This window comes from Rhodococcus sp. IEGM 1406, from assembly GCF_030056745.1.
Lineage (GTDB): Bacteria > Actinomycetota > Actinomycetes > Mycobacteriales > Mycobacteriaceae > Rhodococcus_F > Rhodococcus_F erythropolis.
In genome coordinates this window covers 403700-519042 of sequence record NZ_JASHKO010000004.1, presented here as the reverse complement: position 1 = coordinate 519042, position 115343 = coordinate 403700, and the positions used below count along the sequence as shown (strand labels likewise).

At 62.7% G+C, this 115343-nt stretch carries 109 protein-coding genes, 3 tRNA genes, 1 other RNA gene, 1 pseudogene and 1 riboswitch (2 of these 115 running past the window's edge); of the genes and pseudogenes, 68 read left to right on the top strand and 46 right to left on the bottom strand.

The window, feature by feature from the left end; translation table 11 throughout:
• Positions 1 to 708 carry the 3' portion of a sulfate ABC transporter permease subunit CysW gene (gene cysW, locus QM596_RS21235; protein ID WP_003944503.1) on the top strand. Its footprint begins 99 nt before the window's first position, so the window shows 708 of its 807 coding nt (coding positions 100–807); its start codon lies beyond the left edge, outside the window; it ends in the stop codon at positions 706 to 708.
• A complete protein-coding gene (locus QM596_RS21230) occupies positions 705 to 1754 on the top strand; it encodes a sulfate/molybdate ABC transporter ATP-binding protein (protein ID WP_020908203.1) in 1050 nt (349 codons plus the stop codon). Before cysW ends, QM596_RS21230 begins: the two co-directional genes overlap by 4 nt.
• 125 nt (positions 1755 to 1879) lie before the next feature.
• Here QM596_RS21230 and QM596_RS21225 read toward each other — a convergent pair whose 3' ends face one another.
• The 7 genes from QM596_RS21225 to QM596_RS21195 form a co-directional block, all read right to left on the bottom strand.
• Complete coding sequence (locus tag QM596_RS21225) at positions 1880 to 2776, bottom strand: universal stress protein (RefSeq protein ID WP_019749037.1); 897 nt, start codon at positions 2774 to 2776, stop codon at positions 1880 to 1882.
• A gap of 55 nt (positions 2777 to 2831) precedes the next feature.
• Positions 2832 to 3608, bottom strand: a complete 777-nt coding sequence (locus QM596_RS21220) for a DUF998 domain-containing protein (RefSeq protein WP_020908202.1) — start codon at positions 3606 to 3608, stop codon at positions 2832 to 2834.
• Between the two features lie 94 nt (positions 3609 to 3702).
• On the bottom strand, positions 3703 to 4458 hold the full coding sequence (locus QM596_RS21215) for a sirohydrochlorin chelatase (protein ID WP_283309886.1): 756 nt from the start codon (positions 4456 to 4458) through the stop codon (positions 3703 to 3705).
• A gap of 4 nt (positions 4459 to 4462) precedes the next feature.
• Positions 4463 to 5749, bottom strand: a complete 1287-nt coding sequence (locus QM596_RS21210; RefSeq protein WP_020969973.1) for a sulfate adenylyltransferase subunit 1 — start codon at positions 5747 to 5749, stop codon at positions 4463 to 4465.
• Positions 5749 to 6684, bottom strand: coding sequence for a sulfate adenylyltransferase subunit CysD (gene cysD, locus QM596_RS21205; protein WP_283309885.1), 936 nt, complete (start codon positions 6682 to 6684; stop codon positions 5749 to 5751). The genes QM596_RS21210 and cysD overlap by 1 nt, the downstream gene beginning before the upstream one ends.
• Complete coding sequence (locus QM596_RS21200; RefSeq protein WP_021333398.1) at positions 6681 to 7424, bottom strand: phosphoadenylyl-sulfate reductase; 744 nt, start codon at positions 7422 to 7424, stop codon at positions 6681 to 6683. The genes cysD and QM596_RS21200 overlap by 4 nt, the downstream gene beginning before the upstream one ends.
• Positions 7421 to 9151, bottom strand: a complete 1731-nt coding sequence (locus tag QM596_RS21195; RefSeq protein ID WP_283309884.1) for a nitrite/sulfite reductase — start codon at positions 9149 to 9151, stop codon at positions 7421 to 7423. Before QM596_RS21195 ends, QM596_RS21200 begins: the two co-directional genes overlap by 4 nt.
• Positions 9152 to 9654: 503 nt before the next feature.
• On the opposite strand from QM596_RS21195, the gene hemW reads away from it, so the two are divergent.
• Positions 9655 to 10881 (top strand): radical SAM family heme chaperone HemW, encoded by a 1227-nt coding sequence (gene hemW, locus QM596_RS21190; protein ID WP_283309883.1) that lies wholly within the window; start codon positions 9655 to 9657, stop codon positions 10879 to 10881.
• 35 nt (positions 10882 to 10916) lie between these two features.
• Positions 10917 to 11537: a CG0192-related protein gene (locus QM596_RS21185; RefSeq protein WP_060939204.1), complete on the top strand. Its 621-nt coding sequence runs from the start codon at positions 10917 to 10919 to the stop codon at positions 11535 to 11537.
• A gap of 26 nt (positions 11538 to 11563) precedes the next feature.
• On the opposite strand, the gene QM596_RS21180 is transcribed toward QM596_RS21185, so the two are convergent.
• Entirely contained in the window at positions 11564 to 11887 is a 324-nt protein-coding gene (locus QM596_RS21180; protein WP_003944521.1) for a type II toxin-antitoxin system VapB family antitoxin, read from the bottom strand.
• 157 nt (positions 11888 to 12044) lie between these two features.
• On the opposite strand from QM596_RS21180, the gene hrcA reads away from it, so the two are divergent.
• From hrcA to QM596_RS21155, 5 genes are all read left to right on the top strand, one after another.
• A complete protein-coding gene (gene hrcA / locus QM596_RS21175) occupies positions 12045 to 13088 on the top strand; it encodes a heat-inducible transcriptional repressor HrcA (protein WP_019749027.1) in 1044 nt (347 codons plus the stop codon).
• Positions 13089 to 13169: 81 nt separating this feature from the next.
• Positions 13170 to 14321: a molecular chaperone DnaJ gene (gene dnaJ / locus QM596_RS21170; protein ID WP_283309882.1), complete on the top strand. Its 1152-nt coding sequence runs from the start codon at positions 13170 to 13172 to the stop codon at positions 14319 to 14321.
• A gap of 2 nt (positions 14322 to 14323) precedes the next feature.
• Positions 14324 to 15085: a 16S rRNA (uracil(1498)-N(3))-methyltransferase gene (locus QM596_RS21165; protein ID WP_021333396.1), complete on the top strand. Its 762-nt coding sequence runs from the start codon at positions 14324 to 14326 to the stop codon at positions 15083 to 15085.
• Positions 15086 to 15228: 143 nt separating this feature from the next.
• Positions 15229 to 16467, top strand: coding sequence for a L,D-transpeptidase (locus QM596_RS21160; RefSeq protein ID WP_020908192.1), 1239 nt, complete (start codon positions 15229 to 15231; stop codon positions 16465 to 16467).
• Between the two features lie 14 nt (positions 16468 to 16481).
• The gene (locus QM596_RS21155) at positions 16482 to 17258 is read left to right on the top strand and encodes an alpha/beta hydrolase family protein (RefSeq protein ID WP_021333395.1); all 777 of its coding nucleotides are present in this window, start codon (positions 16482 to 16484) and stop codon (positions 17256 to 17258) included.
• Here the strand turns inward: QM596_RS21155 and QM596_RS21150 are convergent.
• On the bottom strand, positions 17250 to 18854 hold the full coding sequence (locus QM596_RS21150) for an MFS transporter (protein ID WP_279163969.1): 1605 nt from the start codon (positions 18852 to 18854) through the stop codon (positions 17250 to 17252). The genes QM596_RS21155 and QM596_RS21150 overlap by 9 nt on opposite strands.
• Before the next feature lie 128 nt (positions 18855 to 18982).
• On the opposite strand from QM596_RS21150, the gene QM596_RS21145 reads away from it, so the two are divergent.
• The 5 genes from QM596_RS21145 to era all read left to right on the top strand — a co-directional run bounded on the left by QM596_RS21145 (position 18983) and on the right by era (position 23738).
• Entirely contained in the window at positions 18983 to 19678 is a 696-nt protein-coding gene (locus tag QM596_RS21145) for a TetR/AcrR family transcriptional regulator (protein WP_279163968.1), read from the top strand.
• Between the two features lie 112 nt (positions 19679 to 19790).
• Entirely contained in the window at positions 19791 to 20879 is a 1089-nt protein-coding gene (locus tag QM596_RS21140) for a PhoH family protein (protein WP_378373791.1), read from the top strand.
• A 48-nt stretch (positions 20880 to 20927) separates the two neighbouring features.
• Entirely contained in the window at positions 20928 to 21470 is a 543-nt protein-coding gene (gene ybeY / locus QM596_RS21135) for an rRNA maturation RNase YbeY (RefSeq protein ID WP_003944525.1), read from the top strand.
• A 21-nt stretch (positions 21471 to 21491) separates the two neighbouring features.
• A complete protein-coding gene (locus tag QM596_RS21130) occupies positions 21492 to 22796 on the top strand; it encodes a hemolysin family protein (protein ID WP_019749019.1) in 1305 nt (434 codons plus the stop codon).
• A 24-nt stretch (positions 22797 to 22820) separates the two neighbouring features.
• Positions 22821 to 23738: a GTPase Era gene (gene era / locus QM596_RS21125; RefSeq protein ID WP_019749018.1), complete on the top strand. Its 918-nt coding sequence runs from the start codon at positions 22821 to 22823 to the stop codon at positions 23736 to 23738.
• A 49-nt stretch (positions 23739 to 23787) separates the two neighbouring features.
• On the opposite strand, the gene QM596_RS21120 is transcribed toward era, so the two are convergent.
• A complete protein-coding gene (locus QM596_RS21120; protein WP_283309881.1) occupies positions 23788 to 24342 on the bottom strand; it encodes a TetR/AcrR family transcriptional regulator in 555 nt (184 codons plus the stop codon).
• 4 nt (positions 24343 to 24346) lie between these two features.
• Entirely contained in the window at positions 24347 to 25765 is a 1419-nt protein-coding gene (locus QM596_RS21115) for an amidase (RefSeq protein ID WP_020908187.1), read from the bottom strand.
• 329 nt (positions 25766 to 26094) lie between these two features.
• On the opposite strand from QM596_RS21115, the gene kdpF reads away from it, so the two are divergent.
• The 6 genes from kdpF to QM596_RS21085 are packed head-to-tail and all read left to right on the top strand — an operon-like array spanning position 26095 to position 33862.
• Entirely contained in the window at positions 26095 to 26193 is a 99-nt protein-coding gene (kdpF, locus tag QM596_RS21110; RefSeq protein WP_007731078.1) for a K(+)-transporting ATPase subunit F, read from the top strand.
• The gene (gene kdpA / locus QM596_RS21105) at positions 26193 to 27878 is read left to right on the top strand and encodes a potassium-transporting ATPase subunit KdpA (protein WP_020969964.1); all 1686 of its coding nucleotides are present in this window, start codon (positions 26193 to 26195) and stop codon (positions 27876 to 27878) included. Before kdpF ends, kdpA begins: the two co-directional genes overlap by 1 nt.
• Entirely contained in the window at positions 27875 to 29980 is a 2106-nt protein-coding gene (kdpB, locus tag QM596_RS21100; protein ID WP_020969963.1) for a potassium-transporting ATPase subunit KdpB, read from the top strand. Before kdpA ends, kdpB begins: the two co-directional genes overlap by 4 nt.
• A gap of 6 nt (positions 29981 to 29986) precedes the next feature.
• A complete protein-coding gene (locus QM596_RS21095) occupies positions 29987 to 30637 on the top strand; it encodes a potassium-transporting ATPase subunit C (RefSeq protein ID WP_283309880.1) in 651 nt (216 codons plus the stop codon).
• 7 nt (positions 30638 to 30644) lie between these two features.
• On the top strand, positions 30645 to 33185 hold the full coding sequence (locus QM596_RS21090) for a sensor histidine kinase (RefSeq protein WP_020969962.1): 2541 nt from the start codon (positions 30645 to 30647) through the stop codon (positions 33183 to 33185).
• Positions 33182 to 33862, top strand: a complete 681-nt coding sequence (locus QM596_RS21085) for a response regulator (protein WP_019749011.1) — start codon at positions 33182 to 33184, stop codon at positions 33860 to 33862. The genes QM596_RS21090 and QM596_RS21085 overlap by 4 nt, the downstream gene beginning before the upstream one ends.
• Before the next feature lie 23 nt (positions 33863 to 33885).
• Here QM596_RS21085 and QM596_RS21080 read toward each other — a convergent pair whose 3' ends face one another.
• Together QM596_RS21080 and QM596_RS21075 are read right to left on the bottom strand one after the other, a co-directional pair.
• Complete coding sequence (locus QM596_RS21080; protein WP_283309879.1) at positions 33886 to 34866, bottom strand: zinc-binding alcohol dehydrogenase family protein; 981 nt, start codon at positions 34864 to 34866, stop codon at positions 33886 to 33888.
• On the bottom strand, positions 34863 to 35324 hold the full coding sequence (locus tag QM596_RS21075) for a MarR family winged helix-turn-helix transcriptional regulator (protein WP_046378750.1): 462 nt from the start codon (positions 35322 to 35324) through the stop codon (positions 34863 to 34865). The genes QM596_RS21080 and QM596_RS21075 overlap by 4 nt, the downstream gene beginning before the upstream one ends.
• Positions 35325 to 35445: 121 nt before the next feature.
• Here QM596_RS21075 and dinB point away from each other — a divergent pair, with 121 nt between their 5' ends.
• A complete protein-coding gene (gene dinB, locus QM596_RS21070; RefSeq protein ID WP_283309877.1) occupies positions 35446 to 36744 on the top strand; it encodes a DNA polymerase IV in 1299 nt (432 codons plus the stop codon).
• Here the strand turns inward: dinB and QM596_RS21065 are convergent.
• Together QM596_RS21065 and QM596_RS21060 are read right to left on the bottom strand one after the other, a co-directional pair.
• Positions 36741 to 38021 carry an LLM class flavin-dependent oxidoreductase gene (locus QM596_RS21065; protein WP_019749007.1) on the bottom strand — a complete coding sequence of 427 codons (1281 nt, stop codon included), beginning with the start codon at positions 38019 to 38021 and terminating at the stop codon, positions 36741 to 36743. The genes dinB and QM596_RS21065 overlap by 4 nt on opposite strands.
• Positions 38021 to 38785 (bottom strand): 3-oxoacyl-ACP reductase, encoded by a 765-nt coding sequence (locus QM596_RS21060; protein WP_502943424.1) that lies wholly within the window; start codon positions 38783 to 38785, stop codon positions 38021 to 38023. Before QM596_RS21060 ends, QM596_RS21065 begins: the two co-directional genes overlap by 1 nt.
• A gap of 17 nt (positions 38786 to 38802) precedes the next feature.
• A riboswitch (TPP riboswitch) is annotated at positions 38803 to 38896 on the bottom strand.
• A 138-nt stretch (positions 38897 to 39034) separates the two neighbouring features.
• Here QM596_RS21060 and QM596_RS21055 point away from each other — a divergent pair.
• Together QM596_RS21055 and QM596_RS21050 are read left to right on the top strand one after the other, a co-directional pair.
• Positions 39035 to 39475: a DoxX family protein gene (locus tag QM596_RS21055; RefSeq protein ID WP_020908179.1), complete on the top strand. Its 441-nt coding sequence runs from the start codon at positions 39035 to 39037 to the stop codon at positions 39473 to 39475.
• Between the two features lie 104 nt (positions 39476 to 39579).
• Positions 39580 to 40569: an AurF N-oxygenase family protein gene (locus tag QM596_RS21050; RefSeq protein ID WP_019749004.1), complete on the top strand. Its 990-nt coding sequence runs from the start codon at positions 39580 to 39582 to the stop codon at positions 40567 to 40569.
• Here the strand turns inward: QM596_RS21050 and QM596_RS21045 are convergent.
• Positions 40566 to 41315 (bottom strand): TetR/AcrR family transcriptional regulator, encoded by a 750-nt coding sequence (locus QM596_RS21045; protein ID WP_007731095.1) that lies wholly within the window; start codon positions 41313 to 41315, stop codon positions 40566 to 40568. The two genes, QM596_RS21050 and QM596_RS21045, sit on opposite strands and share 4 nt — an antisense overlap.
• Positions 41316 to 41411: 96 nt before the next feature.
• On the opposite strand from QM596_RS21045, the gene recO reads away from it, so the two are divergent.
• Genes recO through QM596_RS21030 form a run of 3 tightly spaced genes read left to right on the top strand, consistent with a single transcriptional unit; the run spans position 41412 to position 43421 of the window.
• Positions 41412 to 42227, top strand: coding sequence for a DNA repair protein RecO (gene recO, locus QM596_RS21040; RefSeq protein ID WP_019749002.1), 816 nt, complete (start codon positions 41412 to 41414; stop codon positions 42225 to 42227).
• Positions 42184 to 43002, top strand: coding sequence for an isoprenyl transferase (locus QM596_RS21035; RefSeq protein ID WP_378669511.1), 819 nt, complete (start codon positions 42184 to 42186; stop codon positions 43000 to 43002). Before recO ends, QM596_RS21035 begins: the two co-directional genes overlap by 44 nt.
• Positions 42999 to 43421 (top strand): YbjN domain-containing protein, encoded by a 423-nt coding sequence (locus tag QM596_RS21030; RefSeq protein WP_019749000.1) that lies wholly within the window; start codon positions 42999 to 43001, stop codon positions 43419 to 43421. Before QM596_RS21035 ends, QM596_RS21030 begins: the two co-directional genes overlap by 4 nt.
• Before the next feature lie 5 nt (positions 43422 to 43426).
• Here the strand turns inward: QM596_RS21030 and QM596_RS21025 are convergent, their stop codons facing one another.
• Positions 43427 to 43858 carry a Fur family transcriptional regulator gene (locus QM596_RS21025; protein ID WP_020908177.1) on the bottom strand — a complete coding sequence of 144 codons (432 nt, stop codon included), beginning with the start codon at positions 43856 to 43858 and terminating at the stop codon, positions 43427 to 43429.
• An 11-nt stretch (positions 43859 to 43869) separates the two neighbouring features.
• Positions 43870 to 44253, bottom strand: coding sequence for an ArsR/SmtB family transcription factor (locus tag QM596_RS21020; RefSeq protein WP_003944457.1), 384 nt, complete (start codon positions 44251 to 44253; stop codon positions 43870 to 43872).
• A 198-nt stretch (positions 44254 to 44451) separates the two neighbouring features.
• Between QM596_RS21020 and QM596_RS21015 the strand changes: the two genes are divergently transcribed.
• Together QM596_RS21015 and QM596_RS21010 are read left to right on the top strand one after the other, a co-directional pair.
• Complete coding sequence (locus QM596_RS21015) at positions 44452 to 45843, top strand: glycine--tRNA ligase (RefSeq protein ID WP_003944491.1); 1392 nt, start codon at positions 44452 to 44454, stop codon at positions 45841 to 45843.
• Positions 45844 to 45935: 92 nt separating this feature from the next.
• Positions 45936 to 46517, top strand: a complete 582-nt coding sequence (locus QM596_RS21010) for a dihydrofolate reductase family protein (RefSeq protein ID WP_019748997.1) — start codon at positions 45936 to 45938, stop codon at positions 46515 to 46517.
• On the opposite strand, the gene QM596_RS21005 is transcribed toward QM596_RS21010, so the two are convergent.
• Positions 46492 to 46953, bottom strand: coding sequence for a MepB family protein (locus QM596_RS21005; RefSeq protein ID WP_020969952.1), 462 nt, complete (start codon positions 46951 to 46953; stop codon positions 46492 to 46494). The two genes, QM596_RS21010 and QM596_RS21005, sit on opposite strands and share 26 nt — an antisense overlap.
• A 48-nt stretch (positions 46954 to 47001) precedes the next feature.
• Positions 47002 to 47367, bottom strand: coding sequence for a nuclear transport factor 2 family protein (locus QM596_RS21000; RefSeq protein WP_283309873.1), 366 nt, complete (start codon positions 47365 to 47367; stop codon positions 47002 to 47004).
• 137 nt (positions 47368 to 47504) lie between these two features.
• Between QM596_RS21000 and QM596_RS20995 the strand changes: the two genes are divergently transcribed.
• Entirely contained in the window at positions 47505 to 48311 is an 807-nt protein-coding gene (locus QM596_RS20995) for a helix-turn-helix domain-containing protein (RefSeq protein ID WP_283309872.1), read from the top strand.
• Here QM596_RS20995 and QM596_RS20990 read toward each other — a convergent pair.
• Both QM596_RS20990 and QM596_RS20985 read right to left on the bottom strand, forming a co-directional pair.
• A complete protein-coding gene (locus QM596_RS20990) occupies positions 48286 to 49023 on the bottom strand; it encodes a polyprenol monophosphomannose synthase (RefSeq protein ID WP_003944487.1) in 738 nt (245 codons plus the stop codon). The genes QM596_RS20995 and QM596_RS20990 overlap by 26 nt on opposite strands.
• A gap of 99 nt (positions 49024 to 49122) precedes the next feature.
• A complete protein-coding gene (locus tag QM596_RS20985) occupies positions 49123 to 51189 on the bottom strand; it encodes a TPM domain-containing protein (RefSeq protein WP_046378746.1) in 2067 nt (688 codons plus the stop codon).
• A 69-nt stretch (positions 51190 to 51258) separates the two neighbouring features.
• Between QM596_RS20985 and QM596_RS20980 the strand changes: the two genes are divergently transcribed.
• Positions 51259 to 51948, top strand: a complete 690-nt coding sequence (locus tag QM596_RS20980) for a YdcF family protein (RefSeq protein ID WP_007731109.1) — start codon at positions 51259 to 51261, stop codon at positions 51946 to 51948.
• Between the two features lie 5 nt (positions 51949 to 51953).
• Positions 51954 to 53252, top strand: a complete 1299-nt coding sequence (locus QM596_RS20975) for a deoxyguanosinetriphosphate triphosphohydrolase (RefSeq protein ID WP_021344665.1) — start codon at positions 51954 to 51956, stop codon at positions 53250 to 53252.
• A gap of 13 nt (positions 53253 to 53265) precedes the next feature.
• On the opposite strand, the gene QM596_RS20970 is transcribed toward QM596_RS20975, so the two are convergent.
• Positions 53266 to 54804: a serine/threonine-protein kinase gene (locus QM596_RS20970; RefSeq protein ID WP_502943417.1), complete on the bottom strand. Its 1539-nt coding sequence runs from the start codon at positions 54802 to 54804 to the stop codon at positions 53266 to 53268.
• An 84-nt stretch (positions 54805 to 54888) separates the two neighbouring features.
• Between QM596_RS20970 and dnaG the strand changes: the two genes are divergently transcribed.
• Positions 54889 to 56808: a DNA primase gene (gene dnaG, locus QM596_RS20965; protein ID WP_003941578.1), complete on the top strand. Its 1920-nt coding sequence runs from the start codon at positions 54889 to 54891 to the stop codon at positions 56806 to 56808.
• Position 56809: 1 nt separating this feature from the next.
• Here the strand turns inward: dnaG and QM596_RS20960 are convergent, their stop codons facing one another.
• Positions 56810 to 57061, bottom strand: a complete 252-nt coding sequence (locus tag QM596_RS20960; RefSeq protein ID WP_003941570.1) for a hypothetical protein — start codon at positions 57059 to 57061, stop codon at positions 56810 to 56812.
• Positions 57062 to 57197: 136 nt separating this feature from the next.
• Here QM596_RS20960 and QM596_RS20955 point away from each other — a divergent pair.
• A tRNA-Asn gene (locus tag QM596_RS20955) sits at positions 57198 to 57270 on the top strand.
• A 56-nt stretch (positions 57271 to 57326) separates the two neighbouring features.
• On the opposite strand, the gene QM596_RS29720 is transcribed toward QM596_RS20955, so the two are convergent.
• The gene (locus QM596_RS29720) at positions 57327 to 57563 is read right to left on the bottom strand and encodes an HAD-IA family hydrolase (RefSeq protein ID WP_341464807.1); all 237 of its coding nucleotides are present in this window, start codon (positions 57561 to 57563) and stop codon (positions 57327 to 57329) included.
• A gap of 181 nt (positions 57564 to 57744) precedes the next feature.
• A complete protein-coding gene (locus tag QM596_RS20945) occupies positions 57745 to 57942 on the bottom strand; it encodes a hypothetical protein (RefSeq protein WP_003941659.1) in 198 nt (65 codons plus the stop codon).
• 177 nt (positions 57943 to 58119) lie between these two features.
• Between QM596_RS20945 and QM596_RS20940 the strand changes: the two genes are divergently transcribed.
• A tRNA-Ile gene (locus tag QM596_RS20940) sits at positions 58120 to 58193 on the top strand.
• Between the two features lie 827 nt (positions 58194 to 59020).
• On the opposite strand, the gene QM596_RS20935 is transcribed toward QM596_RS20940, so the two are convergent.
• Entirely contained in the window at positions 59021 to 59983 is a 963-nt protein-coding gene (locus QM596_RS20935; protein WP_283309870.1) for an HTTM domain-containing protein, read from the bottom strand.
• Positions 59980 to 60471: a hypothetical protein gene (locus tag QM596_RS20930; RefSeq protein WP_020969946.1), complete on the bottom strand. Its 492-nt coding sequence runs from the start codon at positions 60469 to 60471 to the stop codon at positions 59980 to 59982. The genes QM596_RS20935 and QM596_RS20930 overlap by 4 nt, the downstream gene beginning before the upstream one ends.
• 366 nt (positions 60472 to 60837) lie before the next feature.
• Here QM596_RS20930 and QM596_RS20925 point away from each other — a divergent pair, with 366 nt between their 5' ends.
• Positions 60838 to 61554 carry an SGNH/GDSL hydrolase family protein gene (locus QM596_RS20925; RefSeq protein ID WP_259119342.1) on the top strand — a complete coding sequence of 239 codons (717 nt, stop codon included), beginning with the start codon at positions 60838 to 60840 and terminating at the stop codon, positions 61552 to 61554.
• Positions 61555 to 62180: 626 nt separating this feature from the next.
• Positions 62181 to 62528, top strand: a complete 348-nt coding sequence (locus QM596_RS20920; RefSeq protein ID WP_283309869.1) for a hypothetical protein — start codon at positions 62181 to 62183, stop codon at positions 62526 to 62528.
• A 194-nt stretch (positions 62529 to 62722) separates the two neighbouring features.
• On the opposite strand, the gene QM596_RS20915 is transcribed toward QM596_RS20920, so the two are convergent.
• Positions 62723 to 63064: a hypothetical protein gene (locus QM596_RS20915; RefSeq protein ID WP_283309867.1), complete on the bottom strand. Its 342-nt coding sequence runs from the start codon at positions 63062 to 63064 to the stop codon at positions 62723 to 62725.
• Positions 63065 to 63307: 243 nt separating this feature from the next.
• Here QM596_RS20915 and QM596_RS20910 point away from each other — a divergent pair, with 243 nt between their 5' ends.
• Positions 63308 to 63826: a DinB family protein gene (locus QM596_RS20910; RefSeq protein WP_283309866.1), complete on the top strand. Its 519-nt coding sequence runs from the start codon at positions 63308 to 63310 to the stop codon at positions 63824 to 63826.
• Here the strand turns inward: QM596_RS20910 and QM596_RS20905 are convergent, their stop codons facing one another.
• Both QM596_RS20905 and QM596_RS20900 read right to left on the bottom strand, forming a co-directional pair.
• A complete protein-coding gene (locus QM596_RS20905; protein ID WP_172932137.1) occupies positions 63827 to 65299 on the bottom strand; it encodes a mannitol dehydrogenase family protein in 1473 nt (490 codons plus the stop codon).
• A gap of 7 nt (positions 65300 to 65306) precedes the next feature.
• The gene (locus QM596_RS20900; RefSeq protein WP_029538310.1) at positions 65307 to 66317 is read right to left on the bottom strand and encodes an NAD(P)-dependent alcohol dehydrogenase; all 1011 of its coding nucleotides are present in this window, start codon (positions 66315 to 66317) and stop codon (positions 65307 to 65309) included.
• Between the two features lie 139 nt (positions 66318 to 66456).
• Here QM596_RS20900 and QM596_RS20895 point away from each other — a divergent pair, with 139 nt between their 5' ends.
• The 13 genes and pseudogenes from QM596_RS20895 to QM596_RS20835 all read left to right on the top strand — a co-directional run bounded on the left by QM596_RS20895 (position 66457) and on the right by QM596_RS20835 (position 81338).
• Positions 66457 to 67455: a sugar-binding transcriptional regulator gene (locus QM596_RS20895; RefSeq protein WP_021334180.1), complete on the top strand. Its 999-nt coding sequence runs from the start codon at positions 66457 to 66459 to the stop codon at positions 67453 to 67455.
• A 63-nt stretch (positions 67456 to 67518) separates the two neighbouring features.
• Positions 67519 to 68871: pseudogene (locus tag QM596_RS20890) on the top strand (ABC transporter substrate-binding protein).
• Positions 68868 to 69818, top strand: a complete 951-nt coding sequence (locus tag QM596_RS20885) for a carbohydrate ABC transporter permease (protein ID WP_019748978.1) — start codon at positions 68868 to 68870, stop codon at positions 69816 to 69818. Before QM596_RS20890 ends, QM596_RS20885 begins: the two are co-directional and overlap by 4 nt.
• Positions 69818 to 70684 carry a carbohydrate ABC transporter permease gene (locus QM596_RS20880; RefSeq protein ID WP_020969937.1) on the top strand — a complete coding sequence of 289 codons (867 nt, stop codon included), beginning with the start codon at positions 69818 to 69820 and terminating at the stop codon, positions 70682 to 70684. The genes QM596_RS20885 and QM596_RS20880 overlap by 1 nt, the downstream gene beginning before the upstream one ends.
• Before the next feature lie 27 nt (positions 70685 to 70711).
• Complete coding sequence (locus tag QM596_RS20875) at positions 70712 to 71806, top strand: ABC transporter ATP-binding protein (protein WP_019748976.1); 1095 nt, start codon at positions 70712 to 70714, stop codon at positions 71804 to 71806.
• 95 nt (positions 71807 to 71901) lie between these two features.
• Positions 71902 to 72819 (top strand): carbohydrate kinase family protein, encoded by a 918-nt coding sequence (locus QM596_RS20870; protein ID WP_019748975.1) that lies wholly within the window; start codon positions 71902 to 71904, stop codon positions 72817 to 72819.
• Positions 72820 to 72914: 95 nt separating this feature from the next.
• On the top strand, positions 72915 to 75131 hold the full coding sequence (locus QM596_RS20865) for an MMPL family transporter (RefSeq protein ID WP_024487648.1): 2217 nt from the start codon (positions 72915 to 72917) through the stop codon (positions 75129 to 75131).
• An 18-nt stretch (positions 75132 to 75149) separates the two neighbouring features.
• Positions 75150 to 76352 carry a sensor histidine kinase gene (locus tag QM596_RS20860; protein ID WP_019748973.1) on the top strand — a complete coding sequence of 401 codons (1203 nt, stop codon included), beginning with the start codon at positions 75150 to 75152 and terminating at the stop codon, positions 76350 to 76352.
• Positions 76349 to 77023, top strand: a complete 675-nt coding sequence (locus QM596_RS20855) for a response regulator (RefSeq protein ID WP_019748972.1) — start codon at positions 76349 to 76351, stop codon at positions 77021 to 77023. Before QM596_RS20860 ends, QM596_RS20855 begins: the two co-directional genes overlap by 4 nt.
• Before the next feature lie 64 nt (positions 77024 to 77087).
• Positions 77088 to 78386 carry an HNH endonuclease signature motif containing protein gene (locus QM596_RS20850; RefSeq protein WP_283309864.1) on the top strand — a complete coding sequence of 433 codons (1299 nt, stop codon included), beginning with the start codon at positions 77088 to 77090 and terminating at the stop codon, positions 78384 to 78386.
• Positions 78387 to 78696: 310 nt separating this feature from the next.
• Positions 78697 to 79824, top strand: a complete 1128-nt coding sequence (locus tag QM596_RS20845) for an NDMA-dependent alcohol dehydrogenase (protein ID WP_019748970.1) — start codon at positions 78697 to 78699, stop codon at positions 79822 to 79824.
• A gap of 36 nt (positions 79825 to 79860) precedes the next feature.
• Complete coding sequence (locus QM596_RS20840) at positions 79861 to 80700, top strand: serine hydrolase domain-containing protein (protein ID WP_283309863.1); 840 nt, start codon at positions 79861 to 79863, stop codon at positions 80698 to 80700.
• A gap of 128 nt (positions 80701 to 80828) precedes the next feature.
• Positions 80829 to 81338: a DUF3145 domain-containing protein gene (locus tag QM596_RS20835; RefSeq protein ID WP_003941617.1), complete on the top strand. Its 510-nt coding sequence runs from the start codon at positions 80829 to 80831 to the stop codon at positions 81336 to 81338.
• Between the two features lie 110 nt (positions 81339 to 81448).
• On the opposite strand, the gene QM596_RS20830 is transcribed toward QM596_RS20835, so the two are convergent.
• The 6 genes from QM596_RS20830 to aceE form a co-directional block, all read right to left on the bottom strand.
• On the bottom strand, positions 81449 to 82882 hold the full coding sequence (locus QM596_RS20830; protein WP_003941597.1) for an acyl-CoA carboxylase subunit beta: 1434 nt from the start codon (positions 82880 to 82882) through the stop codon (positions 81449 to 81451).
• Between the two features lie 108 nt (positions 82883 to 82990).
• Entirely contained in the window at positions 82991 to 84241 is a 1251-nt protein-coding gene (locus QM596_RS20825; RefSeq protein ID WP_003941591.1) for a KasA/KasB family beta-ketoacyl-ACP synthase, read from the bottom strand.
• A 7-nt stretch (positions 84242 to 84248) separates the two neighbouring features.
• Positions 84249 to 84524 carry a meromycolate extension acyl carrier protein AcpM gene (acpM, locus tag QM596_RS20820; protein WP_003941649.1) on the bottom strand — a complete coding sequence of 92 codons (276 nt, stop codon included), beginning with the start codon at positions 84522 to 84524 and terminating at the stop codon, positions 84249 to 84251.
• Between the two features lie 84 nt (positions 84525 to 84608).
• A complete protein-coding gene (locus QM596_RS20815) occupies positions 84609 to 85517 on the bottom strand; it encodes an ACP S-malonyltransferase (protein WP_020908154.1) in 909 nt (302 codons plus the stop codon).
• A gap of 127 nt (positions 85518 to 85644) precedes the next feature.
• The gene (locus QM596_RS20810; protein ID WP_019748966.1) at positions 85645 to 86973 is read right to left on the bottom strand and encodes a PucR family transcriptional regulator; all 1329 of its coding nucleotides are present in this window, start codon (positions 86971 to 86973) and stop codon (positions 85645 to 85647) included.
• A gap of 99 nt (positions 86974 to 87072) precedes the next feature.
• Positions 87073 to 89928, bottom strand: coding sequence for a pyruvate dehydrogenase (acetyl-transferring), homodimeric type (aceE, locus tag QM596_RS20805; RefSeq protein ID WP_007735476.1), 2856 nt, complete (start codon positions 89926 to 89928; stop codon positions 87073 to 87075).
• A 233-nt stretch (positions 89929 to 90161) separates the two neighbouring features.
• Between aceE and QM596_RS20800 the strand changes: the two genes are divergently transcribed.
• From QM596_RS20800 to QM596_RS20775, 6 genes are all read left to right on the top strand, one after another.
• Positions 90162 to 90722 carry an Rv2240c family protein gene (locus tag QM596_RS20800; RefSeq protein ID WP_020969928.1) on the top strand — a complete coding sequence of 187 codons (561 nt, stop codon included), beginning with the start codon at positions 90162 to 90164 and terminating at the stop codon, positions 90720 to 90722.
• 177 nt (positions 90723 to 90899) lie between these two features.
• Positions 90900 to 91325, top strand: coding sequence for a DUF3052 domain-containing protein (locus tag QM596_RS20795; protein ID WP_003941575.1), 426 nt, complete (start codon positions 90900 to 90902; stop codon positions 91323 to 91325).
• A 35-nt stretch (positions 91326 to 91360) separates the two neighbouring features.
• Complete coding sequence (locus QM596_RS20790; RefSeq protein WP_003941619.1) at positions 91361 to 91825, top strand: peroxiredoxin; 465 nt, start codon at positions 91361 to 91363, stop codon at positions 91823 to 91825.
• 32 nt (positions 91826 to 91857) lie between these two features.
• Positions 91858 to 91929, top strand: a tRNA-Val gene (locus QM596_RS20785).
• A 93-nt stretch (positions 91930 to 92022) separates the two neighbouring features.
• Positions 92023 to 92271 (top strand): hypothetical protein, encoded by a 249-nt coding sequence (locus QM596_RS20780; RefSeq protein ID WP_283309861.1) that lies wholly within the window; start codon positions 92023 to 92025, stop codon positions 92269 to 92271.
• Positions 92272 to 92312: 41 nt separating this feature from the next.
• A complete protein-coding gene (locus QM596_RS20775; protein ID WP_283309860.1) occupies positions 92313 to 93332 on the top strand; it encodes a cobalamin biosynthesis protein in 1020 nt (339 codons plus the stop codon).
• Here the strand turns inward: QM596_RS20775 and QM596_RS20770 are convergent.
• Genes QM596_RS20770 through QM596_RS20760 form a run of 3 tightly spaced genes read right to left on the bottom strand, consistent with a single transcriptional unit; the run spans position 93273 to position 95433 of the window.
• Positions 93273 to 94211 (bottom strand): SURF1 family cytochrome oxidase biogenesis protein, encoded by a 939-nt coding sequence (locus QM596_RS20770; protein WP_283309859.1) that lies wholly within the window; start codon positions 94209 to 94211, stop codon positions 93273 to 93275. The genes QM596_RS20775 and QM596_RS20770 overlap by 60 nt on opposite strands.
• Positions 94212 to 94259: 48 nt before the next feature.
• Positions 94260 to 94751, bottom strand: a complete 492-nt coding sequence (locus QM596_RS20765; protein WP_021334191.1) for a low molecular weight protein-tyrosine-phosphatase — start codon at positions 94749 to 94751, stop codon at positions 94260 to 94262.
• Entirely contained in the window at positions 94738 to 95433 is a 696-nt protein-coding gene (locus QM596_RS20760) for an HAD hydrolase-like protein (protein WP_019748958.1), read from the bottom strand. Before QM596_RS20760 ends, QM596_RS20765 begins: the two co-directional genes overlap by 14 nt.
• 56 nt (positions 95434 to 95489) lie before the next feature.
• Between QM596_RS20760 and cobC the strand changes: the two genes are divergently transcribed.
• From cobC to QM596_RS20740, 4 genes are all read left to right on the top strand, one after another.
• Positions 95490 to 96524 carry an Rv2231c family histidinol phosphate aminotransferase CobC gene (gene cobC / locus QM596_RS20755; RefSeq protein ID WP_283309858.1) on the top strand — a complete coding sequence of 345 codons (1035 nt, stop codon included), beginning with the start codon at positions 95490 to 95492 and terminating at the stop codon, positions 96522 to 96524.
• Positions 96521 to 97654, top strand: a complete 1134-nt coding sequence (locus tag QM596_RS20750) for a Nif3-like dinuclear metal center hexameric protein (protein ID WP_069146828.1) — start codon at positions 96521 to 96523, stop codon at positions 97652 to 97654. Before cobC ends, QM596_RS20750 begins: the two co-directional genes overlap by 4 nt.
• A 108-nt stretch (positions 97655 to 97762) precedes the next feature.
• A complete protein-coding gene (locus QM596_RS20745; protein ID WP_019748955.1) occupies positions 97763 to 98500 on the top strand; it encodes a zinc ribbon domain-containing protein in 738 nt (245 codons plus the stop codon).
• Positions 98497 to 99621, top strand: a complete 1125-nt coding sequence (locus tag QM596_RS20740) for a bifunctional RNase H/acid phosphatase (protein ID WP_019748954.1) — start codon at positions 98497 to 98499, stop codon at positions 99619 to 99621. The genes QM596_RS20745 and QM596_RS20740 overlap by 4 nt, the downstream gene beginning before the upstream one ends.
• A 29-nt stretch (positions 99622 to 99650) precedes the next feature.
• Here the strand turns inward: QM596_RS20740 and QM596_RS20735 are convergent, their stop codons facing one another.
• Entirely contained in the window at positions 99651 to 100886 is a 1236-nt protein-coding gene (locus tag QM596_RS20735) for an SLC13 family permease (protein ID WP_283309857.1), read from the bottom strand.
• A gap of 28 nt (positions 100887 to 100914) precedes the next feature.
• Positions 100915 to 101442, bottom strand: a complete 528-nt coding sequence (locus QM596_RS20730) for a DUF1697 domain-containing protein (RefSeq protein ID WP_283309856.1) — start codon at positions 101440 to 101442, stop codon at positions 100915 to 100917.
• A 54-nt stretch (positions 101443 to 101496) separates the two neighbouring features.
• On the opposite strand from QM596_RS20730, the gene rnpB reads away from it, so the two are divergent.
• The 3 genes from rnpB (at position 101497) to QM596_RS20715 (ending at position 103904) form a co-directional block, all read left to right on the top strand.
• Positions 101497 to 101911, top strand: an RNA gene (gene rnpB / locus QM596_RS20725) — RNase P RNA component class A.
• Positions 101912 to 102231: 320 nt separating this feature from the next.
• Positions 102232 to 102417 (top strand): hypothetical protein, encoded by a 186-nt coding sequence (locus QM596_RS20720; RefSeq protein WP_007735457.1) that lies wholly within the window; start codon positions 102232 to 102234, stop codon positions 102415 to 102417.
• Between the two features lie 77 nt (positions 102418 to 102494).
• Complete coding sequence (locus QM596_RS20715; protein ID WP_019748950.1) at positions 102495 to 103904, top strand: RNB domain-containing ribonuclease; 1410 nt, start codon at positions 102495 to 102497, stop codon at positions 103902 to 103904.
• A gap of 4 nt (positions 103905 to 103908) precedes the next feature.
• On the opposite strand, the gene pip is transcribed toward QM596_RS20715, so the two are convergent.
• From pip to panB, 3 genes are read right to left on the bottom strand one after another with little or no spacing between them, the layout of a single operon-like run.
• A complete protein-coding gene (gene pip, locus QM596_RS20710) occupies positions 103909 to 104892 on the bottom strand; it encodes a prolyl aminopeptidase (protein WP_019748949.1) in 984 nt (327 codons plus the stop codon).
• The gene (locus QM596_RS20705; protein ID WP_020969914.1) at positions 104892 to 105332 is read right to left on the bottom strand and encodes a hypothetical protein; all 441 of its coding nucleotides are present in this window, start codon (positions 105330 to 105332) and stop codon (positions 104892 to 104894) included. Before QM596_RS20705 ends, pip begins: the two co-directional genes overlap by 1 nt.
• 51 nt (positions 105333 to 105383) lie before the next feature.
• Positions 105384 to 106235 (bottom strand): 3-methyl-2-oxobutanoate hydroxymethyltransferase, encoded by an 852-nt coding sequence (gene panB, locus QM596_RS20700; RefSeq protein WP_003941624.1) that lies wholly within the window; start codon positions 106233 to 106235, stop codon positions 105384 to 105386.
• Positions 106236 to 106442: 207 nt separating this feature from the next.
• Here panB and QM596_RS20695 point away from each other — a divergent pair, with 207 nt between their 5' ends.
• The 3 genes from QM596_RS20695 to QM596_RS20685 all read left to right on the top strand — a co-directional run bounded on the left by QM596_RS20695 (position 106443) and on the right by QM596_RS20685 (position 112473).
• Complete coding sequence (locus QM596_RS20695; protein ID WP_283309855.1) at positions 106443 to 108014, top strand: alpha/beta hydrolase; 1572 nt, start codon at positions 106443 to 106445, stop codon at positions 108012 to 108014.
• Positions 108015 to 108121: 107 nt separating this feature from the next.
• Positions 108122 to 109462 carry a glutamine synthetase family protein gene (locus tag QM596_RS20690; protein WP_003941637.1) on the top strand — a complete coding sequence of 447 codons (1341 nt, stop codon included), beginning with the start codon at positions 108122 to 108124 and terminating at the stop codon, positions 109460 to 109462.
• The gene (locus tag QM596_RS20685) at positions 109459 to 112473 is read left to right on the top strand and encodes a bifunctional [glutamine synthetase] adenylyltransferase/[glutamine synthetase]-adenylyl-L-tyrosine phosphorylase (protein ID WP_283309854.1); all 3015 of its coding nucleotides are present in this window, start codon (positions 109459 to 109461) and stop codon (positions 112471 to 112473) included. The genes QM596_RS20690 and QM596_RS20685 overlap by 4 nt, the downstream gene beginning before the upstream one ends.
• 9 nt (positions 112474 to 112482) lie before the next feature.
• Here the strand turns inward: QM596_RS20685 and QM596_RS20680 are convergent, their stop codons facing one another.
• A complete protein-coding gene (locus tag QM596_RS20680; RefSeq protein WP_029255610.1) occupies positions 112483 to 113343 on the bottom strand; it encodes a spermidine synthase in 861 nt (286 codons plus the stop codon).
• A gap of 166 nt (positions 113344 to 113509) precedes the next feature.
• Here QM596_RS20680 and QM596_RS20675 point away from each other — a divergent pair, with 166 nt between their 5' ends.
• Together QM596_RS20675 and QM596_RS20670 are read left to right on the top strand one after the other, a co-directional pair.
• A complete protein-coding gene (locus QM596_RS20675; RefSeq protein WP_020908136.1) occupies positions 113510 to 114637 on the top strand; it encodes an NDMA-dependent alcohol dehydrogenase in 1128 nt (375 codons plus the stop codon).
• Between the two features lie 189 nt (positions 114638 to 114826).
• Positions 114827 to 115343 carry the 5' portion of an alpha/beta fold hydrolase gene (locus QM596_RS20670; RefSeq protein ID WP_283309852.1) on the top strand. 305 nt of this gene lie beyond the right edge of the window, so the window shows 517 of its 822 coding nt (coding positions 1–517); the start codon lies at positions 114827 to 114829; its stop codon lies off the right edge, out of view.

The following is a 115343-nucleotide window of genomic DNA, read 5'->3' as shown; positions in this document are numbered from 1 at the left end:
ACGTTCGAGAACGGAATCGGCCCGTTCCTCGAATCGATCACGACACCGGCAGCGATCTCCGCGCTGAATCTTTCGCTGATCATCGTGGCGATCGTGGTCCCGATCAACGTGGTGTTCGGTGTTGTCACGGCTCTGGCACTCGTGCGTGGGCGTTTCCCGGGGCGGGGCGTACTGCAGTCGGTGGTCGACCTGCCCTTCGCAGTCTCGCCCGTCGTCGTCGGTGTGTCGTTGATTCTTCTGTGGGGTGCCAACGGTTGGTTCGGCGGCATCGAATCGTTGGGGTTCAAGGTCATCTTCGGCTTGCCAGGCATGGTGATCGCGACGATTTTCGTGACGCTGCCCTTCGTCGTCCGGGAAGTCGAACCCGTACTTCACGAGATCGGCGACGAGCAGGAACAAGCAGCCGCGACGCTCGGTGCCTCGGGCTGGCAGACGTTCTGGCGGATCACCTTGCCCGCGATCCGTTGGGGCTTGACGTACGGAATCGTGTTGACGGTGGCGCGTTCGCTCGGTGAATTCGGCGCAGTCATCATGGTCTCTTCCGGCTTCCCGGGGGTATCCCAGACACTGACATTGCTGGTGCATTCGCGATACATCGACGACCACAACACTTTTGGTGCGTATTCGGCGGCAACGCTGCTGATGGGCATCGCCATCATTGTCCTGTTGCTGATGACGCTGCTGGACCGTAAGAGGAGCACCACATGATCACAGTGACCGGGGCCCGCAAGAACTACGGTGACTTCGCGGCGCTCGACGACGTGACGGTCAACATTCCCTCGGGTTCGTTGACGGCATTGCTCGGGCCAAGCGGCTCGGGAAAGTCGACGTTGCTGCGTTCGATCGCAGGGCTCGAAGAGCTCGATTCGGGAACCATCACCATCGCAGGCAAGGACGTCACCGGCGTCTCGCCGCAGAAGCGTGACATCGGTTTCGTGTTCCAGCACTACGCAGCGTTCAAGCACATGACGGTGCGAGACAACGTGGCGTTCGGGCTCAAGATCCGCAAGCGCCCGAAGCCGGAGATCGAGAAGAAGGTCAACGAACTTCTCGAGATCGTCGGCCTCGACGGCTTTCAGCATCGGTACCCCGCGCAGCTGTCCGGTGGTCAACGCCAGCGCATGGCGTTGGCGCGCGCTCTGGCGGTGGATCCGCAGGTGCTCCTGCTCGACGAGCCCTTCGGCGCCCTCGACGCGAAGGTCCGTGCCGACCTGCGCACGTGGTTGCGTCGCCTGCATGACGAGGTGCACGTCACCACCGTCCTGGTCACACACGACCAGGAAGAGGCTCTCGACGTCGCCGACCGCATCGCGGTGCTGAACAAGGGGCGGATCGAGCAGATCGGTGAACCTGCCGACCTGTACGACCGCCCGTCCAACGACTTCGTGATGTCCTTCCTCGGATCCGTCGCGAAGCTCAACGGGCAGTTGGTCCGTCCGCACGACATCCGTCTCGGCCGCGATCCGAGCATGGCTCTCGCTCAGGAGTCCGGAACGGCCGAGTCCCTCGGCGTCACACGCGCAACCGTCGAGCGCGTCGTGTATCTCGGCTTCGAGGTTCGAGTCGACCTGCGCAACGAGGCAACCGGTGAGTTGTTCTCGGCTCAGGTCACCCGCGGTGACAGTGCAGCTCTGCACCTCGAGGCGGGGGAGACGGTCTACGCCCGGGCTACTCGGGTGCCGGATCTGCCGGAGACTCCGGTGGTGACGCCGGAGCAGGAGCCGGTGACGGTGAGCGTCGTCGGCCAGGTATGACCTGCTTGCCCTGTTTGACCTGTTTCACCCCCACTCCTGTTTGAGCGAACGGCACTTTCGGTCTCCTGATGGCGCCGAAAGTGCCGTTCGCTCAGAGTTGGGGGTCGGGCAACACCGAGACGAGTTCAGCCCTCTCGGCAGACGAGGACCGGGCATTGGGCGTGGTGGATGAGGCTCTGACTGGTCGATCCGACTATCGACGCCATGAACGGGCTGCGGCCGTGGCTACCGACGACTACGAGTTGCGCTTCCGCCGAGTGCTCGAGCAGTGCCTTCATCGGTCCGCTGCGCTGGACACTCCGGGTGACTTCGACATCGGGGTACTTCTCCGTCCAGCCGGCGAGGCACTCGGACAGCAGAGCGTGCTCATGCTGTTCGTACGGTCCCCAGTCGACGAAGCGCCTGGCTTCGGAGTACCCGCCGAGCGAGGCGTGCTCGTTCCAGGTGTGAACCGCAACCAAGGGCGCGCCGAGGAACGCGGCAAACTCGAAAGCATGCGCGACGGCGAGTTCGCTGAGCTTGCTCCCGTCGACGCCGACGACGATGGGCCTGGTGTCGGCGACCGCGTGCTCGCCGGTACCGCGGAACACCGCCACGGGGCAGTGCGCCCGGTTGACCACTCGAATGGTGTCGGAACCGAGAAACACCGATTGCATTTCGCTAGTACCGGCCTGGCCGAGTGCAACGATGCGAGCGGATTTCGAAAGTTCGACGAGTGTGGTTGCGGGAGTGCCGGTCACGAGGCCGCGTTCGACGGTGACGTCGGTGTGATCGTCGCGAATGGCGTCCTCGGCCTCGTCGAGTAACTTTGCACCCTCGACGCGAAGGTGGTGGTCGAACATCTCTTCGTCGGTGACGTTGGTACCGCCACCTGACTCGGGTTGTCCCGGCAGAACGTGGGTCAGTCGCAATGGTTCGTCGAATCTCTTTGCAGCCGATGCTGCCCACCTCGCGGCGTTGACCGCGCTTGCCGAGCCGTCGATGCCGGCCACGATTCCGTGTCGAACAGATGCACTGGTCATGGAAGTCTCCTCGCGTCGCCTCCCTACCAGTGTGTCCCTGGTCACCCCGGGTTCGCTACAAACTCGTCAGCTCCCGCGGTGCGAGAACGTCGGTAGGCACTGCTGCGCGAGTTCGACGCGGGCGCAACGACAACAGAGCGGTGATGAATCCGTTACCGGGCAGTGTCAATTCCACGTTCTTCAACACGGTTCGGCGCATCAACGCGAGCAGGGCTGCGACGCCGGTGACTGCCATCCACATCGGCAGCGGGTACAGCGTCAAGCGTTCACCCAAGCCGAAAGTGAGTGTTCGTCCGAGAAGCAGTACGGCGCCGACGATTCCGGTGGCCGCGCACAGTCCCGACCATACTGCGATCCATTTGCTGTGCTTCCAGAATTGAATTGCCATGAGTACGAGAACGGCATGACGGGCGACGAAGCCGGGAAGTACTGCGGTCCAGTGAACGAAGGTCCCGTCGTTGGCCGGGAAGAGGCCGGTAGCCGCGGTGCTCAGTGCAACGACGACGGCAAGGCCGAGAATCCACTTTTTCGCACGACCGTCCGGAATGTACTTGTGCAGCAAGGCCGCACCGAGGATGGTGAGCGCACCGAGGATCATGAAGGCCGCGTTCATCACGTCGTGCATCGGCGAACACGAATCCACGCTGCATGTCGTCACGCCCAGCGAACTGATGGAGTCACGCGCGAAGCTGTACGGCGTCTTCCAGGCTCCGGCCGTGAAGATCTCGACAAGCAGGTAGAGCACCGACAGGACCCAGGCGGTGCCGGCTGTGCCGAGGCGAAGATTGTGAGTGATGGTGTTCCCTCTCGCGGCGCTCTGAGGGGATTGCACCCAAAGATCTGTTTCGCAGGCGAAGGATGAACCTTCGCGGGCTGGACAGATCCAACACTACGGTAACAATCTGATAACGGCCTGTGAAACCGGATCAGGCGGAGCGGACCAGACGGTCGGGTAGTGCATCAGCGACTTGTCGGTAACGGTCGATCATCGTTTCGATCAGTAGAGAGTGCCCACCGATCGTTTCGGCGAAACGCGCGCGCGGACATACCGTTGCTGCTGCAGCGCTGAGTCGGTCGGTCAGTAGGCCGGCAGCCAAGAACCAGGGTGCGACGACAACGCGTTCGGCGCCGTTCTGCTCGAGAGCGGAGATCGCCTGGGCAACTGTTGGTTCCGCGGATGTCGCGAAACAGATTCGAACGCCCGACCAGTTGGTTCCGCTCAGGAGAGTGGACGCCAGTTCTGCGGTCGCGGCGTTGGCACGCGCGTCGGACGAGCCGACTGCCGCAAGAGCGACACCGACCGACGGATCGTCCGGCCGGGCGCCCGCTTCGAGGATTCGCTCGCGCACTGCCTCGATAAGCCGAGCATCGCGACCTAGTACGTCTGCTTGGAACACGGTCAGCTGGGGGTGGCGTGTCGCGGCAGCGGCCAAGAGCCCGGGCAGATCTACCCGAGCGTGGAAGGCGTTGCCCAGCAGCATCGGAACAACAACGGCGTGAGTGTGGCCGTCGTGTGCAACTCCGTCCAGGACCTGATCGATGGACGGTGCATTGAGATCGAGAAACGCCAGCCGGACATCGAGGTCTGGCCGGGCTTCACGAAGAGCCGCCACGGCAGCCGCGATCACCCGAGCAGAACGGGGATCACGGCTGCCGTGCGCAACAGCAATGAGCGGAACCATCGACTTAGACGCGCTCGCCCAATTCCACAGCGGAAATGACGTCGCCGACCAAGCCGGCTGCGAGAGTGTTTCCACCAGCGGGATCGATCAACAGGAAGCTGCCGGTGTGGCGGTTCACTGCGTAGTCGTCGGCCACGATCGGCTCGGCCACGCGGATCGAAATCTTGCCGATCTCGTTGAGCTCGAGAGTGTCCGGGCCCTGATCCGTGGTGAGATCCTGCTCGTTGAAGCGCTCCACCAAGCTGCCGACGATGGCCTGCGTCGTGCGCGTGCCGTGCTTGAGCAGCAGACGTGCGCCGGGGCGCAGCGACTTCTCGGCCAACCAGCAGACAGTGGCGTCGAATTCGCCGATCGGCTCGGGTGCGTCAGACGGCGAGGCGATGGTGTCGCCGCGAGAGACGTCGACGTCGTCGGCCAGGATCAGCGTGACGCTGCGTCCCGCGTGGGCGACGTCGAGTTCACCGTCGGCCGTGTCGATACGAGTGACGGTGGTGCGCGTACCCGAGGGCAGGATCACCACTTCGTCGCCGGGTACGACGGAACCGGCGGCAACCTGGCCGGCGTATCCGCGGTAGTCGAGGAACTCGGCGGTACGCGGACGGATCACGTACTGCACCGGGAAACGCAGGCCGACGCGATGCGGCTCGGCGTCGACCGGAATCGACTCGAGGTGCTCGATCAGCGTGGGGCCGGTGTAGTACGGGGTCTTGTCGGAGCGGATGGCGACGTTGTCACCGTGCAGTGCCGATACCGGGATCTCGACGACGTCTTCGCTTGCCCAGCCCAGTGAGCTGGTGAGTTCGTTGAACTCGGCGGAGATCGAGGTGAAGACCTCTTCGGGGTTCTCGACGAGGTCGATCTTGTTCACGGCGAGAACGAGCTTCGGGACACCGAGCAACGCGAGAACCGCTGCGTGCCTACGAGTCTGCGCGATGACGCCCTTGCGGGCATCGACCAGGAGGATCACGAGCTGAGCCGTCGAGGCGCCGGAGACCGTGTTGCGGGTGTACTGCACGTGGCCCGGTGTATCGGCAAGCACGAAGGTGCGCTTGGGGGTCGCGAAGTAGCGGTACGCCACGTCGATGGTGATGCCCTGCTCACGCTCGGCGCGCAGTCCGTCCACCAGGAGCGACAGGTCAGGGGTGTCGAGACCGCGGTCCACCGATGCACGGGTCACGGCGTCGATCTGGTCGGCGAGAACGGATTTCGTGTCGTACAACAGGCGGCCCACGAGTGTGGACTTTCCGTCGTCGACGCTGCCGGCAGTTGCCAGTCTGAGCAGATCGCTCATCAGAAGTAGCCCTCTCGCTTGCGGTCTTCCATGGCCGCTTCGGAAACTCGGTCGTCGCCACGGGTCGCGCCGCGCTCGGTCAAACGTGATGCCGCAACTTCGGCGAGAATCGCTTCGTTGTCAGCCGCATCGGAGAGAACAGCACCGGTGGTCGAACCGTCGCCGACGGTGCGGTAACGCACCGAAAGGGTCTGCAGCTCTTCGCCGTCAGCTGGACCACCCCAGACTCCGGGGGTCATCCACATGCCGTCGCGCTGGTACACCGGACGCTGGTGGGAGTAGTAGATGCTGGCGAGTTCGACGTTGTCGCGGGCGATGTAACGCCAGATGTCCAGCTCGGTGAAGTTGCTGAGCGGGAAGACGCGCACCTGCTCGCCGGGGGAGTGGCGACCGTTGTAGAGGTTCCACAGTTCCGGGCGCTGCTTCTTGGGATCCCACTGGCCGAAAGCGTTGCGCAGCGAGAAGATCCGCTCCTTGGCGCGGGCGCGCTCCTCGTCGCGGCGAGCGCCACCGAAGACGGCGTCGAAGCGGTTCTCGGAGATCGCGTCCAGCAACGGAACGGTCTGCAGCGGGTTGCGGATACCGTCGGGGCGCTCGGTGAGGCGACCGTCCGCGATGTACTCCTCGACGCTGGCCACGTGCAGGCGCAGGTTGTACTTGGCCACGACGTGATCGCGGAAGTCGAGAACTTCCTGCAGGTTGTGGCCGGTATCGACGTGCAGCAGGGTGAACGGCAGCGGCGCAGGCCAGAAGGCCTTGATCGCCAGATGCAGCAGCACGGTGGAGTCCTTACCTCCCGAGAAGAGAATGACCGGGCGTTCGAACTCGCCGGCTACCTCTCGGAAGATGTGGATCGCTTCGGACTCGAGGGCGTCGAGAGTATCGAACTGTGTGCCGTCGAGCTGAGGACGTGAAAGTGTCAAGTCAACTGTCATGATGCGTGCAACCCGCATTCTGTCTTGGAGGCACCGGCCCAACGACCGCTACGCGGATCGCTGCCGGGGGCTGGCTTGCTGGTGCAGGGTGCGCAGCCGATGGACGGATAGCCCTCGTCGACAAGAGGATTGACGAGGATGGAATTGGTGTCGATGTAGTTCTGCATCTCCTCGTCCGACCACGGAGCGATCGGGTTGATCTTCACGAGGCCGAAGGCGTCGTCGAAGGAGATCAAGGGAGCGTTGGCGCGGGTGGGCGCTTCGACGCGGCGGATGCCGGTCACCCACGCGCTGTAGCCGGACAGTGTCTGCTTGAGGGGTGCGACCTTGCGCAATGCGCAGCAGCGGTTGGGATCACGGGCGAACAGATCCTTGCCCTCGGCGACATCCTGCTCGGCGACGCTTGCCAGCGCGCGTGCATTGATGACGTTGACGCCGTAGACCTGCTCGACCGCGTCACGTGTGCCGATGGTCTCGGGGAAGTGGTAGCCGGTGTCGAGGAAGAGTACGTCGACGCCCGGATGAACTTGTGCGGCAAGGTGAACCAGCACTCCATCCTGCATGTTCGACGCAACAATGTAACCGTTACGATCCCCCGTCGCTGCGCTCGCCCCGTCACCGAACGTGTCCTCGGTCCACTGCAACAGTTCCTGTGCGCTGGCTCCGTCGAGTTCTACGGCACCGCGCTCGGCGATGGACCGAAGCTCGTCGGCGGTTGCTCGCGAAATGTCCACTGTCATCGCAAATCTCCTTCGTCTGCGCGCACTGCCCATTCGGCGAACCGTTCACCTTCGTTGCGGTTCTTGACGAACTGACGTACGACGCGGTCGATGTAGTCACCCATCTCGACGCTGGTGACCTTGTGCTGGCGCAGCTTGCGTCCGAAGGCGCTGTCGAATCCGAGGCTGCCTCCCAGGTGAACCTGGAAACCCTCGACTTGATTCCCCTCACCGTCGTCGACGAGCTGGCCCTTGAAGCCGATGTCGGCGATCTGCGAGCGAGCGCAGGAGTTGGGGCAACCGTTGATGTTGATGGTGATCGGCACGTCGAGCTGGCTGTTGACGTCGGCGAGACGCTGTTCGAGTTCGGGCACGAGCACCTGCGAACGCTTGCGTGTCTCGGCGAACGAGAGCTTGCAGAACTCGATGCCGGAGCAGGCCATCAGGTTCTTGCGCCAGTGCGACGGTCGGGCGGGAAGGCCCAGCGCGTCGAGATCGGCGATGAGCGGCTCGAGGGTCTCGTCGGCGACGTCGAGGATGATCAGCTTCTGGTACGGCGTGAAGCGGATCCGGTCGCTGCCGGCTTTCTCCGCGGCGTCGGCGACCTGAGCCAGGATGTCTCCCGAGACGCGGCCGGCGATCGGAGCGAAGCCGACTGCGTTGTGGCCGTTGCGGGTCTTCTGGATGCCGACGTGGTCGATCGGGCGCTTGGGCTTCTCCGGCGCGGGGCCGTCTATGAGCGGGCGCTCGAGGTACTCCGTCTCGAGAACCTCGCGGAACTTTTCGATGCCCCAGTCCTTGATGAGGAACTTGAGCCTTGCCTTCGCGCGCAGACGGCGGTAGCCGTAGTCACGGAAGATCGAGACGACACCCTCCCAGACATCGGGGACCTCGTCGAGCGGAATCCAGGCGCCGACGCGCTGCGCCAGCATCGGGTTGGTGGACAGTCCGCCGCCGACCCAGAGGTCGAGGCCCGGGCCGTGCTCGGGGTGGTTCACGCCGATGAAGGCGATGTCGTTGATCTCGTGAACGACGTCCTGCTGACCGGAGATGGCGGTCTTGAACTTGCGCGGCAGGTTGGAGTACTTGGGGTCGCCGATGTAGCGGCGCACGATCTCGTCGATCGCCGGGGTGGGATCGAGGACCTCGTCGAGCGATTCGCCGGCCAGGGGAGAACCGAGGACGACGCGGGGGCAGTCACCGCACGCTTCGGTGGTCTTGAGTCCGACGGCTTCGAGGCGCTTCCAGATCTCCGGAACGTTCTCGACCTCGATCCAGTGGAACTGGACGTTTTCGCGGTCGGACAGGTCGGCGGTGTTCCGGCCGAATTCCTTCGAGATGCCGGCGATGGTGCGCAGCTGCTCGACGTTGAGAGCGCCGGCGTCGCAACGCACGCGCATCATGAAGTATTTGGCCTCGAGCAGGTCGATGTTCTCGTCGCCGGTGAAGGTGCCGTCGTAGCCTTCTTCGCGCTGGGTGTAGAGACCCCACCAGCGGAAGCGGCCGCGAAGGTCGCCCTTGTCGATGCTGTCGAATCCCTGCTTGGAGTAGATGTTCTCGATGCGGGCCCGAACGTTGAGCGGGTTGTCGTCCTTCTTGGCCTGCTCGTTGGCGTTGAGCGGCTCGCGGTAACCGAGGGCCCACTGACCTTCGGCGCGACGCTTGGCGGGACGCGCAGCGCGTGCGGGCCGGGCTTCGGCAGGTGCTGCCGAATCGGCGGGTGTGGCGGCGTCGGTGGTCGACGTCATCGATGAACTCCTGGATCTGGGCGGTTGATCGGCACGCGGCACGCACTATCGACGAACTGTGGCGGTGTCTGATCGGGACGCACCGGTCCGTGTCGGAAATCGAGGGGGCTGTCCTCGGTCTCGGAAAGCTCGCGGCCGGCAGGTGTGCTCACGAAAACGAACAGCTGGAGAAGCTGTATCTCTGAAACGACGTGTCTCTGCAGAGAGTTGTTTCGGTGAAGCAGATGGAGATGAGCGGGAAAGGCTGGAAGATCAGTGAAAGATCAACAGCTACACAGGTGCAGACACGACGAGCTGCACACACGCTTGAAGTCGACATGGCGACGCGCCACAAGTCGCACTCCGAGTCCGGTCATGCGGACCATTGTGCCACGTCAACTCGATAATTCCGACTCGGGCGCATATTTCCACGAAAAACGGGGGAAATATCGAGTTCAGGCCAAGCGCCGACCTGCATCGCAGGCTGAATAGGTGTGCGTTCCGGATGCTGGGACACTGGAGGCGTGAATGCCACCAGCACGACTCCCACTCGACAGAGCGAGGCGACGCCCTTCGCCTTGCCCGCGCGATCGCTCGAGGGTGTCGGGAAACGGCCGTTCGGGATCTACATCCACGTCCCGTTCTGTGCCACCAGGTGTGGGTACTGCGATTTCAACACCTACACGGCCGGTGAGCTCGGAACCTCGGCGTCGCCGCAGTCGTGGCTGGAGGGTTTGCGACGCGAACTCGATCTCGCGGCCGAGATGACGGGCGCCCCGGCGGCAGAGACGGTGTTCGTGGGCGGTGGAACGCCGTCGCTGCTCGGTGGCGACGGGCTGTCCGACGTGCTGTCGGCGGTTCGCAGCAGCTTCGGCTTGGCGTCCGGCGCCGAAGTGACCACGGAATCGAACCCCGAATCGACGTCGCCGGAATTCTTCGACGCTCTCCGCAGTGCGGGATTCACCCGCATTTCCCTCGGCATGCAGTCCGCGGCTCAGCACGTCCTGAAGATCCTCGACCGCACCCACACTCCCGGCCGCGCCGTCGCTGCCGCGAAAGAGGCTCGCGCAGCTGGTTTTTCGCACGTGAACTTGGATTTGATCTATGGAACGCCAGGGGAGCGAGACCAAGATCTGGACGCCTCACTCGATGCGGTTCTCTCCGCCGATGTCGACCACGTCTCGGCCTACGCGTTGATCGTCGAGGACGGTACCGCCATGGCTCGCAAGGTCAGGCGCGGCGAGCTGCCCGCGCCGGACGACGACGTGCTGGCCTCACGATACGAACGAATCGATTCACGCCTGTCCGAAGCCGGCTTGCACTGGTACGAGGTCTCCAATTGGGCAAAGGCGGAAACCGAGGACTCCGGTGACACCCGCTGCCGTCACAACCTCGGCTACTGGGACGGCGGTGACTGGTGGGGCGCCGGACCGGGCGCGCACAGTCACGTGGGCGGAGTGCGGTGGTGGAACGTCAAGCACCCAGCGCGGTACGCGGAACAGTTGGCCCTCGGTGAACTTCCCGTCGGCGGCAGCGAAGAACTGACCGCCGACGACGAACACATGGAGCGCGTCATGTTGACTGCGCGGTTGCGTACGGGACTTCCGCTGTCGGAACTGTCTGCATCCGAACGCCTTTCAGCCGAACAGGTGGTAGTCGACGGGTTGGCCGTGATCGAGAACGATCACGTGGTTCTCACCGACCGTGGTCGCCTGCTCGCTGATGCGGTGATTCGCACGATCCTGACCTGACGCGGCACCATCCTTTGCCGCGTAATGTGGCCGTGGTGGCCATCATTCATCGTGCGCAGCTGAATCCGTCCAAGAACGACCTGCTCCGAGCGTGGGTGCCCAAGCAGCCATGGATCGGGTCGGTCGACTGTTCGACGCTCGAACGCGTCGACGCCTATCGTTTCGACGACCCGGACGGCGAGGTCGGAATCGAGACGCACCTGCTCCGCTCTGCCGACGGTCGAATTCTTCAGGTCCCGCTTACTTATCGTGGTGCTCCGCTGGACGGGGCGGAGACTGCGCTGATCGCAACCATGGATCATTCGGTACTGGGCGAGCGGTGGGTGTACGACGCTTGCTGCGATCCGGTCTACGTGAGCGCGGTGGCGACTGCGATTCTGACCGGTGGGGCCGGAGTCGATCTGGTTTTCGCGGACTCCGCCGATCACATCCCGGTGACGGCTCACGTAGTAGGCAGCGGTACGGCCGGCGCTTCCGTACCGGACGTCGAATCGGTGACCTGCTCGACAGTCGGCACCGACACGATCATCAGCGCGGGAGAACTGGAATTGACCGTGGTGAGAGTGATCGACGCAGATCGAGTGTCAGGCTCGGCGACGCTCACCGGAACCTGGCCGGGGCAGCCGAATCCCGCACTGCTCGCGTTCGTCGGTTGAGTCTCGGCGCCTGAGTCGCGTGAGCGTCAGCGGACGCCCTCGATGACACCGGGCATCGCGTCGAAGTCGAAGACACGCGCGTGCAGCACGACGCGGTTTCGCAGGGCCGAACGAACCGCTCGGTGCAGGCCGTCCTCGAGGTAAAGAGTGCCGCGCCACTGCACTGCGTGAGGGAACAGATCGCCGTAGAAGGTCGAGTCCTCCGACAGCAAGCGATCGAGTTCGAGGACCTTCGTGGTGGTCACGATCTCGTCGAGTCGAACCTGACGTGGAGGGAACTTCGACCAGTCGCGTAGAGACAGTCCGTGATCGGGATACGGTTTGCCGTCCATCACGCCTTTGAAGATCATGTGCCGCCTTGTCCATGGTTGTGCGATCGACCCTTCGCCGATCTCACTCCACAGTAAGGGCAACAGCCGTCTCTGGCGCTCGGGCGATTAGACTGCCAGTGGGAACCGATGTGTAAATGTCGGTGTTCGTTCTGTTCAGGAAACGGAGGTGGCAACGATGTCGAGTACCGACGACAGGCGTTTCGAGGTCTTACGTGCAATCGTGGCCGATTACGTCTCCACCCAGGACCCGGTGGGATCCAAGGCCCTGGTCGAGCGTCACAACCTCGGAGTGTCGAGCGCCACTGTGCGCAACGACATGGCATTCCTCGAGGCCGAGGGCTACATCGCCCAACCGCACACCAGTTCCGGCCGCGTCCCCACCGACAAGGGATACCGCGAATTCGTCGATCGCATCGCCGACGTCAAGCCCATGTCCGGACCCGAGCGACGAGCGATCCTCGAGTTCTTGGAGTCGGGTGTCGACCTCGACGACGTTCTGCGCCGCGGTGTGCGACTGCTCGCGCAACTGACCCGTCAGGTCGCGGTTGTCCAATATCCGTCGCTGTCCGCGTCGTCGGTTCGCCACCTCGAGGTGGTCGCATTGACGCCGGCGCGCCTGCTTCTCGTTCTCATCACCGATTCCGGGCGAGTCGATCAGCGAATCGTCGAGCTCGGGGACGTCCTCGAAGACGAAGACCTTTCCCGGTTGCGCGCGCTTCTCGGCGGGGCCCTGGAAGGTAAGCGCCTGGCCGCCGCGTCGATTGCCGTGGCGGAACTGGCCGACGAGTCTCCGGCCGACCTGCGCGACGCCGTGATCCGGTCGGCAACGGTTCTGGTCGAGACCCTGGTCGAACATCCGGAAGATCGCCTCGTTCTGGGCGGAACCTCCAACCTCACGCGCAACGCCGCCGATTTCTCCGGTCTGGCCGGCTTCCCCGGTTCGCTGCGCGCAGTGCTCGAAGCACTGGAAGAGCAGGTAGTGGTCCTCAAACTGCTCGCTGCGACGCAGAATTCCGGCACGGTCACCGTTCAGATCGGTGAAGAGACGCAGGTCGAACAGATGCGCGGAACCTCCGTGATTTCGACTGGCTACGGCGCGGCCGGTACCGTTTTCGGTGGTGTCGGTGTGCTCGGACCCACTCGGATGGACTATCCGGGAACAATTGCATCGGTTGCCGCCGTTGCCAGATACATCGGCGAAGTTCTCTCCGAGCGATGACGGACGTCGACATTTGGTCGGCACACCTCCTCGCGAGGACTGAGGAAAACCTAGAAGTAAGAGAAGGACGAGAGACTCAACGTGGCACGGGATTACTACGGATTGCTCGGCGTCGGCAAGAACGCGACAGACCAGGAGCTCAAGCGCGCTTACCGCAAGCTGGCACGCGAACTGCACCCGGACGTCAACCCTGACGAGGCGGCGCAGGCCAAGTTCAAGGAGATCTCGACGGCCTACGAGGTCCTGACCGACCCGGAGAAGCGTCGCATCGTCGATCTCGGCGGAGACCCGCTCGAGTCCGGTGGCGGCGGAGGTGGTGGCTTCGGCGGCGGATTCGGTGGCGGTGGCCTCGGCGACGTCTTCGAAGCCTTCTTCGGCGGCGGTGGCGGCGCAGGTCGTGGGCCGCGCGGTCGCGTTCAGCCCGGCGCCGACTCGTTGCTTCGCACCAAACTGACCCTCGCAGAATGTGCGACGGGCGTCAGCAAGCACGTGACCGTCGAGACGGCCATTCTGTGCGACAGCTGCACCGGAGCCGGAACCAACGGCGACTCCAAGCCTGTCCGCTGTGAGACCTGCAACGGTGCCGGCGAAGTTCAGTCCATCCAGCGCTCGTTCCTCGGCCAGGTCATGACCTCGCGTCCCTGCCCGACGTGCCGCGGTGCCGGTGAGACCATCCCGGATCCCTGCCACAAGTGTGGCGGCGACGGCCGAGTTCGGGCCAAGCGCGACATCACGGTGAAGGTTCCGGCGGGCGTTGCCGGTGGCATGCGCATCCGTTTGACTGCGCAGGGTGAAGTCGGCCCAGGCGGCGGACACCCCGGCGATCTCTACGTCGAGATCGTCGAGCAGCAGCACGACGTCTTCGTTCGGGACGGTGAAGACCTGCACTGCACCATCCGTGTTCCCATGGTCGACGCAGCACTGGGTACCAGCGTCACCGTCGACACCATCATCGACGGCCCCAAGGAAATCACCATCGAGCCAGGCACCCAGCCCGGGCACGTTGCTGTTCTTCGCGGTCACGGTATGCCGAAACTGCGGTCGGGAGTGCGCGGCGACGTCCACGCTCACCTCGAGGTGGTCATCCCGAGCCGCCTCGATCACAAGCAGTCCAAGCTGCTCAAGGAATTCAAGCTGCTCCGCGATCGTGACGAGGCCGAGGTCGTTTCGACGACGTCGCAGAACAGCAGTGGTCTGTTCTCGCGTCTTCGCGAAGCATTCAGCGGCCGCTGACGGTGGCCGCAACGGTCTTCTTTCTCGACCCGGTTCCCGGCGTCGGTGAAATCGCAGTTCTGGACGGGCAGGAGGGCCGCCACGCGGCCACTGTCCGCCGGATCGGTGTCGGCGAGCGTTTGGTGTTGGCCGACGGCCGTGGCCGGGTAGCCGACGCCGAGGTGACGAGCGTCGGCAAGGATCGCCTCGAACTGTTGGTCAGCGACGTTCAGGTTCTCGAGCAGCCCAAGCCGTTGGTGACCCTGATTCAGGCACTGCCCAAGGCCGAGCGCTCCGAGTTGGCCGTCGAACTGGCCACCGAGGCTGGTATCGACGCCGTGATTCCGTGGCAGTCCCTGCGTTGTGTCGCCAAATGGGAAGGCCCGAAGCTCGCCAAGGGCGTCGCACGCTGGCGAAGTGCCGCAGTGTCTGCGGCGAAGCAGTCCAGACGCGCGTTCGTCCCGGAGATTTCGGATCTGCACAAGACGGCGGCGGTGATCGCGTTGGTTCGCGACGCCGTTGCCCGCGGCGCTGTGGTTGCGGTGCTTCACGAATCGGCGACGACGCCGTTGGCCGGCTTGCCGTTGGCGAGCGCGGACGAGGTATTTCTCGTTGTCGGTCCCGAAGGTGGGCTCGACGATTCGGAGATCAGTGCGTTGTCGGAGGCCGGGGCCACTCCGGTGCTTCTCGGGCCGACGGTCCTGCGCACGTCGACCGCCGGGGCTGTTGCTCTCGGCGCGATCGGAGTGCTGACCGATCGCTGGGGACCACGGCCACTGCACTGATCTTGTTGTGACTGCACTGACGTTGGTGTGATCCCGAGCTGAATCGGATCCGGCGCTCAGCGAAGTGTCAGATTTGCGCACTATCGTAAGGACGTCGGGGGTCGCCTTCGGCGTGAGTTGGTTCGGGGATTTCAGGAGGCCAGATGTTGTCACGTGCGCATATGCGAATTGCCGGAGCGGTGTGTGCCGCGGCGGCGATGATGCTGGTTGCGGGGTGCACGGTCTCCACCGGAGACAACCCGGGCTCTTCCGGTAATGCCGTCACCACCACACCGACCAGCGAGGCGCTCGTCACCGTCACTCCCGCCGACGGCGGAACCCCCGTGAGCCCCCTCGATCCCATCGAGGTCCAGGTCGCGAAGGGAACACTGACGACCGTCGCGCTGACCAATCCCGAAGGTAAGGAAGTCGCCGGTATCACGACGCCTGACAAGACGTCCTGGAAGCCGAGCGAACCACTCGGATACGGCAAGACCTACAAGCTTGTCGTCGATGCCGTCGACGCGAATGGTGTTGCCACGACCAAGAACACGACGCTGACCACCGTCGCGCCGAGTAATCAGACTCGCGCGTACATCAACACCACCGGTGGCGCCTCGATTTCGGACGGTGGCACGTACGGCGTCGGCACGGTCGTCGCCGTTCATTTCGACGAGTTGATCGGTGACAAAGCCGCGGCCGAGAAGTCTCTGGTGGTCACCACCAATCCGCCCGTACAAGGATCGTGGTACTGGGTCGACGGTCAGAATGTTCACTGGCGTCCGCAGAATTACTACGCACCAGGCACGACGGTCTCGGTGAACGCGAACATCTACGGCAAGCAACTCGGCAACGGACTGTACGGCCAACAGGACGACACCGTGTCCTTCAAGATCGGCGACTCCCACGTCTCGGTCGCCGACGACAACACCAAGATGGTGACCGTCTACGAAAACGGTCAGGTGATCAAGGAGATGCCGACCTCGATGGGAATGGGCGGCACCGAAACGATCGGCGGCACGACGCTCTCGTTCTGGACCCAGCCCGGCACGTACACCGTGATGGACAAGGCCAATCCCGTCATCATGGATTCGTCGACCTACGGTCTGCCGATCAACTCGCGCCTGGGCTACAAGGAATCCATCAACTGGGCCACCCGCATCAGCACGGACGGTATCTATCTTCACGAGTTGGAGAGCACCGTCTGGGCGCAGGGAAACACCGACACCTCGCACGGTTGCCTCAATCTCAGTGCGGCCAATGCCAAATGGTTCTTCGATTTCTCGCAGCCAGGAGATGTCGTCGAGATCAAGAACACCGGCGGGGCTCCGCTGGAGGTGTGGCAGAACGGCGACTGGACCCTCTCGTGGGCAGACTGGGCCGCAGGCAGCGCCCTCGCCTGAGATAGATTTCCTCGGTGCCTCGATTCAAGATTCCGTACGGCCGACACGAGCAACAGTTCGGGCATCTCTACGTTCCCGACGAGGCGGTTGACGGCCCGATCCCGATCGTCATGCAGATCCACGGCGGCTTCTGGAGCGGGCAGTACGGATTGAATCTGGGCACCGCATTTGCCGTCGAACTCGCGCGGCACGGCGTCGCAGTGTGGAACATCGAATACCGCCGCCTCGGGGCGGGCGGTGGTTGGCCGGAAATGTCCGCCGACGTGAAAACGGCGTACGACGAAATCCCCGGACTGGTTGCCGCGAAGTCCTCGGCCGAATTCGATCTGAATCAGATTCGCCTGCTCGGGCATTCGGCCGGCGGACATCTTGCAGTGTGGCTGGCGGGAGAGAAGGACACGTTCACCCGGCCTGAACGGGTAATCGCGCAGGCTGCCGCACTCGATCTGGCGTCGGCAGGCGAGCGTGGACGACGGATCAGCTTCATCGAGGATCTGTTCGGCGTTCCGTTCGAAGCGGACCCGGATCTGTATCGCAATGCGTCGCCACAGCATCGACTGCCGATCGGCGTTCCCGTTGTGTGCGTCACGGGTGCGGAGGATCTGCAGGTGCCGGCCAAGGTGAGCTCCCGGTATGCGAAGGCTGCCGAAGCGGCTGGTGATCCCGTGGCACTGCGTGTGATCGAGGGCGAAGGGCACGACGCATTTCTCTCACCCTCGACCGAGTCCTGGCGGGTCTCCCGCGAGTTGGTTCTCGCCGAAGACCCGCTGGCTCCGAGCACGTCAGACTGACACGGGGCCTTCTTGCACAGGGGCCTTCTTGCCCGGCAGGATGAACGCCACGACAACTGCCCCCACGAACAGTGCAAGGCCGCCCGCCCAGCTGGCCGCCGAAATCGCGTCGGCGTAGGCACTGCCGGCGGCGTCGAGCAACGGCGCTGCCTGAGCTGCAGCCAAGGGGTTGCCTGCCATCTCTTCGGCGACCAACGAAGCGCCGCCGACGGATTCTCCCGACACCTCCATCGCGTACGCGGCCTGTTGCGCCAGCTCACCCGTCAACTGTGGAACCTGCATACCGCTGATGAATCCTGCGATCGAATCCTTGTAGCTCGCAGCGAGGATCGAGCCCAGGATCGCGATTCCCAGAGAGCCGCCGAGTTCGATGGCGGTGTCGTTGAGGCCACCAGCAGCGCCGAGATCGTCCTCGGAGAAGTTGTCCATGATGGCGTCGGTGGCCGGCGGTTCACTCAAGCCGATGCCCAGGCCGAGCAGGATCAGTGGGACAGCGAACATCCAGTAGCCCGAATCGCCGTCTACCTGCGTGAGAATCAGAACACCGACCGCGGCGACGACCATGCCGCCGACGATGGATGCCCGGACGCCGATCAGCGGAGTGATCCGGCCACTGACCACGGCGCCGATCGAAACGGCAATTGCCAAGGGCAGCAGACGAACACCGGTTTCGAGTGCGCCGTAGCCGAGGATGAACTGGAACTGCTGTGAGATGAAGTAGATGGCACCGAAGGCGGCCAGGAAGAGCAGAAGTACGGCGAGTGTCGCGCCGCCGACCATGCGCTGGCCGAGTTTGCGGACGTCGAGCAGTGGCTGCGGGTGACGCAGTTCCCAGACGACGAACGAGACGAGGCCGATCGCAGCGAGCATGGCGGCGCCGATGGGTCCGCCGGTCCACCCGAAGTGGAATCCGTTGATGATCGAGTACACGAGCGATCCGATGGTGACCACCGAGAGTGCGCCGCCGATCCAGTCGATCCGGCCCAGGTGCTCGGCCTTGCTCGGCGGCACCAGGATTACGGCGGCGACGGCAACGACTGCGGCGATCGGGACGTTGATCAGGAAAGTGATGCTCCAGGAATGGCTGTCGAGAATCCATCCGGCCAACAGCGGGCCGAGGGCAATCGCCAGACCCGACGTCGCCGCCCACGCCGCGATGGCGCGTGATCGCTCCGCCTTGGGAAAGGTCGCGACCAGAAGCGAAAGCGTCGCGGGCATGATGATCGCGGCGCCGACGCCCATGATCATTCGTGCCGCGATGACGGCGTTGGTGGTGTCCGCGATACTGCCGAAGACGGCGCCGCCGGCGAACACGGCGAGTCCGGCCAGAAGCGCTCCGCGGCGACTGTACTTGTCACCGATCACGCCGAACAGCAACATCAGCGCGGCGTAGGGGACTGTGTAGCCGTCGATGACCCATTGCAGTTGCGTGCTGGTGAGCCCGAGGTCTCTGGTCATGTCCGGCGCCGCGACGATCAGCGCGGTATTCGCCATCACGACGATCAGCAGACTCAGGCACAACACCCCGAGCGCGGCCCACCGCCGTGAGTACGGCTGGTCCATCTCCGAGACAGGTTTGCTCATGAGTGTCGTCATGACGCGACTCCGTTCCTGATGATCGAAGAGACTCCTCGATCTATTTGCACACTGATGTGTAAGTTAATAACTTGCACATCGATGTGCAACTATGATTGACCTAGATCACAGTTGGGCAGTCGAAAGAGGTGGAACGCGCGTTGACGCATTCGGGCACAGTCGTTTCGGGAACTGCCGAATCGGGCGGAAGGCAGCGTCGTAGTCAGGCCGCGGCGAATCGCAATCGCATCATCGAGGCGGCGATCACGGCGTTCGCTGCTGATCCGGATGCGAGCATGGACGACGTAGCAAAGGCTGCCGGTGTGGTCAGACGAACCGTGTACGCGCATTTCGACAGCCGTGAGGCGCTGATCAACGGCATCGTGGACGAGGCGTCGACCGATCTCGTTGCTGCGCTGAGCCAAGCCGGTGAGCCGCCCGAGCGCCCGGATCTGGCGACTGCCGTTCTGGCATTGCTGTCATGGCCGGTCGGCGATCGATTCCGGATGCTGCTCAGCTTTGCCCGCAAAGAGTTGGGGGAGCAGCGGATTCTCGATTTGATGGAGCCCGCGCGCGCCGTGAGTGTCAGCGTCGTCGAGCGAGGTCAGCGTGACGGCACCTTCTCGACATACCTGCCGGCCGAGACTCTGGTAGCGATGACCGAGGCGATCACGATCACTTTGTTCGATCAGGCCAACAGTGGGCTCATCACCGACTCTGGCGAATCCTTTGCCGCCGTATGCCTGGTCATCGCGGGTATCAGTCCGGACAGAAGCGCCGAGGTCGTCGCCCAAGCGTCGGAATGGATCCGAGAATCGCTGCCGTCCGGTCGCCGCGAGGATTAGGCCGGGACGATTAACAAGTGGGCCGTGTCCGACTCTGGCGCTAGACTTCGAAGTATCGAGGCTCACGAGTCGAGTGGGCTGATCGGACCAGAAAGCAGGCCATATTCACCACGTGAGTGAACACAGTGAACTCGACGGGAACCGTGTAACCACCATCACCGATCGCGCTCTGCCCGCAGAGCGCACCGTCCGTTCGAGTATGGATCTGGCGCCGGAGACCGTGCGCCAAATCCTGGGGGCGACGGACGAGAATCTCACCGCGATCGAACGTGAGCTTCGTGCCGACATTCACGTACGTGGCGGAACCATCTCCTTGTCGGGGACGGCTGCAGACGTTGCGCTGGCAGAACGTGTGTTCAGTGAATTGGCGTCGCTGGCCGGTCGGGGGCAACCCATCGCACCGGATGCTGTTCGACGAACCATCGGCATGCTCACCAACGAGGTCGGCGAGTCTCCGGCCGAGGTGCTCTCCCTCGACATTCTTTCGCGTCGGGGCAAGACGATTCGGCCCAAGACCCTCAACCAGAAACGCTACGTCGACGCCATCGACGAGAACACCATCGTGTTCGGAGTCGGCCCGGCCGGTACCGGCAAGACCTACCTCGCCATGGCCAAGGCCGTTCAGGCGTTGCAGGCCAAGCAGGTCTCTCGGATCATCCTGACCAGGCCGGCAGTCGAGGCCGGCGAGCGACTGGGCTTTCTGCCCGGCACGCTGCACGAGAAGATCGATCCGTATCTGCGCCCGCTGCACGACGCATTGCACGACATGATGGATCCAGAGGCGATTCCGAAGTTGATGCAGGCCGGAGTCATCGAGGTCGCTCCGCTCGCCTACATGCGTGGCCGGACGCTCAACGACGCCTTCATCATCTTGGACGAAGCGCAGAACACCACGGCCGAGCAGATGAAGATGTTCCTGACCCGTCTCGGGTTCGGTTCCAAGATCGTGGTCACCGGAGACGTGACCCAGGTCGATCTACCTGGTGGGGCCCGTTCGGGTCTGCGTGCGGCATCCGAAATCCTCACCGGGATCGACGATATTCATTTCGCCACCCTCGACAGCAGTGACGTCGTACGTCATCGGCTGGTCTCCCACATCGTCGACGCTTACGAGCGTCACGAATCGGATCGGTCCGGCGAGTTGGCCGTCGGAAACCGGGCGCAGCGCCGCGCTGCACATGCTCATTCACCGCGACGGTAGGCTGATCGACGCATCAACCCCTACTTTTCCCAGGAAAGAGCGTCGCACATGAGCATCGAGGTCTCGAACGAATCGGGCATGGACATCTCCGAACCGGAGTTGATCAGCGTTGCCCGTTTCGTGATCGCTCGGATGGATGTCCATCCGGCGGCCGAGCTGTCGATGGTTCTCGTCGATTCCGCGACGATGGCGGATCTGCACGTTCGCTGGATGGACCTGCCGGGCCCGACCGACGTCATGTCGTTCCCGATGGACGAACTCGAGCCGGGTGGCCGTCCTGATTCCCCGGAGCCTGGACCGTCGATGCTCGGCGACATCGTGTTGTGTCCGTCTTTTGCCGCGGATCAGGCTGACAAGGCCGGGCATTCACTGGCCCACGAACTTGCCCTCCTGACCGTCCACGGTGTGTTGCACCTCCTCGGCTACGACCACGCGGAGCCGGAAGAGGAGAAGGAGATGTTCGGCTTGCAGAACAGCCTCCTCGAAGAGTGGTACGAAGACCTTCGCCGTATCGACCGCGAAGCAGCACTGGCCGAACGCGATCAGAAGCTGCTCGGCAAGACCGGTTTCGTCGACGGAGTGGACCGATAACAGGCATCCGGGGGTTCTGTAGTGAGTAGCGCCATAGCGCTCTTTGTTCTGGCGATTGCTCTTGTCCCGGTCGGTGGTGTCTTCGCGGCCGTCGACTCGGCGCTCAACACCATTTCGTCGGCGCGCATCGACGAGATGGCAAAGGAAGAGCGAGCCGGCGCCGCGCGCGTGCAGCGCATTCTGACCGATCGTCCGCGATACGTGAATCTGATGGTCCTGCTTCGCATTTTGTGCGAGATCACGGCCACCGTCGTACTCGTGGGCGGTCTGATCGACATCCTCTCGTTGGGCTGGGCGCTGACCGTCACCGCGGTGATCATGGTTCTCGTCTCGTACGTGGTCATCGGCGTCGGACCGAGAACGCTTGGGCGCCAACATGCGTACTCCATCGCGATGGCCGCGTCGTTGCCACTGCTGTGGATCGGTGTTCTGCTCGGGCCGATCAGTCGCGTCCTGATCCTCGTGGGTAATGCCTTGACCCCGGGTAAGGGCTTCCGCAACGGTCCGTTCGCTTCGGAAATCGAGTTGCGTGAACTCGTGGACATGGCGCAGGAACGCGGCGTCGTCGCCGACGAAGAACGCCGAATGATCCAGTCCGTCTTCGAACTCGGAGACACGTCGGCACGCGAGGTGATGGTGCCTCGCACCGACATGGTGTGGATCGAAAATGACAAGAATGCCGGACAGGCGACGTCGTTGGCCGTGCGCAGTGGTCACTCGCGCTTGCCGGTCATCGGGGAGAACGTCGACGACGTGCTCGGTGTCGTCTACCTCAAGGATCTGGTCAAGCAGACCTACCACCTGCCCGACGGCGGCCGGAACGTCAACGTCTGCGACGTCATGCGGCCGGCGGTCTTCGTTCCCGACTCGAAGCCACTCGACAGCTTGCTGGCCGAGATGCAGCGCGACCGCAATCACATGGCGATCCTTGTCGACGAGTACGGCGGAATCGCCGGGCTGGTCACGATCGAGGACGTCATCGAAGAGATCGTCGGTGAGATCGCCGACGAGTACGACGAGGACGAGACGCCGCCCATCGAGGATCTCGGCGACGGAATGTTCCGCGTATCCGCGAGGCTTCCCATCGAAGACCTCGGCGAATTGTTCGATCTCGAACTCGAACTCGACGAGGTGGAGACCGTCGGCGGGCTGATCGGATACGTGCTCGGCCGAGTTCCGCTTCCTGGTTCCGAGGTGGAATACGACGGTTTGATCCTGCGCGGTGAGGGAACCAACACGGGCCGAGGCCGGGTACGCATCAGCACGGTGTTCGTGCAGCGTATCCCGCGGTCCGAAGACGAAGAGACAGAAGACACCGATGACTGAGCGAGTGTTCAGCGAGGAGCAGTTATGAGCAAGAACGAATTCCGGTCAGGCTTCGTGTGTTTCGTGGGTCGACCCAATACGGGTAAGTCCACGCTGACCAATGCGTTGGTCGGCAGCAAGATCGCGATCACGTCCTCGCGCCCGCAGACGACGCGCCATACGATTCGTGGCATCGTTCACCGCGAGCATGCGCAGCTGATCCTGGTGGACACCCCTGGACTGCACAAGCCGCGCACATTGCTCGGGCAGCGCCTCAACGACCTGGTTCGCGACACGTACTCCGAGGTCGACGTCATCTGCCTGTGCATCCCGGCCGACGAGGCCATCGGGCCCGGAGACCGCTGGATCGTGCAGCAGATCCGTCAGATGGCGCCCAAGACCAAGCTGGTCGGCATCGTCACCAAGATCGACAAGGTAAGCCGCGACGCCGTCGGAAAGCAGTTGCTTGCGCTGTCCACCCTGCTCGGCCCCGAATCCGAAGTCGTTCCGGTGTCCGCGAAGTCGGGCGAACAGGTCGAGATCCTGGTCGACGTCCTCGCCGGTCTGATGGACGAGGGCCCGGCCTTCTACCCGGACGGCGAATTGACGGACGAGCCCGAAGAGGTGCTCATGGCCGAACTCATCCGTGAGGCTGCGCTCGAGGGTCTCGGTGAGGAATTGCCGCACTCCCTGGCCGTGGTGATCGAGGAGGTCATCCCGCGCGAAGGACGCACCGAGAAGCAGGGCGAGATGCTGGACGTCCACGCGTTGCTCTACGTCGAGCGGCCCAGCCAGAAGGGCATCGTCATCGGTAAGGGCGGAGCGCGTCTGCGGGAAGTCGGTACCAGTGCGCGCCTGCAGATCGAGAAGCTGCTCGGTGTGCGGATCTTCCTGGAGTTGCACGTCAAGGTCGCCAAGGACTGGCAGCGCGACCCGAAGCAGCTCGGCCGGTTGGGCTTCTAGGGCCTCCGGCCCCGTGAGCGGTTAAGGAGTCCAGGGACTGCCTAACCACTCACAGGGGCCGGATGACCCTGAGGATCGCCGCGCCGATGTCCTGCTCGTCGACGCCGGTGGCCAGGCGTCGGAGTTGGAGCCCGGTGATGACGGCGACGAGCGTCGATGCAATCGATTCGGGATCCGGTACGCCGAGTGCCGTCAGAATCGTGACGGTCAAATCGTCGTAGGCGGCAAAGCATTCGACCGCCACTTCATGGAGTTCGTGGTCGCGGCCGGCGGCGATGTACATCTCGAACGGCGCGATCCGCTCGGCCGAGAACGAAAGATCTCGCGTCACCTTCTCAGCTATTGCCGCGGCATCCTCGACGCTGAGACCTTTGTCGCGGTACTCCTCGGCCAAGGCGCGCAGGCGCCACGTCTCGTCTGTCACGAAACGAGACAGAGCAGCGCGGAGCATGTCCGATTGGCTCGCGAAGTGATACGTGATCGATCCGAGTGAGACGCCGGCCTGCGCGGCGATGCGCCGGTTGCTCACACCCGGGATGCCGTCGGTACCGACGACGTGCAGAACGGCGTCGAGTATTCGATCGCGAACGTCCCGGTTACTCATCGGGTCACCACCACGGCTCGGGTCGGACCTGATCCCAACGCAGGACCGATTCCAATTGTGAAGCGAGGGAGACCAACAGAGGTTCGGTGTTCTCGTTGCCCATCAACTGCGCACCGATGGGCAGGCCGGCCTTGCTGAATCCGGCCGGCACGTTGACCGAGGGCCAGCCGAGGACGTTCCACGGCCACGCGTACGGGCAGGCGCCGGTCATGACCTTGTCGGTGTCCCAACCACCGATGCCGTCGATCGCGGTCGCCATGATCGGTGGAGTTGCCGTCGTGGGTGCCAGGACGACGTCGTAGGTGTCGAAGATCGCTCCGATCCGCTTTCGCATCCGCGGTTCGGCCGCGCGGGCCGCGCGCAGTGGCGCACCACGAAGTAGCTTGCCGTTCTGTGCATTTCCGCGTGTTCGGGCATCGACCAGTGTCGGGTCGGGAACGCGTCCGAGCCAGTCGTGGACCCCGACGAGTGAGCGGGGCAGAAAGTTCAGGCCGAAGATCAGGCCGTATGCGGGATCGTCGACGACGACGTGGTGTCCGAGTTCCCGCAGCGTGTCGGCGATCGAATGAACCGCCAGGCGCACTTCCGGGTCCAGCTTCACAGGAGTGGCGGTGAACGGATTACGAAGGGAAAGAGCGATTTTCAGTTTTCCGGGGTCGCGTCCCACCGCGTCGCTGACGGTGACCGGTGTCGGCTTGTGGAGATCGCCGTCGTGGTTGCCGGCAGCGACGTCGAGCAACAGTGCCGCGTCGGCGACGGTGCGAGCGAGCGGGCCGTTGACCGTCAGGCCGTAGAAGGCTTCGGCGTCGGGCCAGGTGGAGATGCGCCCGCGCTGCGGCTTGATTCCGACGAGGTTGGTCCAGGCCGCGGGGATTCGGATGGAACCGGCTCCGTCGGAACCGATTCCGGCGCTGACCAATCCGGCAGCGACGGCCGCGGCGGTGCCGCCCGAGGATCCGCCTGGAGTGTGGTGACGCGACCACGGATTGCGCGTGTAACCGAAGGCTGAACCGCTCGTGAGCGGCCACTGGCCCAGTTCCGGGCTGTTGGTCTTGCCCACGATCACTGCGCCGGCGTCGCGGAGGCGTCGAACCATCTCCGAGTCCTCGGTCTTGGCCGGGAAATCGCCAGGGCAACCGAAGGCGGTGGGTTCGCCGGTGATGTCGACATCGTCCTTCACTGCGATCGGCACGCCGAGAAGAGGTAGGCGCTCGCCGAGTGCGAGACGCCTGTCGGACTCGGCAGCTTCTTCGAGTGCCTTCTCGCGCCGCACGATCTTGAACGCATTGAGGTGAGGCTGAGTGGCCTCGATCCGGCTCAGCGTTGCCTCCGTGGCCGCGACGGACGAGGTAGCACCCGAAGCCAGACTCGCAACCTGGTCGACAAGGCCGGGGGCGAGATCGTGGTCGGTTCGAGAAGTCATCAGGTTCCCTTCGCAAAACTGTTCGTTCGAACGAACAGTAACTTGTTTCAGTATTGGCGAACTTGGGTTCCGCGTCAAGATCGCGTCAAGACGCCAGGTCAGTGCGTAAGTGGATCGTCAGAGACACGGAATCGGCCTCTCTGGAGGTCGAAGCTGAGAGAGCGCATCCGGTCGAGGGCGACCGAGCGTCATGGCTGCGATGCACAGCAGCACGGCAAAAGATTTCGAAGAGGGAAGCTCATGGCCGATCTGGCCTACGTTGCTCTGATTCTCGGTGGTTTTCTCGTGTGCGCGCTGGTGCTGCGCGCCCTACAGGCGAGCGCTCCCAAATGACGGTTGCCGGTGTGGTCAGCGTGGTTCTGATCGCCGTCGCCGCGGCATTGGTCATTTATCTGCTCGTTGCACTCGTAGATCCTGAGAGGTTCTGATGTCGCCCGCTCTTGCAGCCGGCCTGCAGATCGCTTTTGTCCTCGCCGTTCTGGCAATTGCCTACGTTCCGGTGGGCGACTACATGGCACGCGTTTACACGTCGACGCGAGATCTGCGGGTCGAGAGTGTGATCTACCGCGTCGGCCGGATCGACTCGCGGGCCGAGCAGACGTGGTACGGCTACGCCGCAAGCGTTCTCGGATTCTCGTTGGCGAGCGCATTGTTCTTGTACTTTCTCCAACGGATTCAGGGTGTACTACCGCTGAGTGACGGACTGTCCGGCGTCAGCCCTGCCGTTGCCTTCAACACCGCGATTTCTTTTGTGGCGAACACGAACTGGCAGTCGTACACGCCGGAAACGACGATGAGCAACTTCGTTCAGCCCGTCGGCCTGGCGGTGCAGAACTTCGTCTCTGCCGCAGTCGGGATGGCGGTGGCCATCGCATTGGTTCGTGGCTTCATTCGGGTTGCCCGGGGCGGCGAGATCGGCAACTTCTGGGTCGATCTGACGCGTGGTTCTCTGCGCATCCTCCTCCCGTTCTCCTTCGTGATCGCCCTGATCCTGTTGAGCCAGGGAGTGATCCAGTCGTTCCACAGCGGTTTCGCCTCCACCGGCCTCGACGGCAATGCGGTGACCAATGCACTAGCTCCCGTCGCGTCCCAGGAAGCGATCAAGGAACTCGGCACGAACGGCGGCGGGATCTTGGCTGCCAACTCGGCGCACCCGTTCGAGAACCCCACCCCGCTGAGCAATATCGTCGAGATTCTGGCGATCCTGTTGATTCCGGTCTGCCTCACACGAACATTCGGAACTCTCGTCGGTGATCGTAGGCAAGGCCTCACCCTGCTCGCAGTGATGGGAATCCTGTGGAGCGGACTGCTCGCGGTGACGCTCGCTGCCGAATCCGGCGCACGCGGTGTTGCCGCCACAGCAGCTGGTTCGATGATGGAGGGCAAGGAAGTTCGCTTCGGAATCCCCGGATCGGCATTGTTCGCGGTGGCGACCACGGGAACGTCGACGGGTGCGGTGAACTCGGCCCACGACAGCATGTCGCCCCTCGGCGGCGGCGCGGTCCTGCTCAACATGTTGCTCGGCGAAATCGCGCCGGGCGGAGTCGGAACCGGCCTCTACGGGATTCTTGTGCTGGCGCTGATCGCAGTGTTCGTCGGCGGACTGTTGGTCGGTCGCACGCCCGAATACCTCGGCAAGAAGCTGGGTCGACGCGAGATAACCCTTGCGGCGCTGTCGATCCTGGTCATGCCCGCACTGGTCCTGATCGGTACCGCCATCACCGTGATCCTCGGTTCGACCACCGGTTATCAAGGCAACGGGGGAGATCCGGGCACGCCGGGATCGATCCACGGGTTCAGCGAGGTGCTCTATGCCTTCGCTTCCGCCTCGAACAACAACGGCAGCGCGTTCGGCGGTCTGACCGTCACCAGCGACTGGTTCCAGTCGTCCCTCGGAATCTGCATGCTCCTAGGCCGATTCCTGCCGATCATCTTCGTTCTCGCTCTGGCCGGTGCGCTGGCCTCTCAGAAGAAGGTGGCGCCGACGGCCGGCACCCTCCCCACATCCGGTCCGATGTTCACCGGCCTGTTGACCGGAACCGTCGTTCTTGTTGCTGCACTTACATTCTTCCCGGCCCTCGCGCTGGGCCCGCTAGCGGAGGCTCTTCAATGACCGTGCGTATCAGTGAGAAACCCGTGGTAGCGCAAGACGCTGCCGACAAGGTTGATCCAGGGCAGTCCCGTCAAGTACACGCAGGCGTATTCAACCCGCGGCAGATGATCACCGCGTTGCCGGGGGCCGTACGCAAACTCGATCCACGCCACTTGGCGCGTAACCCGGTCATGTTCGTGGTGTTCGTCGGTTCCGTCATCACCACCGTCATGGCGATCGCCGATCCCTCGGTGTTCTCATGGGTGATCACCCTGTGGCTCTGGTTCACGGTGATCTTCGCGAACCTCGCCGAATCCGTGGCCGAAGGGCGAGGCAAGGCTCAGGCGGCCAGCCTGCGCAAGGTCAAGCAGGACACCACAGCACATCGGATCACGATGAGCGGCGCGATCGAATCGGTTTCCGGCACCGAACTGGTGGTCGGCGACCGGGTGATCGTGGTTGCCGGCGAGGTCATCCCCGGCGACGGCGACGTGGTCGAAGGTATTGCCTCCGTGGATGAATCGGCGATCACCGGTGAATCCGCCCCGGTAGTCCGTGAATCCGGTGGCGACCGCTGCGCCGTCACCGGTGGTACGACGGTTCTCTCCGACCGGATCGTCGTGGAAATCACCGCAGCACCGGGCAGTTCGTTCGTGGACCGGATGATCGCGCTCGTCGAAGGCGCCTCGCGTCAGAAGACACCCAACGAGATTGCGCTCAACATCCTGCTCGCGTCGTTGACCGTCATCTTCCTCCTCGCCGTCGTAGCCATCGGCCCGATGGGCTTGTACGCGGGGCACGAGCAGGATCCGATCAAGCTGATCGCACTCCTCGTCTGCCTGATCCCGACGACCATCGGAGCGCTGCTCTCGGCGATCGGTATCGCGGGCATGGACCGCCTCGTCCAGCGCAACGTTCTCGCGATGTCGGGGCGTGCCGTGGAAGCTGCGGGCGACATCGACACCCTGTTGATGGACAAGACCGGAACCATCACCTTCGGCAACCGCCGGGCGACCGCGCTCCACCCGGCACCCGGCGTATCCGCCGACGATCTTGCTGCGGCAGCGCGCTTGTCGAGCCTGGCTGACGGAACTCCCGAGGGACGGAGCATCGTCGAGTTGTGCGCAGCAGAGTTCTCTCTCGCGGCCGAACCGACGCTCGACGAGGAACGCGCCGAGTTCGTTCCCTTCACGGCACAAACGCGGATGAGCGGACTCGACCACTCCGGACGCCAAATCCGAAAGGGTGCAGCAGATGCGGTGATGAACTGGGTCGTCAGTGGCGGTGGACATGCAGAGACCGCGGTGACCGATACCGTGAACGACATCGCCCAAGCCGGCGGAACACCACTGGTAGTTGCCGTCAAGCACGGTGAGAGCACCTCGATCCTCGGCGTGATCGCGTTGTCCGACGTCGTCAAGCCGGGAATGGCTGACAGGTTCGCCGAACTCCGGGCGATGGGTATTCGCACGATCATGATCACCGGCGACAATCCGTTGACCGCGAAGGCGATTGCCGATGAGGCGGGCGTCGACGACTTCATGGCGGAGGCCACCCCGGAAGACAAACTGGCCCTGATCCGGAAGGAGCAGGAAGGCGGACGTCTCGTCGCGATGACCGGTGACGGGACCAATGATGCGCCCGCCCTTGCCCAGGCGGATGTCGGGGTCGCGATGAACACGGGAACCTCGGCAGCCAAAGAGGCCGGGAACATGGTCGATCTCGATTCCGATCCCACCAAGTTGATCGAGGTAGTGGAAATCGGCAAGCAATTGCTGATCACCCGCGGCGCCTTGACCACATTCTCGTTGGCGAACGACCTGGCGAAGTACTTCGCAATCCTGCCGGCATTGTTCAGCGGCATCTACCCGCAGCTGGACGCGTTGAACATCATGCGGCTCGCCACCCCCGAATCGGCGATCGTCTCGGCCGTGATCTTCAACGCCTTGGTGATCATCGGGTTGATTCCGTTGGCACTCAAGGGTGTTCGATACCGACCGTCGACAGCATCGCAGTTGCTCGGACGTAACCTGCTCGTCTACGGTCTCGGCGGTGTGATCACACCGTTCGTCGGTATCTGGTTGATCGATCTCGTCGTGCGTTTGATTCCTGGAATTGGGTGACCTGACATGCGTTTCACTATCGGTTTTGCCAAACAGGTGTGGGCGGGTTTGCTCGTATTACTTGCACTCACGGTCGTTCTCGGTGTGATCTATCCCGCCGCGGTGTGGGGGGTCAGCCGGATCAGCTCCGGATCTGCCGAAGGCTCACCGGTCACTGATGCCGCCGGTTGCGTGGTCGGCAGTGCCTGGGTGGGTGTTGATCCGCAGGTTGCCGAAGGGCAGCAGGACCCGTTCTTCCACAACCGCGTTGTCGGATCCGTTTCGGACGAGGATCCTTTTGCCACCGGTGATCCCGCTGCGGCACTGCCGTCCAACCAGGGGCCGAGCAGCGAGATTCTGGCCGGATTCATCATCGAGCGCCGGGCGGCCATCGCGGCACGTGAGGGCGTCGACCCGGCATCGGTTCCCGTCGACGCAGTCACCGGTTCGGGCTCGGGTATCGATCCCCACATCAGTCCGGCGTACGCCGAGCTGCAGGTCGCGAGGGTGGCGGCGAGCAACGGCATCTCGGAAGACCAGGTGCGGGACTTGGTGGCTGAGCACACCGACGGTCGGCAACTCGGATTTCTCGGAGCCGAGCGAGTCAACGTCCTGGAATTGAACCTGGCACTCGGATTGACGGCACCTACGTGTGCTGCGCCGACGACTGGTGGATGATTGTCACGTGAGTTCTTCGGAGAAGGTCGGTCAATCTTTCGGTAGGGCACGCAAACGTGGTGAATTGCGTATCTACCTCGGCGCTGCCCCCGGCGTCGGAAAGACCTTCGCGATGCTCGGTGAGGCTCATCGACGTCGAGATCGTGGCTGTGACGTGGTCGCGGCCGTTGTGGAGACACACGGCCGCGCCCGCACGGCGGCGCAGATCGGTGACCTCGAGATCATTCCGCCGAAGCTGGTGGACTATCGCGGAACACGGATGCCGGAACTGGACGTCGAGGCCGTGTTGGCTCGGCGGCCGGCCCTTGTCCTCGTGGACGAGTTGGCACACACCAACACGCCGGGGAGTGAGAATCACAAGCGCTGGCAGGACGTACAGGAACTGCTCGAAGCCGGGATCGACGTCCTGTCCACGGTCAACGTGCAACACCTCGAAAGCCTCAACGACGTTGTCGCGCACATCACCGGCGTGGTTCAGCAGGAGACGGTTCCGGACGCGATAGTGCGTAGTGCGGCGCAGGTCGAGTTGGTCGACATCACTCCGGAGGCGCTGCGCCGCAGACTTTCTCACGGCAACGTGTATTCGCCGGAGCGTGTCGATGCGGCATTGGGTAACTACTTCAGACGCGGAAACCTCACGGCGCTACGCGAACTGGCTCTGCTGTGGGTGGCCGATCAGGTGGACGCCGCACTGGCGAAGTACCGGGCCGAGAACAAGATCACCGATACCTGGGAGGCGCGCGAGCGTGTCGTCGTTGCCGTGACCGGGGGACCGGAGTCGGAAACGCTGGTACGACGCGCATCCCGTATCGCGTCGAAATCGAGTGCCGAACTGATGGTGGTCCACGTCGTGCGCGGTGACGGACTCACCGGCGTCTCGGCTCCGGAGATGGGCAAGGTGCGCGCGTTGGCCGTCGGGGTCGGCGCCACGCTTCACACCGTTGTCGGTGACGACGTACCGTCGACGCTTCTCGAATTCGCCCGCGAGGAGAACGCCACACAGTTGGTTCTGGGAACGTCGCGACGTTCTCGGCTGGCGCGCATCCTCGACGAGGGGATCGGCGCCGCGGTGGTTCAGCAGTCCGGCGGCATCGACGTTCACATGGTCACCCATGAGGAAACGACCGTCCGCCGGCGGATCTCGTTGTTCGGCCGATCCGAGTACCGCTTGCTGTCGTGGATTGCGGCAGTGGTGGTTCCGACGGCCGCAGCCGGACTCATGGGTCTGATCGACCGGATCTCCGGCGTGCAGGGTGAAAACGCGTTGTTCTTCGTGGTGGTGGTTCTGGTCGCGCTGCTCGGTGGTGTCGGGCCGGCAATGCTGTCTGCTCTGTTATCGGGACTGCTGCTCAATTACTTCTTCACCGACCCCAGGTACAGCTTCACGATCGCCGAACCCGACAACTTCATCACGACGGTGGTGCTGCTGATAGTGGCTGTGGCAGTGGCCGTTCTGGTGGACGCCGCCGCCAAAAAGGCTCGGGAAGCGAAGCGTGCTTCGGAGGAAGCGGAACTTCTGACACTGTTTGCGGGGTCGGTTCTCCGCGGTGCTGACCTGTCCACGCTGCTCGAGAAAGCTCGTGAAATCTACCGTCAACGTGGGGTTTCGGTGGTGCATCATGAGGATGGCGTAGTCGCGGCCGTGGGTGCAGAACCGCCGGCACGTGAAGCTGACGCGGATTCCGTGTGCGAGGTAAACGACGGCGAATACGCACTGATGCTGTCGGGGCCGGAGTTGAGTGCGCGTGATCGTCGGGTGTTGACCGTTGTCGCGCACCAGGCGGTCGGCATGATCCGTCAGGACAAGCTCACGGTCGAAGCGAGCAAGGCGGCTGCATTGACCGAGGCTGATCAACTGCGCCGAGCATTGCTTTCGGCTGTGAGCCATGACCTTCGGACACCGCTCGCCGGCGTGAAGGCTGCTGTGTCGAGCTTGCGCAGCGACGACATCGAGTTCTCACCTGAGGACACGGCAGAACTACTGGCCACCATCGAGGAGTCTGCGGATCAGTTGACCGCGCTGGTCGGCAACCTTCTTGATTCGTCCAGACTGGCTGCGGGAGTGGTCAAGCCGACGTTGCGGGCGGTGTACCTCGACGAAGTTGTTCACCGGGCGTTGCTGGGATTAGGCATCGGCGGCCGGTCGGACTCCCGGTCTCACAGTGTGATCGTCGACGTGGGTACTGTTGCCGTGCAGGCCGATCAGGGTTTGCTCGAGAGAGTGATCGCCAACCTCGTCGACAACGCATTGCGGTACGGCGGCACAACACCGGTGCGAGTGGGAGCAGCACGCGTCGGAGACCGCACCGTCATCACCGTCGCAGATACCGGCCCCGGTGTACCCCGTGGTGAAGCCGAATCGATGTTCGAGCCGTTTCAGCGAATGGGGGATCGCGACAACACGGGCGGCGTCGGACTCGGGCTGTCCGTGGTGCGCGGATTTGTCGACGCGATGGGCGGAACGGTCAGTGCCACCGACACTCCGGGCGGTGGGTTGACGATGATGGTCGAACTGGCCGGTGCAGGAACGAATGGAAGCGAGTCATGAGCCGGATACTGGTTGTCGACGACGAACCGCAGATCTTGCGGGCACTACGCATCAACCTCACTGTGCGTGGATATGACGTGGTGACGGCGTCCACCGGAGCAGGGGCCCTGCGCGCTGCAGCGGAACGGCCGCCGGACGTGGTGATTCTCGATCTCGGACTGCCGGACATGGACGGCACCGAAGTACTTGCAGGCCTGCGGGGCTGGTGCACGGCGCCGGTCATCGTGCTGTCGGCGCGCACCGACTCCGCGGACAAAGTCGAGGCCCTCGATGCCGGTGCCGACGATTACGTCACCAAGCCCTTCGGGATGGACGAGTTTCTGGCCCGCGTGCGCGCAGCGGCGAGGCGTGGAACCTCGGCGGCCGATACCTCGGAACCGTCGGTCGAGACCGCGTCGTTCACGGTGGACTTGGCTGCCAAAACGGTGAGCCGGCGCGGTGAACAGGTGCACCTGACTCCGACCGAGTGGGGCATGCTCGAGATGCTTGTGCGCAACCGCGGAAAGCTGGTCGGGCAGAAGGAATTGCTTCGGGAGGTGTGGGGACCGGCTTACGACACCGAGACTCACTATCTGCGTGTCTACCTGGCTCAACTTCGTCGCAAGCTCGAGGACGACCCGGCCAACCCCAAGCATCTGATCACCGAGGCGGGGATGGGTTATCGATTCGTGGTGTGAGAAACCAGGTGTGAGAAACCAGGTCAGATCATCACCACCAATTTGCCACGAGCCGTACCGGCTTCCATCTTGGCATGTGCTTGCGCGATGTCCTCGAACGCGAACACCTCGTCGATCGGTACCACCGCCTCGCCTGACGCGACAGCGGAGAGGAAGTCTTGCAGTACGTCGGCAGGCAGGTCGGACGCGTCCCCGCCGTACGAGGTCAATCGCACTCCGCGTGGAATGTAGTCGATCGGATAGAAGTCCTTGACTGTCCACTCGTTGGACAACATGCCCGTGAAACACACGGTCCCGTGAACGCGAATGGCGCGCAACGTGTCGGGAAGTGTTGGTGTTCCGACTAATTCGAGAGCCAGATCAACACCGTCCGGGAAAATGTCTCGCACCTGGCCTGCCACGGCACCGTCGTCGAGGACAACGTGGTCGACCCCGATCGCGGTCAACGATGACGTCTTGCTCGCATCGCGGGTGGTCGCAAGGACCGTGAGCCCCCACTGCTTCGCCAGGACTGCGGTTGCCATGCCGACCGAGGAGGTTCCGCCTCGAATCAGTAGGGATTGACCGGATTTCGCATCCAGTCCCACCGTCAGAGAGCCGTACGACGTCTGCAGCATCTCGGGAACAGCTCCCACTGTCGACCAGTCCAGTTTGCTGGAGAAGGGAACGACCTGGCTGACGGGAACGCACGTGTACTCGGCATATCCGCCGTCGAAGACCCGACCCATCCCGCCCATCATGGCGGCGACCTGCTGCCCTTCGGTCAACTCCCCGCCGGGGCAGTTCACCACTTCGCCGACGGCCTCGATGCCCAGCACCCTCGGGAACGTCACGCCTTCGGCGAGGCCGAGGCGGGTGTGCAGTTCGGATCGATTGAGACCGAAGGCCTTCACACGGATGAGGACCCAGCCGGTGGTAGTCGCCGGTATGGGAATCTCCCTGATCGTCAATGCTTCTGGCGGGCCGGGGGCGTCGAGCACGATTGCGCGCATTGTGTCGGTCATGCTTTCTCCTTGGTGATGAGTGTCAGTCGACGGTTGGCTTCGCGCAGCGTGGCCAGTGTGGCGCCGAACCGATCGAGAGCCTCGGGCGTCAGCACGGAACCGAGACGGCGTGCCAGTTCGTCGTCGAACGTGGACTTCGCCCGCTGCAAGAGGCCAATGCCGTCGGGGGTCAACGCGATGAGTGAGGATCGTTTGTCGGCGGGATTGGATTGTCGACGGCAGTGCCCCGAGGACTCGATCCGATCCACCAATTTGCTCGTGCCACCGACGGTGATCGCGAGGGCTTCGGCAATGTCGAAGACCCGACAGGAACCTAGCCTGTCGATGATCTGCATCGGCTCGAATCGACTCAGTGGCAGGTCGTGCTCGATTCGTAGTCGCTGGTCGACGGCCGTCCACAGTTCGGTTTCGAAGCGGACGAGGTTGTCGAAGTGACCGCTCAGGTCCGACCCCGTCATGAGCAGACCCCGAACCGATATGCATTCCGTGGAATCATTCTTTCACCGTACGCCCGATTCGTGATTAATTCCATGGAATCTATTTGCGGCCTTTCGTTGTGTCGGTGGCGCATGGGAACATATGTTCGTGTCGCATGAACCGCTGGTTCGAGAAACGCCAGGTAATCACCCTGGCGGTGCTCGTTCTGGCGGTAATCATTCTGGGGGTGGTCGACCTACGGGTGACGCAACGATCCTCCATGCGGACCTCGATTCGTTCTACGCATCGGTCGAGCAACGTGACGACCCGACTCTGGCGGGCAGACCGGTCATCGTCGGTGGTGGCGTGGTCCTGGCGGCAAGCTACGAGGCCAAGGCGTTCGGGGTTCGAACTGCGATGAGTGGTGGTCAGGCTCGATCACTGTGTCCCCAGGCGATCGTCGTTCCCCCGCGAATGTCGGCGTACTCGCAGGCGAGCAAAGACGTGTTCGACGTCTTTCACGACACGTCGCCGCTGGTCGAAGGAATCTCCATAGACGAGGCCTTTCTCGAGGTCGGCGGGCTCGCCAAAATCGTGGGAAACCCGCTGCAGATCGGGGCCAACCTCAGACGCGACGTGGCTGAGCAGGTCGGACTACCGATCACGGTCGGGATCGCACGCACCAAGTTCCTGGCCAAGGTCGCGAGTGCATTCGCGAAACCCGACGGATTGCTGCGAGTGCCGCCGGAGGGCGAGACCGAATTCCTGCATCCGTTGCCGGTCGAGAAGCTGTGGGGCGTCGGCAAGATCACGGCCCAGAAGTTGCGAAACTTCGACATCGTGACGGTGGGTGACATCGCTCGGCACGACGAATCCTCGATCGTCTCGATTCTCGGGGGCGGCGCCGGTCGCCATCTCTACGCGCTCTCGCACAATCGAGATCCGCGCCCCGTCCGCGCCTATCGTGGCCGCAGTTCGATGGGTGCTCAGCATGCGCTTGGTCGCGGATCCCATTCCCGCGCAGAACTCGATGCGTCGTTGATGTCCCTTGTCGACCGTGTCAGTCGACGCATGCGTTCGGCGCAGCGGACGGGGCGCACGGTCACGCTCCGGCTTCGCTTCGCGGATTTCACGCGGGCAACTCGATCTCACACGCTGCGCCGGTCCACCGCCGACACAGCGGAATTGCTGAACGCCTCGATGGTGCTGCTGGACGAAGCGATACCGATGATCGCGGACAAGGGCATCACGTTGATCGGTGTCGCTGTCTCCAACCTGGATCGGGACGGCGCCGAACAACTCGAATTGCCCTTCGACGGTCCAGGATTCGCGGGTCCGGACACTGCCGCCCTCGACTCGGCGATGGACAGCGTCCGGAAGAAGTTCGGCTCGGCGGCTCTCACGAGGGGAGTGCTCCTGGGACGCGATCCGGACCTGTCGGTGCCGCTACTGCCGGACTAGGTGAGGTTTTCTCTCAGAGTCGCTCCCTCGTATTCGCGTCGGAACAACCCACGCGCCTGCAGCACTGGAATCACGTGATCGACAAAATCTTCCAGGCCCTGCGGATAGGTCGGCGGCATCAGATTGAAACCGTCGGCACCGCGGCCGTTCAACCAGGATTCCATCTCGTCGGCAATCGACTCCGGTGTGCCGATCATCGTTGCGTGGCCACCACCCGCAGCGAGCGTCCCGAGGAGTTCCCGCACAGTCGGTGCGTCCTTCTCGACGATCCGCAGAATAGTTGCGTAGCGTCCTTGCGGCCCGCTGAATGCTTCGAGTGGAGGCAACGGGGGCACGGGCCCGTCGAGATCCCAGTCCTCGCAATCCTGTCCGGTGAACAACGAGAGTTGGCGTATCGACTGTTCGGTGGGCAGCAGGCGATCAAGTTCGGCCTTCTTGGCCCGTGCCTCGGCGACAGTACTTCCGACGTAGGTGACCAGCCCCGGCATGACGGCGACCGAGTTCGAATCCCGGCCGGCGCGCTCGATTCTCGACTTCACGTCCGCGTAGTAGCTCTGCGCGCTGGGTAGGTCGTAGGCAACCGAATAGATCGCCTCGGCGCGCTGCGCAGCCAGATCGCGACCCTGCTCGGACGCCCCGGCCTGAAACAAAACCGGTCTGCCCTGCGGGGATCGAGGAACCGTCAACGGGCCGTCGACACGAAAATGCTTGCCGTCGTGATCGATGCGAGAAATCTTGCCTGCGTCGGCAAAACGTCCCGCCCGGTCGAGGATCAGCGCGTCTTCCGACCACGAATCCCACAATGCGAGGGCCACTTCGACAAATTCGTCGGCTCGTTCATATCGGGATGCGTGATCGGGCATCGCCTCGAGTCCGTGGTTGCGCGCCTCCTGGTCGAACATCGAGGTCACGACGTTCCATCCGGCCCGTCCGCCGCTGATGTGGTCGAGCGATGCCAAAAGTCGTGCCGCGTGGAATGGCGTGTAAAAGGTCGTGGAGATGGTGGTGACCAGGCCGACGTTCGCCGTCGCTCGTGCCATGGCAGTCAACGCGGTGATCGGTTCGAGAAACCACGACGCACCAGACTCGGGTTCTCGAACACTGTGACCGTCAGCGAAGAAAACGGCGTCCAGCTTGCCGCGTTCGGCGATCTGGGCGAGCGACTCGTAATACGTGATGTCACCGAGACTTTCGACCGGTGAGTCGCGGTGTCGCCACGCCGCACTGTGATGCCCGCAACCGAGCAGGAACGCACCTATCCGTAGCTGTGCGCCCATCAGTTCTTGACGAGTCCGCCGTCGACAACCAGATTCTGGCCGGTCACGGCCCGCGACCATGGGGAGGCGAAAAAGAGTGCAGCGTCGGCAAATTCGTTCGGCGTCGTGACTCGGCGCAGGGGAGTGCTTGCCGCGATCATGTCGAACACTGCTTCCGGTGTCGCGGCACTCGCATCGGTGGTGCGGAGCAAGCCGCCGGAGACCATGTTGACTGTGATCCCGTCCGGACCGAGGTCGGCGGACAGCGTCCGTGTCAGTGCCAACAGTGCGGCCTTGGCAGCGGTGTAGTCGTGGTACGGAACTACCGGATTCTGGACCAGATTGGTTCCGACAGTGATGATTCGGCCGAAGCCGAGTTCGCGCATGCCTGGTAGTCCTGCCTGGGTGGTATTGAGTGTTCCGGCAACAGCTCCGCGTAGTTGAGAGTCGAAGTCGGCCCAGGTGATCGTGTCCGCGTTCGGCCGGGCATCGCCGTTGAACGAGAAGTCGACCAGTGCATTGTCGACCACGGTCGAGATCGGTGCGTCGAATCTCTCGCGTGCAGCGGAGAACAACTGGTCGACGGAACTGCGGTCCGTCACGTCCGCCTGGACTGCGAAGGTGCGATCCTCACCCAGTTCGGCGACCAGGGCCTCGGCGGCATCGCGGCTCTTGTTGTAGTTCACGATTACGCGGGCGCCCGAGCGGAAGAATGCTCGGCTCAGTGCGGCGCCGAGCCCGCGGGCGCCACCGGTGATCAGAACGATCTGCTCGTCGAGGTTCAATGCGCGCTGAAATTGCTGTTCGGTCATGTCGACATCCCTCCGCCAGTGCTAACTGGTCAGGTTCATCGGGTCTGATCTCAGCCGACTTTTTCGGCACCCCGTGTCACCGTCCATCAGACCACGTGAGGTGAATCGTCCTGAACGCCGGGTGTGCAGTAACGGTCGGCGCGATGAGTTTTCGATCGCTCGGGAGTCGTAATTGCAAGCGAAGTGGCAACAGGCCGCTCGCCTTCGCCCCAGGAGAATCCGATGACCACCCAGCCCGTCCACAACGAAACTGTTTCCGGTAACGCCACGACGACGACACCTTCGGCCACGGCTCGCAAGGTCGGATACGTCCTGAGTGGGCTGTTCGTCGTTTTCATGCTCTTCGACGGCATCATTCACATTCTCAACCTTCAGACCGTCAAGGACGCCTCCGCCGAACTTGGGTTGCCGGACTCGCTGGCATTGACGGCCGGGGTGGTGCAACTGATCTGCCTTGCGCTGTACGTGATTCCGCGCACGTCGATACTCGGCGCGATTCTGCTCACCGGTTACCTGGGCGGAGCCGTGTTGACCAACCTTCGAGCGGAACAGCCTCTGCTGAGCACGACACTGTTTGCCGTCTATACCGGAATCGTCATGTGGGCGGGTCTGTATCTCCGAGACGAGAAGGTTCGCGAGATCATCCCGGTGCGGCGGGCCTGAAATCAGGCCCCTGAAGGGGTTGCGTGGGACGCGGTGTCCCATTATGTTTGACCTCATTCAAGTCCGTCGACTCCAATCGACGGACTGGCCGTGAGGAGACACCGATGGCTCGGTCAGCGTCGATCGAAGTGGAAAAGCCGTACCGCCAGGTACTGCAGACTTTGTCCGAGGGCTCAGTTGCCCGCAGTTTCGATCCCTATCTCGACATCGACTGGGATTCACCAGAGTTCGCGATCGATCCGCATGATCCGAGGTGGGTGCTCTCATCCGTGTCGGATCCGCTCGGAGCGACGCAGTGGTACCAGGATCAGTCGTTGGAGCGTCGAATCGCCATGGGAATGTGGCGTCAGGCGAATGTGACCAAGGTGGGTTCGGCATTCGAGAGCATCTTGATCCGGGGAATGCTGCAATACATCATGGCGCTACCCAACCAGTCGCCTGAGTTCCGGTACTGCCTGCACGAGATGACCGAAGAGTGCAATCACATCCAGATGTTCCAAGAACTCGTCAATCGTATGGACATCGACGTACCGGGTATGCGTCCGATGTTCCGGCGGCTGTCGCCGATCATCGGAGTGCTGGGAGCAAAGTTCCCGGTCATCTTCTTCATCGGCATTCTGGCTGGTGAAGAACCGATCGACCACTTCCAGAAGGATCTCATCCGCGAGGGTAAGGACACGCCGCCGGCGATGCTCCGCACCATGGAGATTCACATCGCCGAAGAAGCGAGACACATCTCGTTTGCTCACGAGTTCCTGCGCAATCACGTCCCCAGACTCAGTCGTACGAGTCGAGCCATCACATCGGTCGCCTTCCCCGGCACGATGCGTTGGCTTGCGGGCGAAATCATGTCACCGCCAAAGGAATTCGCCGAAGAATTCGGAATCCCGGACGAGGTGATGAAGAGCGCCTTCTGGGGGAGCCCACATTCACGCCGCATCCTGGGTAATTACTTCGGTGAAATGCGAGCCCTGGCAGACGAACTCGGATTGATGAATCCGGTGTCGAAGCGTGCGTGGCGAAAGCTGCGCATCGACGGCGACTACGCCCGCTACCGCGGCGAGCCGAAGCGTTCCGACAAGACCCGGATCTAGTCCGGCCGCGAAGTTCCTCCGTCGGAGGACACCAGTTCGGCTATGAGCGTGGACAATTCGACATGGGGATCGATCTGTAGCCCGCTCGAGCGTGCAACGCCGTCGAACATGTACCAGGTGTATTTCGCGAGGTCGGCGACGATCTCTTCGCGGCTCGGTTTCGGATCGGTGCTTCGGACCCAGTGGGTGAGCGTGCCCTCGACCATTGTCACCACTGCGAACGGTAGTGAATCGAAGGGTGAGGAGTCGATCCCCACGGATCGACCGACTTCGGTGATAGTGGTGCGGGCCGAGTCCGCGATTGTCGCCTTCAGACTGCTGATCGCGTCGATGCTCTCGTCGTCGTAGTCGGTGGGGCCGGTACCCATGAACTCGTGAATCCGCGGATGCTCGGTGATCCACTCGGCGACGGCGCTGATGGTTCGGGTCAGGATCTGGTCGAGAGTGCCCACCGAAATGCTCATCGACGCATCCAGGGCCGCCGCAAATTGGCCGAGCACAAACGCTCGGACTCGTCGATCGAGGTCGTCTCGGCCGCTGAATTGTCGGTACACCACCGACTTGGCGAGGCCGGCACGGTCGGCGATCTGCTGGACGGACACCTCGGCACCTGCCGCGCGCTCTTCGATCAGTTCGACAGCCGAGGTGAGTATCCGTTTCTGACGCTCGGAGTTGTGTCGCTCCCACCGCGCTTCGCGACCGGTCAACTCTGCAGTGACAGGTTGCGCAATTGCGTCGCTCGGCATCGGGCCAGTCTATCCGGACGGACCCGCCGTATTTCCGACTTGTCATCGGGCGCGGCATCGGGATCGGTCGTCGGTACAACGTGGGACACTGGTCGAGTGAGGTTGTATCGAGACACGGCGGTGGTGCTGCGCCTGCACAAACTGGGCGAAGCCGACCACATCGTCACGTTGCTCACCCGTCAGTTCGGGTTGGTACGTGCCGTGGCCAAAGGTGTCCGCCGGACCACCTCCAAATTCGGTGCCAGACTCGAACCGTTTGCTCACATCGACGTGCAACTACTTCCGGGCAAGAATCTCGACATCATCACTCAGGTGCAGACGGTCGATGCCTTCGCCACTGACATCGTCGACGACTACAGCCGGTACACCACGGCCTGCGCCGTACTCGAGACTGCCGAGCGGTTGGCCGGCGAGGAACGCGCGCCGGCCCCGCAGCTTCAGCGATTGACGGTGGGAGCACTGCGTGCGATCGCCGAGCAGGCGCGGCCGGTCGAGTTCGTGCTCGACGCGTTCTTGTTGCGAGCCATGGGCTATGCGGGTTGGGCGCCTGCCCTCGAAGAGTGCGCCCGCTGCAGCGCTCCGGGACCGCACCGTGCATTTCATGTCGCCGCAGGCGGAGCCGTCTGTACCTACTGCCGCCCGGCGGGTGCTGCGACGCCGTCGCCCGGAGTGCTCGACTTGATGGAAGCCCTGCTCCGAGGGGAGTGGGAGGGCACCGATTCGGCGCCCGCGACGCTGCGGACGCAAGCCAGCGGACTGGTCGCGGCACACCTGCAGTGGCATCTCGAGCGTCAATTGCGGACGTTGCCGCTGATCGAGCGTTCGAGGCCGCATGCAGCCGTCGAGGTCGACTTGTCCGTGAGGCAGGATGGAACCCGTGATTCGACGACGCGAACCGCGAACTCCGCTTGATCCTGCTGCTGAACGGGTGATCCGGCCACCGGACCCACATCCGTCCGGGGCGACCCCGCCGATCCTGCAAACCGAACTCATCCCGCGCCACGTCGCGTTGGTGATGGACGGCAACGGACGGTGGGCACAGGAGCGCGGTCTGCCGCGAACCGCCGGGCACGAACGCGGTGAAGCGGTCTTGATGGACACGGTGTGCGGGTGCATCGAGATGGGTGTCGAGTGGCTCTCCGCCTACGCATTCTCCACCGAGAACTGGAAGCGCAGTCCCGACGAGGTTCGATTCCTGATGGGCTTCAACCGTGACGTCATCCGCCGCCGACGCGACGAGATGAACGAAATGGGTGTGCGTGTTCGCTGGGCCGGTCGTAAGCCGCGCCTGTGGGCCAGTGTGATCAAGGAACTCGAGATCGCCGAAGAACTGACCAAGAACAACACAGTCATGAACTTGACCATGTGTGTGAATTACGGCGGGCGGGCCGAAATTGCCGATGCGGTAAAGGAAATCGCGAAGCGTGTCGCGGCCGGTGAGATCAATCCGGACAAGGTCACCGAGGCGACGGTTGCCAAGTACCTCGACGAGCCCGACATGCCCGACGTCGATCTCTTCCTGCGTCCGTCGGGGGAACAGCGGACGTCCAATTTCTTGATCTGGCAATCCGCCTACGCCGAAATGGTGTACCAGGAGAAGCTGTTTCCCGATTTCGACCGCCGCGATCTCTGGGCCGCCTGCGTCGAATACGCCTCACGCGACCGTAGATTCGGTGGCGTCAAATGACAGGGGAGAACATGACCGACACCACCGACGAAGCAGCCCGCCTACAAGAACGCGCGGCCGCCTCGCTGGCTCATTTCGTGACGGTCGATGTGGCTGCGGACGGCTCGCTTGGTTTCCAGTACTCCGGCGCGCTGTGCTCGATCCAGGCGATGAATTTGTCCGAGGGTCTGGACGTGCTGTCCATGACGTGTGTCCTCGCGTGGGACCGACCGGTCAGCGCGGCACTGCATCGCAAGGTGGCCGAGCGGAACCGGACCATCCAATTCGGTTCGATCGCGGTATTCGGCCACGGCAGTCTGGCGGACGTGATCCTGCGATACACGTTCCCGGCGGCCGGACTGGACGACGAGGCACTGACCACGATGTTGCTACTCGCGCTGACCGGCGCCGATACTGCGCGTCAGGGTTTGATTCCCTGACGCTGTCAGCTGGCGGCGCAGTCGCGGCAGGTGCCGAAGATCTCGACGGTGTGACTCACTTCGGTGAAACCGTTGTCCTCGGCGATGGTCTGTGACCACTGCTCGACCGTCGGGCCCTCGACCTCGACGGTGAATCCGCAGTTGCGGCACACCAGGTGATGGTGGTGTCCGGAGGAGCAGCGTCGGTAGACGGACTCACCTGTGTCGGTGCGCAGGACGTCGATGGTTCCGGCGTCGGACAGTGCCTGCAGCGTGCGGTAGACGGTGGTCAGGCCGATCCCTTCACCGCGCTTGCGCAGTTCGTCGTGCAGTTCCTGTGCCGACTTGAATTCGTCGATGTCGTCGAGCAGGGCGGAGATGGCGCTGCGCTGTTTCGTGGAACGAACGCCGACGGTGGCCGGTCCACGTTTCGAGGTCGTACTGCCCGGGGTGTTCATGCGGTGGAATCTCATCCTTCTTCGGCGTGGGCGACAGCGTCGACGACGATGTGTGCGAGGTGATCGTCGACGAGTCGATAGAGAACTTCTCGTCCGTTGCGTTCGCCGCGGACGACGCCCGCTGCTTTGAGAACGCGCAAATGCTGGCTGATGAGTGGCTGAGTGACGCCGAGAGCGCCGACGAGTTCGTGAACGCAACGCTCCGACTCGTGGAGCTGAAGCACGATCGCGATGCGAACGGGTGCAGCCAGCGCCCGCAGAATTTCGCCGGCGGCCGCCAAAGTTTCCTTGGGCGGCACGGGCGCGGGGGGTGCGGCTTCGAACGGGTCGTGCGTGTGTCCGAGGTCGGAATGATCATGGCTTTTGTGGAGATCGCCGGTATCCGCAATGCTCACAGCGAGGCTCCTTCGAGGGGTAGATCATGATGTCCGGGCATAGCCATCTCACCACATTATTGCAAATCACTTTCATTTTGATATGCACAAGTATGCATGTCAACCTTGGACGGAAGTGCGTGGCAGCCGCCAGATAGGCTGATGGTGCGAAAAGCGCACGAAAATCATGCATCTATTACCCAGATGGAGAGCAATCGAGTGGCACCCAAGTCCAAGATCGAAGCCGTTGTCAATCTCGCCAAGCGGCGAGGCCTGGTCTACCCGTGCGGTGAGATCTACGGCGGTACCAAGTCCGCATGGGACTACGGCCCATTGGGTGTCGAGCTCAAGGAGAACATCAAGCGTCAGTGGTGGCGCAACATGGTCACCAGCCGCGAGGACGTCGTCGGCCTCGACTCCTCGGTGATCCTGCCCCGCGAGGTGTGGGTCGCATCCGGTCACGTCGGTGTCTTCAACGACCCGCTCGTCGAGTGCCTCAACTGTCACAAGCGTCACCGTCAGGATCACCTGCAGGAGGCGTACGCGGAGAAGAAGAAGCTCGACAACCCGGACGACGTCTCGATGGATGTCATCGGTTGCCCCGATTGCGGCACCGTCGGCCAGTGGACCGAGCCGCGCGACTTCAACATGATGCTCAAGACGTACCTCGGCCCTGTCGAGAGCGAAGAGGGCATGCACTACCTTCGCCCCGAGACCGCACAGGGCATCTTCGTCAACTTCGCCAACGTGCTGACCACCTCGCGTAAGAAGCCGCCGTTCGGCATCGGTCAGATCGGCAAGAGCTTCCGTAACGAGATCACCCCGGGCAACTTCATCTTCCGCACCCGCGAGTTCGAGCAGATGGAGATGGAATTCTTCGTCAAGCCGGGCGAGGACGAGCAGTGGCATCAGTACTGGATCGACTACCGCCTGGACTGGTACACCGGCCTCGGCATCAACAAGGACAACCTGCGGCTGTACGAGCATGCGCCGGAAAAGCTTTCGCACTACTCGAAGGGCACGACCGACATCGAGTACCGCTTCCACTTCCAGGGCAGCGAATGGGGCGAGCTCGAAGGTATCGCGAACCGTACCGACTTCGATCTCTCGACGCACTCCAAGCACTCGGGCACCGAGCTGAACTACTACGACCAGACGACGGGCGAGCGGTACACGCCGTACGTCATCGAGCCGGCGGCAGGTCTCACGCGTTCGCTGATGGCCTTCCTGGTCGACGCGTACACCGAGGACGAGGCTCCCAACTCCAAGGGCGGCGTCGACAAGCGCACGGTGCTGCGACTGGATCGTCGACTCGCTCCCGTCAAGGCCGCAGTGCTGCCGCTCTCGCGCAATGCGGATCTGACGCCGAAGGCAAAAGATCTTGCGGCGCAGTTGCGTCAGAACTGGAACGTCGAGTTCGACGACGCCGGTGCCATCGGGCGTCGTTACCGTCGCCAGGACGAGATCGGCACACCGTTCTGCATCACGGTCGACTTCGACACTCTCGAAGATCAGGCTGTGACGGTGCGTGAGCGTGACTCCATGGCGCAGGAACGCGTCGCCCTCGATCAGGTGGAAAGCTACCTGGCTGCGCGGCTGATCGGTTCCTGATTCGTTCGAAGCTGACGGGCGGTTCTTCTCATTCGAGAAGGACCGCCCGTTTTCTCTTTCCATGGTGGATCTTCAGGCGCAGGATCGAAGTTATGAGAAAACTCAGCGTGACCAACAGCGTGACTCTCGACGGTGTCATGCAGGCACCTGGCGGGCCGGACGAAGACCGTCGTGGCGGATTCGAGCACGGTGGATGGGCGGCACCCTTCAACGATTCCGTCATGGCACAGAAAATGGGGGAGGGGATGGCGAAGAAATCAGAGTTGCTCTTCGGACGCCGAACCTATGAGAACTTCGCCTCGTACTGGCCGTTTCAGACGGACAATCCGTTTACCGAGGTGCTCGACAACACGCAGAAGTACGTAGCGTCAAGGACTTTGGGTGAACCGCTGCCGTGGAAGAACTCGACTGTGTTGAAAGGCGATGCCGCCGACGCGGTCGCCGCGCTGAAGGAAAGCGATGGCCCGGATCTGGTGATTCTGGGCAGTGGCGACTTGATCACGTCATTGGCCGAACGGCGTCTCGTCGACACCTACACTCTGCTGATTCATCCGCTGGTTCTCGGAACCGGGCGCAGATTGTTCCCCGACGGTGCTGCGCTCGCTCAGTTCACCCTCACCGAAAGTGTTCCTACGACAACAGGCGTCATCATCGCGACGTATCAGGTGAGTTGAATACATCAGGGAACTCGCCGAAATGCTGCTTCTGCCAGCGCTGGGTTCTGACGGCTTGCACACTGGTCGGCGTGACCCAGGGCGGATAGACCCGGATAGCGCGCTTGCCGCCCGAGAAGTTCGTCGACACGATGTCGTGTTCGACGAGGGTTTCGGTGGGAAAGACGAAGTGACCCAGATGTTCTTCGTCGTAGACCTTCACCACAAACAGCGCGACGCCGTCGCTGGTGTCGAAGGGGCGGATGGGCCCGGCCTCGGAACGGCGCCACAGCGTGACGAACTGACCGAGCTTGGTCGGCGTCGTCTTGGCGGATCGATAGACGGAGGGAAGGCCGTTGACGGTCAGCGTGTGAGCGCCGTACTCAGCACCCTCGGACTCGGGAATCGGTGTGGACCAGGTAAATCCGTCGGCGTTCATCGGCAACGATGATGCCACGGACCACCGACAGCCTTCGTGGCGAACGCTGTCGGTGGTAGTCCCGATTCAGGCCGTAGGTACCTTTTCGAGAAACCCGAGGACAAGCGTCACCCGGCCGTCGTCGTCGCGTTCGAGTACGTCGAACCCGTCGATCAGTGACTCGGCCCCCGCCGGGCCGAGAGCCCAACCGAATCGAGCCTGTCGGTGGTGCGCGTCCACCGGTCCGATGAGGGTGAAGTGCATGCCCGGAAACTGTTGCTGCACAGCGTTGATCATCGCGTCGATCTGATCGTGTCCGGTGACGTCCGCGAGCGGATCGGTGTAGCGGCCGCCGGGTGCGAACAATTGCTCGATCCGTGCTCTACGGGCGGTGGTATCTGTTTCGTTCCACATGTCGATATAGGCGTCGGCGATTGCGTCGAAGTCGCTCATGGTCGCTCCCTTGATCAGTTCCGGTGGTGAACATCCGGCGGTCTCGCCGGCTGAGACCACTGTTCCTCCGAAACTGCTTCGGGTCGATTACCTCCGAGGTCATGGTCTCGGCTACCTCGGGTCGCTAACTTGAAAGAATGACCTTCGAGACGATGGACGTTGGCACCGAACTCAAGCGGTGGCGGGAGCGGCGAAGGCTCACTCAGTTGGGCCTCTCGGCAGCGGCAGGAGTGTCGACCAGGCACCTGAGCTTCATCGAAACCGGCCGCTCCAAACCTAGCCGGGACATGATCCTTCACCTGTCCGAATGCCTGGATGTTCCTCTACGGCAACAGAACACGCTTCTGCTGGCAAGTGGCCACTCGCCGGAGTACTCGCAAAAATCGTTGGCGGAAGCGCCGATGTCAGCGGTGAGCGAGGCCATCGATCGCATCATCGACGCGCATGACCCTTATCCGGCCGTGGTGGTCGATCAGCAATGGGAGATGATCGCCGGGAACCAGGCCGTGAGAATTCTGACCGAGGGCGCCGCTGAATTCCTCCTGGAACCACCGGTGAACGTATTGCGTTTGAGCTTGCATCCCGAGGGCATGGCGCCGCGGATCGTGAACCTCGCGCAGTGGCGGACCCACCTGCTCGCCAGGTTGGCGCGGGAAGTGGAGGTCAGTGCGGATGCGCAGTTGGCGTCCTTGCTCGACGAGTTGCGCACCTACCCGAGCGGCGGAGACTGGCACGACGACCGCGCGAATGCCCTGCTGGTTCCGTTGCGCGTACGCGCGGGCGATACCGAATTGGCGATGTTCAGCACCACCACCGTGTTCGGTACGCCGCGCGACGTCACGCTTGCAGAGATCGCGATTGAGTCGTTCTACCCGTCGGACACGCAGACCGCCGATTATTTTCGATCAGCCGCGCAGGTCAGAGAGACTTCTTGCCGAACTTGAGCTTCCACGGCACCAGAGCGGACTCCAACTGAACCGAGAGGCTCATCTTGGAGACACCTTCGGTGCGTTCCTCGAAGCGGATTGGCGTTTCGGCGATCTTCATGCCGCGCTGAACAACTCGGTAGTTCATCTCGACCTGGAACGCGTAGCCGTTGCTCTGCACCGATTCGACGTCGATGTCGCGCAAGGTCTTTGCATGCCACGCCTTGAAGCCTGCAGTTGCATCCTTGACGTGCAGTCGCAGAATGGCGTTGACGTAGAAGTTCGCCCAGGCGGACAAAGCCTTGCGATGCCACGGCCAGTCGCCGGCAACTGCGCCACCCTCGACGTAACGGGAGCCGAGAACGACTGCCGCATCGGTCGTGGTGAGGATCTCGATCATGGCGGGGATCGCTTCGGACGGATGGGAGAGATCCGCGTCCATCTGAATGACGATGTCGGCGTTCTCCGCCAGAGCCCGGCTCATGCCCGCGACGTAAGCACGGCCGAGTCCGTCCTTGACCGTGCGGTGAAGCACTCCGACCGGGATGGGACCATCGATACCCAACTTGTCCGCAACCTCGCCCGTGCCGTCGGGGGAGTTGTCATCCACCACGAGGACGTGCAGGTTCGGGATCTTCAACGCGGCGAGGCGATCGACGAGCTTTGGCAGGTTCTCACGCTCGTTGTATGTAGGTACAACGACGGTTATCTGCGGGGCGACGCTTTCCATAACACCTTCGTATGATCTGTGATCCCGACTTGCCGGATGAAGCGTACGACGAGTGCGGTCGTGAACAAAGTAGGGATTTTACTACCTCGACGGGATCCGTCAGAACCGGCCGCCGCCGCCTCGACTGGTTCGGCCGCCGCCGCCACCGCCGAAACCACCGCCGCCGCCACCGCGACCGGAGCGTCCGCTGCTGCTCGGTCCGCCGTACGAGCGGGGCCCGCCGCCACCTCGCAGAATGCTGTTGATCAGGATGCCGCCGAGGATCGCTCCCGTCGCATCGCCGCCGCCACCGCGGGGTCGTTGGTTTGCTTCCCAGGTGTTGACGTCGTTCTGCGCGGCGCGAAGTGAGTGCGTCGCCAAGGTTGTCGCGGCCTGGGCGTGTTGCAGTGCCTTCGACGGATCCGAAGCCTGCAATTGCTGGGCCGCCTGCAGGTGCCGCTGAGCCTCCGCGTAGCGAGTGCGCGCCTCCGCCCCGATCGCGCCGCGCCTGGTTCCGAGGAAGTCGCCTGCAGCGGTCACCTGAGCCTGTGCGGCCAGAATGTCCTGGGCGAGGCGCTGCTGTGCACGTTCGAGCTGCTGCTTCTGCTCCTGAGCGTCGGCAAGCAGTGCGTCGAGTTGGGCGTCGGCCGCGACGATCTGGTTGAAGGCTGTCAGCGGATCGCTGTCCTTCGACGTCTGAGCATTCGCCAACGCTGCCTGGGCTGCGGCCTTCGCGTCCGCCAACTTCTGCCCGCCCTGCGCCAGGTAAGCGTCCGCAGCAGTGATGCCCTGCTGGACGTCGTCCATCGCGGACGGAAGAGTCGCGATGGCGTTTCGGATGTCGTCGGCGGCGTGATCGACGCCGTCGAGTAGTTTGCGTGCCTGATCGAGAGCCGCTTCGGCAGTGCGAATCGCGGTGACGGCAGCGCCTTGCTTACCAGCCGGCAGCGCGGTGGCATCGCGGCCTTCCTCGATCGACTTCTCGGCGAGCGTCAGGCGTTCGCTGGCCATCGTGACGTTGTTCACGACAGATGCCAGCGTCGGCGCGGGGAACTGATCCTTCAATTTGGTCAGAATCGCCTCGGATTCGGGCAAGCGCACGCTGAGAGAAACAACACTCTGCGTCAACGCATCGAGACGTGCGGGGGCGTTGATGAGAAGGTCGCGAAGCCCGTCGAACTCCTCGACGCGAGCTTCGAGTTCTTGGTCGGCTCGACCGCACGAGGAAATGATGTCGATCAGCATCTGGCGGCGTTGATCGGGAGTTTCCGGGATGGCGTCGTCGAGTCGCTGCCTGATCGCGAAGGCTTCGGCGAGGGTGGCCTTGGCCTTGTCGAATGCTGCCGAGAAGGGTGCGACGGCGGAATCTCCGAACTCGCTGCGGGCCAGATCGAGCTCCTCCTGGCTGCCGGCGATCGCGTTGTCCGTCTCGACGAGGATCTCCTTCGCGCGTTCGTCGAGCGTAGGCAGCGGGAGTGCGTTGAGGCTGGCGATGTCGTCGGGGGAGATGTTCTTCGCGGCTTCGACGCTTGCCTTGTTCTTGTCGTTCTTGCGTTTACGTGAGTACAGGACCACGCCGCCCGTCCCGACCACCACAGCGCCGCCCGCGATGAGGAGTGTTCCGACTCCCATTCCGCCGCTCGTGTTGTTCGCGTCGCCGAGTGCTCCAGCTGCGGCAATTGCCGCGCCGGTCCAATCATCCTCGGCAAGAGCCGGTTCCACCGCGTCGGAATTGATCGATTCGATGTCGGAATCGGTGATGTTGCTCAGCTCAGCGGGGACGTCGAGGTAGTAAGCACGCTCCGCCGTGGCAACTGCAAGCAGGACGGACTTGGTACTCAGCGTCGACTTCGTGGCTGTCTGCTGTGCCCACGCCTGGCCACCCAGGTTGTTGAAATCGGGGACGAACGCGACCCACAGATCGATCTGGTGGTCCTCGCTGAGTTGATCGATCGCGGCTTGTATGTCGCTGCGTTGCCCGGCGTCGAGAACCCCGGAGGTGTCGGTGATGTGATTCGGCAACACCATCGGGGCGTCTGCCGAGGCGAGCGCAGGACTGAAGACGAGCGCCAGCAAAGCGAAAATCGCAGCGACGGCGGCGGCGCTTCCCCGACGGCGAACGGGTCGGGTGATTGTCCGACTCTGCTCTACCGAGGACAACTGCGAGAAGTGTGGTGCGAGGGCCATGACGCAAATCTATCCGTTGTGGCGCGTCGGCATCGGAGGTGATCGCCGCGAACTGGCAGAATTGCGGGAGTGAAACCTGCTTTCGGTAACCGCCCCCACGACCCATCACCCTCACGGGCGGGCGGCTTCGGGGCAGGATTGGCTCGCTGGACGCGCCGACTGATCGCCGGTGCCGTGTTGATGGCCGTGGTTCTGGTCGGGGGTACTGCGTTCCGGGTGTGGCAGGTGGCGCGCATCGACGACACGCGGCCGGCCGACGCGATAGTCGTTCTGGGCGCGGCTCAGTATTCCGGCACTCCGTCGTCCGTCTTCGAGGCCCGACTCGAGCAGGCGTACAAGCTGTACAAGCGCGGAGTGGCGCCGCAGATCATTACTGTCGGCGGTAAACAAGAAGGTGACGAGTACACCGAAGCGGCGTCGGGAAAGATGTATCTGACCGATCGCGGAATTCCGTCGAGTGCGATCACCGCAGTGGAGACCGGTTCGGACACACTTCTCAGTATCGACGCGGTGAGCGCCGAGATGTCCTCGCAGGGAATCAATTCCGCTGTCCTGGTCAGTGACCCGTGGCACTCCTTGCGAACGCGGACGATGGCCCGCGACACAGGACTCCAGGCGTGGACCGCACCTACTCGTCAGGGCCCGGCTGTCTTCACCCGCGAATCCCAGTTGCACGGAATCGCTCGCGAAACCGGCGCGCTGCTCTGGTATCAGCTCACGCACTTCTCGGCAGACTTCCCCTACACGGCAGGGCAATAGAGACCATGACAGCTCACACCACCTACGGAGGCGGCACCTACTCCGAACACGACCTCGAACGTCGTGTCGTCGAGGCGCCGAAGCGTGCGGGGTTGCCGGGTTCGCAGATCGCAGCGGCGCAGCATCGTTCGGACTTCTCGCGAGATCGGGCGCGTGTCCAACACTCCGCGGCTTTGCGGCGCTTGGCCGACAAGACCCAGGTTGTCGGCCCGCGCGACGGTGACACACCTCGCACGCGGTTGACGCACTCGATGGAGGTCGCACAGATCGGGCGAGGGATCGCCGACGGACTCGGTTGCGATCCGGACCTGGTGGACCTCGCCGGTCTCGCGCACGACATCGGGCACCCGCCGTACGGTCACAACGGCGAGAAGGCCCTGGACGAAGTCGCCAAGGACTGCGGAGGTTTCGAGGGCAACGCGCAGAATCTGCGGATATTGACCAGCCTCGAACCCAAGATCCTACGCCCCGACGGTCTGAGTGCCGGCCTCAATCTCACCAGGGCATCACTCGACGCAGCCATCAAGTACCCCTGGACCCGGCCGCAGCCCGGCGCGAAGTTCGGGGCATACGACGACGACGCAGAGGTGCTCGCCTGGGTTCGAGACGGGGCGCCCGAGCGTCGGCAATGCCTGGAAGCTCAGGTCATGGACTGGGCCGACGACATCGCGTATTCCGTGCACGACGTGGAGGACGGGGTGATCGCAGGCCGTATCGACCTTCGCTCGCTTGCCGATCCGTCCGAGCAGCGCGCACTGGCAGAACTGGGGGCCTCCGAGTTTCGGGGATTGGTAGTCGACGATCTGATCGACGCCGCTCAACGGTTGTCCGAACTCCCCGTCGTACGCGGGGTCGGAAGTTTCGACGGCACACTCGGAAGTTCCGTCGCGTTGAAGAATCTCACGAGTGAATTGGTGGGTCGCTTCGCTACCGCGGCGATCGCCAGCACCCGGCTGACACACGGTGACCGACCCCTCTCGCGGTATCAAGCCGACCTCGACATACCCGAGGCCGTCGCATCCGAGGTGGCGTTGCTCAAGACCGTGGCGCTGTACTACGTGATGTCCGACGCCGGACACAAGGCGCGTCAGGATCGGCAGCGTGATCGTGTTCATCGCGTCGCGGAATGGCTGCTGGCGACTGCGCCGGCCGGGCTCGATCCGATCCTGCTGCCCGCGTGGGAACGCGCCGCGGACGACGGTGCTCGGGTCCGGGTAGTGGTGGATCAGATCGCGTCGTACACGGAGAGTCGGCTGGAACGGGTGGACAAAGCGAGCCTGGGCGCGCAGGCCAGCTGGGGCTGAGCCGCTTACGCCTTCAGCAGGTCATCCGCGTCGACGGGTCGGTAGTGGTATCGAGCCACTTGCCGTAAGCGTCGCCGCCTGCTGCGCGAACGTCCTTGCAGATCTTCGACTCGGTGTTCCCGGATTCGCGATACACCGTGTAGATCGCCGTCCCCGAATCGGAGACTTGACGCAGTGACGGGCAGGACTGGTCGGTGCGTAGGTATTTCGAGCCGGGGAACGCGTCGAGGTAGTTCTGGATCTCGCTGGCGTACGTTGCCGGATCGGTGGCATTGGCCAACACCACGATTCCGGTTCCTTTGCATGAGGGGACGGTGATCGGCTTGCTGACCCCGAGGTCGCCATTTCTCGCGCCCGGGTTCGACGCCCGGGTGGTCGTGGTCGCCTGCAGTCCGGCGGTGGGTAGCGGCTCGAGCTTCGGCGTTCTGGCCGGCTCCTGAGTGGGTGCCGGTGCCGACGTGGCGATGGAAGCTGCTGCAGTGGTGGGTGATTCGGGTCCCGAGTTCCCCCGCATCACCCAGGCCGCCGTGCCTCCTGCGGCCAGAACGAGTGCAACTCCAGCCGCACCGATCGCGATCGGGGCTCGGTTTCGCTTGGTCTTTGTCGCGATGTGCGTGTAGTTCCCGTGAGCGGGATTCGCCGTGGTGTAGATGGGCGGCGCGACGATCGTGGGGTGCAATTTGCCGGCGGCACCGGGGGTGTCGGTCGTCGAGAGGGCCTGCCGCGCTTGGAGTGCGAGCGCTCCCGTAGTCGGATAGCGGTGTGCGGGATCCTTTGCCATGCCGCGAGCCACGATGGCGTCAAAACCTTGCGGGAGCGATGGAACCGTCAGCGTGGGGCGTGGCGGCGGAGCGTTCAGGTGCGAATTGACCAGATGCTCGATGCTTGTGGTGTTGAAAGGTGTTGTTCCGGTGAGTGATTGGTAGAGGACACAAGCCAGGGAATAGACATCCGCTGCGGCCGTCGGCGTTTCGATTCCGAACCGCTCCGGCGCCATGTACGCATAGGAACCGACTGCGCTTCCCTCGGTGGTGATCTTCGTGTCCGTCTGTGAGTATGCGATTCCGAAGTCGACGAGGTAGGCGAAGCCGTTGTTCGTGAGAATGATGTTGTCTGGTTTGACGTCGCGATGGATGAGCCCGCGGGCATGTGCGGCGTCCAACGCCGAGGCGATTTGCGAGACGATGTCGACGGCTCGTATAGGCGTGAGTCGGCCGAATTCGGCCAACTCGGCGCGCAACGTATGACCTTCGACCAAACGCATGTCGATGAAGAGGACTCCGTCGATTTCGCCCCAGTCGTGTACCGGGATCACGTGCGGTTCGTTCAAGGCGGCGGTGGTGCGAGATTCTCGGCGGAAACGAGCTTGGAATGACGGGTCGGCCGCAAGTTCGCGATGGAGCAACTTGAGTGCGACCAGGCGATCCTTCGAGGTGTCGTACGCCTCGTACACTTCACCCATTCCGCCTCGGCCGAGGCGGCGACGCAACTCGTACACGCCGAATCGGGTTCCTGATCGCCCTTCGTGCGAGCTCGAGGCGTTTTCAGTCATCGTCGGTCCCATCGCTGCGGTGCAGAGTCGGCCATCAACATATCGTTGTCAGGAGGTGCCGGGGGACCGCCTAGACTGATGTACGTGGCGGGCCGAATTTCTGACAGAGACATCGCGGCCATTCGCGAACGCACTCGCATCGAGGACATCGTCGGTGAATACGTTTCACTCAAGCGTGCCGGTGGCGATTCGATCAAAGGTCTGTGTCCCTTTCACGACGAGAAGTCGCCGTCGTTCCACGTGCGACCCAACCACGGCCTCTACCACTGCTTCGGCTGCGGTGAGGGCGGGGACGTGTACTCGTTCCTGCAGAAGATGGATCACATCAGCTTTGTCGAGGCTGTCGAGCAGTTGGCTGATCGGCTCAGCTACACGATTTCGTACGAGGGCGGTGGGCCTTCCGTTCAGCGCGATCGCGGCACTCGTGCACGCTTGATCGCGGCAAACGCGGCGGCTCAGGAGTTCTACGCTGCTCGTCTGCGCGAACCCGATGCCCAGGCGGCGCGAGACTACCTCACCGAGAGAAACTTCGACGGTGCAGCGGCACTGCAGTTCGGGTGTGGATACGCGCCCGAAGGTTGGGACACTCTCACAAAACACTTGATGTCCAAGGGCTTCGAATTCAAGGAACTCGAAGCAGCCGGGCTGTCCAAAGAGGGGCGACGAGGTCCGATCGACCGGTTCCATCGCCGTCTTCTGTGGCCGATCCGCAGCGTCGCCGGTGACGTCATCGGCTTCGGTGCCCGCAAGCTTTTCGACGACGACACCATGCCGGGTAAGTACGTCAACACGCCGGAAACGATCCTCTACAAGAAGTCTCAGGTCCTGTTCGGCTTGGACCTCGCCAAGCGCGACATCGCCAAGGGGCACCAGGCGGTAGTCGTCGAGGGCTACACCGACGTCATGGCGATGCACTTGGCCGGCGTCAAGACCGCCGTCGCTTCGTGTGGAACCGCCTTCGGTGAGGAGCACCTTGCGATGCTCCGCCGACTCCTGATGGACGACAGCTACTTTCGCGGTGAGATCATCTACACCTTCGACGGTGATGCCGCAGGGCAGGCCGCTGCGATGAAGGCGTTCGAGGGTGATCAGAAGATGGCCGGGCAGACGTTCGTCGCCGTCGCGCCCGACGGAATGGACCCGTGCGATCTGCGTCTGAAGTCTGGTGACGCCGCCGTTCGCGACCTCGTGGCACGGCGCACTCCGATGTTCGAGTTCGTGGTGAAGTCCATCCTCACCGAACACGATCTGGAGACCGCTGAAGGTCGCGTCGAGGCACTGCGTCGTACCGTCCCCGTCGTTGCGCAGATCAAGGAATCAACTCTGCGCGACAGCTATGCGAATCTGTTGTGCGGATGGGTCGGTTGGGACGATCTTCCCTCGGTTCGACGACGAGTGCGTGACGAAGCTCGCAAACGGGCGTCGACGCGCGGATCTTCGCCGGCGCCCAAGCGTCGTCAGGTTGTCGAGGCACCTGCTGCCGATGCGCTCGCGCTGCCGATCGGAATTTCCAGGCCCCGGCCCAACGATCCGGCGCTCTCGACGCAGCGAGCTGTCCTCAAGGCCGCATTGCAGCACCCTGGCATCGCCGGCAGTGTCTTCGACTCGTTGCCTCCCGAGACATTCACCCACCCCGCCTACGTTGTCATCAGACAGGCAATGGCTGACGCCGGTGGAACGAGCAAGGGGCTCGGTGGCGCCGAGTGGATCGAAGTCGTCACCAAGGGCGTCGAGGACATGACGGTGGCCTCGGTTGTATCTGAGCTGGCCGTCGAACCGATGCCGTGCGACGAAGACACGGTTCCGCGCTACATCAACGGAGTGCTCGCACGACTGCAGGAAGCGTGGGTGGGCGAGCAGGTTGCCGACCTCAAATCCAAGCTTCAGCGCGTTTCACCTGCTGCGGCCCCCGAGGAGTACAACTCACTGTTCGGAGACCTCGTGGCGCTGGAGCAGTATCGCCGACAGCTGCGTGAGCAGGCTGTCGGCGACCAAAGCGTCTGACCTAGCGGTTTTTCTTCAACTGGTCGTGGGGGACCAGAATCGTGGTCTCCTCGTTGATCGGCTTCATCGGCTCGAGCTTGGGCTGAGTACTCAGTGAGTCGGCCAGCTTCTGCCGTGACGCGTCCAACACCTTCTTGGTGGCCGGACTAGTGGCCACCGCCTTCGCGGCCCGGCTGATCTGCTCGTATCGTGCGCGGCCCGCTTTGGTTCCCAGGACGTACCCAGCTGCAACACCGATCAACAAACGCATCATTCCTGCTTCCCTCCAGCACCGATCGTCCTGACTCCATCCTGCCTGATGACTCGCTGGGCAGGCGATTTGGTACTTCGGTGGAGGATTCGCTACAGTTTCTCAGGCAACGCCGGAACGGGCGAAGCGAGCAAGACAATCCCCTGTAGCTCAATTGGCAGAGCTTCCGACTGTTAATCGGACGGTTGCTGGTTCGAGTCCAGCCGGGGGAGCAGCAAAGCCCCTCACCTGAGAAATCGGGTGGGGGGCTTTCTTGTATTCGTCTGACCTAGTGCGCTCGCAGCAGGTCCACCGATCGAAGTGCCGATTCGACGTCTGCCGCCTTGTTTGCTTGTTCTGCGCGAATTCCCAGCCGTCGAGCGCTGAGGACGTTCACCAGGTTGTCGTCGACGAAGAAGGTCTGCTGTGGACGCGCATCGAGAAACTCCAGCGCAGCCAGGAAGGCCGCAGGGTCGGGTTTGGTAGCTCCGAGCATGCAGGAGAAAACATGCTCGTCGATTGCCACTGGAGTTACAACACTTTCGATGGCGGCCAACAGGACAGGCCCATTGTCGTTTTCAGTGACGCCGATGGCCGCTGCACCCGTGAACGCGACGCGTAGATATTGGCGACAGATACACCAAAGCCCGACGCAAGTGTCTGCGTCGGGCTTTCGGTGGAACCGTCGAACTGTTTGACGGGTGCGCTTACTTCGCTGCGCGATCCGACGGCTCGAACAGCCGGATGATGTGGCTGGGGTTGATGTAATAGACACCATTCGGAGAATTGAGGACGAGAGTGTCTTCGGTGAAATCGGTGACGGTGCCGTTCAGCTTCGCGCCGTCGGACATGATGATCCGGATCGTGGCCTTCGAGTTCTTGAATTCGGTCAGTGCAAGCTTCATGTGGTGATCCTGTTCCGTGGGGTGTGCACTCCCACGGTATCGGCTCATCGCTCCTGTGCCGACCAACCTTGGAAGACTCGACTCGAAAGAGTGCAACGCGTCACCGCCTGCCCGATTGTGATCCGCGTCGGATGTGCCGGTAACATTCGGATTCGCCGCGATGCATCGCATCCGGATGGGGCGGTAGCTCAGTCGGTTAGAGCCGTGGACTCATAATCCATTGGTCGCGGGTTCGAGCCCCGCCCGCCCCACGTTCAGGTGCCGTGAGCCCGCGGGTCAGCCCCAATGATTTTTGTCGAAAATCATGCTGCAGACGATCGCCAAGGCGACTAGTGCGCAAAGTGCAATCACCAGGACAGTTGCCCACACGTTGTTGGGATTGAATCGCCTGGCAATGCGCCTGCGGTTGTGTCTGAGTCGAGCGTTCGTGGTCACACAAGGAATCGTCGCATCATGATCGTCGATCGCAGATGAGGTGAAAGTCTCGGATCCAGATGACCAATTTCCCGACAGTGTCGGATGTGCAACGCTTCTGGACGTGACCGAGACAGCGACCACTCGGAAGACGAAGGAAAAGCAGGTACCTATCCAGGTATTTCAGCGTATGTGCTCAACCAGCCGAAGTGTCACGCTCTAGATGTACTTACGCACGGCGATCGAAGGTGATTTCGACGATCGAACTCAGGGGTCACTGAACAATTGTCTGTACCTGCCGGCGCGAGCCCGGCCCACAGGTGACGACGATGCGTTCCAGTGACCCCCTGAGCGTCGACGCACGCTGGTTTAGCAGATAGCTGGCAAGAAACCATCTTCGCCTGGTGTAAGTGCAGGCAGTCGAGCCGACCCCCCGCGGCTCGACTGCCCTCAACACGCGATGTGGGGTCCGAATGGCGGCGCCGAATTGGCGATTAGGGCGCCCGTCTGCGAACCGAATGTCAGTGAATGTAGAAGTTCTCGGAATTTCATTGGGAGACAGTAGGTTTGTTTGATCCCCAGGTTGAGGGAGTCTGGGGATCGCCTGCCTGTGATTGGGGCACTCACGAACTGTGACGGAAAGGTCCGCTCCCGGATATTAGATTTACGGTGCGTCCGAACTGGCCGGAGACACTTGACGTGGAGTTTCCGGCGCCGACGTTCTACCGATATCGGGGCTTCTGCCCAGGACTCGCTTGGTGACCCATACGGCAGGTGCCGACAGGAACGGCAGATACACGAAGATATAGCTGTCGAACTCGATGCCCAACGCGAGATAAACAGCAAGGTGAAACCCGAGTAAGACGACGATCCCGATTCTGAACAAGACAGGGAAGAGCACGGCAACGATCAACCAGCCTTCAGCGAAGACAGTGGCGTAGTCGAGTGCTTTCCATAGCCACTCCGAATGGATGTCGAATAGTTCGTGGGTCAGCGGACCGAGCTTGGTGGGGTCAGCGACGTCTCGCGCAACGTAGCCCCGGGTTGCCTGCAATTCGGGGTTCAGCCAGCCCGACGCAGCTTTGGGTAGTGCCGCTGTAAACAGGGCGTAGGCGACCGTCACTGCCCAGATGAGCATGGGCAGTCCGCGGGTTTGAAGTGCTTTGCGTTGTGTGCGTGAACGTCGTGCGTCGAGGGACCATGCGGCGCCCCATCCAGCGGCTGCCATGGCCACCGGCAAGATTTCGAAAAGAATGAAGTGGTCGACCTTGCCGAAGGAATTGACCAACCCGCTGCCGGTCATGAGCGTGAGGGTCATTGCGATGGACGCGGCTGTCGTTCGATATCCGACCAAGATGGCGATCGCCAGGATGAATCGGGCGACTTCGAGTCCGACGAGGAAGTTCTCGGAGGGTGGTGACGACAGCAGGGAGAACGGACCGGATTGCGGATGAAACAGAATCGAGGGAACCTCGCCCGCCCACGTGTAGTCGATGGGAAACGCGATCACATATAGCGCGAAGAGGATTCGAATGACAGCGAGGAACCTCGCATCCCCGCGGTACGCCTCGCACAACTGATCGATGTGGTCGCGCAGGAACAACAGAGTTCCCGCACGGGCACTCATAGATCAACCCTTGTCGTTTCGCACGGGTCAGTTGACGCATCGGTTCCGTCGGTGATGTCGATAATTGTTTTGCGCCAGCAGAACTCGATACTGTCCGGGATGGCACCACTTCCGACTTCGACGCTGCGGTTTCGGAGCCATTCGACCAATTCAGGGTCCGCGGTTCGGGTGTTGCGGTCGCCTGCCCCGCTGGGGCGGAACGCATAATCGAGTGATGCTCTCGCGGATGAGTAGCGAATATCGCCGGCGAGATCCACTGGGTTGGGACTGATCGTGGATCCGTCGGTGTAATGGAGAGTGATATCCAAGCCACTTCCACTGAACTCGCCGTCTGCATTGGGCACGCCACCGAAGCTGGGCATGCGAATTGTCGGGTACGGCTCAGGGCGGACACCGAACGAGTAGGCGCCTTGCACGAGGAGTACGACTGCGAGTGCTGCGATCGCGATCAGTCGCCGATTGCTGCGCTTTGCTTCTGTTTCCGGCATGTCGACGTTCTTCCTGGCACCTGGTGCCGGTTTCTTCGAATGAGAAAAATAGAGGGGATTGCCGAGCGAGGGGATTGGGTGTTGTCGCGCGTCCGTGCAGATGTGCCGAAAGTAGTTGAAGTGTCGACGAAATATAGCTGCGCGATTGCCGCTTGTCGCAGTGTTGATTTGAAAATGGACTTTGGTCCGTCGAATGGGGGACGGTGTGCCCTGAATGCTTTGCCGCGCCTTAACTTCCAGCAAGCTTGGCCCCAGTCTGCTGTGAGAGCGGGATTTCACTCCTTCGTTGATGGCCGATTCAAGCGGAACGACAGATGCTTGACACTCGCTCAGAGGCAACATGATTCGACCCCGTATGTTTACGGGGTGACCAAACCCAACAAGCGAACTGTCGCCGTCATCGGTGCCATGGTTTTCACCGTCGTAGCGGTGATCGTAGGATTTGCGTACGAGCAATCCCGAGACAGTCGGGCAACTGCCTCTGTATCGCAGCCTGACAGTTCGGCGCCGGCGCTGAATGCCCCTACCGACGACTTCGACACGGTCGCAATTTTGGGGGACTCGTACTCGATTCCGAACACGACGGGAGATCATTGGCCGGCGCTGCTCGCCTTCGATCGTCGCTGGTACCTGGCAGATTTTGCGAGCGGTGGCACCGGCTACGTCCAGGGAAACGAGGAAAAAGGCAAGCTACCGTTCGGTGCGAAAATTGATCAGGTCGTTGCGGTGAATCCCGAGGTCGTCATCATCGCCGGCGGTCGGAACGATGTTTCGTACCCGCTCGAGGTGCGAGATGCGACTCGGGAGTTGTATGCGCAGCTACGAGATCGGATTCCTCACGCCAAGGTTGTCGTCATCGGCCCCATCATGGACAACCGGCCTCCATCCGAGACCGCTGTCAATGTCAACGATCGAATCCGTTCCGCCGCTGAGCAGTACAAGCTGCCTTTCATTGATGCGCTCGCCGAGAACTGGCTGTCGGACCCGACGTTACTCAAGGAAGACGGCATGCATCCCACGCCGGCAGGTCAAAGGCTCATGTTCGAGAAGATCAGCGAGCACCTTCACTCGCTCGGTCTCTAGCTCTGAAGGAAAGCGAAGAGGACCCCGCAGGCGCGGGGTCCTCTTTTTCGTGAAAAGTATTGTCGGACTTAGGTCATCAGTAGCGAGGACTTTGGGCGCAGTCTTGGCTGGCCGGCTGCCTCACACGGTGATGGAAAAGTTCGGGTAAGAAGGCTCTCGCGGGCTGTGTCGCCGCCCCTATCCGCGTTGCGGCTTTTGTGCATCGCAGTTCACCGCAGGTGATGCACGCGCGGCGATACCTACGCTGGGAGGTCGTCGGCGGAATGTCGTTTCTTGTGCCTTGCCGGTGGCTCGACCATCACTGCAGCCTGAACGGAGATGGAAGGGGCGGCGTAGATCATGTCGACAAGTTGGCCACCCTTGATTTTCTGCGCCACCCGTGATCAAACCGGGCAATCGGAACAAAACACTTGTCGAATCGTTACAACTATTGGTAAAGTGTAACGAAGAACTGCAAGTGAACAGCAACTTCAAGGTCGCGCTACCGGAAGCCGATGGGCGCCGGGGGAGATTGGTCTGCTGTCGATGGACGCGACGCCGTTGGGCGGCACAGATAAAGGCTCTGCGAGTTGCTCCCGGTCGCACCTCTGATCAACCTGACAGACCAACGTAACGGAGAACATACTGTGGCAATCAAGAACTCGATCGCGCCTGGTGTCATAGCCGATCATGGAAACAGGCTGTTCGGCAACACTATTCGATCGGCTGAAGGTGAGGAACTCGTCCAGCGGCTGAATGCCATGCTCGAGCGAGCGAACAGCACAGGTCAGGTGGTGAATCAACGAGAACTCGCGACCGTGCTTTCTGCGCGGAGATCCGAGGGTTCGCCGGGCGACCGGTCGATTCCGACGCCTGACAGGTTGATGCATGCAACCGAGGGACTCTCGTACGAATCCCTCTCCTTGTTGATTCGTGCGGCCGAGCATTTGCTGCGTTCGGAAGGCGTACATGTCGACTCGGCGCCCTTCACCTGAAGGAACGACGAGACCAGTTGAAGCCTCGGCCAGAGTCGCGTCACAGGATCTTTGACGTTGAACTGAAAGCTCTGGGGAATTTCAAGTGACCGGCCGTCGCAGACGAACGAAAATTTGTCACCAACGGAATGGCGTTGATACGTCGTTGTCCGGAATTCCGTTGTGCGAGGGGCGAACCAGACGTCCAGTGTTGCTCAACCGCAGGATCCTGATTCTGCCTTCTCGAATGCCTCCTCGATGCGCTGACGCCCCTCAGCGTCGAATCCCCTCCAGTCGCGGTATGGTCCGCTCATGTATTCGCGGACTCGATCGATCGGTGACGCGGAAACGCTAGGAGTACGTCCCAATTCTTCGGCCAATCCGAGTATCGACTGGCAGATCTTTTCGACGGAGTCTGGTACTTCGAGCCTTCGGACCCACGTTCCGCCCGTTTCGGTTGTTGTCGTTGCGGTGTCGGGTTGCTGCACTGTCTGCGACCCGCAGCCCGCAATCAACAAGCCGGCAGCGAGAGTGGACAAGGCGAGCGAAGAGCGCATGTTACGAATCAAACCAGATGCCGCAAACGATGATGGAAATACGGACCAACATTCGCCCCGGGCACTCGAATGAAGTGAATTGACGACCACCGCCTGCTCTTGCTGTTGCGCGGCTCGGGTGCGCCCACTTCCGCGCCACACGCGGAGAGCGTCAGCACGAAGGTAACCGAAATACCGAGCACGATTCGCTTCATCTGCCGATCGAAGCAGACTGACCCCGCCCTGGCGGACTATTCTCGATCCATGCCGATCACCCCGGATACAAAGAACTGGACCTGGGTCCTCGAACGCCCATGCGGCGAGTGCGGGTTTGATTCGTCCGCTGTGGCGTTCGCGGATGTTCCAGATCTTGTGCGTAGCAATGCCATCTCGTGGGCCGAGGTACTGGAGCGCGAGAATGTGACGGAGCGACCGGACAGCGAAACATGGTCAGCGCTGGAGTATTCCGCCCACGTACGCGACGTGTTCCGGATCTTCAAGGTGCGGTTGGAACAGATGCTCGAATTCGACGATCCGCAATTCGAGAACTGGGATCAAGACGCAACAGCTGAGGCCGAGCGGTACAACGACCAAGATCCGGCAACGGTGGCATCGGAATTGTCCGACGCCGCGGCGGAAGTCGCGAACGCCTTCGAAACCGTGCCAGAGGGTAGCCGCCAACGACGGGGTCTCCGCAGTGACGGATCGGCGTTCACCGTCGAATCGTTGGCGGCCTACTTCATTCACGATCCGATCCATCACCTGCACGACGTCTCGGCGTAGTCAGAGCCCGCGCACCTCCTCGAGGGTTCTTCTGGCTCCGACGGAGTGCAACGAGTCGAGGGTCTTTCGGAAGCTTGCGACAAATCGGCGATCGTCCACGAGATCGCCGAACACTTGTCGGTACCCGATGAAGGCCAACGGGTCGCTCGATTGTTTCTGGGCGAGCGGCACCAGAGTGTCCGACAGCTGATCGACGACGGTGATGGGATCTCCGTTCTCGTCTGTGCCCTCGGCGTAGCGGGCCCAGCTGGCGACAATTGCGGTGGACAGGTTGATCGACCCACCGGTGTCGAGTTGGGTTCGGATGACGGGCAACAGCCACTTGGGAATTCGATCGGACGACTCGGCGCACAGACGTGCAATCGTGTCGCGGACCTGGGGGTTCGAGAATCGTTCGATGAGGGTCTTCTTGTACTGATCGAGGTCGACGCCGGGTACCGGATCAAGGGTCGGCGTCGCTTCCAGATTCATGTAGTCGAGCAGGAACCCTGACAAGAGTTCGTCCTGGCATGCCTCGTGGACCAGGCGGTATCCGGCAAGGTAGCCGAAGTACGCGATGCCTTGATGGCTGGCATTGAGAAGGCGCAGTTTCATCAGTTCGTACGGGCGAACATCCGGCACGAGATTGACGCCGGCATTCTCCAGAGGTGGCCTGCCTGAGGTGAACTCGTCCTCGAGGAACCACGCGGTGAACGGCTCAGCTGCGACCGGCCACTGATCGTCCACGCCAAACGTCTCGGCGATCTCGGTGGTCACCTCGGCTGTCGTGACGGGTGTGATCCGGTCGACCATGGAGTTGGGGAAGGCGCCGTTCGCGTCGATCCACTCCGCAAATTCGGGATCCTTCAGAGCGGCGAACGCTCCGACAGCCGTCCTGGCGACCGATCCGTTGCCTTCGATGTTGTCGCAACTCATGATCGTGAACGGGGTGAGGCCCCGGTCGCGACGGAGTGCGAGTGCCGCACAAATCAGACCGAAGGTGGTGCGGGGGAGTGTTCCCGGCTCGAGATCGTGCATCACATCGGGATGGGACGCGTCGAACTCGCCCGTAGTGTGCGAGATGTTGTATCCGCCCTCGGTGATGGTGAGAGATACGATTTTCGTCGATTCGGATGCCATCTTTTCGATCACCGCCTCCGGATCGTCGGGCGCGAACAAGTACTCGACGATCGACCCGATGACCCGGCCCTGGAGGGTTCCGTCAGCATGCTTGAGCGCCAGCGTGTAGAGGCCGTCCTGCGCGCGGAGTGCGTCTTTCATTCGCTTGTCCGACGGCATCACTCCCACTCCGCAGATTCCCCAGTCGAAGGCTTCACCTCGTCGCAGGAGGGTATCGATGTACATGGCCTGGTGTGCACGGTGAAAGCCTCCGACACCGAAATGCACTATGCCGGTAGTGACTTTGCTCCGGTCGTAGTTCGGCACTTCGAGTTCAGCATCGAAGTCGAGCAAGGTCTTCGTATTGAGTTCCATGAAAGTTCTAGTCTCCTTCGGCGACGATGACTACGGCTTTGATGCTGCCGGGAATGCGATCGGCCACCAGGGCCTCTTGCGATCGTTCGAGTGAAAAGCGTGCTGTGACCATCGAATCCAGATCGACGCGCCCGGCAGCGACCAGTGCGGCGGCGATCGGCCACGTGTTGGCGTACCGGAACACTCCGGTGAGCATCAGTTCGCGATTCTGAATGATCGGGACCGGCAACGGTATCTCGTCGGCACCCATTCCGACCAGAACGACGGTCCCAGCGGGCCGAACTGCGTGAATCCCGTCGATCACTGCGGCCGTGGCACCCGAGGCGTCGATGAACGCATCGACGGCCAGCGAGCGTACGTCGCTTTCACGAGGATCAACGACGGTTGTTGCGCCGAATTTCAGTGCCACATCACGCCGGGCCGCATCGATGTCCGAGACGATGACTTCCGTCGCGCCGAATGCCTTGGCCACCTGCGTCGTCACGATTCCTACCGGGCCGGCGCCGGCGATCAACACACGAGAGCCGGCAGTGATTCGCGCCTTCTGGGCTGAGGCGATCCCTACGGAGAGTGGCTCGAACAGCGCAGCTGCCTCGTAGGACACGGAATCTGCGATGGGATGGGCGAAGTCGGCACCGATCGTGACGTAGTCGGTCAGCGCACCGTCGATCGGCGGCGTCGCGAAGAACTCCATATGAGGGCAGAGGTTGTATCTGCCTGCCTTGGATTCGGAACTGGTCGGATCCGGCTTCTGAGGCTCGATGGAGACGCGCTGCCCGATGCGTCTTGGGTCGACGCCGTCACCGACTGCGGCGATGCGTCCCGATGCTTCGTGTCCGAGAACGAGCGGTGAGTTGACTACGTAAGGGCCGATGCGACCTTCGTGAAAGTAGTGCGCGTCCGACCCGCACACGCCCACTGCATGGATGCGAACGAGGACTTCACCCGTCTTCGGGGACGGTCGTGGTCTCTCGACCATCTGCATCTTTCCGGTCTCAACGAGGACATTTGCCCGAATTGTCGCAGGTAGATCGACGGATTCTCCGGAAACTGTTGTGTGGGTCACAACGTAGATGTTAGCTTAATGAGCATAAGAACATCTAGTGAGCATCTGCTCACGATCAAGAAACTTTGAACCTGATACACAAGGAGACCGTGTGAACCAGTCGGCTCAGCCCGCAGGACTCAAGTCGTCGAAGTTGCCGGCTTCCGAGGATGTGCGGCTCGCCTTGCGGGCAGCGACCATGTATCACCTCGAAGGCGCTACTCAGGCGGAGATTGCAGCGAAGTTGGGCGTCTCGCGGCCTACGGCCGGGCGGCTGTTGGCCAGGGCGCGGACGCAAGGTTTGGTCAGGGTCGAGATTATGGTGCCGCCGGAGCTCGAAGGTTCGGTGAACACGGAGTTGGAATCGAAACTGGAGAAGCACTTCGGGTTGGCCGAAGTTTTGATTGTGCCCGAAGCAAATTCGGACTCGGACGATCCGGACTTCGACGCGCTCGGCCGACGAGCAGCGGAAGTTCTGGTTCGTCGTCTGCAGCCGTCGAGCGTTCTCGGGTTTACCTGGGGTCCGGAAACCGTTGCGGTAGCAGGATCTTTGCCAGACAAGGCGGCGAAGTGCTCGGCTGTGGTACAACTTGACGGCTCCATGACGGTGACCGACTACCAAACCGGTGTCGACTTCACCATCGGCCGATGTGCACAACAGTTGCAGGCCAATCCTATTCGCCTCAATGCTCCGCTATATGCCGACCCGGCGACTGTGGAGTCGATGCGAAACGACTCGGTCATCTCGAAGGCGCTGCAAGCCGGAACTGATTCCGACATCATGGTTTTCGGAGTTGGTGCCGTCTCGACTGCCACGACCTTGTTTGCCGGTAGCTTCGTCGACTCGACCATGCTGGACGAGTTGGAAAGTCGAGGCGCTGTCGGTGAAATCGGCGGCCGTTTCTACACGATCGACGGCAATCCAGTGGAGGGGCCACTGCCTGAGCGAACGGTCTCCGTATCGCTCGACGCAGTGAAATCCTGCGATCAGACGATTCTGATTTCGGGGGGAACACACAAACGCCAGGCCGTTCTGGGCGCATTGCGCGGAGGTTTGGCAAACGTACTCGTCACCGACGTCGAGTGCGCCCAGTGGCTGCTCGAAGGCTAGCGATCTCACGAGTTTCGCTGTCCGAGCGCGCGACTGACACGCAAGTGTGAAGGAAGGTAATCCGTGAAAACAGGAAGACGAGTGTGGGGCGCTGCCGCGGCGGCGCTCTGCCTCCTGGTGTCGGGATGTGCGGGCGCTGGTGCGCTCGGTGGTTCCGGCGAACGAACAGTCACCATCGCGATGGTGTCGAACTCGCAGATGCAGGACGCCATCAAACTGGCGCCGGCTTTCGAAGCCGAGAACCCTGGCATCGACCTCAAATTCGTCAGCCTTTCCGAGAACCAGGCGCGTGCCAAGATCACAGCGTCGACGGCAACCGGCGGCGGTGAGTTCGACGTCGTGATGATCAGCAACTACGAGACACCTCAGTGGGCCGCCAACGGTTGGCTCACGAACCTGTCCGAGTATGCAGACAAGACGCCCGGTTATGACGAGGACGACTTCATACCGTCGATCAAGACTTCTCTGTCATACGAGGACAGTATGTACGCGGTCCCGTTCTACGGGGAGTCGTCGTTCCTGATGTACCGCAAGGATCTGTTCGATCAGGCGGGGATAACAGTTCCCGAAGACCCGACGTGGCAAGAAGTTGCAGGTTGGGCAGCGCAGTTCGACAACCCGGATGCCAAGATGGCGGGAATCTGTTTGCGTGGAAAGCCTGGCTGGGGTGAGGTACTCGCGCCGCTGAACACCGTGATCAACACCTTCGGTGGACGCTGGTACGACGAGAATTGGAATGCGCAGCTGACCAGTCCGCAGGTCGAGGATGCGGTTCAGTTCTACGTGGACACGGTCAAGGAGCACGGTCAGCCGGGCCCTGCCACAAGCGGATTCGGTGAATGTGCAACACAATTCGCGCAAGGCAACACGGCGATGTGGTACGACGCGACGTCGGCTGTGTCGGTTCTCGAGGACCCTGCGTCGTCGAAGGTAGTCGGCAACATCGGATATGCGAAGGCCCCGAAGGTCGAGAAGTCCGATCCTGGTTGGCTCTAAACCCGGGCGCTCGGAATCCCGGAGTCGGCAAAGAACAAAGATGACGCCTGGAAGTTCATTTCCTGGATGACGAACAAGGACTACATCCAGAAGGTCGGAACCGAACTCGGCTGGTCGAGAGTTCCTCCGGGAAGTCGCCTATCGACCTACGAGATTCCGGAATATCAAGAGGCCGCACAGGCATTCGGTCCGATCACCCTCGAATCGATCAACAATGCAGATCCGAAGAACCCGACAGTGCAACCGGTTCCGTACACCGGCGTCCAGTTCCTCACCATCCCTGAGTTTCAGGACCTGGGCACTCGCGTCAGCCAGCAGATCAGTGCTGCCATCGCGGGTCAGAAGAGCGTGAAAGAAGCACTCGAACAATCCCAGCAGTATGCCGAGGTGGTCGGCAAGACCTATCAGGAGAACCGATGACTACGGTTGCCGAGCCCAGAACTACGGTGGACGACGCGCCACCGGTCCGTGTCGAAAAGAAGATCTCCCGCGCCGAGGGTTGGCGTCGTAGAGGTCCCCTGTTGCCGGCGTTGATCTTCTCGATCGTCGTCACCCAGATTCCGTTCCTGTTCACCCTCTACTACTCGACGCAGTCGTGGAACCTTGTCCGGCCGGGATCGCGGCACTTCAACGGGTTCGACAACTACATCGAGGTTTTCAAGGACAGTCAGTTTCGGGAAGTCGCGGTCAACACGGTCATCATGATCGTGGGTACGGTCATCGTTTCGGTGATCCTCGGACTCGCGTTGGCACTGCTACTCGACAGAGCCTTCCTCGGTCGCGGGATCGTGCGGACACTGCTGATCACGCCATTTCTCATCACCCCCGTCGCTGGCGCATTGCTCTGGAAGACAACAATGTTCGACCCGGTATTCGGTATCGTGAACTTCGTCCTCCAGCCTTTCGGTGTCGGCCAGGTCGACTGGGTCAGCAAGTTTCCGCTCGCCGCCGTCATGATCAATCTGATCTGGCAGTGGACGCCTTTCATGATGCTGCTCATTCTGGCCGGCTTGCAGTCCATGCCCCGAGACATCCTCGAAGCCGCACGGGTGGACGGAGCCAAGCCGTTTGCGATGTTCCGCGAACTGACACTGCCGCACCTGCGCCGCTTCATCGAACTCGGTGCAGTTCTGGGTGCGATCTACCTCGTGAACACCTTTGACGCGGTGTACATGATGACGTCGGGCGGGCCAGGCGTGGCCAGTTCGAACCTGCCGTTCTACATCTACCAGCGCGCGTTCCTCGGCTTCGACGTAGGTCAAGCTGCGGCGATGGGTGTCGTGACAGTGATCGCGACCATCATCGTCTCGACACTTGCGCTCCGATTGATCTTCAAGAGCTTCACCGGCAACGAGGAGGCGGCGTGATGACTGCCGTAGAGACGACAAGCGCGACGACCGACAAGCCCGTAGTGAAGAAAAAGAAGAGCAGTAAGTTCAGTCCGTGGTCGGTCGTGGCGTGGATCGCCGCTCTCGGATTCTTCTTCCCGGTCTTCTGGATGGTCCTGACCGCGTTCAAGACCGAGGCAGACGCCTACACGGACCCGCCGAAGCTGTTCTTCACTCCCACCCTCGAACAGTTCCGTGCCGTCCTCGATTCCGGTCTGGGTACAACGCTGGCGAACTCGGCATTTGCCACAGGAATGTCGACGATTCTTGTTCTGCTACTGGGTGTTCCGGCTGCGTTTGCATTGTCTCTTCGCCCGGTGAAGAAGACGCAGGATGTGCTGTTCTTCTTCATCAGTACCAAGATGCTCCCAGTCGTCGCCGCAATCGTGCCGCTGTACGTGATCGTCAACGACATCGGATTGCTCGACAACATCTGGGCGCTGGTCATCTTGTACACATCGATGAATCTGCCGATCGCAGTGTGGATGATGCGTTCGTTCTTTCTCGAAGTCCCCGGCGAGCTTCTCGAAGCCGCCAGCATGGACGGCGCGAGCTTGTGGACCTCGGTCCGAGAGGTGATCCTCCCGCTGATCTCGCCCGGAATTGCTGCGACTGCGCTGATCTGCGTGATCTTCTCGTGGAACGAATTCTTCTTCGCAGTCAACCTGACAGCTGTTCAAGCGCAGACGATTCCGGTCTTCCTGGTCGGCTTCATCACCGGCGAGGGCCTCTACTGGGCTCGGCTCTCCGCGGCAGCGACCATGGCGGCATTGCCCGTCATCCTGGCCGGTTGGTTCGCCCAGAACAAACTGGTGCGCGGCCTGTCCTTCGGTGCAATCAAATAATTCTCCTCACCCTCTCAGGAGTTCGTCATGGCTGAAATCTCGTACCAGAAAGCGTCTTGCATCTACGAAGGTGCCGGGACCCTCGCTGTAGATTCACTCGATCTTGACATCAAGGACGGGGAGTTCATCGTGCTCGTCGGTCCGTCAGGTTCCGGAAAGTCCACGGCCCTGCGCATGTTGGCAGGGCTCGAGGACATCGATTCCGGTGCGATCACCATCAACGGCAAGGACATGACCGATGTCCCGTCGAAGGATCGCGACATCGCAATGGTCTTCCAGAATTACGCGCTGTACCCCAATAAAACCGTCGGCGAAAACATGGGGTTCGCGTTGAAGATGCGCGGTGTGCCCGTCGAGGAGCGTAAGAAGAAAGTTGCCGAAGCGGCCAAACTGCTTGACCTGACGGAATACCTCGACCGCAAACCGGCCAAGCTTTCCGGCGGTCAACGGCAGCGAGTTGCCATGGGCCGAGCAATCGTTCGTGAACCGCAAGTGTTCTGCATGGACGAGCCGCTCTCCAACCTCGACGCAAAGCTACGCGTCCAGACCCGCACGCAGATCGCGGCGTTGCAGCGTCGTCTCGGAACCACCACCGTCTACGTCACGCACGATCAGGTGGAAGCGATGACGATGGGTGATCGCGTGGCAGTGCTCAAGGGCGGCAAGTTGCAACAATTCGCTTCTCCGACCGAACTTTACGATCGGCCGGCCAATGCGTTTGTTGCAGGCTTCATCGGATCTCCCGGTATGAACTTGGTAACGGCGCCGGTCAGTTCGGGTGGGGTGCGTTTCGGCGACGTCGAGGTTCCGCTGGACCGCGAGCAGATGGCGGCAATCGCCGCGGCCGGTCTGGCTTCGGTCACAGTGGGAATTCGGCCCGAGCAATTCCAGGTGGTTGCTGCCGGAGACGGAATCGCAGCTCAGATCGACCTGGTAGAGGAACTGGGCAACGAGTCGTACATCTACGCACACGTGCCTGGTACCGAAGCCGACCCGATCTCGCTCGTTGCACGCACCGGCGGGCGATCGAAGCTGCAGTACGGCCAGACGCTGGGCTTCGAGCGGGTGGACGGTCCTGTTCACCTCTTCGACCCGACTACGGGTGAGCGCGTGGGTAGCTGAATCCCACCACAATCGTGACCTGCTCGGCACCCGAACTCGTTCGTGCCGAGCAGGTCACATCCATCTTCGACTGGTGAGAAGGTTAGGGTCTACCGATGAGTGATACACGCGAACGATCCGTCGTGGTGTGTGGTGAGGGACTGGTTGATCTGGTTCCGGTGGGGGAGAACTTCTCACCCAAGTTGGGCGGTGGACCGTTCAACGTTGCGATCGCGGTGGGTCGACTCGGATCCGACGTGGGATTCGTCTCTCGCTTGTCCACCGACGCGTTCGGAGATCGGATGATCGACTCGCTGGCCGCGTCGAATGTCGACACGACCGGAGTCGAACGTGGGCCCGAGCCGACAACTCTGGCCGTCGTGAACCTTGCAGCGGACGGAGGTGCGCGGTATTCCTTCTACCTCGAGGGAACGGCGGATCGACAGTTCGCGCTGCCGAAACTTCCCTCTGCCCGGGCATTCTCGTTCGGAACGCTGTCGCTGGTGCTCGAGCCCGGGGCCTCCGCTTACGAAGCCATGCTGCACGAAGCGCACGCCCGCGGTCGACTCACCATGGTGGACCCCAACATTCGTCCGGCGGTGATCTCGGACCCGGAAGCATATCGACGACGATTTCGTTCGTGGTTGCCCGCCATCGATATTCTCAAAGTGAGCGACGACGACGCCAAGTGGTTGGGTTCGGTCGACGGCGCCGAGTGGCTCGACGAAGGCGTCGGCGCCGTACTGCTCACCCGTGGTGGTGACGGGTTGCGGTTGATCACCAAGGAACTCGATGTTTCGGTGCCGGCGCCCGCAGTCGACGTCGCGGACACGATCGGTGCGGGCGATACCGTTCACGGAGCCCTGCTGGCCTACCTTGATCGTCACGACGCACTCGATGTCGCCGTTGTGCGCGGGTTCTCCGAGGCAGATTGGTCGGCCGCGTTGACCTTTGCCGCACGCGCGGCAGCCGTCACCGTGTCACGACCAGGGGCGGATCCGCCGTGGTCAAGGGAGTTGGGCCTGCCCGTCTAGCACTGGGGACCACCGCCCTACTGCGAGCGCAGTACGTCGAACTGCCTACCTGTGCACGATGTGCGACGGGGTCGTGTATCGGCACAGTGATACGCATGTCGATATTCCTGTACAAACTCTCGCGACTCGCGTTTCGTCGTCGCTGGGCAATGGTGGGCTTCTGGGTCGTCCTGCTGGTGGCGGGCGGAGTAGGCGCAGCAACGCTGTCCGGTCCGACCGTCAACACATTGTCGATCCCGGGCACAGAATCGCAAGCGGCACAGGACCTTCTGGCTGAACGGTTCCCGGAATCGTCCACCGGCGGAGCCAGTGCTCGCATAGTCTTCGAATCTCCGGCGGGCACGACGCTCGCCGATCCAGCCATTCGACAATCCGTCAGTGAATTGGTCTCTGCGCTCGGGAAGGACCCCGAGGTTGCAGCGGTATCGGATCCGTATGCATCCGGCGGAGTGTCGCCGACTGGGACGATCGGATACATGCAGGTCTCCTATACAGCCGACTCGATGGACTTGCCGGACAGTTCGAAAGAACTGCTCGAGTCCGCTGTCCACGACGCCTCGGATTCAGGGCTGGCAGTCGATGTTGCCGGCAACGTGCTGATGGAAAGCAGCGCCGAATCGATGGGAGAGGTGATCGGAGTCGCGATCGCCGCGGTGGTGCTGACCGTCACCTTCGGTTCCTTGGTTGCGGCGGGGCTTCCTTTGATCAGCGCGTTGATCGGCATCGGCATCGCGATCTGCACGATCACCATCGCAACTGGTTTCATCGAATTGGGTTCGAGCACAACCGTCCTGGCAATGATGCTGGGGCTCGCCGTGGCGATCGACTATTCGCTGTTCATCGTCTCGCGCTACCGCTCCGAACTACGTGACGGACATGATCCGGAAATTGCTGCGGGCCGCGCAGCGGGGACTGCGGGTTCGGCCGTAGTGTTCGCGGGGTTGACCGTCCTCATCGCACTGGCCGGACTGTTCGTCGTGAACATCCCGTTCCTGACAAGCATGGGTCTGGCTGCAGCATTCGCAGTTGCTGTTGCAGTGGTGATTTCACTGACGCTGCTGCCCGCCACACTCGGATTTGCAGGGTCGCGCGTCCTGAGTCGGTCTGATCGTCGACTGCTGGCGTCCGGCGGTGAACTGACACACCGGAAACAGTCGGAGGGGGCGGGCTCGCGATGGGCCAAGTTCGTGATCCGGCGTCGAGTTCCGGTTTTGCTCGCGTCAGTCCTCGGGTTGGGATTGCTGGCGATCCCCACCTTCGGAATCAACCTGAGTTTGGCGAGCCCACCAGTGCCCGACACAACTGCCGCCAGGGCTACCGACCGACTATCCGAGGGGTTCGGTGCCGGGTTCAGCGGTCCGCTCATGGTGGTCGTCGACGTTGCCGACGCCGCAGATCCGGCAGCGGCATTGAGCGGCGCCCAGGAAAAGCTCGGTGCTCTGCCCGACGTAGCGGCAGTGACGCCGCCAGCACTCAATCAGGCCGGCGATACAGCAGTCATCACGGTGGTTCCCTCGAGTGGCCCGGAAACCGAGGCAACAAAGGCGCTCGTCGCAGATATACGTGAGGTCGCCGGATCACTGACCGACGAGACCGGGGCCACGATGTCGGTCACCGGTCAGACAGCGTTGACGATCGACGTCTCGGACCGCTTGGCTGATGCCCTCGTTCCCTACCTCGCATTGGTCGTCGGCCTCGCCTTCATTCTTTTGATGCTGGTGTTCCGCTCGATCTTGGTACCGCTCAAGGCAACTCTCGGATTTCTGCTCTCGATCGGCGCGACGTTCGGTGTGCTGGTCGCGATCTTCCAGTGGGGTTGGTTCGCCGGCATTCTCGGAATCGAAGGCCAAACCGGATCAGTTGTGGCGATGTTGCCCATCTTCATGATCGGCATCGTCTTCGGGTTGGCGATGGACTACCAGGTGTTCCTCGTGACCAGAATGCGTGAAGCGTTCGTCCACGGTGACGGACCGGACGAAGCAGTCGTGAAGGGCTTCGACCAGGGCGCGCGAGTCGTCACGGCCGCGGCGCTGATCATGATCGCCGTTTTCGCGGGCTTCATCTTCGGCGGCGACGCCTTCATCATGCAGATCGGACTCGGACTCTCGTTCGCGGTTCTGTTCGACGCCTTCGTGATTCGTATGACCGTCGTACCGGCCGTCATGTCCCTGTTGGGCTCGAAGGCATGGTGGTTCCCCTCATGGCTGGACCGGTTGGTCCCGAACGTCGATGTCGAGGGGGAGCAGTTGACTGCGCTGCTCGCAGATTCGAAGGAATCCAGTGAACCCACGAGCGACAAGTTGTCGGTATGACCCGGATACGGTAGATCGATGACTTCGACATCGACGTGGGGTCGATGGTGTGCGGAACACCCGCGCACCATCGACCTGGCACTGACGATCCTCGTGCTCCTTGCCACGTGGACGGCGCACCGCATCGCGCTCGATGGCAATGACACCCGCGAAGTAACAGTTGTGGGAGTCCTTGTAACAGCGATCGCAGCGGCAACCATCGTATTCCGGAGGCGCTACCCGTTCTCGGCGCTGGCGGTGGCAGTACTTCTCGGCGTATTGATGATTGCACTGTCAGCGCCGCCGAATGCCGGCACAGGTTCCGCGGCGATGGTGTGCCTCTACTACGTTGCCAGCACGAGTGACCGCCGGAGGACCTTCTTCGCAGCGGCGAGCACAGTCAGCTCGCTGATGCTCGTCACAATCTTCCTGGGAGTGGGGAACAATCTCCTGCAGGAGGCACTGGGGTTGTTGGCCTGGTTGCTGATGGCAAGTTTCGCCGGCGCCGAGGTCCGTTCTCGCCGAGCCTATCTGGAGTCCGTCGAGGCGCGCGCGGTGCAAGCGGAAAGAATGCGCGAGGACGAGGCCCGACACCGCGTCGTCGAAGAAAGGATGCGGATTGCGCGAGACCTGCACGACGTTGTCGCGCACCACATTGCCTTGGTCAACCTGCAAGTCGGGGTCGCGTCGCACTTGATCGGGAAAGACCCCGAGAAGGCGACGACTGCACTACGCGGAGTGGAGGAAACGTCCAAGGCGGCACTCGATGAAATTCGGGCCACGGTCGGAGTTCTCCGTGACGCTCAGGACGGTGATCGCTCGATGAAGCCGGCTCCGGGGCTTTCGGATCTACCGGCACTGGTGGATCAATTCGTCAGTGCGGGAATGGAAATCGAAGTGCGTGCAGTGGGTTCGCTGCGCCCTCTCGGGCCAGCAGTAGACCTCACGGCGTACCGAATTATCCAGGAAGCACTCGTGAATGCGAGCAAGCATGCGTTGCCAGGGGCCGTCACCGTGTCGTTGTCGTACGAAGCCGAGGTTCTGGTGCTGTCGGTCGAAAACTCCGGAACGGCAGTGCCTTCGACGTCACCGCCCGGGTACGGACTGCTGGGAATGAAGGAGAGGGCACAGGCAATGGGAGGCGAGGTCTCAGCAGGATTCCGCGCGGACGGGGGATTTCGTGTGGACGCCCAACTGCCGCTGGTCTCGGTCTCCAGCGGTTCGGAGCGTGAGGAGTCGTGAGTATTCGGGTGGTAGTGGCAGACGATCAGGCGCTCTTCCGTCAAACGCTTGCGCTGCTGATCGGTTCGGAAGACGACATGGAGGTGGTCGCCGAGGCGGCAGACGGAGAGCAGGCATTCCAGGCGGCGCTCGAGCACCGACCCGACGTTGTTCTGATGGACATTCGCATGCCGGGCACCAGCGGAGTCGAAGCGACCGCCATGATCGCCGATCATCCGGATTTGTCCGACGTACACGTACTGATCCTGACGACCTTCGAAGTGGATGAACATGTGGCACAGGCGATCCGGGCGGGAGCGAGCGGCTTCATCGGCAAAGGAATCCGAGCGGAGGATCTACTTGATGCTGTTCGGACGGTCGCAGGTGGGAACTCTTTGTTGTCGCCGATTGCGACCAGCGCGTTGATTTCTCGATTCCTTTCCACTCCGTCGCGGGCCGACTCGACTTCCGGGATTTTCGGTCAATTGACACCACGCGAACTCGAAGTGGTCACCCTCGTTGCCCTCGGAATGTCCAACGACGAAATCGCCGCGGAATTGGTGATCAGCGCGGTCACGGCAAAAACCCATGTGAATCGGGCGATGACGAAACTGGATGTCCGCGACCGCGCGCAACTGGTGGTTCTCGCCTATCAATGCGGTGTGGTGATTCCGGGACGCTCGGTGGATTGACTCGAGAAACTCTTGACTCGAACGGGTGTTCGAGTATTGTTGGGGGTGGGGATCGGGGGATTCAATGAGTGTTCTGTTGTCGGATGTGGTGTCTGGTTCTGCGGTGGGGTTGCGCGGACGTCTGTGGCGGTTGTCTGCTTCTGAGTTGCGTACCGCTGCTATCGAGGCGAGTGCGGAGATTCTTCGTCTCGAGGCCGTTCGTGTGGCGGTGGTGGACGAGTTGTCGATGTGCCGGGATGATCAGGTGATTGCCAGCCGCGGGGTGGGGTGCTGGTTGGCGGCGAACACGATGCTGCAGGTTCGGGGCGGGAAGAAGATCGCCGCCCTGGGTGCGGCGCTGCGGCCGTTTCCGGCGGTCGCTGCACGGTTCGATGTCGGGGACTGCTCCTTCGATCATGCCGTGTTGATCGTGGCGTTCTGCGAGTCACCGCCGAAGGGGATGCCGGAGGAGGCGCTCCCTCGCTGTATCGATTTGTTGTTGGCTGCCGCGTCGGGGGTGGAGGCGACAACGACGAAGGTGCGGAACGTGATCGCGACCTTGGAGCGAGTGTTCGAATCGGATGAGGTTCCGCCCGCCGAGGATGTGGATCGGAATGAGTTGCGGATCGCGTCGACGTTGAATGGTCGGGTGGTGGTGCGCGGTGATTTCGATGCTCTCACCGGGGAAATGTTGCTGTCGGCGTTGTCGAATCTGACGATGCCCACCCCGGCACCGGATGGAACCCCGGATTGTCGGTCGGCAGCGAAGCGGACCGCGGACGGGTTCACCGAACTGATCCGGCGTTACCTCGACTGCGCCAAAACCGGCACCGATGGCGGCCAACGCCCGCACGTGAACGTGCACATCAACGCGCGTGATTTGGCGGAGCATCGGGACTGCGCCGCAACACCAACTGATGACGGAATGGCTGTGTCGGATCTCGATGTCGGGCACATGCCCTGGCTGGGGCCGCTGTCGGTGTCGCAGACCAGACTCCTCGGCTGCGATTGTTTCCTCTCGACCGTGCTGCTCGACGACCACGGCGCGCCGCTCGATGCGAAACCCGGAAAGCGATTAGTGTCCGCGGAGCAGCGAGTGGCGTTGATCGCCCGAGACAAAGGCTGCGCATTCCCCGGCTGCACATGCGTGCCCGCCTGGACCGATGTGCACCATATTCGGCACTGGGCCAACGGTGGCCCGACGGTGATGAGCAACCTTGTCCTGCTGTGCCGTTCGCATCATCGGTTGATGCACCGGAAATCCGGGTTCGTCGGGAAGTGGGTGATCCGGATCGGGGTCGACAACAAACCGTGGTTCATCCCGCCGCCCTCGATCGACCCCGGGCAGCATCCGCGACCGGGGAACACCACATTCAAAACCTGAGGGGGCAAATCTCAGATGCACCAGAACGTGCCCAGGCCTGTCTCGGACCCGATGCTCTGTGTCCGACCGATTGGTGGGAGGTGGAGTCGAATGGGTGCGTGCTTTCGGGGTGGCTCTACTTTCGGGTGCCCGTGTGGCCTGTCCCACTCAGTGGGTCATTCTTTCGTCGTCGCCAAGCCGGTTGTGCCAGGTCATTTGGACGTCTGACCTGCAGTTCAAAATCTTTCGTTAGAACACGTTCCAATTTCGCGGATTTGTGGCTATGGTCACAGAGATAGATGCGGGTGTGCGAATGAAAGGGTGAAGTGACGTGAAGACCAAGGGTGCAATCCTGTGGGGCCTCAATGAGAAGTGGTCCGTCGAGGAGATCGAGATCGGCGAGCCGGTAGCCGGCGAAGTTCAAATTCGCATGGAAGCGGCCGGAATGTGCCACTCCGATCACCACATCGTCACCGGCGCGACCCCGATGCCGTCGTTCCCGGTCATGGGCGGGCACGAGGGTTCGGGCGTCATCACCAAGCTCGGCCCTGAGGTCAAGGGACTGGAGGTCGGCGACCACGTCGTTCTGTCCTTCATTCCGGCTTGTGGAACCTGTCCGGCGTGTTCGGCCGGACATCAGAATCTTTGTGACCTCGGGATGGGTCTCCTCAGCGGCCAAGCCATCAGCGACGGCACGTACCGGATCCAGGCTCGCGGCGAAAACGTGATCCCGATGTGCCTGCTAGGGACGTTCTCGCCCTACATGGTCGTGAACCAGTCGTCAGTGGTGAAGATCGACAAGGACATTCCGTTCGAGGTTGCCGCACTCGTCGGTTGCGGCGTCCCGACCGGTTGGGGATCGGCAACCCACATCGCCGATGTGAAGCCCGGCGAAGACGTTGTGATCATGGGCGTCGGCGGCGTCGGTATCAGTGCGCTACAGGGTGCGGTTGCATCGGGCGCTCGGTACATCTTTGCCATCGACCCCGTGCCGTGGAAGCGTGAGCAGGCTCTGAAGTTCGGCGCAACGCACGCTTTCGAAAGCGCTGCCGCTGCCATTCAGCCGATCATCGACGCCACGTACGGACGCATGGCGCAGAAGACGATCATCACCGTCGGCGAAATGAAGGGTGAGTACGTCGAAGAAGCCATGATTCTGACGGCAAAGGCTGGTCGTTGTGTTGTCACTGCAATGGGGCACCTGACGGACATGGATGTGAAGCTGAACCTGTTCCTGATGTCGATGCTTCAGAAGGACCTTCAGGGCAACATTTTCGGCGGTGGCAACGCTCGCCAGGACGTGCCTAACCTCCTCGCGATGTACAAGGCAGGCAAGCTGAACCTCGACGACATGGTCACTCGGACCTACACGCTCGAAGGCGTGAACGACGGGTACCAGGACATGTTGGATGGCAAGAACATCCGCGGCGTCATCCGCTACACCGAAGCTGACTGGTGATCGAAAGCGCAACTCTTGTGCCAGTAGTCTGATCGGGTGCCCAGTACTCACAGTCTCGACGTAATCCAGCAGTGGCCGGTCGACAATGCGGCAGCGGTCGTCCTCTCCGGGAATAATCCGGGTGAGGGCGACCGCATTCGTGGTTTCAGCGGCGACCAGTCGCATGTTTTCCCCCTGGCTTCGGTGACAAAACTGTTGTGCGCCTACGCGATTCTGGTGGCGGCGGAGGAAGGGGCGGTCGAGTTGGATGGGCCGGCCGGGCCTGAGGGGTCGACCGTTCGTCATCTCCTCGCACATGCTTCCGGGTTGGCATTCGCCGAACGTGTTGTTCAGGCGCCGGTGGCGTCGAAGCGGATCTACTCGAGTGCGGGATTCGAGGTGCTTGCCGAGTTGGTTTCCCGGGAGACCGAGATCGAGTTTGCCGACTATCTTGCCGAGGCGGTGTTCGCGCCGTTGGGGATGACCAGCGCGACTCTTGTCGGTCCTGCCGGTCACGGTGCACAGGCATCGGCAGACGACTTGGCCAAGTTCGCGGCTGAACTGCTCTCGCCGACCCTGATCTCGACGCAGACGTTCGCAGAGGCGACAACCGTGCAGTTCCCGGGGCTCAACGGAATTCTTCCGGGTTACGGCTCTCAGCGCCCCAACGACTGGGGACTCGGATTCGAAATTCGCGGCGACAAGCGTCCGCATTGGACAGGTCTCGAGAACTCGGCCGCAACCTTCGGTCATTTCGGCCAGTCCGGGACGTTCCTGTGGGTCGATCCCACGATCGATACTGCGTGCGTCGTGCTTACCGATCGCGACTTCGGTGATTGGGCCAAGCGTTTGTGGACTGAATTGTCAGATGGCGTGATCGGTGAAGTTTCGCGATAGAGCACAAATTTCTCTCCTTCCACTGGCGCAACACGGGTAACACAAGGCACACTGTTCAATCGAGCGTGCTGCACGAACTCGACAGAGGTCGTTGGGGAAGACGTCCCTCGTCGAAGCAGGAGGCTCGAGTGCGCGAAATGAATCAATTCGCGGACGTGACGACTGGTGTGGTTTACATCCACTCGTCGCCCGCGGCGCTGTGCCCGCACGTGGATTGGGCTTTGTCCGCCACGTTGGACAGCCCTGCCAAGCTCAGATGGACCTCACAGCCTGCCTACGACGGACTTCTGCGTGCGACGACGGACTGGACGGGTCCCGTCGGAACCTGTGCCCGCCTGGTCGATTCGCTACGCGCGTGGCCGATGTTGCGGTTCGAGGTCACGGAGGACCCGAGCCATGGCGTCGACGGTGAACGGTACAGCCATGTACCCGGTCTGGGCTTGTGGCGCGGATCCACCAGTGCGAACGGTGATGTCGTCGTTGGGGAGATGAAACTGCGGTCCATCATGAATTCCGGTGGAGACATCGCCGCGGAGATCGATCGGGCGATAGGTGCACCGTGGGACGAGGAACTCGAACCCTTCCGGAGTTCAGGCGAAGGTGCCGAAGTGACATGGCTGCGAAGGCGTGTCAGCTGACCGAGGTCCATCCTGAACCCTGAGTGCTCTCGCGGATTGAACGACAAAGACTTGAATGACAAAGGTGGGCCCCGCCGTATCGGCGAGGCCCACCTTGCTGTCCGGGGTTGTCAGAGCGGAATGTTCTTGTGGCGCGCACGGACAGATGGTGCAGACGCGAGCGCAGCGGTGACGATGCTGCGAGTCTTCGCCGGGTCGATTTCCTCGTCGACGACGCCGATTTCGACAGCGCGGTCGACGCCGCCTGCGATCGCCTCGTGTTCGGCAGCGAGACGGTCGTGCAATGCTTCACGCTCGTCGTCCGGTGCCGCAGCGAGAGCCCGCTTGTGCAGGATGCCGACAGCAGCCTTCGCGCCCATCACGGCCACTTCGGAGTTGGGCCAAGCGAAAACGGCCGTGGCTCCCAGTGCTCGCGAGTTCATTGCGATGTATGCGCCGCCGTAGATCTTTCGAGTGACGACGGTGACGCGGGGGACAGTCGCCTCGGCGAAGGCGTGAAGTAACTTCGCGCCGCGCCGAACCACGCCTTCCCACTCCATCGACACGCCAGGCAGATACCCGGGAACATCGACGACGACCACGAGCGGCACGCCGAATGCGTTGCACAGTCGCACGAATCGAGCGGCCTTCTCTGCACTTTCGGAGTTCAGGCACCCCCCGAGTCGCAGTGGGTTGTTCGCGATGACGCCAACCGTGCGTCCGGCCATCCGGCCGAAACCGGTGACGATGCTCCGCGCGTAATTGCCTTGCAGTTCTTCGAAGCTCGACTCGCCTTCGACGTTGTCGAGCATTTCGTGAACGATGGGACGAACGTCGTATGCACGTTTTGCGGACGCAGGCATCATGGCGCGCAGATCGCTGTCGCCGAGTTCCGCTGCCCGCTGATCGAATTCGCCCTGCTCGCACATCATCGAGACCAGGCGGCGTGCGCGGTGCAATGCGTCGGCCTCGTCGTGTGCGGCGATGTGCGCGACACCCGACTTCTTGGTGTGTGTGTCCGGACCGCCGAGTGACACCATGTCGACCTGTTCACCGGTGACGCTGCGAACTACGTCTGGGCCGGTGACGAACACTCGGCCTTCCGGCGCCATGATCACGACATCGGTGAGGGCTGGACCGTACGCGGCTCCACCAGCGGCAAAGCCGAGCACGACGGAAATTTGAGGTATGAGACCCGACGCACGGACCATGGCCTCGAAGACCAGTCCGACTGCGTGGAGTGCTTCGACGCCTTCAGCCAGACGCGCGCCACCGGAGTGCCAGAGACCCACGATGGGGGACTCTTCCTCGATGGCGGTATCGATGGCTTTGACGAGGTGTTTGCAACCGTCGACGCCCATTGCGCCGCCCATGACGGTGGCATCGGAGCAGTATGCGATGGTGCGGACGCCGTCGATGTTTCCGGACGCAGCGAGCACGCCGGACTTGTCACGGGCGTGGAGCGGCACTGTTGTGCCGGGGTCGAACAGATTTTCCAGGCGCGCAAGAGGATCGCGCGGGTCTGTCGATGATTCGGACTTTGTCACGGGGGCCAGGATGGTCATCGCGTCCTCCTTCAGTACGAGCCTTGGGTGGAACGAAAGGTCGGTGTTGTCCGCGGGTGACGTTGTGTTGCAACGACACCCGCGGACAGGTGCAAACCGCGGTTCGGGCTAGGCCCGACCGAAGGCGAGCGCGACATTGTGCCCACCGAAACCGAACGAGTTGTTCAGTGCGAAATCGAAAGAGCCGGTTCGGGGTTCACCCTTGACGACATCGAGATCGATTTCTGGATCCTGGCTGTCAACATTGAGCGTGGGCGGGATGATCCCGTCACGCACCGCCAGAACCGTGAGGACTGATTCGAGGGCGCCGACAGCGCCGATCGAGTGTCCCAGCGCGGATTTCGGGCCGTACACCGCAGCGTGATTGCCGACCGCTGCGTTGATTGCCTTTGCCTCTGCGATGTCACCGATCGGCGTCGCAGTGGCGTGGGCGTTGATGTGCTTGATGTCGGACTTCGTCAGTCCGGCCATCTCGATTGCTCGGGTCATGGCTCGCGCCGCGCCCAGGCCTTCCGGATGCGGTGCCACGATGTGGTACCCGTCCGAAGTGATTCCGGAACCGAGCAGGCGGGCATGAATGGTGGCCCCGCGTGCCTTTGCGTGTTCCTCGGTTTCGAGGATCATCAGTGCGCCGGCTTCGCCGAAGACAAATCCGTCGCGGTCCTTGTCGAAAGGACGTGAAGCTGCGGCCGGATTGTCGTTGTTGGTGCTCATTGCACGCATCATGGCGAAGCTCGCGATCGGAACCGCGTCGATGAAGCTCTCGACTCCACCAGCTACAACCATGTCCGCGTCACCCATGACAAGCATGCGGTGAGCGTGAGCAATTGCCTCGGAACCCGACGAACATGCCGAGACCGGGGTGATGACGCCGCCGCGGGCCCCGAGTTCGAGCCCCACCGTTGCGGCCGGTCCGTTGGGCATGACCATCTGCACCGAGAACGGGGAAACCTTGCGGTATCCGCCGCCACGGAGCTTGTCGACGGCGTCGATGAGCGTGTCGCCGCCGCCGAGTCCGGTGCCGATGACAACCGCGAGGCGGTCCTGATCGACTTCGGGACTGCCGGCGTTGCTCCAGACCGTGCGACTCAACGTGAGGGCAAGGCGTTCCACCCAGCTCATCCGTCGAATTTCGACGCGGGACAAGCCCTCGTCTGGTGAAACCTTCAGGTGCCCGCCGATGCGAATGGGAAGGTCGAACTCGTCGATGAACGGGTCATCGAGGATTCCGATGCCGCTTTCGCCGGCGAGTAGCGCCTTCCACGTGCCATCCACATCACCAGCCACCGAGGTCGACGTCGCGAGGCTCGTGACGACGATGTCGGGGAATTTCCCTTTGCGGGTAGAAGCGGAAGTCACGGTCGGCTCACTCTGCGTTCTTGGCTTCGGCGCCTTCGGCTTCGAGCTTCTGGATGTACGCGACGATGTCGCCGACGGTGCGCAGGCCTGCGAGATCCTCGTCGGGGACCTTCACGCCGTACTTGTCTTCGGTCTGAACAGCGATCTCGACCATGGACAGGGAGTCGATATCGAGGTCGTCCACGAAGGACTTGTCAACGGTGACCTCGGAAGGCTCGATACCGGTGACCTCCTCCACGATCTGGCCGAGTTCCGCGATGATTTCTTCCTGAGTGTGGGCCACTGGTGTGGCTCCCTTCTTGATCGATTGAGGTGGGGTGAAACGTCCGGCCGCCGTTCGGGCTGATCGGCCGGGTGGGCGTCCGAGCTAGGTCAGCTCGGACAGTGCGGAGATATCCTCCGGGTTTTTGAGGGCCACCGTCGGCGTGCCACGCATTTCGCGCTTGGCAATTCCGACGAGGGTTCCGGCCGGCGGGAGTTCCACGATCGCGCTGACTTCTGCTGTCCGCAACGACGCGGAGCAGAGGTCCCAACGAACGGGGCGGGTTACCTGCGCGGCAAGTTTGGTGAGGGCGTCGGCGCCCGAGGAGACGGGTGCGCCATCCGAGTTGGAAAGCAGCGTGCGCGTCGGATCGGACGGGGTGATCTTGGCGGCAGCAGCTGCGACGGCATCCTGTGCAGGTGCCATGAAGCGGGTGTGGAAAGCGCCGGCGACGGGCAGTGCGCGGACTCGGGCCTTTTCGGGTGCGTTTGCTGCGAGTTCTTCGAGCGCGGTGAGCAGTCCGGCAGCCACGATCTGGCCGGCCGCATTGCGGTTGGCCGCTTCCAACCCGAGTTCTTCGAGTCGTGCGAGCACTTCGGCTTCGTCGCCACCGAGAACGGCTGACATGCCGGTGGGCTCGAGCGCGCAAGCCTTGGCCATCTCGGCGCCGCGGAGGGCGGCAAGTGCGACCGCGTCGTCAGCGGAAATAACACCGGCGACCGCAGCAGCGGCAAGTTCACCCACTGAATGGCCGGCAGCGATGACGTCGGCGCCGAGGAGCCCACGTGATTCGATTTCCTCGTACGCCAGCAGAGCAGCGGCAACGACGAGGGGCTGGGTTACCGAGGTGTCGGTGATTTCTTCGGCAGTCGCGGTCGTGCCGAGTCGGACGAGGTCCAGGCCGGCTGCCTTCGACCACACTTCGAGGCGGTCTTGCGCTCCGGGCAGTGCCAGCCATGGGCTGAGCATGCCGGGTGTCTGAGAGCCCTGTCCCGGGGCGAGCAACGAAATCACTTATTAAGAGAACACCGCCGCGAGTGACCTGCGAGATGTCGGTCGCGATGAACTCTGGCGAAGTGTTTTGTAGGGTTCCCACAAAATCCCATGTCGCGCTCGGCCATCGAAATTGGACGCTCCGGGGTTACAGGTTTGTTTGTCCGGATGTTAAAGATGTGACTGAAGTAACCGAATTGTTCGATTTGAGATCGATTTGTGTCAATCGGCCCACGGTAGCGGCGATCCGTAGTACGTACGCGTCGCGTGGATTCGTAGGATCCCGGCCGGTAACTTCCGCGATTCGCTTCAAGCGGTACCGAACGGTATTTGGATGAACAAACAGAAGACGTGCACAAGTCTCAACCGCACCTCCACAGTCGAGATAACTGTCTAAAGTATCGGTCAAGACTGTGCCGGATTCCGCTAAAGGTGCGACCAGGAAATCGCGAAGAGCCTTTACGGCAGCGTCGTCTCCGAGTAGTGCCCGTTCCGGGAGCAGTTCAGTCGCGAAAACGGGACGAGGTGCGCCGCGCCACCCGGCGACGGCCTTGATTCCCGCGAGAGCTTCGGACGCACTGAAGTGTGCTGCGCTCAACGAGGGCGTTGTCGGGCCGATCACCACCGGTTCGTCGGCGAAACTCATGAGCAGGTCTTGAAGGAATTGGCTGCCTTCCGTCTTACTGCTCAGCTCGCCGCTGACGATCATCACCAGTCGCGGACCCTGCACCACGGCGAGAACAGCGCGCCCGTGCGCGGCGGCAGTGGCGTGGACGGTGCCGGCAACCGAGACCCGCTCGTCCGGCGGGGGAGACCCGACGATGACGGTGGCCGGAGCTGTGGCGTCCCAGTTCAAGGTGGCTGCGCGGGAGAGCATGTCCGAGCCGGTGTCTCCCTGCACGACGGCGTCGACGACGAGCGCTTCCAGTCGCGTGTCCAGGGCACCGCGCGACTCGGCGGCGCTTGCGTACACCGTCGCTGCTGCGAAACCGAGTTCACGCCCGTAGCGCAGGACGGCTTCCGTCAGCGCGATCAGCTGCTGATCGTTGCGGGCGAGAGCCGGCAGCCATTTCTCGAAGAACTCCATCGCCACCCGGACCATGTCGACGGTCTGGCGCAACGTGAGCTGTCGAGCAAGATCCTGAGGGATGACCGGGAAAGACTCGTATCCGAAGCTGATCTCCGAGTCGAGTTGCCGCAGCCATTCCAGGAAATTCACCACCGACGTCTGCACCAAGAGTTGAACGTCGGCACGTTGCGAAGCGTCGAGACTGTCGAAGAACGGAAGCTGCTCCTCCATCACGGTCACGGCCTCGGTGGAGAGTCGACCGGAGAACTGTTTGACGCGGCGGAGCAAGGCTTCTGGAAGTGGATCGCGAACCTGACGACGGCGGGCGAGTACAGCCTGCAACCCGGACGACTGTGGTCGAGTGCGGCGTACGCCCTCTTCGGGTTTCTCGGGATCAGGTTCGGGCATGAGAAAAACCTACGCCCATCGCCGCAGCGGATGTCGAGATGACACCCTCGGCGATGGGCGTAGGTCTGTTTTCGATCGCTGGGACTGTTGCCCTACGACTTAGGCGCTACCGGTGTCCCCGGTCTGCTCGGGAGCAGCATTCACGTCGTCGATGCGGTATCGGCTCGCTGCTTCGACGGCCTTCGACCGCTCGATCGATCCTTCCTTCGCTAAACCGATCAGCACGGCAACGACGATGGACTCGGCATCGACGTTGAAGTAGCGACGCGCTGCAGTGCGTGTGTCGGAGAACCCGAACCCGTCCGTGCCGAGCGTGGTGTAGTCGCCGGGAACCCACTGACGGATCTGATCCGAGACCGCCCGCATCCAGTCCGAAGCCGCGACGACAGGGCCTTGGGCCGAGGACAACGCCGTGGTGACGAACGGAACCGGAGCATCCTCGGACGGATTGAGCAGCGCCTGACGTTCGCATTCGACGCCTTCGCGGCGCAGCTCACCCCAGGACGTGACCGACCAGACATCGGCCGAGACGCCCCATTCGTCGGCGAGCAGCTTCTGCGCACGCAGACCCTCAGGCATCGCGACACCGGAGACGAGGATCTGTGCCTTCGGGCCGGCTGCTTCGGACGTCTTGTAGAGGTAGATGCCCTTGAGCAAGCCCTCGACGTCGAGACCTTCGGGCTCGGCCGGCTGAACGTACGGCTCGTTGTAGATGGTCAGGTAGTAGAAGATGTTCTCGCCACCGAAACCGTCGACGCCCTCGGTGCCGCCGTACATGCGGCGCAAGCCGTCCTTGACGATGTGCGCCAACTCGTACGAGAACGCGGCGTCGTACGTGACAGCGGCCGGGTTGGTCGATGCCAGGAGCAGCGAGTGTCCGTCGGCGTGCTGGAGACCTTCACCGGTCAGAGTGGTACGACCGGCGGTCGCGCCGAGAACGAATCCGCGAGCCATCTGGTCGGCGGCCGCCCACAGGCCGTCGCCGGTGCGCTGGAAACCGAACATCGAGTAGAAGATGTACAGCGGAATCATCGGTTCACCGTGGGTGGCGTAGGACGTGCCGACTGCGGTGAACGATGCCGTCGAACCGGCCTCGTTGATGCCCTCGTGCAGGATCTGGCCGATCGGGCTCTCCTTGTAGGCGAGCATGAGTTCGGCGTCGACGGAGGTGTAGAGCTGTCCGTTGCGGTTGTAGATCTTCAGCGACGGGAACCAGGAGTCCATACCGAACGTACGGGCCTCGTCCGGAATGATCGGCACGATCCGCTTGCCGATCTCCTTGTCGCGCAACAGTTCCTTGAGGATGCGCACGATCGCCATGGTGGTGGCGACTTCCTGCTTGCCCGAGCCCTTGCGGATGACGTCGTACGTCTTGTCCTCGGGGAGCTTGAGCGGAGCAGCGTCGGTGTTGCGGGAAGGCAGGAACCCTCCGAGTGCTTTGCGACGGTCGAGCATGTACTTGATCTCGGGAGCGTCCGCGCCCGGGTGGTAGTACGGAGGCAGGTACGGATCCTTCTCGAGCTCGGCATCCGAGATCGGGATGTGCTGCATGTCGCGGAACGCCTTGAGATCGTCCAGCGTCAGCTTCTTCATCTGGTGTGTGGCGTTGCGGCCCTCGAAGTGCTTGCCGAGGGTGTAGCCCTTGATGGTGTGCGCGAGGATGACCGTCGGCTGGCCCTTGTGTGCCATGGCCGCTGCGTAGGCGGCGTGGACCTTGCGGTAGTCGTGGCCACCGCGCTTGAGGTTCCAGATTTCCTGGTCTGTGAGGTCCTTGACCAGTTCCTTGGTGCGGGGGTCACGTCCGAAGAAGTGATCGCGTACGAACGCGCCGTCGTTGGCCTTGTACGTCTGGTAGTCACCGTCCGGCGTCACGTTCATCAGGTTGACCAGTGCGCCGTCGCGATCGGCGTGCAGCAGCGCATCCCACTCGCGACCCCAGACGACCTTGATGACGTTCCAGCCGGCACCGCGGAAGAACGATTCCAGTTCCTGGATGATCTTTCCGTTGCCGCGGACCGGGCCGTCGAGGCGTTGGAGGTTGCAGTTCACGACGAACGTGAGGTTGTCGAGGCCTTCGGTTGCCGCGACGTGAGCGAGGCCGCGTGATTCGGGCTCGTCCATTTCGCCGTCGCCGAGGAACGCCCACACGTGCTGATCGGTGGTGTCCTTGATGCCGCGGTCGTTGAGGTAGTGGTTGAACCGGGCCTGGTAGATGGCGTTCATCGGGCCGAGGCCCATCGAGACCGTCGGGAACTCCCAGAAGTCGGGAAGCAGCCGCGGGTGTGGGTAGGACGGCAGTGCGCCGCCGAAGTCGGCGTGGGACTTCTCCTGGCGGAATCCGTCGAGCTGTTCCGCGGGGATGCGGCCCTCGAGGAAGGCGCGTGCGTAGATGCCAGGGGAGGCGTGACCCTGGATGAAGATGTGGTCGCCACCGCCCGGGTGGTCCTTGCCGCGGAAGAAGTGGTTGAAGCCGACCTCGTACAACGCTGCCGAGGATGCGTAGGTGGAGATGTGACCGCCGACGCCGACGCCCGGTCGCTGCGCGCGGTGGACCATGATCGCGGCGTTCCAACGGATCCAGGCGCGATAGCGGCGCTCGACCTCTTCGTCGCCGGGGAACCACGGCTCGTTTTCGGTCGGAATCGTGTTGACGTAGTCGGTCGAGGTGAGCGCGGGGAGTGCGACGTGCTTCTCACCGGCGCGTTCGAGCATGCGGAGCATGAGGTAGCGGGCACGCGTGGGTCCGGATCGATCCAGAAGTCCGTCGAATGATTCGAGCCATTCGGTGGTCTCGTCCGGATCGATGTCCGGCAGGTACGACGCAACACCTTCGCGAATGACGCGAACGCGACCGTCGGTTCCCCCCGGCGTGTTCGACGCGGGCGAACCCGACTCGCCGGCGGCGCCGGAATCGGCGTTCTGCCCGGACGCGGGACCCTGGATCAGGTCAGACAACGTGTGCTCCTCATTGGTTTGGGGACGCGTGGTGGGGCGTCCTTACATAGGTGATCGAGGCCTTGTTAGGTCCGACGCACTTCCATCGTGAATATGGCGCGTACCTCATCTTTCACCATCCCGGTCGGTCCGGCACACCTCGCCTCTGGTTACTCTCGGGTAGCGTTTTTCGGCGTGACGCAGGGGTGTGATGGTTCCCCGTAGTCACAGGCTTGGGGGATCGATCGGAACGTATGAAGGGGTGGGAAAAAATAAACAAAGAAATCAATTACGGCAGGGTCGGGGCGTGGGTCTCGGTCGGATCGATCGCAGTGGGACTGTCGGTGATCGTGGGATGTTCGGCGGCGGTGACCGGATCGGCAGTACCCAATGAAGCGCACGTGGCTGCATACCAATCCGAGGTGAGTATTTCGATGGCCGCCGCGTCCTCGTCGAAAGCGGCGGCAGATGCGGCAGAGGCAGCTTTCGCGATCTGTGAGGAAGCGGTCTCTCGATCGAAAAACGACGTGGTCGCGTTCAATGCCTACGTCGACGCCGGAAATCATGGTGAGACCGACCTGAGAGCCGAAGCAAGCGCTGCTGCTTCGTCGGCCAGGGACACCGCCTCGTGGTTCGACTCGGTCGCGAGTGAACTTCCGGCGCAACTTTCCGGACTGTTCGACGAATTGGCCGCGAACCTACGTTCATCTGCAGTCGTGATCGAGAGTGATCATTCGGCGGATGAAATCAATTCGATCAGCGATACGAGCAATTCGATTCGCAAGTCGATCTTCGATGAATGTGGATCCCTGTGACCTGCGGTAATCCGCAGGCGTAAGGTTCGCCGTGTGTCAGAAGACGATCTTTGGTGAAAGTTTTCGGCGTGGTCGGCTTGCGCTAACGCCTCAGACCATGTTCGCTTTCCCTAATTGATCGTCAAACGGTAGGTGTGCGGGGTCGCCACACACCATCAACAAAAGGAGGACCCCACCGTGGTCGCCGCGGCGGATGCCCAGAACTACGCTCAGAAACTCGGGATTACCACTGACATGGTGGTGCAGGAACTGGGCTGGGATGAGGATACCGACGACGGCATTCGTGCCGCGGTTGAGGAAACCATCGGCGGGGAAATGCTCGACGAGGATTCCGACGAGGTCATCGACGTCGTGCTGCTGTGGTGGCGCGACGAGGACGGTGACCTGGTGGATGCCTTGATGGATGCCATCGGGCCCCTCGCCGACGAAGGCTTCGTGTGGGTTCTCACTCCCAAGACCGGTCTCGACGGACATGTCGAGCCCAGCGAGATCGCCGAATCGGCGCCGACTGCCGGCTTGACGCAGACATCGGCAGCCAACCTCGGTGACTGGTCGGGAAGTCGACTGGTTCAGCCGAAGGCTCGTCCGGCCAACAAGCGCTGACCCGGCCCTTTCCGCACTTTCCCAAGGAATTGCACATGCCTCTCGAAGTTGGTGCCCAGGCACCGGATTTCACCTTGAAGGACCAGAACAACCAGGAAGTCTCGCTCGCAGATTTCCGCGGTAAGAAGAATGTTCTGCTGGTCTTCTATCCGTTGGCCTTCACCGGGACTTGTCAGGGGGAACTCTGCAAGGTCCGTGACGAGCTTCCGAAGTTCGAGAACGACGACACTGCCATTCTCGCGATTTCTGTCGGTGCTTCGCCGACTCACAAGATCTGGTCGGCTGAGCAGGGATACACATTTCCCTTGCTGTCGGACTTCTGGCCGCACGGTGAAGTCGCTCAGAAGTACGAGGTGTTCAACGACAAGTTGGGCTTCGCGAATCGTGGCACCTTTGTCATCGACAAAGACGGAATCATTCGTTTTGCCGAGATGAACGGCCCCGGAGAAGCCCGTGACCACGGACTTTGGGCAAACGCGCTTGCCGCGCTAGAGTCTTAGAGCACTCCCGGTGAGGGTCTCACCGGGAGTTCGGGCGTGTAGCTCAGTGGTAGAGCTCTGGTTTTACACACCAGCGGTCGGGGGTTCGAAACCCTCCGCGCCCACCGAAGAATTCAAACCCCGATCTGCTTGTTGACGCAGATCGGGGTTTTTTCATTTTCGGCAACGAATTGTCCGCAATACGCCATTCTGGACGCATGTCCAGTTCTGTGATCGAAGTAGCCGTCGACCCGACGCGCGTGCATCCCACCCGTCCGCACATACATATCGCCGAGATGCCCAGTCTCAGTGTTGCGTTGTTCCCGGGGCAGACGATCCGGGTTCGTTCCCAAAGCGACGCACTGGCGACCGGGATTGCCCGAGTCTGGGAAATCAACCGAATGCACCGCTTGATCTACCTGACGATCGACTGGGACGGGTTGAGCTCAGCTCGGGCAGACATGTGACGGTTGGCCAGAGAACGAGCGTCGCTGCTACAACTACGCTCGTGCAGATTTCGGTTCGTTCGTCCCAATCTCGATTCAATGCGCGAGCTGCCGGGCTTCTCCTCGGCTTCGTTGCGGATCGGGCATTCGCCGATCCGGGGCGGTTCCATCCGGTTGCCGGCTTCGGAACCGCGGCTATCGCGCTGCAGAAGATGTCCTACCGGGACTCGCGCGCGGCCGGAACACTTCATGTTGCCGTGCTCTTGGCCGGCACCGCAGGACTTGGCCTCACAGCCGAAGCAGCGTCGCGCCGGGCCGGTTGGGTGGCCGTCACGGGTACGACGGCGATAGCTACCTGGGCCGTGCTCGGCGGAACGTCGCTTGCACGCACCGGCATCGACATGGCCGCTCGATTGGAGGCGTCACAGGTTGACGGCGACCTGACGACAGCGCGTGAGCTACTTCCTTCACTCTGCGGACGCGATCCCTCGGTGCTGGGCGAGGAGGGCCTCACGCGTGCAGCACTGGAGTCGGTTGCCGAGAACACCTCGGATGCAACCGTCGGCGCAGTGTTCTGGGGTGCAATTGCGGGCGTGCCAGGCCTGTTCGTCTACCGCGCTGCCAACACACTCGACGCGATGATCGGCTACCGCTCCGAGAAGTACCTCAGATTCGGGTGGGCTGCGGCGAGGTTCGACGACCTGGTCAACATCGTCCCCGCTCGGCTGACAGGTGCGCTGACGGCTGCGTGTGCACCGGTGGTGGGCGGCTCGGTTCAGGAATCACTGGCAGCGTGGAAACGCGACGCAGCGGCTCATCCAAGCCCCAATGCGGGCGTCGCGGAAGCGTCGGCGGCAGGGGCGTTGGGCATTTCGTTGGGTGGTCGGACCGAGTATGCGCACGGGGTGGAGATGCGTCCCGTCCTCGGCCGCGGGCCTGTGCCGACGCCGAACGATCTGCGCCGCGCGGCGAGGCTTTCGTCGGCGGTGCAGATCAGTGCAGCTGTGGTGTCAGCGGGTATTTCAGCGGGTATTGCCGTATCGATCGGCAAGTTTGGCTTCCTGTGCCGTCAGCGGAACTGATTCCGGCTCCGGCTTCTTGCGACGGCTGAAGGTACGACCCGGTTCGGCGGGGGGTGCGGCAGGCGCGGACACTGCCGCTTCCGGGGTCGTCTCGGCAGCGGCGTCGTCGGCTGCGAAACCGTCCACAGCTGCTTGAGCTGCCTTTTCCTTGCGACGTTCGCGCCACTCGGCGCGAATGAAGTAAGCCAGTCCGAGCGGCGCCATGATGCCGAACGCCAGCCATTGGAACCCGTACGAGAGGTAGGGGCCCGCGTCGAGTTGGGGGAGCGGGATCGTGCCGAGACCGCCGGGCTGGTCGGGTTCGAGTTGGATGTACGCGTCGATCAGGTCCGTTCCGATGAACTCGCCGATCGGCTGTGCGTCGATGGAGTAGACCTGCTTCGCGCCGTCCTCGAACATCGGAACTCGGCCGGGAGCGGTGCCTTCCGACAGGCGCACGCGGCCGTTGAGAGTGACCGGATCGGTCGGCGGCGCAGCGATGGGCGGTGCCTCGGCGCCGTTGATCGGCCGAACGTATCCGCGATTGACGAGGATCGTGCGGCCGTCGTCCAGGCGGAAAGGCGTCAGGATCTCGTACGACGGCGCGCCCTCGATGGACTGCAGGCGGACGAGGATATCGGCGTCGGGCAGATAGGTACCTGCCGCGGTGATGTTTCGCCATTCGTCGTCCGGTGCGATCGTCGAATCGGCGATGACATCACCGATCGGCACGGTCTCCGCGTTGATCGAGTTCGAGATCAGATCATTGCGGTGCTCGGTCTTCGTGTTCTTGCCGAGCTGCCACGGAGCGAGCACGGTGAAGCACAGGTAGGCGAAGAGCCCGACCACAGCTGCCAGTACCAACCAACCGGGCCGCAACAGGAATTTCAGTCTTCGCACACGTCCACGGTATCCGTTGCCCGAACGGGAGTGAATTTTGCTCCGGGTTCAGGCTCGCTCGCGGATCCAGTCGAGTATGTCGGGAATGGCTGCTTCGATCTGGTCTCGAACCAGTTCGAAGTCCTCCTGATCCCCGTAGTACGGGTCCGGAACCGATTCGCCGTCCGCCTCGGGGTCGAACGATCGCAGTAGGCGCCGACGCTCGGTGGGCACGCCGAGATGAGCAAGCTCACGTTCATGCCCGGTGTCGAGGGCGACGACTAGATCGGCGGCGAGATGATCTGCATTGACCTGCGCGGCGCTGTGGCCCGTCGGATATCCGGCCGCTCGGAGCACGACGTTGGTCCGCTCGTCGGCTTCGCTACCGGTGTGAAACCCCTCGGTACCGGCGCTGCTGACACGCACGCGGTCGGCGAGGCCTTCACGGCCCAGATGCGCGAGCAAGATCTTTTCGGCCATTGGTGACCGGCAGATATTGCCGGTGCACACAAACGTCACATGGAGTGGTTCAGTCACATGGAGTGGTTCAGAGGCGGCCATCGAGAAGTCCTCCCAGTTCGGATGCCGACGATACGGAGCGAAACGCTTGCCGCGCTTCCTCGGCGGAACCGTAGCCCCATTCGACGACGACGGTGGGGATGCCGTACTTCGCGGCGCCGAGCACGTCGTGATCACGATCGCCGATCATGAGCACGTCGGGGGTTCCGCCGTCGGCGGCGAGGACGGGAGTGATCCCGAGTGAGGTCAGCGAGTGCGCGATCACATCGGGTTTCGCCCGACGAGTTCCGTCGTCACTTGCGCCGCCGATGAACTCGAAGTGCTCGGCCAGGCCGAAATGCTCGAGGATGCGAATGGCGAATCGTTCCGACTTCGAGGTGGCGACGGCCAGTCTGGTGCCGCTCGCGCGAGCCTTACCCAGGACGACGTCCATGCCCTCGTACACCGAGTTCTCCTGCCACCCGGTCGCGTCGTAACGCTCGATGTACGCGGCGATCGCCCGATCCACGTCCGCCGGGGCCATACCGAGTGACCTGAAGGTATCGACCATCGGCGGGCCGATCACCGATGCCAACATCGCTTCCGTCGGCTCCGGATGGCCGACAGTTGCCAACGCATGTCGGAAGCCGCCGTGAATGCCGGGAGCGGAATCGGTGATGGTTCCGTCCAGATCGAACAGAACTACAGGAAAACGGTCGAGGGGTGGTGTCGTCACGGCACTCATTGTCCCGGACGGCAGGGGTGATGTCCGCGCACGGTGCTCGACCGTAGGCTGACCGGGTGAGTACCGGAACGGTTGACCTGGAGAGCTTGCGACATCACGGCGATGTCGAAGCGGAGCCCGGGTTACTTGATTTTGCCGTCAACGTTCAAGGCTCCGGCCCACCGAAGTGGTTGCGGGATCGGCTGGCCGCAGGGCTGTCGACGCTCGGTTCGTACCCGTCGGCTGCAGCGGAACTGAAGGCCCGCGAAACCGTCGCGCAGCGGCACGGGCGCCGGCCCGAAGAGGTGTTGTTGCTCTCGGGCGGTGCCGAGGGATTCGCGATGCTGCCGCGCCTGGGCTCTCGTTCGGCAGCGCTGATCCATCCGTCCTTCACCGAGCCGGAACTGGCGCTGCGAGAGGCCGGTGTACCGGTGACGCAGGTGATTCTGGAGCCGCCTTTCGCGCTTCGGGCCGCGCAGGTACCAGAATCCGCGGACCTTGTCGTTCTGGGCAATCCGACCAATCCGACGTCCGTGCTTCACCCCAAGGCCGATGTGTTGGAGTTGCGTCGGCCGGGCCGGATCCTGGTGGTGGACGAGGCATTCGGCGACGCGATCCCCGGCGAAGCGGAGAGCATCGCAGGTGTCGAGTCGGCGGATGTACTGGTGCTTCGGAGCCTGACCAAGACGTGGGCACTCGCCGGATTGCGGTGTGGGTACGCGATCGGCTCTCCGGATCTACTCGCTCGACTGGCTCACGGCCGAGCCCACTGGCCATTGGGCAGTCTGCAGATCGAGGCCATCACGGCCTGCTGCGAACCGTTCGCGGTCGAGCAGTCGAGGATCAAAGCCGAAGCGATTGCGGCAGACCGCCAAGACATGTCCCGGCGACTGACCGAGATCGGGATTGCCGTGCACGAACCCGCTGCGGGGCCGTTCGTGCTCGTCGACGTCCGCGACGGCGCCTCGATGCGAGAGCACCTGCGTGCCTGCGGTATCGCCGTCCGCCGGTGCGACACCTTTCCCGGACTCGGGCCCGATCAGTTGCGCGTTGCCGTCCGTCCAGCCGAGCAGGTCTCGGTACTGATCGAAGCGATGAAGGAGATCTTGTGAGCGGCCCAACTCTTGCGGACGTCATAGCTGTGCTGGAATCCGCTTATCCGCCCGCCCTGGCGGAATCGTGGGATTCGGTCGGTCTGGTCTGCGGCGATCCTGCGGACGCGGTGACGAGAGTGGTTTTCGCGGTGGATCCGACCGAGGCAGTGGTCGACGACGCCATCGCCTCCGGTGCCGACCTTCTGGTCGTTCACCACCCACTTCTGCTGCGTGGGGTGGACACCGTCGGTGCTCACACACCCAAAGGTGCGTTGGTCCACAAGCTCATCAAGGCGGGGTGCGCACTGTTCTCGGCGCACACCAATGCGGACTCCGCCGACCCCGGAGTGTCCGACGCGTTGGCGCAGGCTCTGGGCCTGACCGTGCTGCGCCCGATCGAACCCAAGCCGACGCAGCCGCTCGACAAGTGGGTCGTCATGGTTCCGGTGGAGAATGCATCGGCCGTGCAGGATGCACTTTTCGAGGCCGGGGCTGGGCGGATCGGCGACTACAGCCAGTGCAGTTGGACGGTCACCGGTACGGGTCAGTTCTTGCCAGCCGACGGTGCGAATCCGACGATCGGGACTGTCGGCGCTGTGGAGCAGGTTCGCGAGGATCGTGTGGAAGTGATTGCCCCACGCGGAAAGCGAAGTGCGGTGTTGGGCGCATTGCGTGCCGCCCACCCGTACGAGGAACCAGCCTTCGATGTCTTCGAACTCGCAGCGTTCCCCAGTTCGCTCGGTCTGGGGCGGGTGGGTGAGCTCGAGCACCCCGAAACATTGCGAGAGTTCACGGCGCGAGTGGCGCGCTCACTGCCCTCGACCGAGTGGGGTGTTCGCGCTGCCGGAGATCCGGACGCGACCGTTCGTACCGTGGCGGTGTGCGGCGGTTCCGGCGACTCGTATCTGGACGTGGTGGCGGCGCTGGGCGCCGACGTCTACGTCACTGCGGACCTGCGGCATCATCCCGCGGACGAGCATCTTCGTGCCGGTGGCCCGGCACTGGTCGATGTCGCCCATTGGGCTAGTGAATACCCGTGGTGTGCGCAGGCGAAATCGGTGCTCGACGCCGCGTTTGCCGACAATCCGGGGTGGGAAAGCCGGGTTTCGACAATTCGCACCGATCCGTGGTGTTTGAGTGCGCATTAGTGCAGCGCTCTGCAAGGTACGGTTGCACGAACAATTCAAGAGCAGTTCTTCGAGAGCCGTCCTTCGCGAGCACTGCCGACATCGGACTTACAGCAGGAGTTATACAGCGTGAACGTCGAACCACAGGTGCAATCCAAGCTTCTCGACCTCGCCGGGGTGGATGCTGAGCTCACTCGGATCACCCACCGACGCGGAGCGCTTCCCGAGCAGCAGGAAGTCGAACGTCTCGAGGCCGAGCGAATCAGCCGTAAAGATGCGTCCGTAGCCGTCGAAATCCAGATCGACGACATCGATCGCGACATCCGCAAGCTCGAAGGCGAGGTCGACGCGGTTCGTCAGCGCGAGGATCGTGACCGCACTCTGTTGCAGAGTGGGTCGGTCGGGGCGAAGCAGCTCACCGAACTCGAACACGAACTCGGCAGCCTGGTCAGGCGTCAGGGGCTCCTCGAGGACGAGCTGCTCGAAGTGATGGAGCAGCGTGAGGCGTTGCAGGCCGATCACGATCATGCCGGTGCCCAGCTGTCCCAGGCCGAAGAAGAGCTGATCGACGCCAAGCGTCGCCGCGACGACGCCGTCGCCGATCTGGACAAGGCGCAAGAGCGTTGCGCCGCCGATCGTGAACGACTTGTCGGTGAATTCCCCGCCGATTTCCTTGCTGTCTACGAGAAGCAGCGCACCCTGGGCGGACCGGGCGCGGCGCTTCTGCAGGCACGCCGATGCGGCGCTTGCCGGATCGAGATCGACCGCGGCGAGATCTCCCGAATCGCCGCGACACCGGCCGACGTCGTCGTTCGTTGCCCAGAGTGCAATGCAATCATGGTGCGTACCAAGGAGTCCGGTCTGTGACTCCCACGCAGGTCATCGTCGAGGCCGACGGTGGATCACGCGGCAACCCCGGCCCGGCCGGCTACGGCGCCGTGGTCTTCGACTCCACCCGCTCGGTGTTGGCCGAACGCAAGGAAAGCATCGGAATAGCGACCAACAACGTCGCCGAGTACCGCGGACTGATCGCCGGGTTGACCGCTGCCGGTGAACTCGGAGCGTCGACGGTCGACGTCCGTATGGACTCCAAGCTGGTCGTCGAGCAGATGTCCGGGCGCTGGAAGGTCAAGCACCCGGACATGATTCCGCTGCAGCGACGCGCAGCCGAGTTGGCGACGCAGTTCTCGCGAGTGACCTACACGTGGATTCCGCGCGGCGAGAATTCTCATGCCGATCGTCTTGCCAACGAGGCGATGGACGCTGCTGCCGGGATCGAAACCGCGACCCCCGCACCGGCTGCACCCGCCGCGCCGTCAGAAGAGACGTCGGAACCGCAGATCGCCGGCTCTCCGGGATGGATCGCCACCACCGGCAAGCCGACACGAATGTTGTTGCTACGTCACGGACAGACAGCGATGTCGGTCGATCGCCGCTACTCCGGACGCGGCAATCCTGAGCTCACGGAATTGGGCCGCGCGCAGGCTGCCGGCGCGGCTGCACGCTTCGGGAACCGCGGCGGTATCGACGCCATCGTCTGCTCACCCCTCGGCAGAACCCGTGAGACGGCAGAGGCATCGGCCCGCGTGCTCGGTCTTCCCGTCGTCGAGCACAAAGGTTTGATCGAAACCGATTTCGGCGACTGGGACGGACTCACCTTCCGCGAGGCAGCCGAGCGCGATCCGGACCTGCATCGTGAATGGCTCTCGGACACTTCGGTGCGCCCACCCGGCGGCGAGAGTTTCGATGAGGTACGAGAACGAGTCGTCGCCGCGCGTGACGACCTGATCTCGACCTACGGCGGCGCGACGCTGTTGGTCGTTTCTCACGTCACCCCGATCAAGACGTTGGTGCAGCTGGCCCTCGATGCCGGGCCGTCCTTGCTGTACCGGTTGCATCTGGATCTGGCGTCGCTGAGTATCACCGAGTTCTATCCAGACGGGGGAGCCTCGGTCCGGTTGGTCAACGACACGTCACATCTTCGCTGAAAATGCCCCGACTGCTGATCAGCCGTTGATCAGATCACCAACCACAGGGCGCTCACGGCGGCGAGCAGCGTCAGTGGCGTCGTGATGACCCCGAGCAGAGTGAACGTCGCCAGCGTGGGCGGTGCGCCCGCGCTGGTGGCAACTCGTCGCCAGAGCATTGTCGCGAGAGAGCCCACGTAGGTGAGGTTGGGCCCGAGGTTGACGCCGATCAACATCGCGAGCACCAGGCCTGGAGGTGCTCCCGTCCCGAGCGCCGCGATCATCAGCAAGGTTGCCGGCAGGTTATTGACGAGGTTGGACGCGAGCGCAGCGACCATGGCGACGAATAGCAGTGATCCGTAGCTGGTGTCGCCTGGCAGGATCTGCGCAATCCATTCTCCCACCGGCCCGTTCGCGACTCCGACGACGATGATCCCGAGAACCAGGACGAACGCGCAGAACCAGAGGTCGGCAGCGTAGAGCATCTTGGAGGCGGTCGTACGGTGCCGAGCCAGAGCGATCGCTCCCAGAACACTCGCACCCACCACAGCGATCCAGGCGGGCTCGATCCCGAAGAAACCCGAAACCGCGAAACCGACAAGCGTCAGTCCGATCACCGCCAGCGGCAGACTCGGCGCAGGCGAGGAAGTTTTACTTGCCGGTGGCTCTGTGTTTTCCGAGCGGACGAGTTCGGATCGGAAGAACAGTCGGAAGATCAGATATTCGACAGCGATCGTCACGACCCACGGCAGCGCCATCAACGCGGTGAAGTGCAAGAACGTCAAACCTGTTGCAGCAAAAGCGATGAGGTTGGTCAGGTTCGACACCGGCAGAAGCGTCGACGCCGAGTTCGACAGGTGCGCACTGGCATACGAATGGGGCCGCGGACTTGCTCCGATGGATCGTGCGGCCGCGATCACTGCGGGTGTCAGAAGTACGACGGTGGCGTCGAGGCTCAGGACCGCCGTGGTCAGGGCAGCCGCGCCGAATACGTAAATCAGCAACCGGTGCGGATCGGCGAGGGATTTTTGCTGCAGGATCTGGCTGACCCAGCGAAAGACGCCGAGAGCGTCCGCGGCATGAGCGAGAACCAGCACGGCAACCAGGAAGACGACGGTGGGTGCCATGCTCGTCAGTTCTTCGCGGGCTTCGTCGAGAGTGACGACACCGGTCAGGAGAACGACGACAGCTGCCGGCCCGGCGATGACGATCTCGGGAAGCCCACGTGGACGCACTATCGCGAAGACGAGGACGACGGCGACGAGCAGGATCGGTAGAAGAGTCACGCGCTGGTGCTCCGTGTCGGGGCGAGCGTCATTTGAGCAGTTTGTAGAGCGTGTTCAGATTTCGGGTTGTGGTGAACGCCTTGAACTTCGGTTTTCCGGTGTTCCTGCCGAACGCGCTCTTGACGGTCTGCCCCTTCTCGACCTCCCAGTACAGGACTCCGTCGCCGGCCACCACGCGTTCGACCGAGGCATCGAGTTGCGCTGCCGCAGCACTCAATTCCTCGAGGATTTCCGGCTCGGAGGCAACCATCGCGTAAGCATGCCAACCCTCGCGTTCTCGGTCGAACGGGTAGTTGTCCACGATCGCTTGCAGCGTCGGAATGTCGAGGACGAATACCCAAGCCTCGTAGCCGAACTCGCGGGCGAGGGCAGATTCGATCTGTTTCTTCAGCGACGAGATGTCGGTGCTCGGACTGTCGAACAGAACGTTGCCCGAGGCCAGGACGGTTTTCACGCCTTGGAATCCGAGGTCGCCGAAGACTCTCGCCAGGTCCGCCATCTTGATGTTGATGCCGCCCACGTTGATACCGCGTAGCAGGGTCACGTACCGAGTCATAAGGTGACCATAGTGCCGGCCACCGACAGGCGCCCGGTAGCATACGGGGGCGGACGAGTTGGCCGGGCGGCCGCGGCTTCTGGAACCAGCGTGTACCACGCACAGGCCTGGGGCCGAGGAAAGTCCGGACTCCACAGAGCAGGGCGGTTGTTAACGGCAACCCGAGGCAACTCGCGGGACAGTGCCACAGAAAACAGACCGCCTGCCTTTCGAGGCAGGTAAGGGTGAAACGGTGCGGTAAGAGCGCACCAGCACCTCGGGTGACCGGGGTGGCTAGGTAAACCCCGCCCGGAGCAAGGTTGAAGGTCGCATCGCTCGCGGTGCGGCTGCGCAGGTGTTCGAGGGCTGCTCGCCCGAGCCTGCGGGTGAACCGCTCGAGGCACCCGGCGACGGTGTGCCCAGATGGATGGTCGCCACTCGGCACTTCGGTGCCGCAGGACAGGATCCGGCTTACACGCCGACTCGTCCGCCCGCGATCTGCACAGTGAGAAAAAGAAGACCCCCACCGGATCGGTGGGGGTCTTCTCTTGTTCGAAAAGCTGTCAGACAGGCTTGATGACCAGCAGCGTAGCCCAGTACGTTGCCGCGTCATGGCCCATGAGCGGGAGGAGGTAATCGTAAAGAATTGCGGACATGCGCACTCCATTTTCTGTTCGTAGCTTGTGTTGGGCATTCAAGCAGAACTCACCGTTCGAATGTCCGGTTCTCACCTGCCAGGCCAAGTAGAAAGAATATCAGTCTCACAGCGATCTACAAGCTTCTATCTCACTCTGATGTCACACTGTGGATATGACTGATGAAGATCGACTCTGGTACTTCGACGTGTCCGACGGTTCCGTCACGCAGGGAAAGGGCGCGTCCTCGTTGACGAGGATGGGGCCGTACCCTGATCGGGACTCTGCCGAGCATGCATTGAAGATCGCTGCCGAACGCAACAAAGCCGCCGATCGGGCAGACGAAGACTGGAACAACTGAGACTTGGAACAACTGGGACCGGTACAGCTGCTACACCGGCCCGAACCGATCATGGAGGATGCGTGCCCGCAAGTCGAATGATGGTGCAGGGAATCGACTTCGGAGTGGTTCGGGCGGAGTTCGACTTGCCGGGAGCATTCTCGGCCGCGGCGCAGGCCGAGGCCGAGAATGCCGTGGATCGTTTCGGTGCCGGGCGTGTCGACGAAACGGGTATCGCCTTCGTGACCATCGACCCCCCCGGATCGATGGACCTCGACCAGGCAGTGCACATCGAGAAGACCTCGACCGGGTACGTCGTGCACTACGCGATCGCCGACGTCGCGGCGGTGGTGACGCCGGGCGGTGCGCTCGACGTCGAAACCCGCAAGCGTGGTCAAACCTTCTATCTCCCGGACGGTTCCGTTCCGCTGCATCCTCGGGCGTTGTCGGAGGGATCGGCGAGTCTGCTGCCGGACGTGGTTCGCCCCGCCGCACTGTGGCGTATCGAGTTGGACGCCCAGGCCGAGCCCACGTCATGGCAGGTGAGACGCGCTCTGGTGAAATCGGTGGCGCGTCTGGATTATTCGACCGTGCAACGTGACGCCGACGCGGGCACCTTGCATCCGTCGATCGCCGCACTACCGGAATTCGGACGATTGCGCAGTGCCTCGGCGGTTGCCAGGGGCGCCATCGAGCTGAAACTGCCCGAGCAGTCAGTGGTTCGGGATCAGCCAGAGGACGAGTCCTCGGCTCGCTGGCGGATCGAGCTCGAGCCACGCACCGAAGCGGACGACTGGAACGCAGAAGTGTCGCTGCTGACCGGTATGTGTGCCGGCCGCATGATGATCGACGCAGGTATCGGGCTGCTTCGCACGCTGCCGCCGGCCGAGGAGTCCGCGGTTCGCACCCTGCGGAGAACTGCAGTGGCGCTGGGTATCACGTGGCCGGAGGGTCGAAGCGTCGGGCAGATTCTTGCCGGACTCGATTCCAACGAGCCGTCGACGATGGCGCTGATGTCAGTTGCGCCGTCGTTGCTGCGCGGCGCAGACTACGCGGCCTTCGACGGCCAGCTACCGGAGTTGACGGTGCATGCGGGGATCGGAGCGCCCTACGCTCATGTGACGGCTCCACTGCGCCGGCTGTCCGATCGCTTCAGCACCGAGGTGTGTCTGGCGATCACAGCTGGTACGCCGGTACCGGAATGGGTGCGCACCGCCCTTCCCGAGTTGCCCGACATCATGAGTGGGTCCGACTCACTGGCGAACAAGGTCGACCGCGCGTGCATCGATCTCACCGAGTCCACGCTGCTCGACGGTCGGGTCGGCGAGGTCTTCGACGCGGTGGTGATGCGCGCCAAGGACGGAAAGCGCTCGGCGGAAGTGTTTGTCCCGTCGGTCGCAGTGATTGCGAAATGCGTCGGAACGCCCGATGACGGTGAGCGCGCAAAGGTGCGACTCACCGCCGTCGACACTGTCAAGCGGACGGTGGAATTCACGTTCCCGGCGTAGGGCGCTACCGGTACGAATCGGTGGCTTCCACCAAGTGATGTGCGATGCCGGGCTCCATCGCGGAGTGTCCCGCGTCGTCGACGATCACGAGCTTGGATTCGGGCCACGCCTTGTGCAGCGCCCAGGCGCTGGTGGCGGGGCAGACGACGTCGTAGCGGCCCTGGACGATCGTCCCCGGAATGCCGTGCAGTGCGGAGCTTTTGCGTAGGAGCTGACCCTCGTCGAAGAATCCGCCGTTGACGAAGTAGTGGTTCTCGATACGAGCGAAGGCCAAGGCGAACCTGGTCTCGGAGTTCTGTTCGATCTTGTCCGCCTGGGGGTACAGGTAGCTCGTCGATCCTTCCCAAGCCGACCAGGCGATCGCTGCCCGGGCCGCGACGTCGGGGTCTTCGGAATGGAGCAGTTGGTGATAGACCGCGACGAGGTCTTCGCCGCGCTGCGCCTCGGGTACCGGTTCGAGGAATTTGTCCCAGCGCTCCGGGAAGATGTTTCCCGCGCCGCCGTTGTAGTACCAGTCGATCTCGCTACGACGCAGGAGAAAGATCCCGCGCAGAACCAGTTCCGTGACGCGCGTGGGAAACGTTTCGGCGTAGGCGATGGAAAGCGTGGAACCCCAGGACCCCCCGAATACCATCCACTTGTCGATCGAGAGATGTTCGCGCAGGGCTTCGATGTCCGCCAACAGCTTGTCCGTGGTGTTCACCGACAGGTCGGCGCCGTCGGCAACGTGCGGGGTGGATCGCCCGCAGCCGCGCTGGTCGAGTAGAACGATGCGATATGCGGCCGGATCGAAGAACTGGCGTACCGCCGGTTGTGCACCGCCACCGGGGCCACCGTGCAGGAACACCACCGGCTTGCCGTCCGGATTTCCGCTGACTTCCCAGTACATGCTCTGGCCGTCACCGACGTCGAGGAAGCCGGTGACAAAGGGTTCGATCGGGGGATAGAGACTCCGCAGAGCCGACGGCGGTGCTGACGTTTCGCTCATCAGAAGCCCACCAGCCCGGAGGCGAGATCGGGGATCTCGAGTGCGGAAATCGCGCCGCCCCGGACGTCCGGGCATGCGGCCGAGGTTGCCGCGTCGATGCTTTCGCGGTTCTGGGCGAGATCGAGCAGGTTGATGCCGTTCTGCGTCGCCCACGTGATGACGATCGTGTTCAGTCCGCCCTTGCCGAGCGTCGGGGTGACGGTCCGCCAGTTCTGCAGCTGCCCTTCCATATCCGAACACAACTGCTGGACCTGAGCGTCGGTGAACGTCGAACCGGACGCGGAGGTTGTTGCCGGCGCCGTCTTGGTGGAACTCGCGGGCGTAGTGCTGCTGGGCGCGGGAGAGTTGGTGGACCCTCCCGCGCATCCGCTCAGCACCGTGACGAGAGCTGCCGCGCCGACTACAGCTGCGGCAGTAGAACTTCGACGGTTACCGATCATTGAACGCACCCCTGGCTGGTTGAGAGACAGGCGGCGTTCGCCGGTCTCGGATCAGAAACTGTGTTCTGCGGCCGGGAAAGCGCCAGTGCGAACTTCTGATGCATAGGCGGCGGCTGCGGAACGCAGTTCGTCACCGACGTTACCGAAACGCTTGACGAACTTGGCTGTCTTACCGCTCGTGTAACCCGCCATGTCCTGCCAGACGAGTACCTGAGCGTCGCATTCGGAACCGGCCCCGATGCCGACGGTAGGGATGGTGAGTTTGCGGCTGACCTGGCCCGCAATCTCGGCCGGAACCATTTCCATGACGACGGAGAACGCCCCGGCTTCCTGGACTGCAATGGCGTCCGCCACAAGCTGCTCGGCCGCGTCGCCGCGACCCTGGACGCGGAATCCGCCGAGCGAGTTCACGCTCTGCGGGGTGAATCCGACGTGAGCCATGACGGGGATGCCGGCCGAGGTGATAGCCGCGATCTGCTTGCTCATCCGCTCGCCGCCCTCGAGTTTGACGGCGTGCGCGAGGCCTTCCTTCATGAACCGTGTCGCAGTCGCAAGGGCCTGCTCGGCGGAACCCTCGTAGGTGCCGAAGGGGAGGTCGGCGACGACGAGTGCGTGCGGGGCGCCGCGAACCACGCCACGCACGAGCGGGAGCAGTTCGTCGACGGTGATCGGCACGGTGGTGTCGTAGCCGTAGACGACGTTGGCGGCAGAGTCGCCGACGAGCAGCACCGGGATGCCTGCGTCTTCGAAGATGCGTGCCGTGGAGTAGTCGTAAGCGGTGAGCATCGACCAGCGTTCGCCGTTCTGCTTCATCTCGGCGAGGTGGTGAATGCGCGTCTTACGCTTCGGTGCATCGGTAGAGCTTGCAGTGGGTACAGAACCATAGAGAGGTGTTTCGGACATCGTTGTCCCTTTCTGGCCTCGAGGCCCTGAGCGTTGATCGCCTTCGGGTCCCCGGGTGTGGGTGATGACGTGTTCAGTCTGCCACCGGACATCGCCGACACGAATAGTTGACGGGGTGCAATGGGTCACATCACCGCGTGCCTGTCAGTTAGGTGCCGAACCGAGGCGAACCGCTGGCTACCGAGGTTTCCTGGCACCATCAATGGCATGTCGAAGTTCGTTCGCCTCTCCGGTGCCCTCGCCGGAAGCGCAGCAGTGCTCGTGTTGGTTGTCGGTTGCACCAGTTCGGAAGGCACGCCCGAATCAGTGGAACCTGCTGGTTCTGCCGCGTCCGCGGTGCCGTCCGGCCTCGAGAAATTCTACGAGCAGACGCTCGACTGGGGTTCGTGCGACCAATTTGTCGAAGAAGGAACTGCGCCGCTGGGGCGTGGGGTCGACTGCGCCGAGGTGAGCGTTCCCGTCGACTACGCGAATCCGAACGGCGACACCGCGAAGGTGGTGATCTCGCGTTCGAAGGCAACCGGCGACCGCATCGGCTCACTGTTGCTGAACCCCGGCGGGCCGGGTGGGTCCGGGCTGTCGATGGCGACATCGGGTTCGGTCACCGAACTGCAGGAACGTTTCGACATGATCGGCTTCGATCCGCGGGGGATCGGGGCATCGACCCCGCAGGTTCGGTGTTTGACGCCGGAGGAGACCGACGCGGAGCGTGCGGAGGTCAACGTCGACATGACGCCGGAGGGCATCGCTCTCGCCGAGGCGGACAGCAAGGACTACGCCGCCAAGTGCGCTGAGCGGACCGGTACGGAGTTCCTCGCTCATGTCGGTACCTACGAGGTGGTGCGAGATATGGACGTCATTCGGGGCGTTCTCGGCGATCCGAAGATGAACTACCTCGGGTTCTCGTACGGGACCCGGCTCGGATCCACGTACGCGGAAACCTTTCCGCAGAACGTCCGAGCGATGGTCCTCGACGGCGCGCTCGACCCCGAGCAGGATCCGGTCGACGAAGTGGTCTTGCAGGGGCAGGGCTTCCAAGGCGCGTTCGACGCCTTTGTCGCCGACTGTGTCTCGCGAACGGATTGCCCGCTGGGTGATGATCCGGCGCAGGCGCAGGCACGCTTTCAGGCACTCGTCGATCCGTTGATCGAGAAGCCGGCACAGACCACCGATCCGCGCGGGCTGAGTTATTCCGACGCGATCACGGGCGTGCAGCAGGCTCTGTATTCGCCACAGTTGTGGACGCCGCTGCGTGGGGGTCTGTCGAGTCTGGCCGACGGACGCGGCGACTCGCTGCTCAATCTCGCCGACATGTACGAAGGCCGTGAGGATGACGGCAGCTACTCCAACATCAACGACGCGTTCAACGCCATTCGCTGCGTGGACGATCCGGCAACCACCGACCGCGCCGAGGCCGGCGAATCCGACACTCGGTACCGCGAGGCGGCGCCGTTCCTCGACGACGGCCGCGGGACGGGTCAAGCGCCGCTCGACCTGTGCGCGTTCTGGCCCGTTCCGGCTACCGGCAGCCCTCACGCGCTCGACCCCCAGGCGCTCGCCGATGCCGGCCTGCCTCAGTTGGTCGTCGTCTCCACGACGCAGGATCCGGCAACGCCGTATCAGGCCGGAGTGGATCTCGCCAAGCAGTTGGGCGCTGCCCTGATCACGTTCGACGGAACCCAACACACGGTGGTTCTGGACGGAAACTCCTGCGTCGACGATGCCGTCGTCGACTACTTCGTTTACTTGAAGGCACCGGAAGAGGGTCTGACATGTTAACCGGCGCGACGCCGTACGCTGCGCCTATTCGATGGTGACCAATCACTCTGTTAACCGGGACCACTGATGTAACACAGATTTAACGTGGCTTGCTTAGTCTCGCGTGCATGGATCGCCAAAAAGAATTCGTGCTTCGTACCCTGGAAGAGCGCGACATTCGGTTTGTCCGCTTGTGGTTCACCGATGTTCTCGGGTACCTCAAATCGGTGGCGATCGCCCCCGCCGAACTCGAAGGCGCCTTCGAGGAGGGAATCGGATTCGACGGTTCCGCCATCGAGGGATTCTCACGAGTCTCCGAAGCCGACACCGTCGCTCGGCCCGACGCCTCGACATTCCAGATCCTGCCGTGGGCCCACAAGGACGGTGCGCAGCATTCCGCGCGCATGTTCTGTGACATCACGATGCCCGACGGTTCGCCGTCGTGGGCCGATCCGCGCCACGTACTGCGTCGCCAGTTGAGCAAGGCCAGCGACTTGGGCTTCAGCTGCTACGTCCACCCGGAAATCGAGTTCTTCCTTCTGGAGAACGGCCCGATCGACGGCACTCCGCCGATCCCGGCCGACTCGGGCGGATACTTCGACCAGGCCGTGCACGATTCGGCTCCGAATTTCCGCCGCCACGCCATCGACGCACTCGAGTCGATGGGCATCTCGGTCGAGTTCAGCCACCACGAGGCCGCGCCGGGTCAGCAGGAGATCGATCTGCGCTACGCCGACGCACTCTCGATGGCCGACAACGTCATGACGTTCCGATACGTCGTGAAGGAGGTCGCGATCGGTGAAGGCGTCCGGGCGAGCTTCATGCCCAAGCCGTTCAGTGATCAGGCCGGCTCCGCGATGCACACCCACATGAGCCTGTTCGAGGGCGACACGAACGCCTTCCACAATCCTGACGATCCGATGCAGCTCTCCGAGACCGGCAAGGCGTTCATCGCCGGCATCCTCGAGCACGCCAACGAGATCAGTGCGGTCACGAACCAGTGGGTCAACTCGTACAAGCGACTCGTCCACGGGGGAGAGGCACCCACTGCTGCGTCGTGGGGCCCGTCCAACCGATCGGCTCTCATTCGCGTCCCGATGTACACGCCCAACAAGGCGTCCTCGCGCCGCGTCGAGATCCGAAGCCCAGACTCGGCCTGCAACCCGTACCTGACTTTCGCGGTCCTGCTTGCTGCCGGTCTTCGCGGCATCGAGAAGGGCTACACCTTGCCGCCCGAGGCAGAAGACGACGTGTGGTCGTTGACCTCCGCCGAGCGCCGCGCCATGGGTTACAAGGAACTGCCCAGCAACTTGGACAGCGCTCTGCGCGAGATGGAGAAGTCGGAACTGGTGGCCGAAGCACTCGGCGAACACGTCTTCGATTTCTTCCTGCGCAACAAGCGTCGTGAGTGGGAGGAATACCGCAGCCACGTGACGCCGTTCGAGCTCAAGACCTACCTCGGTCTGTGACGGTGAAACCGCCCGCTGCGAGATCAGCAGTTCCAGGACCGGGTCGACTCGGGCTGGTCGAGCCCACCGCTGCCGACGAGTTGCGTCAGCTCGGTTGGGTCGACGCCGAGAGCATCGAACTCTTGTGGTCGCTTTCGCGTGCCGCGAATGCCGACCTCGCTCTGCGCACCCTTGTACGGATCAAGGACGGGCTCGACGACGGGTGGCGCGAACTCGATCAGGCATTGCGCAAGGACAAAAGCCTGCGAGGCCGCTTGTTCGCACTCGTGGGTGCGTCGTCGGCCTTCGGCGATCACCTGGCCGCGGATCCGATCGGCTGGAAACTGCTCGACGGAACCGCTCTGCCGACCAAGGACGAGGCCACCGCAGCGTTGCTCGAGGCCGTGGGCGCCACCCTCGACGAGGGCGCTACCGAAGGCTCGCTGACCTACCGCGCCACCCTGACCGGGCCGGAAGCTGTTGTTGCTCTGCGTAAGAGCTACAAGGACCAGCTGATGCTGCTGGCTGCGGCTGATCTTGCGGCGACCGTCGAGAACGAACCAGTAGTGCCGTATCAGACTGTGGGTCACCAGCTTTCCGATCTCGCGGACGCTGCCCTGACCGCCGCACTGGCGGTGGCTATCGCAACGGTGTGCCCCGAGGGCAGTTGTCCGATCCGGCTCGCCGTGATCGCCATGGGCAAATGTGGTGCGCGCGAGCTGAACTACGTCTCCGACGTCGACGTCGTGTTCGTCGCCGAACCGGCCGATGCGACGGCCAGCCGCGTTGCCGGCGAGATGATGCGTATCGGTACTTCCGCATTCTTCGAGGTCGATGCTGCGCTGCGCCCCGAAGGCAAGCGCGGAGAACTGGTTCGCTCCCTCGAATCCCACATCACGTACTACAAGCGCTGGGCCAAGACCTGGGAGTTCCAGGCACTGCTCAAGGCTCGTCCGATGACCGGCGACATGGAGCTCGGTCGCCAGTACTCCGAGGCGATGAGCCCGATGGTGTGGATCGCCTCCGAGCGCGAGGACTTCGTCCCCGAAGTCCAGGCCATGCGTCGACGCGTCGAGGAAATGGTTCCCCCCGAACTGCGTGAGCGTGAACTCAAACTCGGCCGCGGAAGTTTGCGCGATGTCGAATTTGCCGTCCAACTCCTGCAATTGGTGCACGGGCGCGCCGACAGTTCGTTGCATGTCCAGAGCACGGTCGATGCACTGACCGCATTGGCGGCGGGTGGATACGTCGGCCGCGACGACGCCGCCAACCTGACTGCGTCATACGAATTCCTGCGCCTGCTCGAGCACCGTCTGCAGTTGCAGAAGCTCAAGCGCACACACACCCTGCCGCCGCCGGACGACGAGGAAGCGCTGCGTTGGCTGGCCCGCGCCGCGCACATGCGGCCAGACGGTCGTCTGGATTCCCTGGGAGTCCTGCGCGCCGAGATCAAGCGGAATTCGCATCGGATTCGCCGCCTGCACGCCAAGTTGTTCTACCGCCCGCTTCTCGAATCGGTGGCGCGGATGGACAAGGAAGCACTGGTCCTGGGACCAGAAGCCGCGGTTCGGCAGTTGGCCGCTCTGGGTTACACGGCACCCGAGCATGCTCTCGGGCATCTGACTGCACTGACGAGTGGCGCTTCACGCAAGGGTCGCATTCAAGCGCTCCTGTTGCCGACTCTGCTCGAATCACTCGCGGACACAACGGATCCCGATGCAGGTCTGCTCGCTTACCGCAGGCTCTCGGACGCGCTCGTCGACCAGACGTGGTTCCTGCGCCTGCTCCGCGACGAGGCTGCGGTGGCCGAGCGTCTGATGACCGTGCTGGGCTCGTCGGCGTACCTACCGGACCTGCTCATCAAGGCTCCCGACGTGATTCGCTTGTTCGCGGATTCGCCGAGTGGACCGCGCCTTGTCGAGCCGAAGCCCGAGGACGTCGCTCGCGGAATCCTCACTGCCTCCGGCCGACACAGTGATCCCAATCGTGCTGTTGCCGCGGCCCGCTCGCTGCGGCGACACGAACTTGCGCGCATCGCTTCGGCCGACATCCTCGGCATGCTCGATGTTCCCGCCGTCTGCAAGGCGCTGTCCTCGGTGTGGGCCGCGGTGCTCAATGCATCGCTCTCCGCGGTGATCAAGGCCAGCGTCACTGAACTCGGGACCGAGGCGCCGGCCAGTTTCTCCGTCATCGGCATGGGCCGACTCGGCGGCGGCGAACTCGGCTATGGATCCGATGCGGACGTGCTGTTCGTGTGCGAACCCCGCGAGGGCGTCGACGAGACCGTTGCGGTCAAGTGGGCCAACAGCATTGCCGACAAGGTGCGCAAGCTTCTCGGGGCACCGAGCACGGATCCTCCGCTCGAAGTCGACACCGGATTGCGTCCGGAAGGTCGTAACGGACCGATGGTTCGCACGCTCGAGTCGTACGACGCGTACTACGCGAAGTGGGCTCAGGCGTGGGAGATTCAAGCGCTGCTTCGTGCGCACCCGGTTGCCGGTGATCCTGAACTGGGACTGCGGTTCCTGCACATGATCGACAAGACGCGCTACCCCGAAGGCGGCGTCAGTGACGCGGCGGTGCGCGAGATCCGGCGCATCAAGGCGCGCGTCGATTCCGAAAGGCTTCCTCGCGGAGCCGATCCGGCGACGCACACCAAACTGGGTCGCGGTGGCTTGGCCGACATCGAGTGGACTGTGCAATTGCTGCAGCTGCGCCACGCGGACAAGATCGAGTCGCTGCACAACACGTCGACGCTCGAGACTCTCGACGCCATCGGCGCCGCGGAACTGCTCAGCGAAGGCGACGTCGAACTGCTGCGTGACGCCTGGATCACCGCGACGAAGGCACGCAACTGCCTCGTTCTTGTGCGGGGCAAGCCGACGGATCAGCTTCCCGGCCCGGGCCGTGTTCTCGCGGCGGTGGCGCAGGTCGCTGGATACGGCGACGACGCAGGGGAGTTCCTCGACAACTACCTGCGCATCACACGACGGGCAAAAGCTGTGGTGGAGAGGGTCTTCGGCGGGGAGTAGCGTTTTCGCTCAGTCCTGCCGAACCGGCGCGTTCGCGGCGAACTTGCGGACTTCGGCGTCCTGCCACACGTGGGCGGGAACGCCGCCGCCGAGTAGCTCGCGCGCGAGCGCGGGTTGCCCGCCGATCGGTACGTCGCTGCCCGCGATGATCATGTTGCCGTAGCGACGGCCCTTGAGCATCGCGGGATCGGCGATGATCGCCATGTGTTCGAACTGCGCACCGATCGTTGCGGCTTCACTGCGCGCGCCCTGAAGATCCGGGGTGTCGCCGCAGTTGACGATGTAGATACCGCCCGGTGCCAGCACGCGTCGTACGTGGGTGGTGAATTGCGCTGTTGTCAGCGGAGTCGGAGTTGTGTTGCCGGCAAAGACATCTCGAATCACGACGTCTCGGGTGGACTCGGTGAGAGTTTCGGTGACGGCGCGGGCTTCACCTACACGAATGCGCAGCAGCGGTGCGCGCGGTAGGTCGAACCAATCGCGCACCAGTTCGGCCAGGGCGCCGTCGATTTCGACAACCACCTGACGCGCGTCGGGGTAGGTGGCGGCGAAGTACCTGGCCATGGAGCAGGCTCCGCCGCCGAGATGCAGAACCCGCAGACGCTCGGTCTTGTCACGTTCGGAATCGACCAGATGCGCGATCCACCGCATGTACTCGAAATCGAGCACCGTCGGATCTGCGACGTTCACGTGGGAACTGGGCACTCCGTTGATCTGGATGATCCAGCTGTCGTCGGAGTACTGGTCGCGGACAAGTTCGCACGTCCCGGTATCGATCGGAAAAGTACCGGCGACGGGACCGGACTCGCCTCGCTCGGGAGTACCGCTGCGAGTTCTTGTCTTGCGAGTTCCCTTGGCCACTGTGTTGATACTAGCCGTGCGCGTTTCCGGTAACGCCGAGTACCAAAAAGGCGCACGGACCGGCGGTATTCTCGAGTAGTTTCAGGCACACTCGTAGATGGAGTGTGATCGGTGACACAAATGCCGGCGCGTTCTTTCGTCGTCCGTGCATCACGAAGAATTTCGAGGAGTGCAGGTGAAGGTCAAGGCAGCGGTAGTCAAGGCGCCAGGTCAGGCATGGGAGATCGAAGAGGTCGAGCTGGGGGACCCGGTCTCGGGTGAGGTACAGGTCCGACTCGCCGCATCGGGGCTGTGCCATTCGGACGAACATTTGCGTACGGGCGCCAGCCCGCTGCCCTTCTACCCGGCCTTGGGCGGGCACGAAGGCGCCGGAGTGGTGACGAAGGTCGGCCCGGGTGTCGCGAGCGTCGAAGAAGGCGACCACGTGGTTCTCGCCTTCATCCCGGCGTGCGGACGTTGTCCGTCTTGCGCGAAGGGTCTGCAGAACATCTGCGACGAGGGAGCCGGCCTGTTGACCGGGCAGGCGATCTCCGACAAGACGTACCGCGTCACCCTCAACGACGAGCCGGTCATCCAGATGTGCCTGCTCGGAACATTTTCGCCGTACGTGACCGTCAACGAGGCGTCGGTGATCAAGATCGAGAAGGACATCCCGCTCGACAAGGCGGCCTTGCTCGGCTGCGGTGTTGCCACCGGTTGGGGATCGGCCACCGCGATCGGTGGAGCCAAGGTCGGCGACACGGTGGTGGTCGTCGGCGTCGGCGGCGTCGGAATCAACTCGGTGCAGGGTGCGGCGTCAGCCGGAGCACGATTTGTGATCGCGATCGATCCCGTCGAATTCAAGCGCGACAAGGCAAAGGAATTCGGCGCCACACACACGTTTGCCTCCCTCGAGGAAGCACTACCGGTGATCGGCGAGATCACCTGGGGCAAGATGGCCGACGTCACCGTGATCACCGTGGGCGAGATTCACGGCGACATCATTCAGCCCGCGCTCAGCGCGACGGGCAAGGGCGGGCAGGTCGTGGTCGTCGGAATGGGGCACTACGCGGATTCGCAGGTGACGCTCAGCCTCTTCGAGCTGACCCTTCTACAGAAGCGTTTGCAGGGAGCCATCTTCGGCGGGGTAGGACCACGGTCCCAGATTCCCAAGTTGCTCGATCACTACCGAAGCGGCGCACTCAAACTCGACGAGTTGGTGACCAAGACCTACAAGCTCGAGGAGATCAACGAGGGTTACGCCGACATGCTCGAGGGAAAGAACCTGCGCGGAATGATCGTCTACACGGAGGACGATTACTGATCGTTCCCCCTCTGACTGAAGGGTCCGGCCCGACACCACACTTCGTGGTGTCGGGCCGGAGTTTTCTGCCCCCATGCAGATTTCTGTCGATCGATGAGTCGACTGCCCCCGTTGTGGGCACTCGCAGAGTGAGGAAACCGGGCACCGCGTCCGGACCTCAGTCCACGACTCGACAGAGAAGAGCAGAACATGCCCTACATCACCACTTCCGACGGAACCGAGATCTACTACACCGAGCACGGGGTCGGCCGGCCGATCGTCCTCAGCCACGGGTGGCCGCTGAGTTCCGACGCGTGGCAGGTCGAGATGAAGCTGTTTGCCGACGCCGGATACCGGACCATCGCGCACGATCGTCGAGGGCACGGTCGCTCGTCGAAGACGTACACCGGCAACGACATGGATACATATGCCAAGGACCTGGCTGAGCTGATCGACACGCTCGACCTGAAAGACCTGATCGTGGTGGGCCATTCGACCGGCGGCGGGGAAGTGGTCCGCTACGCGGCGCAGCACGGCAAGGGGCGCGTGGACAAGGTGATCACCGCCGGCGCCGTTCCGCCGATCATGGTCAAGTCGGACGGCAACCCCGAAGGCACACCGATCGAGGTGTTCGACGGCATTCGTGAGGGAGTTCTGCGAGATCGATCGCAGTTCTACAAGGATCTCAGCGAGAGCTTCTACGGCGCGAACCGCGAAGGGGCCGACG

Bases quoted from the DNA above. Each gene is read 5' to 3' on its own strand.
- QM596_RS21230 (WP_020908203.1), top strand. From the start codon at position 705: ATGATCACAGTGACCGGGGCCCGCAAGAACTACGGTGACTTCGCGGCG.
- QM596_RS21225 (WP_019749037.1), bottom strand. From the start codon at position 2,776: ATGACCAGTGCATCTGTTCGACACGGAATCGTGGCCGGCATCGACGGC.
- QM596_RS21215 (WP_283309886.1), bottom strand. From the start codon at position 4,458: ATGGTTCCGCTCATTGCTGTTGCGCACGGCAGCCGTGATCCCCGTTCT.
- QM596_RS21210 (WP_020969973.1), bottom strand. From the start codon at position 5,749: ATGAGCGATCTGCTCAGACTGGCAACTGCCGGCAGCGTCGACGACGGA.
- cysD (WP_283309885.1), bottom strand. From the start codon at position 6,684: ATGACAGTTGACTTGACACTTTCACGTCCTCAGCTCGACGGCACACAG.
- QM596_RS21200 (WP_021333398.1), bottom strand. From the start codon at position 7,424: ATGACAGTGGACATTTCGCGAGCAACCGCCGACGAGCTTCGGTCCATC.
- QM596_RS21195 (WP_283309884.1), bottom strand. From the start codon at position 9,151: ATGACGTCGACCACCGACGCCGCCACACCCGCCGATTCGGCAGCACCT.
- QM596_RS21180 (WP_003944521.1), bottom strand. From the start codon at position 11,887: ATGATCTTCAAAGGCGTGATGGACGGCAAACCGTATCCCGATCACGGA.
- hrcA (WP_019749027.1), top strand. From the start codon at position 12,045: ATGTCGAGTACCGACGACAGGCGTTTCGAGGTCTTACGTGCAATCGTG.
- QM596_RS21160 (WP_020908192.1), top strand. From the start codon at position 15,229: ATGTTGTCACGTGCGCATATGCGAATTGCCGGAGCGGTGTGTGCCGCG.
- QM596_RS21150 (WP_279163969.1), bottom strand. From the start codon at position 18,854: ATGACGACACTCATGAGCAAACCTGTCTCGGAGATGGACCAGCCGTAC.
- ybeY (WP_003944525.1), top strand. From the start codon at position 20,928: ATGAGCATCGAGGTCTCGAACGAATCGGGCATGGACATCTCCGAACCG.
- era (WP_019749018.1), top strand. From the start codon at position 22,821: ATGAGCAAGAACGAATTCCGGTCAGGCTTCGTGTGTTTCGTGGGTCGA.
- QM596_RS21120 (WP_283309881.1), bottom strand. From the start codon at position 24,342: ATGAGTAACCGGGACGTTCGCGATCGAATACTCGACGCCGTTCTGCAC.
- QM596_RS21115 (WP_020908187.1), bottom strand. From the start codon at position 25,765: ATGACTTCTCGAACCGACCACGATCTCGCCCCCGGCCTTGTCGACCAG.
- kdpF (WP_007731078.1), top strand. From the start codon at position 26,095: ATGACGGTTGCCGGTGTGGTCAGCGTGGTTCTGATCGCCGTCGCCGCG.
- kdpA (WP_020969964.1), top strand. From the start codon at position 26,193: ATGTCGCCCGCTCTTGCAGCCGGCCTGCAGATCGCTTTTGTCCTCGCC.
- kdpB (WP_020969963.1), top strand. From the start codon at position 27,875: ATGACCGTGCGTATCAGTGAGAAACCCGTGGTAGCGCAAGACGCTGCC.
- QM596_RS21095 (WP_283309880.1), top strand. From the start codon at position 29,987: ATGCGTTTCACTATCGGTTTTGCCAAACAGGTGTGGGCGGGTTTGCTC.
- QM596_RS21085 (WP_019749011.1), top strand. From the start codon at position 33,182: ATGAGCCGGATACTGGTTGTCGACGACGAACCGCAGATCTTGCGGGCA.
- QM596_RS21080 (WP_283309879.1), bottom strand. From the start codon at position 34,866: ATGACCGACACAATGCGCGCAATCGTGCTCGACGCCCCCGGCCCGCCA.
- QM596_RS21075 (WP_046378750.1), bottom strand. From the start codon at position 35,324: ATGACGGGGTCGGACCTGAGCGGTCACTTCGACAACCTCGTCCGCTTC.
- dinB (WP_283309877.1), top strand. From the start codon at position 35,446: ATGTTCGTGTCGCATGAACCGCTGGTTCGAGAAACGCCAGGTAATCAC.
- QM596_RS21065 (WP_019749007.1), bottom strand. From the start codon at position 38,021: ATGGGCGCACAGCTACGGATAGGTGCGTTCCTGCTCGGTTGCGGGCAT.
- QM596_RS21055 (WP_020908179.1), top strand. From the start codon at position 39,035: ATGACCACCCAGCCCGTCCACAACGAAACTGTTTCCGGTAACGCCACG.
- QM596_RS21050 (WP_019749004.1), top strand. From the start codon at position 39,580: ATGGCTCGGTCAGCGTCGATCGAAGTGGAAAAGCCGTACCGCCAGGTA.
- QM596_RS21045 (WP_007731095.1), bottom strand. From the start codon at position 41,315: ATGCCGAGCGACGCAATTGCGCAACCTGTCACTGCAGAGTTGACCGGT.
- QM596_RS21035 (WP_378669511.1), top strand. From the start codon at position 42,184: ATGGAACCCGTGATTCGACGACGCGAACCGCGAACTCCGCTTGATCCT.
- QM596_RS21030 (WP_019749000.1), top strand. From the start codon at position 42,999: ATGACAGGGGAGAACATGACCGACACCACCGACGAAGCAGCCCGCCTA.
- QM596_RS21025 (WP_020908177.1), bottom strand. From the start codon at position 43,858: ATGAACACCCCGGGCAGTACGACCTCGAAACGTGGACCGGCCACCGTC.
- QM596_RS21010 (WP_019748997.1), top strand. From the start codon at position 45,936: ATGAGAAAACTCAGCGTGACCAACAGCGTGACTCTCGACGGTGTCATG.
- QM596_RS21000 (WP_283309873.1), bottom strand. From the start codon at position 47,367: ATGAGCGACTTCGACGCAATCGCCGACGCCTATATCGACATGTGGAAC.
- QM596_RS20995 (WP_283309872.1), top strand. From the start codon at position 47,505: ATGACCTTCGAGACGATGGACGTTGGCACCGAACTCAAGCGGTGGCGG.
- QM596_RS20990 (WP_003944487.1), bottom strand. From the start codon at position 49,023: ATGGAAAGCGTCGCCCCGCAGATAACCGTCGTTGTACCTACATACAAC.
- QM596_RS20985 (WP_046378746.1), bottom strand. From the start codon at position 51,189: ATGGCCCTCGCACCACACTTCTCGCAGTTGTCCTCGGTAGAGCAGAGT.
- QM596_RS20975 (WP_021344665.1), top strand. From the start codon at position 51,954: ATGACAGCTCACACCACCTACGGAGGCGGCACCTACTCCGAACACGAC.
- QM596_RS20970 (WP_502943417.1), bottom strand. From the start codon at position 54,804: ATGACTGAAAACGCCTCGAGCTCGCACGAAGGGCGATCAGGAACCCGA.
- QM596_RS20960 (WP_003941570.1), bottom strand. From the start codon at position 57,061: ATGATGCGTTTGTTGATCGGTGTTGCAGCTGGGTACGTCCTGGGAACC.
- QM596_RS20945 (WP_003941659.1), bottom strand. From the start codon at position 57,942: ATGAAGCTTGCACTGACCGAATTCAAGAACTCGAAGGCCACGATCCGG.
- QM596_RS20935 (WP_283309870.1), bottom strand. From the start codon at position 59,983: ATGAGTGCCCGTGCGGGAACTCTGTTGTTCCTGCGCGACCACATCGAT.
- QM596_RS20930 (WP_020969946.1), bottom strand. From the start codon at position 60,471: ATGCCGGAAACAGAAGCAAAGCGCAGCAATCGGCGACTGATCGCGATC.
- QM596_RS20915 (WP_283309867.1), bottom strand. From the start codon at position 63,064: ATGCGCTCTTCGCTCGCCTTGTCCACTCTCGCTGCCGGCTTGTTGATT.
- QM596_RS20910 (WP_283309866.1), top strand. From the start codon at position 63,308: ATGCCGATCACCCCGGATACAAAGAACTGGACCTGGGTCCTCGAACGC.
- QM596_RS20905 (WP_172932137.1), bottom strand. From the start codon at position 65,299: ATGGAACTCAATACGAAGACCTTGCTCGACTTCGATGCTGAACTCGAA.
- QM596_RS20885 (WP_019748978.1), top strand. From the start codon at position 68,868: ATGACTACGGTTGCCGAGCCCAGAACTACGGTGGACGACGCGCCACCG.
- QM596_RS20880 (WP_020969937.1), top strand. From the start codon at position 69,818: ATGACTGCCGTAGAGACGACAAGCGCGACGACCGACAAGCCCGTAGTG.
- QM596_RS20875 (WP_019748976.1), top strand. From the start codon at position 70,712: ATGGCTGAAATCTCGTACCAGAAAGCGTCTTGCATCTACGAAGGTGCC.
- QM596_RS20870 (WP_019748975.1), top strand. From the start codon at position 71,902: ATGAGTGATACACGCGAACGATCCGTCGTGGTGTGTGGTGAGGGACTG.
- QM596_RS20865 (WP_024487648.1), top strand. From the start codon at position 72,915: ATGTCGATATTCCTGTACAAACTCTCGCGACTCGCGTTTCGTCGTCGC.
- QM596_RS20860 (WP_019748973.1), top strand. From the start codon at position 75,150: ATGACTTCGACATCGACGTGGGGTCGATGGTGTGCGGAACACCCGCGC.
- QM596_RS20850 (WP_283309864.1), top strand. From the start codon at position 77,088: ATGAGTGTTCTGTTGTCGGATGTGGTGTCTGGTTCTGCGGTGGGGTTG.
- QM596_RS20830 (WP_003941597.1), bottom strand. From the start codon at position 82,882: ATGACCATCCTGGCCCCCGTGACAAAGTCCGAATCATCGACAGACCCG.
- QM596_RS20810 (WP_019748966.1), bottom strand. From the start codon at position 86,973: ATGCCCGAACCTGATCCCGAGAAACCCGAAGAGGGCGTACGCCGCACT.
- QM596_RS20800 (WP_020969928.1), top strand. From the start codon at position 90,162: ATGAAGGGGTGGGAAAAAATAAACAAAGAAATCAATTACGGCAGGGTC.
- QM596_RS20790 (WP_003941619.1), top strand. From the start codon at position 91,361: ATGCCTCTCGAAGTTGGTGCCCAGGCACCGGATTTCACCTTGAAGGAC.
- QM596_RS20780 (WP_283309861.1), top strand. From the start codon at position 92,023: ATGTCCAGTTCTGTGATCGAAGTAGCCGTCGACCCGACGCGCGTGCAT.
- QM596_RS20765 (WP_021334191.1), bottom strand. From the start codon at position 94,751: ATGGCCGCCTCTGAACCACTCCATGTGACTGAACCACTCCATGTGACG.
- QM596_RS20760 (WP_019748958.1), bottom strand. From the start codon at position 95,433: ATGAGTGCCGTGACGACACCACCCCTCGACCGTTTTCCTGTAGTTCTG.
- QM596_RS20730 (WP_283309856.1), bottom strand. From the start codon at position 101,442: ATGACTCGGTACGTGACCCTGCTACGCGGTATCAACGTGGGCGGCATC.
- QM596_RS20720 (WP_007735457.1), top strand. From the start codon at position 102,232: ATGACTGATGAAGATCGACTCTGGTACTTCGACGTGTCCGACGGTTCC.
- QM596_RS20715 (WP_019748950.1), top strand. From the start codon at position 102,495: ATGATGGTGCAGGGAATCGACTTCGGAGTGGTTCGGGCGGAGTTCGAC.
- pip (WP_019748949.1), bottom strand. From the start codon at position 104,892: ATGAGCGAAACGTCAGCACCGCCGTCGGCTCTGCGGAGTCTCTATCCC.
- QM596_RS20705 (WP_020969914.1), bottom strand. From the start codon at position 105,332: ATGATCGGTAACCGTCGAAGTTCTACTGCCGCAGCTGTAGTCGGCGCG.
- panB (WP_003941624.1), bottom strand. From the start codon at position 106,235: ATGTCCGAAACACCTCTCTATGGTTCTGTACCCACTGCAAGCTCTACC.
- QM596_RS20695 (WP_283309855.1), top strand. From the start codon at position 106,443: ATGTCGAAGTTCGTTCGCCTCTCCGGTGCCCTCGCCGGAAGCGCAGCA.
- QM596_RS20690 (WP_003941637.1), top strand. From the start codon at position 108,122: ATGGATCGCCAAAAAGAATTCGTGCTTCGTACCCTGGAAGAGCGCGAC.